The sequence below is a fragment of the Nonomuraea wenchangensis genome, assembly GCF_900111685.1.
GTDB lineage: Bacteria > Actinomycetota > Actinomycetes > Streptosporangiales > Streptosporangiaceae > Nonomuraea > Nonomuraea wenchangensis.
On the sequence record NZ_FOHX01000017.1, the window covers coordinates 55511 to 167003 of the forward strand.

114 protein-coding genes and 4 pseudogenes (1 of these 118 only partly in view) are annotated in these 111493 nt (G+C 70.5%); 43 read left to right on the top strand and 75 right to left on the bottom strand.

What is annotated here, in order from left to right; translation table 11 throughout:
* The first annotated feature begins 479 nt into the window (after positions 1–479).
* Together BMW85_RS37260 and BMW85_RS37265 are read left to right on the top strand one after the other, a co-directional pair.
* On the top strand, positions 480–881 hold the full coding sequence (locus tag BMW85_RS37260) for an RNA polymerase sigma factor (RefSeq protein WP_177241078.1): 402 nt from the start codon (positions 480–482) through the stop codon (positions 879–881).
* Between the two features lie 26 nt (positions 882–907).
* Entirely contained in the window at positions 908–2074 is a 1167-nt protein-coding gene (locus BMW85_RS37265; protein ID WP_091091243.1) for a CU044_5270 family protein, read from the top strand.
* 229 nt (positions 2075–2303) lie between these two features.
* On the opposite strand, the gene BMW85_RS37270 is transcribed toward BMW85_RS37265, so the two are convergent.
* Positions 2304–3179, bottom strand: coding sequence for a GNAT family N-acetyltransferase (locus tag BMW85_RS37270; RefSeq protein WP_218156101.1), 876 nt, complete (start codon positions 3177–3179; stop codon positions 2304–2306).
* A gap of 130 nt (positions 3180–3309) precedes the next feature.
* Between BMW85_RS37270 and BMW85_RS37275 the strand changes: the two genes are divergently transcribed.
* Positions 3310–3870: an ArsR/SmtB family transcription factor gene (locus tag BMW85_RS37275; RefSeq protein ID WP_177241079.1), complete on the top strand. Its 561-nt coding sequence runs from the start codon at positions 3310–3312 to the stop codon at positions 3868–3870.
* Positions 3871–3990: 120 nt separating this feature from the next.
* The gene (locus BMW85_RS37280; RefSeq protein ID WP_091091248.1) at positions 3991–5385 is read left to right on the top strand and encodes an alpha/beta hydrolase family protein; all 1395 of its coding nucleotides are present in this window, start codon (positions 3991–3993) and stop codon (positions 5383–5385) included.
* A gap of 276 nt (positions 5386–5661) precedes the next feature.
* On the opposite strand, the gene BMW85_RS37285 is transcribed toward BMW85_RS37280, so the two are convergent.
* The gene (locus tag BMW85_RS37285) at positions 5662–7581 is read right to left on the bottom strand and encodes a serine hydrolase domain-containing protein (protein ID WP_091091249.1); all 1920 of its coding nucleotides are present in this window, start codon (positions 7579–7581) and stop codon (positions 5662–5664) included.
* A 90-nt stretch (positions 7582–7671) separates the two neighbouring features.
* Here BMW85_RS37285 and BMW85_RS37290 point away from each other — a divergent pair, with 90 nt between their 5' ends.
* Positions 7672–8823 carry a sensor histidine kinase gene (locus BMW85_RS37290; RefSeq protein ID WP_177241080.1) on the top strand — a complete coding sequence of 384 codons (1152 nt, stop codon included), beginning with the start codon at positions 7672–7674 and terminating at the stop codon, positions 8821–8823.
* The gene (locus tag BMW85_RS37295) at positions 8801–9454 is read left to right on the top strand and encodes a response regulator transcription factor (protein WP_091091252.1); all 654 of its coding nucleotides are present in this window, start codon (positions 8801–8803) and stop codon (positions 9452–9454) included. Before BMW85_RS37290 ends, BMW85_RS37295 begins: the two co-directional genes overlap by 23 nt.
* A gap of 249 nt (positions 9455–9703) precedes the next feature.
* Here the strand turns inward: BMW85_RS37295 and BMW85_RS37300 are convergent, their stop codons facing one another.
* From BMW85_RS37300 to BMW85_RS37310, 3 genes are read right to left on the bottom strand one after another with little or no spacing between them, the layout of a single operon-like run.
* Entirely contained in the window at positions 9704–11029 is a 1326-nt protein-coding gene (locus BMW85_RS37300) for a nitrilase-related carbon-nitrogen hydrolase (protein ID WP_091091253.1), read from the bottom strand.
* Between the two features lie 36 nt (positions 11030–11065).
* Entirely contained in the window at positions 11066–11752 is a 687-nt protein-coding gene (locus tag BMW85_RS37305; RefSeq protein ID WP_091091255.1) for a response regulator, read from the bottom strand.
* Between the two features lie 5 nt (positions 11753–11757).
* The gene (locus BMW85_RS37310; protein ID WP_091091257.1) at positions 11758–12873 is read right to left on the bottom strand and encodes a sensor histidine kinase; all 1116 of its coding nucleotides are present in this window, start codon (positions 12871–12873) and stop codon (positions 11758–11760) included.
* 589 nt (positions 12874–13462) lie between these two features.
* Between BMW85_RS37310 and BMW85_RS37315 the strand changes: the two genes are divergently transcribed.
* Positions 13463–14356 (top strand): TIGR03564 family F420-dependent LLM class oxidoreductase, encoded by an 894-nt coding sequence (locus BMW85_RS37315; RefSeq protein ID WP_091091258.1) that lies wholly within the window; start codon positions 13463–13465, stop codon positions 14354–14356.
* A gap of 403 nt (positions 14357–14759) precedes the next feature.
* Here BMW85_RS37315 and BMW85_RS37320 read toward each other — a convergent pair whose 3' ends face one another.
* Both BMW85_RS37320 and BMW85_RS37325 read right to left on the bottom strand, forming a co-directional pair.
* Entirely contained in the window at positions 14760–15482 is a 723-nt protein-coding gene (locus BMW85_RS37320; protein WP_177241081.1) for an HAD hydrolase-like protein, read from the bottom strand.
* The gene (locus tag BMW85_RS37325; RefSeq protein ID WP_177241082.1) at positions 15472–16683 is read right to left on the bottom strand and encodes an MFS transporter; all 1212 of its coding nucleotides are present in this window, start codon (positions 16681–16683) and stop codon (positions 15472–15474) included. The genes BMW85_RS37320 and BMW85_RS37325 overlap by 11 nt, the downstream gene beginning before the upstream one ends.
* Before the next feature lie 47 nt (positions 16684–16730).
* Between BMW85_RS37325 and pdxR the strand changes: the two genes are divergently transcribed.
* Complete coding sequence (gene pdxR, locus BMW85_RS37330) at positions 16731–18167, top strand: MocR-like pyridoxine biosynthesis transcription factor PdxR (RefSeq protein ID WP_091091263.1); 1437 nt, start codon at positions 16731–16733, stop codon at positions 18165–18167.
* A gap of 21 nt (positions 18168–18188) precedes the next feature.
* Here pdxR and BMW85_RS51565 read toward each other — a convergent pair.
* From BMW85_RS51565 to BMW85_RS37340, 3 genes and pseudogenes are all read right to left on the bottom strand, one after another.
* Positions 18189–18287 (bottom strand): annotated as a pseudogene (locus BMW85_RS51565) (peptide-methionine (S)-S-oxide reductase MsrA); the annotation flags it as partial.
* Between the two features lie 22 nt (positions 18288–18309).
* A complete protein-coding gene (locus BMW85_RS37335) occupies positions 18310–18726 on the bottom strand; it encodes a type II toxin-antitoxin system VapC family toxin (protein WP_091091265.1) in 417 nt (138 codons plus the stop codon).
* A complete protein-coding gene (locus tag BMW85_RS37340; protein ID WP_091091266.1) occupies positions 18723–18929 on the bottom strand; it encodes a hypothetical protein in 207 nt (68 codons plus the stop codon). The genes BMW85_RS37335 and BMW85_RS37340 overlap by 4 nt, the downstream gene beginning before the upstream one ends.
* Before the next feature lie 85 nt (positions 18930–19014).
* Between BMW85_RS37340 and BMW85_RS37345 the strand changes: the two genes are divergently transcribed.
* On the top strand, positions 19015–19398 hold the full coding sequence (locus tag BMW85_RS37345) for a hypothetical protein (protein WP_218156102.1): 384 nt from the start codon (positions 19015–19017) through the stop codon (positions 19396–19398).
* A gap of 355 nt (positions 19399–19753) precedes the next feature.
* Here the strand turns inward: BMW85_RS37345 and BMW85_RS51570 are convergent.
* From BMW85_RS51570 to msrA, 7 genes and pseudogenes are all read right to left on the bottom strand, one after another.
* Positions 19754–19861 (bottom strand): annotated as a pseudogene (locus BMW85_RS51570) (peptide-methionine (S)-S-oxide reductase MsrA); the annotation flags it as partial.
* Between the two features lie 21 nt (positions 19862–19882).
* Complete coding sequence (locus tag BMW85_RS37350) at positions 19883–20401, bottom strand: type II toxin-antitoxin system RelE family toxin (RefSeq protein ID WP_091091268.1); 519 nt, start codon at positions 20399–20401, stop codon at positions 19883–19885.
* A gap of 3 nt (positions 20402–20404) precedes the next feature.
* Entirely contained in the window at positions 20405–20713 is a 309-nt protein-coding gene (locus BMW85_RS37355; protein WP_091091269.1) for a type II toxin-antitoxin system Phd/YefM family antitoxin, read from the bottom strand.
* A gap of 56 nt (positions 20714–20769) precedes the next feature.
* Positions 20770–20868: pseudogene (locus tag BMW85_RS52680) on the bottom strand (peptide-methionine (S)-S-oxide reductase MsrA); the annotation flags it as partial.
* A 28-nt stretch (positions 20869–20896) separates the two neighbouring features.
* Positions 20897–21199 (bottom strand): helix-turn-helix domain-containing protein, encoded by a 303-nt coding sequence (locus BMW85_RS37360; protein WP_342743479.1) that lies wholly within the window; start codon positions 21197–21199, stop codon positions 20897–20899.
* Complete coding sequence (locus tag BMW85_RS37365; protein WP_091091271.1) at positions 21199–21543, bottom strand: type II toxin-antitoxin system RelE/ParE family toxin; 345 nt, start codon at positions 21541–21543, stop codon at positions 21199–21201. Before BMW85_RS37365 ends, BMW85_RS37360 begins: the two co-directional genes overlap by 1 nt.
* Positions 21544–21686: 143 nt before the next feature.
* A complete protein-coding gene (gene msrA, locus BMW85_RS37370) occupies positions 21687–22349 on the bottom strand; it encodes a peptide-methionine (S)-S-oxide reductase MsrA (protein ID WP_091091273.1) in 663 nt (220 codons plus the stop codon).
* A 157-nt stretch (positions 22350–22506) separates the two neighbouring features.
* On the opposite strand from msrA, the gene rarD reads away from it, so the two are divergent.
* On the top strand, positions 22507–23445 hold the full coding sequence (gene rarD, locus BMW85_RS37375) for an EamA family transporter RarD (protein ID WP_177241083.1): 939 nt from the start codon (positions 22507–22509) through the stop codon (positions 23443–23445).
* Here rarD and BMW85_RS37380 read toward each other — a convergent pair.
* The 17 genes from BMW85_RS37380 to BMW85_RS37460 all read right to left on the bottom strand — a co-directional run bounded on the left by BMW85_RS37380 (position 23407) and on the right by BMW85_RS37460 (position 41927).
* Positions 23407–24396 carry a polyprenyl synthetase family protein gene (locus BMW85_RS37380; protein WP_091091277.1) on the bottom strand — a complete coding sequence of 330 codons (990 nt, stop codon included), beginning with the start codon at positions 24394–24396 and terminating at the stop codon, positions 23407–23409. The two genes, rarD and BMW85_RS37380, sit on opposite strands and share 39 nt — an antisense overlap.
* Positions 24397–24407: 11 nt before the next feature.
* The gene (gene nuoN / locus BMW85_RS37385; protein WP_091091278.1) at positions 24408–26000 is read right to left on the bottom strand and encodes an NADH-quinone oxidoreductase subunit NuoN; all 1593 of its coding nucleotides are present in this window, start codon (positions 25998–26000) and stop codon (positions 24408–24410) included.
* Positions 25997–27556, bottom strand: coding sequence for an NADH-quinone oxidoreductase subunit M (locus BMW85_RS37390; protein ID WP_091091280.1), 1560 nt, complete (start codon positions 27554–27556; stop codon positions 25997–25999). The genes nuoN and BMW85_RS37390 overlap by 4 nt, the downstream gene beginning before the upstream one ends.
* Positions 27556–29412, bottom strand: a complete 1857-nt coding sequence (nuoL, locus tag BMW85_RS37395) for an NADH-quinone oxidoreductase subunit L (protein ID WP_245775298.1) — start codon at positions 29410–29412, stop codon at positions 27556–27558. Before nuoL ends, BMW85_RS37390 begins: the two co-directional genes overlap by 1 nt.
* Before the next feature lie 73 nt (positions 29413–29485).
* A complete protein-coding gene (gene nuoK / locus BMW85_RS37400) occupies positions 29486–29782 on the bottom strand; it encodes an NADH-quinone oxidoreductase subunit NuoK (protein WP_020542667.1) in 297 nt (98 codons plus the stop codon).
* Positions 29779–30591 (bottom strand): NADH-quinone oxidoreductase subunit J, encoded by an 813-nt coding sequence (locus tag BMW85_RS37405; RefSeq protein ID WP_091091284.1) that lies wholly within the window; start codon positions 30589–30591, stop codon positions 29779–29781. Before BMW85_RS37405 ends, nuoK begins: the two co-directional genes overlap by 4 nt.
* Positions 30584–31099 (bottom strand): NADH-quinone oxidoreductase subunit NuoI, encoded by a 516-nt coding sequence (nuoI, locus tag BMW85_RS37410; RefSeq protein ID WP_091091287.1) that lies wholly within the window; start codon positions 31097–31099, stop codon positions 30584–30586. The genes BMW85_RS37405 and nuoI overlap by 8 nt, the downstream gene beginning before the upstream one ends.
* Complete coding sequence (gene nuoH, locus BMW85_RS37415; protein ID WP_091091290.1) at positions 31086–32384, bottom strand: NADH-quinone oxidoreductase subunit NuoH; 1299 nt, start codon at positions 32382–32384, stop codon at positions 31086–31088. The genes nuoI and nuoH overlap by 14 nt, the downstream gene beginning before the upstream one ends.
* Positions 32381–34756, bottom strand: a complete 2376-nt coding sequence (locus tag BMW85_RS37420) for an NADH-quinone oxidoreductase subunit G (protein WP_091091293.1) — start codon at positions 34754–34756, stop codon at positions 32381–32383. The genes nuoH and BMW85_RS37420 overlap by 4 nt, the downstream gene beginning before the upstream one ends.
* Positions 34753–36042: an NADH-quinone oxidoreductase subunit NuoF gene (gene nuoF, locus BMW85_RS37425; protein ID WP_091091599.1), complete on the bottom strand. Its 1290-nt coding sequence runs from the start codon at positions 36040–36042 to the stop codon at positions 34753–34755. The genes BMW85_RS37420 and nuoF overlap by 4 nt, the downstream gene beginning before the upstream one ends.
* Positions 36039–36695 (bottom strand): NADH-quinone oxidoreductase subunit NuoE, encoded by a 657-nt coding sequence (gene nuoE / locus BMW85_RS37430; protein ID WP_091091295.1) that lies wholly within the window; start codon positions 36693–36695, stop codon positions 36039–36041. The genes nuoF and nuoE overlap by 4 nt, the downstream gene beginning before the upstream one ends.
* Positions 36692–38020: an NADH-quinone oxidoreductase subunit D gene (locus BMW85_RS37435; protein WP_091091298.1), complete on the bottom strand. Its 1329-nt coding sequence runs from the start codon at positions 38018–38020 to the stop codon at positions 36692–36694. Before BMW85_RS37435 ends, nuoE begins: the two co-directional genes overlap by 4 nt.
* Complete coding sequence (locus BMW85_RS37440; RefSeq protein WP_091091301.1) at positions 38017–38712, bottom strand: NADH-quinone oxidoreductase subunit C; 696 nt, start codon at positions 38710–38712, stop codon at positions 38017–38019. The genes BMW85_RS37435 and BMW85_RS37440 overlap by 4 nt, the downstream gene beginning before the upstream one ends.
* On the bottom strand, positions 38709–39260 hold the full coding sequence (locus BMW85_RS37445; protein ID WP_020542658.1) for a NuoB/complex I 20 kDa subunit family protein: 552 nt from the start codon (positions 39258–39260) through the stop codon (positions 38709–38711). The genes BMW85_RS37440 and BMW85_RS37445 overlap by 4 nt, the downstream gene beginning before the upstream one ends.
* 2 nt (positions 39261–39262) lie before the next feature.
* The gene (locus BMW85_RS37450; protein WP_091091303.1) at positions 39263–39658 is read right to left on the bottom strand and encodes an NADH-quinone oxidoreductase subunit A; all 396 of its coding nucleotides are present in this window, start codon (positions 39656–39658) and stop codon (positions 39263–39265) included.
* Positions 39659–39722: 64 nt separating this feature from the next.
* Positions 39723–40976 (bottom strand): geranylgeranyl reductase family protein, encoded by a 1254-nt coding sequence (locus tag BMW85_RS37455; protein WP_091091306.1) that lies wholly within the window; start codon positions 40974–40976, stop codon positions 39723–39725.
* Positions 40977–41210: 234 nt separating this feature from the next.
* Positions 41211–41927, bottom strand: coding sequence for a demethylmenaquinone methyltransferase (locus tag BMW85_RS37460; RefSeq protein ID WP_091091309.1), 717 nt, complete (start codon positions 41925–41927; stop codon positions 41211–41213).
* A gap of 156 nt (positions 41928–42083) precedes the next feature.
* Between BMW85_RS37460 and BMW85_RS37465 the strand changes: the two genes are divergently transcribed.
* A complete protein-coding gene (locus BMW85_RS37465; protein WP_245775281.1) occupies positions 42084–43226 on the top strand; it encodes an NHL repeat-containing protein in 1143 nt (380 codons plus the stop codon).
* Here the strand turns inward: BMW85_RS37465 and BMW85_RS37470 are convergent.
* Positions 43223–43441, bottom strand: coding sequence for a DUF4229 domain-containing protein (locus BMW85_RS37470; protein WP_091091314.1), 219 nt, complete (start codon positions 43439–43441; stop codon positions 43223–43225). The two genes, BMW85_RS37465 and BMW85_RS37470, sit on opposite strands and share 4 nt — an antisense overlap.
* A 257-nt stretch (positions 43442–43698) precedes the next feature.
* Here BMW85_RS37470 and BMW85_RS37475 point away from each other — a divergent pair, with 257 nt between their 5' ends.
* On the top strand, positions 43699–43920 hold the full coding sequence (locus BMW85_RS37475) for a BldC family transcriptional regulator (RefSeq protein ID WP_026214226.1): 222 nt from the start codon (positions 43699–43701) through the stop codon (positions 43918–43920).
* Between the two features lie 164 nt (positions 43921–44084).
* On the opposite strand, the gene BMW85_RS37480 is transcribed toward BMW85_RS37475, so the two are convergent.
* Together BMW85_RS37480 and BMW85_RS37485 are read right to left on the bottom strand one after the other, a co-directional pair.
* Positions 44085–44327 carry a hypothetical protein gene (locus BMW85_RS37480; protein WP_091091316.1) on the bottom strand — a complete coding sequence of 81 codons (243 nt, stop codon included), beginning with the start codon at positions 44325–44327 and terminating at the stop codon, positions 44085–44087.
* A gap of 11 nt (positions 44328–44338) precedes the next feature.
* Positions 44339–45352 (bottom strand): hypothetical protein, encoded by a 1014-nt coding sequence (locus BMW85_RS37485; protein WP_091091318.1) that lies wholly within the window; start codon positions 45350–45352, stop codon positions 44339–44341.
* A 137-nt stretch (positions 45353–45489) separates the two neighbouring features.
* Here BMW85_RS37485 and BMW85_RS37490 point away from each other — a divergent pair, with 137 nt between their 5' ends.
* A complete protein-coding gene (locus tag BMW85_RS37490) occupies positions 45490–45786 on the top strand; it encodes a PLD nuclease N-terminal domain-containing protein (RefSeq protein WP_091091321.1) in 297 nt (98 codons plus the stop codon).
* Positions 45787–45820: 34 nt separating this feature from the next.
* Here BMW85_RS37490 and ccsB read toward each other — a convergent pair whose 3' ends face one another.
* The 5 genes from ccsB to BMW85_RS37515 form a co-directional block, all read right to left on the bottom strand.
* Positions 45821–46789: a c-type cytochrome biogenesis protein CcsB gene (gene ccsB, locus BMW85_RS37495; protein ID WP_091091323.1), complete on the bottom strand. Its 969-nt coding sequence runs from the start codon at positions 46787–46789 to the stop codon at positions 45821–45823.
* Positions 46779–48338, bottom strand: coding sequence for a cytochrome c biogenesis protein ResB (gene resB, locus BMW85_RS37500; protein WP_091091326.1), 1560 nt, complete (start codon positions 48336–48338; stop codon positions 46779–46781). Before resB ends, ccsB begins: the two co-directional genes overlap by 11 nt.
* Positions 48338–49060, bottom strand: a complete 723-nt coding sequence (locus BMW85_RS37505) for a cytochrome c biogenesis CcdA family protein (protein WP_091091327.1) — start codon at positions 49058–49060, stop codon at positions 48338–48340. Before BMW85_RS37505 ends, resB begins: the two co-directional genes overlap by 1 nt.
* The gene (locus BMW85_RS37510; protein ID WP_091091602.1) at positions 49053–49610 is read right to left on the bottom strand and encodes a TlpA family protein disulfide reductase; all 558 of its coding nucleotides are present in this window, start codon (positions 49608–49610) and stop codon (positions 49053–49055) included. Before BMW85_RS37510 ends, BMW85_RS37505 begins: the two co-directional genes overlap by 8 nt.
* A gap of 86 nt (positions 49611–49696) precedes the next feature.
* Positions 49697–50335: a histidine phosphatase family protein gene (locus BMW85_RS37515; protein WP_091091604.1), complete on the bottom strand. Its 639-nt coding sequence runs from the start codon at positions 50333–50335 to the stop codon at positions 49697–49699.
* A gap of 43 nt (positions 50336–50378) precedes the next feature.
* Here BMW85_RS37515 and BMW85_RS37520 point away from each other — a divergent pair, with 43 nt between their 5' ends.
* The gene (locus tag BMW85_RS37520) at positions 50379–51236 is read left to right on the top strand and encodes a DMT family transporter (protein WP_091091330.1); all 858 of its coding nucleotides are present in this window, start codon (positions 50379–50381) and stop codon (positions 51234–51236) included.
* 4 nt (positions 51237–51240) lie between these two features.
* Here BMW85_RS37520 and BMW85_RS37525 read toward each other — a convergent pair whose 3' ends face one another.
* The 8 genes from BMW85_RS37525 to BMW85_RS37560 form a co-directional block, all read right to left on the bottom strand.
* A complete protein-coding gene (locus tag BMW85_RS37525) occupies positions 51241–52158 on the bottom strand; it encodes a LysR family transcriptional regulator (protein WP_091091333.1) in 918 nt (305 codons plus the stop codon).
* A gap of 197 nt (positions 52159–52355) precedes the next feature.
* On the bottom strand, positions 52356–53636 hold the full coding sequence (hemL, locus tag BMW85_RS37530) for a glutamate-1-semialdehyde 2,1-aminomutase (protein WP_393187780.1): 1281 nt from the start codon (positions 53634–53636) through the stop codon (positions 52356–52358).
* Positions 53637–53692: 56 nt separating this feature from the next.
* Entirely contained in the window at positions 53693–54322 is a 630-nt protein-coding gene (locus BMW85_RS37535; RefSeq protein ID WP_091091338.1) for a bifunctional DNA primase/polymerase, read from the bottom strand.
* 132 nt (positions 54323–54454) lie between these two features.
* Positions 54455–55438, bottom strand: a complete 984-nt coding sequence (gene hemB, locus BMW85_RS37540) for a porphobilinogen synthase (protein WP_091091340.1) — start codon at positions 55436–55438, stop codon at positions 54455–54457.
* The gene (locus BMW85_RS37545; RefSeq protein WP_091091341.1) at positions 55435–56955 is read right to left on the bottom strand and encodes a bifunctional uroporphyrinogen-III C-methyltransferase/uroporphyrinogen-III synthase; all 1521 of its coding nucleotides are present in this window, start codon (positions 56953–56955) and stop codon (positions 55435–55437) included. The genes hemB and BMW85_RS37545 overlap by 4 nt, the downstream gene beginning before the upstream one ends.
* A gap of 35 nt (positions 56956–56990) precedes the next feature.
* On the bottom strand, positions 56991–57905 hold the full coding sequence (gene hemC, locus BMW85_RS37550; protein ID WP_091091344.1) for a hydroxymethylbilane synthase: 915 nt from the start codon (positions 57903–57905) through the stop codon (positions 56991–56993).
* Complete coding sequence (locus BMW85_RS37555; RefSeq protein ID WP_091091347.1) at positions 57902–59158, bottom strand: glutamyl-tRNA reductase; 1257 nt, start codon at positions 59156–59158, stop codon at positions 57902–57904. The genes hemC and BMW85_RS37555 overlap by 4 nt, the downstream gene beginning before the upstream one ends.
* Positions 59155–59832 carry a redox-sensing transcriptional repressor Rex gene (locus BMW85_RS37560; protein WP_091091349.1) on the bottom strand — a complete coding sequence of 226 codons (678 nt, stop codon included), beginning with the start codon at positions 59830–59832 and terminating at the stop codon, positions 59155–59157. The genes BMW85_RS37555 and BMW85_RS37560 overlap by 4 nt, the downstream gene beginning before the upstream one ends.
* 114 nt (positions 59833–59946) lie before the next feature.
* On the opposite strand from BMW85_RS37560, the gene BMW85_RS37565 reads away from it, so the two are divergent.
* On the top strand, positions 59947–60183 hold the full coding sequence (locus tag BMW85_RS37565; protein WP_091091351.1) for a glutaredoxin family protein: 237 nt from the start codon (positions 59947–59949) through the stop codon (positions 60181–60183).
* Between the two features lie 23 nt (positions 60184–60206).
* On the opposite strand, the gene BMW85_RS37570 is transcribed toward BMW85_RS37565, so the two are convergent.
* Positions 60207–61814 carry a putative quinol monooxygenase gene (locus BMW85_RS37570; RefSeq protein ID WP_091091353.1) on the bottom strand — a complete coding sequence of 536 codons (1608 nt, stop codon included), beginning with the start codon at positions 61812–61814 and terminating at the stop codon, positions 60207–60209.
* 178 nt (positions 61815–61992) lie between these two features.
* On the opposite strand from BMW85_RS37570, the gene BMW85_RS37575 reads away from it, so the two are divergent.
* Genes BMW85_RS37575 through BMW85_RS37585 form a run of 3 tightly spaced genes read left to right on the top strand, consistent with a single transcriptional unit; the run spans position 61993 to position 64325 of the window.
* Entirely contained in the window at positions 61993–62658 is a 666-nt protein-coding gene (locus BMW85_RS37575; protein ID WP_091091355.1) for a sigma-70 family RNA polymerase sigma factor, read from the top strand.
* A gap of 56 nt (positions 62659–62714) precedes the next feature.
* Positions 62715–63428 (top strand): DUF5667 domain-containing protein, encoded by a 714-nt coding sequence (locus tag BMW85_RS37580; RefSeq protein ID WP_143082534.1) that lies wholly within the window; start codon positions 62715–62717, stop codon positions 63426–63428.
* Positions 63429–63446: 18 nt separating this feature from the next.
* The gene (locus BMW85_RS37585; RefSeq protein WP_091091359.1) at positions 63447–64325 is read left to right on the top strand and encodes an HAD family hydrolase; all 879 of its coding nucleotides are present in this window, start codon (positions 63447–63449) and stop codon (positions 64323–64325) included.
* 20 nt (positions 64326–64345) lie between these two features.
* Here the strand turns inward: BMW85_RS37585 and BMW85_RS37590 are convergent, their stop codons facing one another.
* The 8 genes from BMW85_RS37590 to BMW85_RS37625 all read right to left on the bottom strand — a co-directional run bounded on the left by BMW85_RS37590 (position 64346) and on the right by BMW85_RS37625 (position 70723).
* On the bottom strand, positions 64346–65365 hold the full coding sequence (locus BMW85_RS37590) for an LCP family protein (protein ID WP_091091361.1): 1020 nt from the start codon (positions 65363–65365) through the stop codon (positions 64346–64348).
* A 2-nt stretch (positions 65366–65367) separates the two neighbouring features.
* Positions 65368–65949, bottom strand: coding sequence for an RNA polymerase sigma factor (locus tag BMW85_RS37595; RefSeq protein ID WP_091091363.1), 582 nt, complete (start codon positions 65947–65949; stop codon positions 65368–65370).
* A 75-nt stretch (positions 65950–66024) separates the two neighbouring features.
* Positions 66025–66933: a lysophospholipid acyltransferase family protein gene (locus tag BMW85_RS37600; protein WP_425434406.1), complete on the bottom strand. Its 909-nt coding sequence runs from the start codon at positions 66931–66933 to the stop codon at positions 66025–66027.
* The gene (locus BMW85_RS37605) at positions 66930–67925 is read right to left on the bottom strand and encodes an NAD-dependent epimerase/dehydratase family protein (protein WP_091091366.1); all 996 of its coding nucleotides are present in this window, start codon (positions 67923–67925) and stop codon (positions 66930–66932) included. The genes BMW85_RS37600 and BMW85_RS37605 overlap by 4 nt, the downstream gene beginning before the upstream one ends.
* 22 nt (positions 67926–67947) lie before the next feature.
* Positions 67948–68046 carry a 30S ribosomal protein bS22 gene (locus BMW85_RS37610; RefSeq protein ID WP_018654693.1) on the bottom strand — a complete coding sequence of 33 codons (99 nt, stop codon included), beginning with the start codon at positions 68044–68046 and terminating at the stop codon, positions 67948–67950.
* Positions 68047–68222: 176 nt separating this feature from the next.
* Positions 68223–68426: a helix-turn-helix domain-containing protein gene (locus BMW85_RS37615; RefSeq protein ID WP_026214222.1), complete on the bottom strand. Its 204-nt coding sequence runs from the start codon at positions 68424–68426 to the stop codon at positions 68223–68225.
* Positions 68427–68737: 311 nt separating this feature from the next.
* Positions 68738–69520, bottom strand: a complete 783-nt coding sequence (locus BMW85_RS37620; protein WP_091091368.1) for a phosphatase — start codon at positions 69518–69520, stop codon at positions 68738–68740.
* A 39-nt stretch (positions 69521–69559) separates the two neighbouring features.
* The gene (locus tag BMW85_RS37625; protein ID WP_091091369.1) at positions 69560–70723 is read right to left on the bottom strand and encodes an acetoin utilization protein AcuC; all 1164 of its coding nucleotides are present in this window, start codon (positions 70721–70723) and stop codon (positions 69560–69562) included.
* A gap of 132 nt (positions 70724–70855) precedes the next feature.
* On the opposite strand from BMW85_RS37625, the gene BMW85_RS37630 reads away from it, so the two are divergent.
* From BMW85_RS37630 to BMW85_RS37645, 4 genes are all read left to right on the top strand, one after another.
* Positions 70856–72019: a sensor histidine kinase gene (locus tag BMW85_RS37630; protein ID WP_091091372.1), complete on the top strand. Its 1164-nt coding sequence runs from the start codon at positions 70856–70858 to the stop codon at positions 72017–72019.
* A complete protein-coding gene (locus BMW85_RS37635; RefSeq protein ID WP_091091374.1) occupies positions 72016–72678 on the top strand; it encodes a response regulator in 663 nt (220 codons plus the stop codon). Before BMW85_RS37630 ends, BMW85_RS37635 begins: the two co-directional genes overlap by 4 nt.
* An 80-nt stretch (positions 72679–72758) precedes the next feature.
* A complete protein-coding gene (locus tag BMW85_RS37640) occupies positions 72759–73649 on the top strand; it encodes an ATP-binding cassette domain-containing protein (RefSeq protein ID WP_091091376.1) in 891 nt (296 codons plus the stop codon).
* Positions 73646–74389 (top strand): ABC transporter permease, encoded by a 744-nt coding sequence (locus BMW85_RS37645; RefSeq protein WP_091091378.1) that lies wholly within the window; start codon positions 73646–73648, stop codon positions 74387–74389. Before BMW85_RS37640 ends, BMW85_RS37645 begins: the two co-directional genes overlap by 4 nt.
* Before the next feature lie 32 nt (positions 74390–74421).
* Here BMW85_RS37645 and proC read toward each other — a convergent pair whose 3' ends face one another.
* Both proC and BMW85_RS37655 read right to left on the bottom strand, forming a co-directional pair.
* Positions 74422–75216: a pyrroline-5-carboxylate reductase gene (gene proC, locus BMW85_RS37650; protein WP_091091380.1), complete on the bottom strand. Its 795-nt coding sequence runs from the start codon at positions 75214–75216 to the stop codon at positions 74422–74424.
* A 30-nt stretch (positions 75217–75246) separates the two neighbouring features.
* Positions 75247–76128, bottom strand: a complete 882-nt coding sequence (locus tag BMW85_RS37655; protein ID WP_091091608.1) for a proline dehydrogenase family protein — start codon at positions 76126–76128, stop codon at positions 75247–75249.
* Between the two features lie 70 nt (positions 76129–76198).
* Here BMW85_RS37655 and BMW85_RS37660 point away from each other — a divergent pair, with 70 nt between their 5' ends.
* The 8 genes and pseudogenes from BMW85_RS37660 to BMW85_RS37695 all read left to right on the top strand — a co-directional run bounded on the left by BMW85_RS37660 (position 76199) and on the right by BMW85_RS37695 (position 87339).
* The gene (locus tag BMW85_RS37660) at positions 76199–76672 is read left to right on the top strand and encodes a hypothetical protein (protein WP_245775282.1); all 474 of its coding nucleotides are present in this window, start codon (positions 76199–76201) and stop codon (positions 76670–76672) included.
* 117 nt (positions 76673–76789) lie between these two features.
* Positions 76790–79660 (top strand): LamG-like jellyroll fold domain-containing protein, encoded by a 2871-nt coding sequence (locus BMW85_RS37665; RefSeq protein ID WP_218156105.1) that lies wholly within the window; start codon positions 76790–76792, stop codon positions 79658–79660.
* A gap of 160 nt (positions 79661–79820) precedes the next feature.
* Positions 79821–81689 carry a molecular chaperone DnaK gene (dnaK, locus tag BMW85_RS37670; RefSeq protein WP_091091384.1) on the top strand — a complete coding sequence of 623 codons (1869 nt, stop codon included), beginning with the start codon at positions 79821–79823 and terminating at the stop codon, positions 81687–81689.
* The gene (gene grpE / locus BMW85_RS37675) at positions 81689–82309 is read left to right on the top strand and encodes a nucleotide exchange factor GrpE (RefSeq protein WP_091091387.1); all 621 of its coding nucleotides are present in this window, start codon (positions 81689–81691) and stop codon (positions 82307–82309) included. The genes dnaK and grpE overlap by 1 nt, the downstream gene beginning before the upstream one ends.
* A 19-nt stretch (positions 82310–82328) precedes the next feature.
* Complete coding sequence (gene dnaJ, locus BMW85_RS37680) at positions 82329–83504, top strand: molecular chaperone DnaJ (protein ID WP_091091388.1); 1176 nt, start codon at positions 82329–82331, stop codon at positions 83502–83504.
* A gap of 3 nt (positions 83505–83507) precedes the next feature.
* Positions 83508–83831: pseudogene (locus BMW85_RS37685) on the top strand (heat shock protein transcriptional repressor HspR); the annotation flags it as partial.
* A 34-nt stretch (positions 83832–83865) separates the two neighbouring features.
* Positions 83866–86439: an ATP-dependent chaperone ClpB gene (gene clpB, locus BMW85_RS37690; RefSeq protein WP_091091391.1), complete on the top strand. Its 2574-nt coding sequence runs from the start codon at positions 83866–83868 to the stop codon at positions 86437–86439.
* Between the two features lie 213 nt (positions 86440–86652).
* Positions 86653–87339, top strand: coding sequence for a hypothetical protein (locus BMW85_RS37695; RefSeq protein ID WP_091091395.1), 687 nt, complete (start codon positions 86653–86655; stop codon positions 87337–87339).
* A 120-nt stretch (positions 87340–87459) separates the two neighbouring features.
* On the opposite strand, the gene BMW85_RS37700 is transcribed toward BMW85_RS37695, so the two are convergent.
* On the bottom strand, positions 87460–87990 hold the full coding sequence (locus tag BMW85_RS37700) for a tetratricopeptide repeat protein (protein ID WP_245775283.1): 531 nt from the start codon (positions 87988–87990) through the stop codon (positions 87460–87462).
* Positions 87991–88163: 173 nt separating this feature from the next.
* On the opposite strand from BMW85_RS37700, the gene BMW85_RS37705 reads away from it, so the two are divergent.
* Positions 88164–88508 carry a hypothetical protein gene (locus BMW85_RS37705; RefSeq protein ID WP_143082536.1) on the top strand — a complete coding sequence of 115 codons (345 nt, stop codon included), beginning with the start codon at positions 88164–88166 and terminating at the stop codon, positions 88506–88508.
* 7 nt (positions 88509–88515) lie between these two features.
* Here the strand turns inward: BMW85_RS37705 and BMW85_RS37710 are convergent, their stop codons facing one another.
* From BMW85_RS37710 to BMW85_RS37730, 5 genes are all read right to left on the bottom strand, one after another.
* Positions 88516–89082 carry a TetR/AcrR family transcriptional regulator gene (locus tag BMW85_RS37710; protein ID WP_091091612.1) on the bottom strand — a complete coding sequence of 189 codons (567 nt, stop codon included), beginning with the start codon at positions 89080–89082 and terminating at the stop codon, positions 88516–88518.
* 153 nt (positions 89083–89235) lie between these two features.
* Entirely contained in the window at positions 89236–90930 is a 1695-nt protein-coding gene (locus BMW85_RS37715) for an SDR family oxidoreductase (protein WP_091091403.1), read from the bottom strand.
* Positions 90931–90971: 41 nt separating this feature from the next.
* Positions 90972–92057, bottom strand: a complete 1086-nt coding sequence (locus tag BMW85_RS37720) for a CapA family protein (RefSeq protein ID WP_091091614.1) — start codon at positions 92055–92057, stop codon at positions 90972–90974.
* A 456-nt stretch (positions 92058–92513) separates the two neighbouring features.
* Positions 92514–92735: a DUF397 domain-containing protein gene (locus BMW85_RS37725; RefSeq protein WP_091091405.1), complete on the bottom strand. Its 222-nt coding sequence runs from the start codon at positions 92733–92735 to the stop codon at positions 92514–92516.
* A 54-nt stretch (positions 92736–92789) separates the two neighbouring features.
* Complete coding sequence (locus BMW85_RS37730) at positions 92790–93653, bottom strand: helix-turn-helix domain-containing protein (protein WP_091091408.1); 864 nt, start codon at positions 93651–93653, stop codon at positions 92790–92792.
* Between the two features lie 307 nt (positions 93654–93960).
* Here BMW85_RS37730 and BMW85_RS49985 point away from each other — a divergent pair, with 307 nt between their 5' ends.
* From BMW85_RS49985 to BMW85_RS37755, 7 genes are all read left to right on the top strand, one after another.
* Positions 93961–94113, top strand: a complete 153-nt coding sequence (locus tag BMW85_RS49985; RefSeq protein ID WP_177241085.1) for a hypothetical protein — start codon at positions 93961–93963, stop codon at positions 94111–94113.
* Positions 94114–94398: 285 nt separating this feature from the next.
* Entirely contained in the window at positions 94399–94530 is a 132-nt protein-coding gene (locus tag BMW85_RS52150; RefSeq protein WP_281249656.1) for a hypothetical protein, read from the top strand.
* A gap of 1 nt (position 94531) precedes the next feature.
* Positions 94532–95182, top strand: a complete 651-nt coding sequence (locus BMW85_RS37735) for a hypothetical protein (protein ID WP_091091410.1) — start codon at positions 94532–94534, stop codon at positions 95180–95182.
* A gap of 124 nt (positions 95183–95306) precedes the next feature.
* Entirely contained in the window at positions 95307–97496 is a 2190-nt protein-coding gene (locus tag BMW85_RS37740; protein ID WP_091091412.1) for a molybdopterin-dependent oxidoreductase, read from the top strand.
* A 1-nt stretch (position 97497) separates the two neighbouring features.
* Positions 97498–98112 (top strand): HD domain-containing protein, encoded by a 615-nt coding sequence (locus BMW85_RS37745; protein ID WP_091091414.1) that lies wholly within the window; start codon positions 97498–97500, stop codon positions 98110–98112.
* Positions 98113–98232: 120 nt separating this feature from the next.
* Positions 98233–99051 carry a Rieske (2Fe-2S) protein gene (locus BMW85_RS37750; protein ID WP_245775285.1) on the top strand — a complete coding sequence of 273 codons (819 nt, stop codon included), beginning with the start codon at positions 98233–98235 and terminating at the stop codon, positions 99049–99051.
* Positions 99052–99103: 52 nt separating this feature from the next.
* Positions 99104–99922 carry an NAD(P)H-binding protein gene (locus tag BMW85_RS37755; RefSeq protein ID WP_091091419.1) on the top strand — a complete coding sequence of 273 codons (819 nt, stop codon included), beginning with the start codon at positions 99104–99106 and terminating at the stop codon, positions 99920–99922.
* 24 nt (positions 99923–99946) lie between these two features.
* On the opposite strand, the gene BMW85_RS37760 is transcribed toward BMW85_RS37755, so the two are convergent.
* The 4 genes from BMW85_RS37760 to BMW85_RS37775 all read right to left on the bottom strand — a co-directional run bounded on the left by BMW85_RS37760 (position 99947) and on the right by BMW85_RS37775 (position 102787).
* Positions 99947–100186 carry a DUF8836 family protein gene (locus BMW85_RS37760; protein ID WP_091091421.1) on the bottom strand — a complete coding sequence of 80 codons (240 nt, stop codon included), beginning with the start codon at positions 100184–100186 and terminating at the stop codon, positions 99947–99949.
* 23 nt (positions 100187–100209) lie between these two features.
* A complete protein-coding gene (locus tag BMW85_RS37765) occupies positions 100210–100965 on the bottom strand; it encodes a sulfite exporter TauE/SafE family protein (RefSeq protein ID WP_091091424.1) in 756 nt (251 codons plus the stop codon).
* A 9-nt stretch (positions 100966–100974) separates the two neighbouring features.
* Positions 100975–101895, bottom strand: coding sequence for an SPFH domain-containing protein (locus tag BMW85_RS37770; protein WP_091091427.1), 921 nt, complete (start codon positions 101893–101895; stop codon positions 100975–100977).
* Positions 101896–101998: 103 nt separating this feature from the next.
* On the bottom strand, positions 101999–102787 hold the full coding sequence (locus tag BMW85_RS37775; RefSeq protein WP_091091429.1) for an ABC transporter ATP-binding protein: 789 nt from the start codon (positions 102785–102787) through the stop codon (positions 101999–102001).
* A gap of 69 nt (positions 102788–102856) precedes the next feature.
* On the opposite strand from BMW85_RS37775, the gene BMW85_RS37780 reads away from it, so the two are divergent.
* Entirely contained in the window at positions 102857–103573 is a 717-nt protein-coding gene (locus BMW85_RS37780; RefSeq protein WP_245775286.1) for an Rv1486c family protein, read from the top strand.
* Between the two features lie 9 nt (positions 103574–103582).
* Here the strand turns inward: BMW85_RS37780 and BMW85_RS37785 are convergent, their stop codons facing one another.
* The gene (locus tag BMW85_RS37785; RefSeq protein ID WP_091091433.1) at positions 103583–104206 is read right to left on the bottom strand and encodes a response regulator; all 624 of its coding nucleotides are present in this window, start codon (positions 104204–104206) and stop codon (positions 103583–103585) included.
* Positions 104203–105321 carry a GAF domain-containing sensor histidine kinase gene (locus BMW85_RS37790; protein ID WP_245775287.1) on the bottom strand — a complete coding sequence of 373 codons (1119 nt, stop codon included), beginning with the start codon at positions 105319–105321 and terminating at the stop codon, positions 104203–104205. Before BMW85_RS37790 ends, BMW85_RS37785 begins: the two co-directional genes overlap by 4 nt.
* A 122-nt stretch (positions 105322–105443) precedes the next feature.
* Between BMW85_RS37790 and BMW85_RS37795 the strand changes: the two genes are divergently transcribed.
* The 4 genes from BMW85_RS37795 (at position 105444) to serB (ending at position 109133) form a co-directional block, all read left to right on the top strand.
* The gene (locus BMW85_RS37795; protein WP_091091437.1) at positions 105444–106121 is read left to right on the top strand and encodes an SDR family NAD(P)-dependent oxidoreductase; all 678 of its coding nucleotides are present in this window, start codon (positions 105444–105446) and stop codon (positions 106119–106121) included.
* Positions 106118–107128: an S-adenosylmethionine:tRNA ribosyltransferase-isomerase gene (locus BMW85_RS37800; protein ID WP_091091440.1), complete on the top strand. Its 1011-nt coding sequence runs from the start codon at positions 106118–106120 to the stop codon at positions 107126–107128. The genes BMW85_RS37795 and BMW85_RS37800 overlap by 4 nt, the downstream gene beginning before the upstream one ends.
* Positions 107129–107255: 127 nt before the next feature.
* Positions 107256–107816 (top strand): hypothetical protein, encoded by a 561-nt coding sequence (locus BMW85_RS37805; protein WP_143082537.1) that lies wholly within the window; start codon positions 107256–107258, stop codon positions 107814–107816.
* A gap of 93 nt (positions 107817–107909) precedes the next feature.
* Positions 107910–109133 carry a phosphoserine phosphatase SerB gene (gene serB / locus BMW85_RS37810; RefSeq protein WP_091091445.1) on the top strand — a complete coding sequence of 408 codons (1224 nt, stop codon included), beginning with the start codon at positions 107910–107912 and terminating at the stop codon, positions 109131–109133.
* Here serB and BMW85_RS37815 read toward each other — a convergent pair.
* Positions 109130–109609 (bottom strand): SixA phosphatase family protein, encoded by a 480-nt coding sequence (locus tag BMW85_RS37815; RefSeq protein ID WP_245775288.1) that lies wholly within the window; start codon positions 109607–109609, stop codon positions 109130–109132. The two genes, serB and BMW85_RS37815, sit on opposite strands and share 4 nt — an antisense overlap.
* Before the next feature lie 311 nt (positions 109610–109920).
* Positions 109921–111493, bottom strand: partial view of a sodium-translocating pyrophosphatase gene (locus BMW85_RS37820; protein ID WP_091091449.1) — the 3' portion only. The gene runs 749 nt beyond the window's last position; only the last 1573 of its 2322 coding nucleotides appear in the window; its start codon lies off the right edge, out of view; it ends in the stop codon at positions 109921–109923.

The following is a 111493-nucleotide window of genomic DNA, read 5'->3' on the forward strand; positions in this document are numbered from 1 at the left end:
GAGGCCGAGCCGAGGCATGGGATCGGGTCGGGGCCCTGCTCGCCGAGGCGTATCTGCCTGCGGCGCAGCGTGCCGCGCTGTTCCGTGCGGCAGCGGCCATCCCCGGCGTCACGACCGTCGGCAAGGCCGTCGACGCGGCCGGCCGTACGGGCGTCGCCGCGGCGAGGGTCAACCCGTGGCTCGGCATCCGGGACGAGTACATCTTCGGCCGGGAGATCTACCGGTACCTCGGTGTGCGGAGCGTCGTCGTGGACGCCGACCGGGCCAAGGCGCCGGTGGGGAGCGTGCTGACCTCCTCGGCACTGCTGAAGGTCTCGGTTGCCGACCAGGCCCCGCACCAGGCGTGACTCGAGCTTGACCTGACGAACAGGGACGCAACCTGGGAGCCCCCTTCGGGATAGAGGAGGTACATCAACCACCTTGGACCCGGAGGAACCAACCATGAAACGACACACCGCCCCGTGGCTACGGCCAGAGTGGTGAGTCGGCCTACGGAGAGGTCCGGCGACGCAGAACTTGTCGCCGCCTCTTCGGAAGACCCTGAGGCATTCGGCGAATTGTTCCACCGTCACGCGCCGCGACTTCACGCCTACATCAAGCGTCGCCTCGGGCGCACTCTCGCCGATGACATCGTGGCGGAAGCGTTCGCCACCGCGTTCCGGCAGCGGGGGCGGTTCGACGGGCGATCAGAGTTCGCCGCGTGGCTATGGGGCATCGCCAGCAATCTGATCGCCAAGCACCATCGGCAGGAAACCCGCATGTACAGGGCGTTCGCCCGGACAGGCGTGGACCCGGCCGAGGACGGCATCGCCGAGCTGGTCAGCGATCGCATGACCGCCGCGGCGCAGGGCCTCATCTGGCGAAGGCCCTCGCCGCACTGAGCTCCCAGGATCGCAGCGCCATTCTGTTGCTGGCCTGGGGCGAGCTGTCGTACGCCGAGATCGCGGCGATCGCCCTGCGTGCCGACTGGCGCTCTGATCCTCCGCCACGCTCCCGCCGCGGCTTCAGGGTTTCGACGGTGAGCATGATGGCGACGGCCGCCCTGGCCGCGGCGACCCTGGCCGCCGTCTCTCTGACATCGGGCCGGGATCAGCCGGTCCGTTTCGGCGAGAACGGGAGCCCTCCGGCACCGGGCAACGCCCTGCTGGTGGCCGCCGCCAATGTACGGAAAGGGCCGACCGGCACGTACTGGCACACCACCCGAATCGCCGGGAAGATCTACGCGGTCGGCGAGAACGCGGCGGACCACTACAAGGTCGAGGCGAGGATGCAGTACGACGACTGGACCGATCAGCGCGGCAAGGCGTGCATCGCCGTCCAGGACCTGCCTGCCCGCCCGTGGACCGCCCGCGACAGGCAGAAATGGCGGAAGGCGGGAGCACCCACGAAGGTGCAGGTCGCGACCGCGGACGGGCCGGGCACCCTGTTCCTGGAAACCCCGAAAAGGGAGCGAACGTGCCGCAGGGCGGGCGATCGACGGTTCTTCGGCATGACACCGCAACAGCTGGCTGCGCTGCCGGCCCAGCCCGAGCAGTTGCAGAACGCGCTGCTGGATCTCAAAGGCAACTGGGAAGCGTACGCCCCGAAAGTCACAAGGCAGCCGATGCGGGCCCTGCAAGGTGAGAAGCGGGTCCGGGCGTTGAGCGATGTGGCCGGCACCTTGCTGGCCGAGGCGCCCGTCCCGCCGGCGGTGCGGTCGGCCGCGTTCCGGATGCTCGCCACCCTGCCCGGCGTCAAGGTCGAGAGCAGGACGACCGACCCGTTGGGCCGTACCGGAGTGGTGATTTCCCTGCCGTTGGAGACGACCATCCCCCTCGGCCTCTCCACCGCACCCAAGCAGCTCGGCACCTACCGACGCCAGTGGATCATCGACCCCGACAATGGAACGCTGCTGGCCATGCGGGACCTGGTGGCGACGCCGCCGCGCGGCTCCCGCGATCTCCCTCCGGGAGACGACGGCAAGCCTCGCCGCCTGACGACCGACAGCCAGCCTGACCGTTTTCACCAGCCTGGCGAGCTGTCCGAGTACGAGACCTATGAGGTCGCCGAATGGACCGACGAGGCGCCGAGCTGACATGTCCGGACCTCGGTCAGACCGCGCTGGTGAGCTTCATGCGAGCCGAGGCGCTGAAGATCGAGAGCGCTGATCATGTGGCGTTCGTCGGGAGTGAGGCTTCCGGCCAGAGCCTCCGCCTCACTCCCACTGCGCGCACCCTGAGTCATCACTCCCCGTCGCTGGTCGTCAGGCCGACAGGACGCCACGCTCGCGCCGCCGATCCCCGCAGTACCCATTGGGCACGGCCTCAGGACTGGAGGTCGTTGGAGAGGTTGATCCGGATCTCCGTGGTGCGGTAGCCGGCGCGCAGGAACGCGGCCGCCATCGGCGCGTTGCCCACGTCGGTGGTGGCGGTGATGCGCGACTCCCCGTTGGCCGCGTGCATGCGGGTGATCTCGGCGAGTATCTCGTCCACGTATCCGCGCCCCCGGAACTCCGGGACCACCCCGAGATACCCCACGTTCACGCTGTACGGCGTCGCCGAGGGGATCGCCATGCCTGCCACCTCGCCCTCGTGCGTACAGGCGATGCGCCACCACTCCCGCTTGCCCGGCGCACCGAGATAGAAGTCCATCTCTTCGCGCGCGGTCGCGTCCACGCCCTTGGCCGCCACGCTCGTCCGGGTCTGGTAGTCCAGGCTGCCCTCGGCGATCCTCGCGAACACCGCCAGGAACTCCTCATCGGACGCCTCGACGAAGCGCAGCGCCCCGCCCGCCGCAGGCACCCCGCCGGCCGGCGCCCACTCGAACTGCAGCCGCTCCACCTCCTGGGTGAGGCCGGCCGCGCGCGCTGCCGCCCGCCGCCACTCCACGGCCGCCGAGGTGGCCGGGTCCTCACGCCAACCGCCGGCCACCTTGATCGCGTACTGCACCGGCCGCGGGAACACGGCCAGCGCGGCCCTGATCAGCTCGGCGGCGATGGCGGTGCGCTCACCCACCGCGGGGTCCACGTCGAGGCAGTCGAGCGCGACCGGGTGCGCGCTGTCCCTCGGCCCCCACCACAACGCCCGTCCCACGATCCGCTCGCCGACCTCGGCGATCCACGTCCACTCGGGCCGGTACATGTTCTCGGCCAGTTCTGTGAGGTAACGGTCGGCGGGAATCCAGCCGACGGGCTCGGTCACCACCCATGCGGTGACACGGTCGAGGTCAGCAGGGCCAACCGGCCGATACGAGATCACCTGAAGAGGTTAGCGACCATCCCGGGATGCCGACGGAGTGCACGATTTCTCATGCACGAGTTATCGTGGATGTGTGACAGACCCCATCGTGGACCTCGCGTCAGCGAAAGCGCTGGCCAACCCGGTACGCCAGCGCATCCTGCGCGAATTGGAGATCCTCGGTGAGGCCACCTCCACTGTGCTGGCCGGCCGCCTGGGGATCACGACCGGGGGCACCAGTTACAACTTGCGCGTACTGGCCCGGCACGGCTTCGTCGAGGAGGTGCCGGATCGAGGGCAGGGCCGCGAGCGCTGGTGGAAACTGTCAAGCCTCAGCCTCCGCTTCCCCCTGCTGAGCCGGCAGAGTCCCGAGCTGCAGGCCGCGATCAAGAAGCTCAACGAACTCTGGCTGACCGAGGACCTGGAGACCTTCGCGCTCTTCCAGGCGCAGCGTGAGCGACTGGGCGAATGGTCGGACGCCGTGCCGTACTCACGCGGTTCCATCCGGCTGAGTCTGGACGAGCTCGAGAACTTCTTCGAGGACTATCTCGCCCTGCTCAGGCGCTATCAGCGCGAACCCGAGGAGACCCCACCCGGCTCGCGCACGGTGCTCACCCGGTTCATCGCCTTTCCCGACCCTGAGGAGGAAGCCTGACCTGAGTAGGCCCTGGGCCGCCGAGCGGCAACTCGACGGCCCAGGCAGCGGAAGCCGCAACACCTCGCCCGATGGGCGATGCCCTGATGTACCCGACCTCCAGGCAAAGGAGAGCACTTCGTGCTGCCCGAATGCAAACACGGCAGGTTACGCCGCTGGTTCGCGGTCGTTTTCCTCGCCCTGTCCCCCCTGTCGATCCCGGCGCCCGCGGCAGCGGACGACCTGGTGAACACCGAAGTCACCTTCAAGAACGGCCCCGTCACCCTCCAGGGCACCGTGATCGCCCCCGCCCCCGCCGTCGCCGGGAGGCGGTGGCCGGGGCTGGTGCTGATCGCCGGAGCCGGGGCCCGGAACCGCGACTCGTACAGGCCCGAGGCGGAGGCTTTCGCCCGTGCGGGAACGGTGGTGCTGATCTACGACAAGCGCGCCGGATACTCGCGGGCGACGAGCTCCTTCTCCGATCTCGCCGACGACGCCGTAGCGGGCGTCCGGCTGCTGCACGCTCGACCCGATGTGCAACCGTCCAAGGTAGGGGTGTGGGGCCACAGCGAAGGCGGCTGGGTCGCACCACTGGCCGCTTCTCGATCGGCCGCAGTGAACTTCGTGGTGGTCGCCGGTGCCAGCGCACTGCCCGCCGACCGGACCCAGCTGTGGAGCAATCGCACCTACCTCACCCACGCGGGGGTGAAGCAGGCCCTACAGGCGCCGATCGGGGTGAACCTCAGCAGGATGTTGGTGGCCGCCGGGTTGTTCGGCGACGCCGGCAACGCCCCGCTGACCGCACTCGAGAAGGTAGGCCGGCCGCTGCTCGCGGTGTTCGCCGAGTACGACAGGTCGACGCCCCCCGGCGAAAGCATGCGGCTGTTCCGCCAGGCGCTGGCCCAGGGCGGAAACAGCCACTACACACTGCGGCTGATCCGTGGAGCCGACCACGACATGCGACGCAGCGTCTCCGGCTTCGAGGAACCAGCCGGCGCGGGCTTCGCTCTCGGATACCTGGAGACGATCACACACTGGGTCGCCGGACTTTCCGACGGCGCGCCCGCGGCCGCTTCCGACCCACCGCCTGCCCAGACACTGATGAGCGAGCCCGTACGCCCCCTGGCGTGGTACGAGGCGGTAGGCGTGCACCTCACCCTGATGGCGGTGATGCTGGCGGCGTTCGCCGGTTTCCTCGTCAGCGGGCTCCTCCCCAACAAGCTCCGCCGCAGTCCGACACCGCTCCGCCGGCTGGCCGCCCTGACGGCTCTCGGCGGACTGGTGGCCGTACTCGCCACCCCGGCATATCTGTTCTGGATCATCGCGACCGGCGCTACCGGCGTGGACGGCACAGTCCTCGGCCGGCCGCCGCTGTGGCTGCTCCTGCAAGCACTGACGATCAGTGTCATCGTCACGGGGGTGGCACTCGCGATCCGCCGACGCGGGTCGGGCGGTGGGGCACGGCTCGCCCTGCTCATGGCAGGCGGGGTGGTCTTCGTTCCCTGGGCGGCCTACTGGGGCCTTCTCACCGTGTAAGCCGCTTCGCGCCGAGCCCTCGCCGTAAAGGCCCAGAGCATGAGCAGGGCCACGCCTCTCTTGCGAGGCGTGGCCCTGCTCCGGGCGGTTACGCCTCCACAGCGCCTGCAATTCGCTTCAGTGGTCCGGCTTGAAGATCCTCTCCTGAAGCGAATCTGACCCAACCGGCGCTCGGCGCCAGGCGATCGAGGGCCAGACTCTCGGCACCTTCTGCGGCCTGTGCCTCGCCGGCGGTGAGGCCGACCGGGCAGCTCACCGCCCCAAGCGATTGAGTGATCACAGGTGCCAGCCGAGCAAGTTCCAGTGCCGGCAGAACCAGAGGAGGGCGAGCAGCCCCGCCAGCACGACCACCTGATGGCAGCGGGCCAGGACGCCCGCGCGCCGCCAAGCCCTCACGGTCGTGCCGACCGCGGCGGCGGTGAGTGCGAGGACCAGCAGCGGCAGCACCAGGAGGACCTGGACGTTGGTCGGCACGCCGTACAGGATGCTCGTGTCGCCGGTCAGAACCAGCGTGAACAGCACCACGAACACCAGTCCGACCGCGGCGGCGAGCCCAGTCAGGACACGCCCGGCGCGCCAGACACGCGAAACGGGACGCTTTTTGGCCGGACGGACCACAGCGGCCACCGGCAGGCCGAGCACGGCGGTCAGTGCGGTGACGGCGAACAGCAGGACGATGACGGCATTGACCGGCGGGGTATCCCACCAGGGGACGCGTTGGTAGGCGGGGCCGTCTGTGGCCACGTACGCGACATCGCTCCCGCCGGTCACCAGCGCCAGCCGCTGCGTGCCGCCGTTCTGCTGATAGAGCCCAGGCCCCAGCGGGCTCCACGTCGAGCCTCTGAAGGTGAGCTTCCCGCCCGCCACTCGCAGCCGGGTGGAACTGGTCAGGGCGACCACCTTCTCGATGCTGGACTCTGCGGACCTGGTGAGCTTGTAGAAGCCTTCGACAGGCATGACGGAAGCACCGCCGTCGGGCGCTGCGCGCTTTCCAGGCAGGAAGCGGTCGAAGAAGGCAGGAATGATCTTGGTCATGGCGTCGGCCCCGCCGGGACTGTTCGTGGAGACGAACAGGCCGAGGCCGGCGTGGGGCACCAGCAGCAACGCGCTCTGGAAGCCCTCCCAGCCGCCGTCGTGCATGATCACGCGATGCCCGTTGAGTGTCTGCTCCTTGAACCCGTGAGCGTACCCGTCAATGCGCGGATCGGCCGCGAACGTCCGCCGGTGCATGAGCCGGGCCGTCGGCTCATCGAGGATGCGCCGGTCGCCGAAGCGTCCGTCAAGCAAGTGGGCGATCATGAAGTGGGCCATGTCGTTCGCCGTGGCACTGATCGACCCGTCGGGGGCGAGGTTGTCGAAGACGAACGGCTTGCGCCGATACGCCCCGTCCTCGTAGTCGTAGCTGCGCGCCAGATCCGCGGCCAAGGGGGCGGGAACGGGCTCGGCGGCCGTGCTGTGCCGCATCGCGAGCGGGTCGAGGATGTGGTCGCGCACGTACTCGTCATACGGCTGCCCGCTCACCCGCGCCACGATGTGTCCGGCCAGCGCCGCCCCATAGTTCGAGTACGCCGACACCTCGCCAGGCGGACGCACCCGCGCGGGCATGTTGTCGGCGAGATAGTCCGCCAAGGGCGGCACGTCGTCCTTGCTCGGCGACCCCACGCCGATCGTGCGGTCCTCGAACCCGGCCGTGTGGTCCATCAGGTCCTGCAGTGTGATCGGCCGGGGGTAGGTCGCGGGGATCCGGAACGCGGTGAGGTAGCGGTTCAGGTCCGCCTTCAGGTCCAGCTTGCCCTGCTGAACCTGCTGCATCACCGCGGTCCAGGTGAACAGCTTGGTGATCGAGGCGATCCGGACCATTGAGGTGGCCGGGTCAAAGGGTCTGCGGTTCTCGACGTCGGCCAGCCCGTACCCCTTGCTGAAGAGCATCTTCCCGCTGCCCACCACCGAGACGACCGCGCCTGGCACATGGTCGGCCGCCAGCCCGTCCGCCATCGCGGCGTCGAAGAAGGCGGCCAGAGCACGTTCGTCCGGAATCTCGGTAGCCGCCGCGGCGGGACGCGGCACGAGGATCATCAGCGCCGCGCACACCGCGACGAGCATCGAACGGAAGACATGCACGGACGGCTCCTGACCTTGTCGAGGCCATCCACGATGCGGCCGGCGAGGGCGCGGCCGCATCGCCATCGCGGCCATGGGCGTCTCCGACGAAAGTCGGAGACGCCCGGCGTCCAGCGCCGACGCCGGTATGAGGTGGTGCGCCGCCGCCCTGGTTACGCTGGACCGATGCTGTCGTTACGCGCGGCGCTGCGGCGGATGGCCGCGCTCGGGCCACACGCGATCAACGCGGCCTCCGTGGCGCTCTGCCTGTTCCTCACCGTCCTGGCAGTCAAGACGCCGTGGGCGCCGCTGCCGCGACCCGTCATCGCCGCCGCCGGGCTGGCAGGCACGGGTGCGGTGTGGTTCCGGGGCCGGTGGCCGGTGGCGGTGGCCGTCGCCGGGGCGGGCGCGTACGTGCTGTCGGGCAATCCGGGGCCGCTGCTGATCAGCCTGTTCTCCGGCGCGGGCACGCGTTTCCCGGCGCTGGCGGCGATCGGCATGGCGGGGTTCCTGGCCCAGCAGTGGGTGGACGGCGGCCGGTTGGGCACGGACGCGCTGATCTCGGCGGCCACCGCGACCGGGGTCACGCTGGCGGCAGGGGCGTACGCCACCACCCGCCGCGAGCTGACCCGATCGCTGCGCGAGCGCGCCGAACGCGCCGAGGCCGAGCAGCGTCTGCGCAACGAACAGGCGAGGTCCGCCGAGCGCGGCCGGATCGCCCGGGAGATGCACGACGTGCTCGCGCACAAGGTCACGCTCATCTCGCTGCATGCCGGCGGCCTTGAGGTGAACGCGAGCGCAGGGCCGGAGCGCATCGAGCGGGAGGCGGCGCTGATCAGGGTCAGCGCGCAGGAGGCCCTCGAAGAGCTGCGCAAGATCCTTGGCGTGCTGCGCGCCGGGCCCGACGATGACGACGACGGCTTCCCCGACCTGCGGCGGCTGGTGGACTCCTGGCGATCGGCCGGCGGGACCGTCACCCTGCACGGCGATATCGGCACGTGGCCATGGGAAACGGCCAGAGCCGCGCATCGCCTCGTCCAGGAGGGCCTGACCAATGCGCACAAGCACGCCCACGGGGCCCCGGTCACGGTCACGGCGACCGGGAGCAGGGAAGACGGCGTCACGATCGCGGTCACCAACGGACCATCGCTCCAGCCGAGCATGGAGACCGGCGCCGGGGTCGGCCTGGTGGGCCTGGCGGAGCGTTTCCGGCTGATCGGCGGAACGGTGCGCGGCGGGCCGGACGATGCGGGAGGCTGGCGTCTGGAGGGCCGGCTGCCGTGGCACGCCACGGACGCATCCCCGAGGGAATCACATGATCAGGACACTGCTGGTTGACGACGAGCCGCTGATCCGCGCGGGACTGCGGTTCATCATCGAGTCCGCACCCGACGTGGAGGTCGTGGGCGAGGCCGAGGACGGCAACCAGGCCGTCGACGCGGTCCGCCGCCTGGGGCCCGACGTCGTCCTGATGGACGTCAGGATGCCCCGGTACGACGGCCTCGCCGCCACCGGGGCCATCCGCCGGCTCGCCCGGACACCCGCGGTGATCATCCTCTCCACGTTCGACAGCGACGAGCATGTCTTCACCGCCCTGGAGGCGGGAGCCTGCGGGTTCCTGCTCAAGGACACCTCGCCGCACGACCTGATCCAGGCCATCCGTCTCGCGCACGGCGGCGACTCGATGCTGTCCCCGCGGATCACTCGGCGGCTGATCCACCGGCTCACCACCGACCAACCCATTCGGCGCCGCCGTGACGCGCTCGCCCGGCTGGAGACCCTGACCGGTCGCGAGCGCGAGGTGCTCATCGAGGTCGGGCTCGGCCGCTCCAATACCGAGATCGCGGCCCGCCTGAACATGAGCGAGGCCACGGTCAAAAGCCACATCTCCCACCTGTTCGTCAAGCTCGCCGTCACGAACCGCGTACAAGTGGCCATCGCCGCCTACCGCGCTGGCCTGGTGGACTGACCATACGGGTCCCTCGTCGCGGCGTTCAACAGACCGGACAAGGTCACGCCCGCTGGTATCCGGCTCCTCGCACACAACTGGACCAGGCTGGTCGTGCCGTCGCTCTGGTTCCAGTTCCACGGAACCCCAGCTCATAGCGTTGATGCCATGAGCCACCAGCTAGTCACGCATTGCTTTGACGGGAACACAGTGAGCGGCGGTCTCCAACACGACACGAGAGCTGGAGAGCGGCTGGAGTCGAGGGCGACCTCAGAGCGAGTCGTGGTTCCGCCGGTCTGGCTCTCGCTCAGCTGGACGATTTCGTAGGGCCAGCGCACCGAGCGCGAGCAGCAGGAGCCCGGCCGAGGCCCACGCGGCCCAGTCGCCCAGGGCGATGTAGAGGGTGGCTGAGCCCTGCCGAGGCAGGGTGGCCGTGACCGTGGTCATGCCCGTTCTGTCGCTGTAGCGCTCGGTCACGATCCGGCCGCGGCTGTCACTGACCGTCACCCATCCCTGGCGTGCGGCACGGGCCACCGCCAGGCCGTTCTCCACACCGCGCACCACCGCCATGCGGCTGTGCAGCCACGCGTCCTCGTCGAAGTCCCAAGCGGGCGCGAGCAGGGCGGCGGTGCCGGCCTTGCCGTACTCCCTGACCAGGCCAGGGAAGTCGAGGTCCTTACAGATGATGAGGCCGAGCCGGTTGCCGTCCAGGAAGGCCAAGCTGGTGCCGGGCCGGAACTTGCGCTCCACCCCGGGGATCATGTGGTGCTTGTCGTAGCGCACCCCGGAGGGGTAGCCGACCGCGCTGTTGGTCTCCATGGCGATCCCCGCGACCACCTCCACCCCCGGGCGGGCGAACGGCAGGTCGGCGGTCGTGAAAACCTTCTCGGGCAGCACCACGATCTCCGCGCCGCGGGCCACCGCGGCGTCGACGGCCTCGCCGTACCGGCGGACGAGATCCTCGGAGTTGTCGGTCGCGACCAGCGCGACCTTCCGCCCTCCGGTGTCGGCGGGCGTCGCGAGCCGTACGAGACCATGGCCGAGCGTGAGCGCGACCAGCACGCCCGAGACCACCGCCGCGCGTGGCCGCAGGACCGCGATCGAGGCGGGCACGAACAACAGGAGGAAGGTGATGCCCCAGACCCCGGTGACCGAGGCGGTCTGCAGCACGGGCAGGAAGTCGGCCTGCGTGTACGCCAGGCTCCACCAAGCGCCATGCGGTCCGGCGAGGTTCATGACCCACTCGGCGGTGACCCAGACCGCCGGTACGGCCGCCGCCGCCAGGAGCGGCCTGCCGCGTACGAGCAGGGTGCGGAAGAGCAGCACGCCCAGGCCGTAGCAGAGCGCGGGGCCGGCGATGAGGGCGGCGGTCAGCGCGGGCGGCATTTCGAGGGTCTGGGTGAAATATGGCCACATCTGCGCCTGGCCGGCGAGCCAGACGAGTGTCCCGGCGGCGAAAGCCGTACCTCTGCCCGCCCGGCGAGCCAGGAACAGGATGGGCAGCGGCGCGAGCCAGGTGAGCCACCAGAGGGGGTGAAGACCGGTGCCGAAGTGCATCAGGACGGCTGAGGCGAGGGTGAGGAGGATGCGTTGCACGCCGACGATCGTGCTTCCCCCTGCCCTGCCGGCGCGTCAGTCGCAGGTGCGATCTTCGTTGTCACTCTCACCGGCGACCACCAGCCCGGACTCGTAGGCGAGCACCACAGCCTGGACTCGGTCTCGCAGGTCCAGTTTGGAGAGCATGCGGCTGACGTGTGTCTTGACCGTGTGCTCGGTGACCACGAGCGCGGCGGCGATCTCCGCGTTCGACAGGCCGCGCGCGACCAGCTTCAGCGTCTCGCGCTCGCGGTCGGTCAGTGCCTCCAGCCTGGCCGCCAGCCGGGGGGCGACGCCGTGGGCGGGCCTGCGCACCAGGTCCTCGAGCAGTCTCCTGGTCGCCGCCGGGGCGAGCAGGGCCTCACCTGAGGCGACGGTACGCACGGCGTGGGCGAGCTCGTCACGCCGGATGTCTTTCAGCAGGAAACCGCTCGCTCCCGCCCGGACCGCGTCGTAGACGTACTCGTCGAGATCGAACATGGTCAGCACGAGCACCTTGGCGGCGGTGGTGGCGCAGATCTCCCTGGTCGCCTCGATGCCGTTCTTGCCCGGCATGCGCACGTCCATCAGGACCACGTCCGGCTGGAGCCGCCTGGCCTCGGCGATGGCCTCCTCGCCGTCGGCGGCCTCGCCGACCACCTCGATGTCCGGCTGCGCGTCCAGGATCAGCCCGAACCCCGCGCGGAAGAGGTCCTGGTCGTCGGCGATGAGCACCCGTAACACGCAAGCTATCCAAGCGGAAATTCAGCTTTTACCACGAATCCCCCGTTTGGTCCGGCCCCGACCCTGAGCGTCCCGCCACATGCCGCCGCCCGTTCGCGCATCCCGGCCAACCCGTACCCGCCGCCCTCACCCGGCCCTCGCCCGTCGTCGGCGATCTCCACCGTCAGGCTCTCCCGCCAGGTCAGAGTGAGGCGTACGGCACGCATACCGGCGTGCTTGCGCACGTTGGTCAACGCCTCTTGAACGATGCGGTAGACGGCGGCCTCAACGCTTTCGGTGATCGGACGCGGGGTGCCGACGGTCATGCTCGCCACCTCGAGACCGCTGCGCTCGAGCAGCGCGGGGAGGTTGGCCAGACGCGGCTGAAACAGCGACTCGCGCAGGCGCTCGCCGGCATGGCCCCACGCCGGTCCGCCACCTTCGCCCGGGGTCCGCAGCGCGGCGAGCGCTCCCCTGAGCTCGGCCAGCGCACCTCTTCCCGTGTCGGCGATGGCTTCAAAGACCGCTTCGGCCTTGTCCGGGTCGCTGCGGAGCACCACCGGCCCGGCTTCGGCCTGCACCACCATCAGGCCAACGGAATGGGTGACGATGTCATGCATGTCGCGCGCGATCCGGGTGCGCTCCTCTGCCGCCGCCGCGATGTGCTCCTGCTCCCGCCGCCGCGCCCGCTCGGCCAGCTCGGCAGCTCGCGAGCGACTTGCCCTGACACTGGTGCCCAGCGCGTAGGCGGCCACAAAGGCAGTCCCCACCAGCCGGAAGGTCTCGTCGTTCTCTCCGGGCAGCACCAGCGAGACACCCACAGCCGCCACGATCCCCGGAATCGCCGCCAGTCTCTTCCAGGTGGGGCTCAGGTCGGCGATCGTGTAGACGGCCAGCAGCGGCCCGAAGGGCAGGAACGGCTTCTCCCACGTCACCATCACCGTCATCGCCGTCCCGACCACCACCGCCACCGCCATCGGCGCCCGCCTACGCCACCACACCGGCACCGACGCCAGCAGCCCCAGCCCGATGATCCACCACGGTTTGGGATCGGGGAGGAGAAGCGGCCCAACCGTAGCCAGGACCACGCCCACGGCGAGCGCCCCGTCAACCGCACTACCGCCCCGGCCCGCTGCGAACATTCGCCCATTATCAGGATCTATCGGCCCACTTGCCCTCACTCTCTGGAGTGATGCTGGTGGCTGGTGCGCCCTGCTGACCACCCTGACGCCCGGCCAGGCCGACGCCGCCGAGATACTGATCCGCGGACGACTGATCCTCACCGCGCTGGGCCGCCTCCAGCTCATCCCCCCAGCGTCCTGGAACACAACGTCTCTGTCGAGGTCGTGGCACGCCACCCCGCCGCTGACCTGCCTTGCGCTGGACAGGTCCTGGAGCCTCGATCCTCGGTCGGGACCAGGCTCGTCGGGCAGGCGGCCCAGCCGGACGGGTCACCTAGCTTGACGTTGGTGCCGCCGATCCCGCAGTACCCATCTTGATGACGAAGACGAAGCCGCTCAGGCGGTCGCCCCAGCTTGATGAGATCCGGGCCGGTGCGTGAATGGCGCGCGACGCGCCTGTCCCCCGTGCGAGCTACCCGCGACTGTCCACCGTGCGGGGACGATTCCAGACCGTCGAATCCCTAGCATTTCCGGCATAGCGGCGACCTCAAGGCGAAACCGAGAATCACATGGTCACGAACTCCCTTGTCAACGAATTTGAGGTGGTTTGATGCGCATCGGAGTGTTCGTAGATGAGATGGGACCGTCGCTGGACGCGGTCATCGACCAGTTCCAAGCCGCGGCCAAGGCCGGCTTCGCCGGGGTGTGGCTGGGCCAGCGCACCGGCCGGGATGCCCTGACCACCCTGGCCGTGGCCGGGCGACAGACACCCGGGATCCAGCTCGGCACGGCGGTGGTGCCCACCTATCCCCGGCACCCCCTCGCCCTGGCCGCGCAGGCGCTGACCGTCCAGGAGGCCGTTGGCGGCCGGCTCAGCCTGGGTCTTGGAGTCAGCCACCGGCACATCATCGAGGACCAGTACGGGTACTCCTTCGACAGGCCCGCCCGTCACCTCCGTGAGTACCTGTCCGCGCTGGTCCCGCTGCTGCGCGGTGAGAGCGTCACCTACCGGGGCGAGACGCTCACAGCCGTAGGCGCGGTCGACGTGGCGGCGGCCGCACCGCCATCCGTGCTCGTCGGCGCGCTCAGCCCCGCGATGCTGTCCGTAGCCGGCGAACTGGCCGAGGGCACCATCACGACCTGGGCCACCGCATCCGCCCTCGCCGAACACGTCGTGCCGGCGATCACCAAGGCGGCGGGCCGCAGGACGCCTCGCGTGGTCGCCAGCACCGTCGTCTGCGTCACCTCGCACGAGGACGACCGGCGGGCGTGGGTGACCGAGAACTTCGGGATGGTCGGGCAGCTGCCCATCTACCGCACCATGCTCGACCGCGGCCACGCCGCCGGCCCTCAGGACACGGTGATCATCGGCGACGAGACCGCAGTCGAACGCCAGATCCGCCGGCTGTTCGACGCCGGCGCGACCGAGCTCGTGGCGGTGCTTCTCGGATCCGAGGAGGAACAGGCCCGGACCACCGCGCTCCTGGCCGGCCTGGCCGGATAGACCGCCGGACCAGCAGTGGCGCGACGCGGCTGAATTCCCTTCCCTCGCAGCCCTGATCAACCAACACAGCACGGCATAAAGGAGGACATCCGAGCGTCCAGCGCCGTACGGCCCGGTTTCCACTCGCGCCCGCAGGCTGCGGCTGCTGCCACACGTGACGTTGTTCGGGACCGATAACGCCGCGAGCTCCGCCAACTCCCGCTCGGCCGTACAGTGCACGTCAGCGGACCCGCGCCGACTTCCGCGCCGAGCAAGCCCGACTGATCACGGGCACCCCGCCTCCCGGCCCGGAGAAGACCGCAACCCCTCGCTGGGCCGCTTCGGTGACGCTCAGCGTCAATGGCATCGCGCCCGGGCTGCATCACACCACTTGCCGCCACACCGCCGGGTCCTGTCCCTCCGGTCAGATGGGCCGCCTCCCTTCGGTGACAGCGTGCTGGACGGCGCGGGTGTCCGTGAGATCCGGCAGCACGACGTCCGCGCCCGCCGCTCGTAGTTCGGCGACGCTGTTGGTTCCGGTTGCGACCGCGACGATCCTGGCCCCGGCTGCGTGGGCGGTGGCGATGTCACGGAGGGTGTCGCCGATGATGACAGAGTCGGCGCCGCTGTGTCGGTGGCCGAGATGCCGCTCGGTGCGCTTGAAGGCATGTGCCGGCAGGTCGGTGCGTTCGAAGGCGTCGCCTCCATACGCGCCGAGACGGAAGTCGATGTGGCGGTCGAGTCCGAACACTTCCAACTTCAATACCGCGAGCGAATACAGGTTGCCGGTCAGTACTGACTGACGCACTCCTGGGACGGCCCCCACAGCCGTCAGCGCATCGGCCGCACCCGGCAGCGCACGCCCCTCAGCGAGCAGGTCGCCCGCACGGTCCAGATGTTCCGCGATCAGCAGATCCGTGAAGGCGTCCAGCAGGTCGGCGTCGGGATCCAGGCCGTGAGCCCTCAGCGCATCGGTAGCGGCGGCCAGTTCGGTGCGGCCGTCGAACTGCCACGGCTGCTCCAGCGTCAGATTTGTCGCCTTACGGAACGCTTCGGCATAGGCCTGGCGCGCGACCGTGCCGGCGTCGATCAGCGTGTGATCGATGTCCCAGAGCACCAGAAGAGGAGTCGGCGTGTCAGCTTGCATGAAGACCTCCATGATTGTCCCGCGCCCACACGATCAGTCCCAAGACCATGAACACTGCGCCGGCCGCCGAGACCGCAGCCCATCCGCCGAGCCGATAGGCCGCCGTGCCCGCAGCGGTGCCGGCCACGCCCCCAAGGGTGTAGATGGTCATGTAGACGGAAGCAATCCGTGAACGTGCCACGCTCACAAGGCCATAGACCACGCTCATGTTCACCAGATGTGTGCCTTGTACCGCCAGGTCCATCGCCACGAGCCCGACGACGAGCCATACCAGGCCCTGGGTTCCGATCGCCATCACTCCGAACGAGGCCACGCCCACGATGAGGAGAATTCCGGTCACCTGGCGTTGCCATCCCCTGTCCACAGCACGACCGACCGTGTGTGCAGCGATCGCACCTGCGACGCCGACCAACGCGAACAGGCCGATCTCAGCTTCGCCGTATTCGTACGAAGGTCCTGACAGCAGGAACGCCACGGTCGCCCAGAACACCCCGAACGCGCCAAAGGCACAGGCACCGATCAGTGAGCGTCTCCTGAGCAGCGGCTCACTCACCGCCAGCTTGACGGTCGCCCGGAACTGCGCGGCGTAGCCGATCGCCATCTCGGCGGGAGCTGCTGGAAGGGTGCGTGCCAGCGCGCCGGTGAGCAGGAGCGTCACAACCGCAGCACCCAGGAAGAGCGCACGCCAGCCGAACGCCTCGGCAGTCAGGCCGGCGATCGTTCGGGACAGCAGAATGCCCACCAGGCCACCGCTGAGCACCGTCGCGATGACGCGGCCGCGCTCGTGCTCGCCGGCGAGGGTGGCGGCGTAGGGGATGAGGATGTTCACCACACTCGCGCCGGCCAAGCCGATCACCGCTCCCGCGGCCAGCAGTACGCCTACGGTGGATGCCGTGCCGGTCACGACGAGCGCCACGACTTCGACGAGCAGGAGCAGGCAGACCAGCGGGCGTCGACGGACGATGTCGCCGAGCGGCACGACCAGGACCAGCCCCAGCGCATAGCCCAACTGCCCGACGGCAGGCAGGTACCCGACCTCGAAGGCCGAGGCGTACGACCGTGCCATGTCGGGAAGCAGCGGCTGGCAGTAATAGAGGTTGGCTATGGCCACCCCATAGCTCACCGCCAGCAGCCATACCTGATGGCCTGGAGCGTGGACGGCCTGACCCGTACACGATGGGCGCCTCTCGTCGATGGTCACCGTAGCGACGCTACGAGAGTATTGGGCCTGAATTAAGATCCACCGACATGTCGAATTCTTGGCCCACTTCCGGTATCGAGCTGCATCTGGAACTTGACCCGGCAACCGGCCGCCGCGCCGCTCTCGAGCAGGCGTTACGGGCCGCGATCCAAACTGGACGGCTGGCACCCCATGCCCGGCTGCCCGCCAGCCGCAATCTCGCCGCGGAGCTCGGGATGTCCCGTGGAACCGTCAGAGCCGCGTACGACCAGCTCATCGCCGAGGGATACCTGACCGCCCGCCAGGGATCGGGCACGGCGGTGGCCGGGCTCCCCCAGCGCCGCACGGACAGCGCAGCCGGTCGGCATGACCTGGCATCGCCTGGCCCCCGGCACGATCTCCGCCCAGGCCACCCAGATGTCTCCGCCTTCCCCACGGCGGCATGGCTGCGGTCCACCCGCCGGGCACTGGGCTCCGCCGCAGCCGACGCGTACGCCTATGACGACCCGCGCGGCCGGATCGAACTGCGTACCGCACTGGCCGAATACCTCGGACGCACCCGTGGCGTCCTCGCTCACCCGGACCTCATCATGATCACGAACGGGTACGTCCAGGCCCTGGCACTGCTCAGCCGCGTACTCAGCGAGGCCGGCACGGCCACCATCGCGACGGAGGATCCGGGAGTCGCCTTCCACCGGGAGGTGATCCGTCGCAACGGCTCGGCGGTCGTCCCGCTCGCCGTGGATGAGCGCGGCGCCCGTACCGACCTGCTCGGCGCCCCCGGTTTCCCGTCGGTTGACGCCGTGGAGGTGACCCCGGCCCATCAGCATCCGACAGGACACACCCTCGACCCGCAACGCCGCCGGGCCCTCATCGGCTGGGCACGTTCCAGCGGCGCTCTGATCATCGAGAATGATTACGACGGCGAGTTCCGCTACGACCGCCAACCCATCGGCGCGATCCAGGGCACAGCGCCCGACCATGTCGCCTACGTCGGAACCGTCTCCAAGGCCCTCAGTCCCGCCCTGCGTCTGGGCTGGATCGTGCTGCCCCATCACCTCTTGGAGCCGCTGATCGAAGCCAAGCGCCACAATGACCGTCACACCGAGACCATCGGCCAACTGACGCTGGCGGACTTCATCGCCTGCCATGCTTACGACCGGCACGTCCGCGCAGGCCGGTTGCGCTACCAACGCCGGCGCGACCTGCTACTGGCCCGCCTCCACGCTCAGCCGGGCCCCCTGCCGACCGGTTTCTCCGTCCACGGGATCGCCGCCGGCCTGCAGGTCCTGATCAGCTTGCCGGCTGAAGGCCCGACCGAGCAGCAGGTACTCCAGACCGCAGCGGCCAACGACGTGGGCGTGGGACACCTGGGCGATCGCTGGCATGCCCCCGGAGACCACCCGCAGGGCATCATCGTGGGCTACGGAACACCGAGCGAGCGCACCTACCCGGCCGCAGTCGACGCCCTCGCCCACGTCCTACGGATCACGCATCGCGCCTAGACCTCGCGCGGACAGCCCTGTTCACTCACCAGCGGGAGCCACGCCCACCGGACAGAAAACCCCAGTGCCGCCGATCCCGCAGTACCCATTGGGCACTTTGTACAGGTACTGCTGGTGGTAGCGCTTAACTTCAGGTCGTAATTCACAGCATCTCTGGCAGGAGGAGAAGCGCGCTGGTGTGGTTCGGGCGGACTACTGTGAAGTGACGGCGATCAAGCGTTGCGACCTCCGAAACGTTGAGCCGTTCAGCAACCGCGATCACGGATGCGTCGACCGCGCCCAGAGAAAGACTCGCGTACAGCTCAACCAAGTCGCTCATCCGGTCCACGTCCTGCTCGGTGAGATCGACCAGTGTCACACCTGACCCGAAGGACCGCAAGAAGGCCGGCTCCGCTTTGCTGCCCTGTCGCCTCTCGACCAACTGGCACACCTCCGTGACAACTGTGGAGGGGACGAGCAGCGGACCAGGGTAAGTCCTCAGAAGGCGCGCGCACGCATCGTGGTGCTTGTCTTGGCCATTGAGCGCCGCGACCAGCGGCCCTGAGTCAAGAACGATCACAAAGAGTGATTGTCCTCCGACCGCAAGATCTCCTCGGCACGTTCCGCAAAATCGGGCTCCGCCTCCAGCATGCCGATGAACGGCAAGTCCCGAACCGTTTGCGGCTCATCGAGTTGATCCCGGACCAGGCGAAGCAGAGGCGCGACCTTCTCCTCAGGCAGCCGGTCCACCAGGTGATGAAGCTCCTCGCGCATCACGCTCATGCCATCCAGTCTATGGGACGAGGTGTCCCAAGGCCGGAACACCTCGTTCTACCGCCTTCCGGGGAGACGCAGATGTTCCCAGGAGATGCTGACGCCCCAGTTGAGAGCAGGCCGCAAGACGTCCACCGTAGAGATCCCGCCAAGGCGTGGGGACCTGTTCGCCCACGGAACCGGCGTGATCCTGATGGAGCCGGCCGATGATCTCACTCAGCAGGCGACCATCCTCCTACGGGAGTACGGCCCCGTTCACTCAGGCACCCCGGCCGGCGACTTCAACGTCATAGACCTGGACGACGCATCGGGCTGGGCCGTAACGGGCCATCACCCCGACATTCTCACCTACCTCGATCCCAGCGAGTTGGAGAACCACGACTATCTCGCAGTCGGCATCCTCGGGCGCGCCAAGCGTGATCGCGACGGAAACGAACTGACCGTCCTTCACCACCTCGAAGACAAGCGCAGCATCTGAGGCAGAGGCGGCTTCACCTGGCGATTACGCGCGACGGTCCCCGAGAGATAAATCTCGGCGTCTCTGATAGGGCGTCCCATCTTCCGCGTACCAACTACGACTCGCCACGAGGCCGAGTAAAGGTCGAACGCCAGGAGAGCCGGCCTGCGAAACAGACAAGGCCTCCGCCAGCATGAGGATCACGCTGGCTGAGCTCGAGACCGACGTCGCTCAGGCCGGCGATTGTCCTTCTCTCGCCGTGCTCACGCTGCTTCCAGTCCATGAGCGCCTTCATGCGCCGAGAGGACGGCGTTCACGCCGAAGAAGGCCACATCGCCAGCCGTCAAGCCGCCGGCATCGTCCGCGAGAGCACGGTTCAGGCTTCGCCCGACGTCAAGCCGACCGGGCAGGAGACGCCCGTGCCACCGATGCCGCAGTAGCCGTTCGGGTTCTTCCACAAATATTGCTGGTGGTAGCGCTTCGCTTCAGGCAATAGATGCACGACCTAATGAGCCTTGGACCGATACTCAGCCCACCTGTCGACCGCCTCTTGAAGGTCAAGAGCGGCAACGTCCTCACGCGCCATCCCAACCGTGAAGATCAACCGGTCCGCGAGCCAATCTGGAACCGGTTCTCTGGGAGGTGCTTTCTCCACCCTGATGTGATCGGCCAGCCTGCCAAGGCGTTCAATCACCTGGCCGAGCTGGATGATCTCGGGGCGGCCTGCACCCACCTCACGGACCCTCGCCGTCGCCTCCGCGTACACCTCCGCGTCGGCCCGCTCACCAACAGCCCACACCTCGCAGATCTCCACTGACTTGTCCTCAGTGATGCGATAGACGACACGCCAGGTGTTGCGACTGACCACCAGTTTCCGGAAGCTGGTCAGTTCCCCGCCGAGTGGGTAACCAGCTTCGGGATTGTCCAACAGGAGAAGGATCTTCTTGAGCACTTTGGGTACCGCGTCTGGGCCAATGCGCCGGAGGTCGTCGACTGCCGGCGCGGTGAAGACGACGTCGGACACGATTCACTCATCGTCCGGGAGGGCGGATAGCGACTCGCGAGTATGCCCGAAAGCGGCAAGCACCTCATCGAGCGAGACCCGCTCTCCCGTGTCCGTGACCGACCGGGCGAGCACAAGCGCCAGATCACGCAAATCAGCCGCCGCTTCCTCAAGTTCATGGAGCCGACGAATACTCACCACGGCCGCCACTGGCTGATGCCGACGGGTGACCACCAGATCGGTCCCCTGCTCCGCATCAGCCACCAGGCGGGCAACGCCTCGCTGGGCCGCCTCTGTGACGGTCAGCTCAGTAGGGTCGTGCAGAACAGCCATACATCAACTGTACATCTTTCTGTATAGAACCGCAGCTCCCCTGCCCAAGCATCGCCTCACGCGTCACCGGACGTCAGACCCACTGGACACGCGACTCCGGTCCCGCCGATGCCGCAGTACCCGTTGGGAACTTTAAAAAGATATTGCTGGTGGTAGCACTTCATCTCGCGCGATAAATCAGGCTTAGGCTGCGGGAACACGTGGACTGATTCGCACCTCCAGCTCGGCGTCCAGAGCCCTGGCCAGTCGCTCGAGGACCGGCAGCGTCGGCACGGTCCCTCCTCCTTCGAAACGGGCCACCGCTGACTGCGTCATGTCAGCCGCACGAGCCAGCTCACTCTGGCTCCACCCTCGAGATTCGCGCATCTGTCGTACTGCCCGACCGAGTTCGAAGGCGAGACGAGCCGCATCGTATGCCTCGGCCGCCCCGGGCTCGGACAGCCGTCGGTCACGGAGATCAGCCCAATCGGTCCGCTCGGTCATCATCACTCCTCGTCCACCGAGTGCGCCTCGTCCTTGCAGCGGGACAACGGCCGCCGCGCCCGCTCCACTTCTCGATCTTCCCTCATTCGCGTTTTGCGGAAAACAGTCAGAAGGATGATCCGCCGATCCGAAGCGAGCCAGTAGCTGATCCGCATTGTCAGATCATCAAGGTAGAACCGCAGCTCGCGCAGCTTGCCATCGAGCTGTCGCGTGTACGGCTCTCCCAGCAGCGGGCCTTCCGCTGCGAGTAGGTCAATATAGAAGGCCGCTCGCGCGAACGACTCTGCCGAGAGCTTCTCAAGCCACTCCCGAACTTCCGGCTCCAGCTCCACGCTACCCCAAGCCATAGCGATGATGCTATGGCTGGGGATGCCGCAGTCATGCGATTACAGAATTCGGCCACTCCGAGTTATCCCGCGCCTACCCAACTCTCCGGTGGCGATCAAGGGCCACGCGGACGCTCTCGGAGCGGTCATGGTCTCAGCGGGTTCTACGCTTCGCCGGCCGTCAAGCCGACAGGACATGCGACGCCGGTGCCGCCGATGCCGCAGTACCCACTGGGCACTTTGTGCAAGTATTGCTGGTGATAGTCCTCCGCGTGGTAGAACGGGCCGGCTTCGGCCAGTTCGGTGGTGATGTCGCCGTAACCGGCCTCCCGCAGCACCCCCTGGTACGCCTCCCGCGAAGCCTCCGCCGCCTTGCGCTGCTCTGGTGAGTGGTAGTAGATGGCGGAGCGGTATTGGGTGCCGACGTCGTTGCCCTGGCGCATGCCCTGGGTGGGGTCGTGGGACTCCCAGAAGACCTTGAGCAGCTCCTCGTACGAGATCCGGGCGGGGTCGAAGACCACGCGGACGGCCTCGGTGTGGCCGGTGAGGCCGGAGCAGACCTCCTCGTACGTCGGGTTGGGGGTGTAGCCGCCCTGGTAGCCGACGGCCGTGGTGACGACGCCCGGGGTCTGCCAGAACTTGCGTTCGGCGCCCCAGAAGCAGCCCAGGCCGAAGTCGGCCACCTCCAGCTTTTCGGGGTACGGCGGGGCCAGCGGGGCGTCCAGGACCGCGTGGCGCGGCGCCACGGGCATCCGCTCCGGGCGGCCCGGCAGGGCGTCCTCCGGCCGGACCATCGATGTCTTGTTGCCGCCGAACAGCCAGCCCATCGCATTACCTCCAGCTCGCGTCCTCGGTTCAGCCTACCTGGGCCGCTTCGGCGGGCCCGGCGGGCTTCATCTCTCGCAACGCTTTAGGAGATCTACACATTTCCTCTTAGAGGATGAAATTTGTGGTTAAAGGTGGTAACGGGCGAAAATGGGGTTCATGCCTGACTCTCGGCGCGGTGTGCTGTACGGAATCGCCGCCTACACCATGTGGGGCCTCTTCCCCCTCTACTGGCCTCTCCTCAAGCCCTCCGGCGCCGTGGAGATCCTCGCCCACCGGATGGTGTGGTCGCTGGTGTCCGTTCTCGCGGTGCTCGCCGTCCGCCGCCACTGGTCCTGGTTCAGGGAGCTGGCCCGGCAGCCGCGCAAGCTCGTCCTGCTCACGCTGGCCGCGATCACGGTCACGATCAACTGGGGCACCTACATCTACGCCGTCAACAGCGGCCACGTCGTGGAGACCGCGCTCGGCTACTTCATCAACCCCCTCGTCAGCGTGCTGTTCGGGGTGGTGCTGCTGCGCGAGCGGCTGCGTCCGCTGCAGTGGACGGCGGTCGGGTTCGGGGCGCTGGCGGTGGTGGTGCTGACCTTCGACTACGGCCGGCTGCCGTGGGTCGCGCTCGTGCTGGCCGTGAGCTTCGGCATCTACGGGCTGGTGAAGAAGAAGGCGAACGTCGAGGCCACCGAGAGCCTGACGATCGAGACGCTGGTGCTGCTGCTGCCCGCGCTCGGCTATCTGTTCTTCCTGCAGGCGAGCGGGGAGTCGACGTTCCCGGGGCAGGGATGGGGGCACGCGGCGCTGCTGGTCGGGGCCGGGCTCGTCACGGCGGTGCCGCTGCTCTGCTTCGGCGTGGCGGCGATCAGGGTGCCGCTCAGCACGATCGGGCTGTTGCAGTACATCGCGCCGATCCTGCAGTTCGCGTGCGGGGTGCTGATCGCCAAGGAGGTCATGCCGTCCAGCCGGTGGATCGGGTTCTCGATCGTGTGGCTGGCCCTGGCGATCTTCACGTACGACAGCCTCAGGACGGCTCGCCAGGCCGCCCGGGTGCGCAGGAGCGCGGCCTCAGCCGGAACGCCGGACCACGTAGTCGCACAGAGCTAGGAACGCCTCCCGGGCCGGGATGTCCGGCAGGCCGGAGATGTCATCCCGCGCCCGGTCCACCCACGCCTCCAGCTCCGCCCGCGACCGCGCCATGGCGGGGTCGGCGCGCAGCAGCTCCAGGGCCTCCTCGACGTCCTCCTCGGCCACCGGACCCGACAGCAGCGCGGTCAGGCGCGGGGAGTCACCGGCGGCCAGCGCGTAGAGGACGGGCAGGGTCTTGATGCCCTCTCGCAGGTCGGTGCCGGGCGTCTTGCCCGACTGCGCGCCGGAGGAGGCGACGTCGAGCAGGTCGTCGCCGAGCTGCCAGGCCACGCCGATCGCCTCGCAGGCGCGGCTCAGCCGCTCCTCCACGTCGGCGGGGGCGCCGGACAGCAGCGCGCCGAACCGGCCGGAGGCGGCGATGAGGGAGCCGGTCTTGTCGGCGAGCACGTTGAGGTAGTGCGCGATCGGGTCCTCGCCGTCGCGCGGGCCCACGGTCTCGCGGATCTGGCCGCGGACCAGGCGGGAGAACGTCTGGGCCTGGATGCGGATCAGCTCGGGGCCGAGGTCCGCGAGCAGGTCGCTGGCCTGGGCGAAAAGGTAGTCGCCGGTCAGGATGGCCACGGTGTTGTCCCACCGGGCGTTCGCCGACGGGGAGCCCCGGCGCACCGGGGCCTCGTCCATGACGTCGTCGTGGTAGAGCGAGCCGAGGTGGGTCAGCTCGATGACCACCGCGCCGGGCACCACGCCCGGCGCGGACGGATCACCGAACTGGGCGGCCAGCAACACCATCAGCGTACGGAACCGCTTGCCGCCCGCCTCGATGAGGTGCTTGGACGCCTCCGTGACGAAGGCGTCCTCGCTCTCCACCGACGAGCGCAGGAGCTTCTCGACCGCGGCCAGTCCGTTGGCCACGTCCTGCGCCAACCGCTCGTCCTCAATGGGAAGGTCAACCACGGGTGGCGCAGACATAGAGATTCCCCTTATCTAATGAACAGGCTGCTAGCAGCGTCGTTGGCGATACCGAGCACGGACTCCGGGTAGAGCCCAACTCCTACGGTAACCAGCAGCGAAACCGCGATGACCGCCACGGTCCCCATACTGGGGACGGCGATCGCCGGGCCGTCGGCGGCGGGCTCGCTGAAGAACATCAGCACGATCACGCGGACGTAGAAGAACGCGGCCACCGCGGAGGCGATCACGCCCACCACGACCAGGCCGACCATCCAGCCGCCGATCGGGTCGCCGGGCTGCGTGCCGCTGCTGACCGCGGCCGCGAACACGGCGTACTTGCCGAAGAACCCGCTGGTCAGCGGGATGCCCGCGAAGGCCAGCAGGAAGAAGGCGAACGTGCCGGCGAGCATCGGGGCGCGCTTGCCGAGCCCCGCCCACCGCGACAGGTGACCGGCCTCGCCGCCCGGGTCGCGGATCAGCGTGACGACCGCGAACGCGCCGACCGTGGTGACGCCGTAGACCGCGAGGTAGAACAGGATCGCCTTGAGCGAGACCGCGTTCTGCTCGGCGGTGCCGAAGGTCGCCATCACGCCGACGAGCAGGAAGCCCGCGTGCGCGACCGACGAGTAGGCCAGCATCCGCTTGATCTCGGTCTGCGTGATCGCCAGCACCGAGCCGACGATCATGGTCAGCGCCGCGATGACCCAGATGACCGGACGCCAGTCCCAGTCGAGGTTGCCGAGGCCGACCCAGAACACCCGCAGCACCGCGCCCACGGCCGCGACCAGCGTGCCGGAGGCCATGAGGGCGGTGATCGGGGTCGGGGCGCCCTGGTAGACGTCCGGCTTCCACGCCTGGAACGGCGCCGCGCCGATCTTGAAGAGCAGGCCAACGCCGAGCATGGAGAGCCCGATGAGCAGCAGCGGGTCGAGCCCGGACCCGGCCGACAGCGCGTGGTTGATGCCGGACAGCGAGACGGTGCCCGCGAACCCGTAGACCATGGCGGTGCCGTACAGGAAGAACGCCGAGGAGAACGCGCCGAGCAGGAAGTACTTCATCGACGCCTCCTGCGACAGCAGGCGGCGCCGGCGGGCCAGGCCGCACAGCAGGTAGAGCGGCAGGGACATGACCTCAAGGGCCACGAACATCATCAGCAGGTCGTTCGCGGCCGGGAACAGCAGCATGCCGCCGACCGCGAACAGCACCAGCGGGTAGACCTCGGTGTGGCCGGAGCCGTTGTCGACGGACTCGGCGCCCTCCTCGTCGGCGCTGCCCGGCACGCTCGCGGCCGAGGCGACGAAGTGTCCCTCGTCGTTGACGAGCAGCACGCACACGAACGACAGGACGAGGATGACGCCCCAGAGGAACAGCGACGGGCCGTCCACGGCCAGCGCCCCCATGGCGGAGGGGGCGGTGGACACCTGGCCGCGCAGCACCTGCACCAGCACCAGCGCGAACGCACCGGCCAGGCTCAGCAGGGTGAGCGGCACGTGGATGGACTTGCGCAGGTAGCGCGGCGCGAACGCCTCGACGAGCACGCCGATGATGGCCGCGCCGAACACGATCAGCAGCGGCGCCAGGGTGCCGTACTCGATCGTGGGTGCGTCAATGGCGGGGTTCACTGACCTGTCCCCTTCTCAGCGATGGTGGAGACCGGCACCTGCACGTTGGTCAGCGTCTGGTGCACGGACGGGTTGATCACGTCGAGCAGCGGCTTCGGGAAGAAGCCGAACCCGATGATCAGCGCGACGAGCGGGGCCAGGACCACGATCTCGCGGACGTTGAGGTCCTTGAACGCCTTGACCGGCTCGGCCGTCGGGCCGTTGATGGTCCGCTGCACCATCCACAGGATGTAGACGGCCGCGAGGATGACGGCGATCGCCGAGATCACGGCGGCGACGGTCAGGGCGCCGGAGCCGTGGGCCTGGCTCTCGTACGTCCCGATCATGACCATGAACTCACTGACGAAGGACGACAGGCCCGGCAGCGAGAGCCCGGCGAGACCGGCGACCAGGAAGAAGCCGGCCAGCACCGGGGCCACCCGCTGCACGCCGCCGTAGTCGCTGATGAACGGCGACCCGCGGCGCGCGATGAGGAAGCCCGCCGCCAGGAACAGCGCGCCGGTGGCGAAGCCGTGGTTGACCATGTAGAGGGCGGCGCCGGCCGACGCCGTCGACGACATGGCGAACACGCCCAGCACGATGAAGCCGAAGTGCGAGATCGACGTGTACGCGATGAGGCGCTTCATGTCGGTCTGCCCGATGGCCACGATCGCGCCATAGATGATGCTGATGACCGCCAGCACCACGATCGGCATCGTGAACGCCTTGGCGGCGTCGGGGAACAGCTCCAGGCAGAAGCGCAGCATGCCGAACGTGCCGACCTTGTCGAGCACGCCGACCAGCAGCACCGCGGCGCCGGCCGGAGCCTGGGCCGCCGCGTCGGGCAGCCAGGTGTGCACCGGCCACAGCGGCGCCTTGATGGCGAAGGCGATGAAGAAGCCGCCGAACAGCCACTTCTGTGTCGTCGGGTCCTGGATGGCCCCGACGAGCTCCGGGAACATGAACGTGGACTTGCCGGCCACGACGTAGAGCCCGATGACCGCGACCAGCATGAGCAGGCCGCCGAAGAGCGAGTACAGCAGGAACTTCACGGCCGCGTACGACCGCTGGGCGCCGCCGTACGACCCGATCATGAAGTACATCGGGATGAGCATGGCCTCGAAGAACACGTAGAAGAGGAAGATGTCGGTCGCCGCGAAGACGCCGATCATCATCGTCTCCAGCACCAGCAGCAGGGAGAAGTACGTCTTCACCGACCGCTTGGGCGTGATGAGCGTGCCGTCGGCGGTCTTCACGCCGTCGGCGTCGTGCCAGGAGGCCAGCACCACGATCGGCACCAGCACCGCCGACAGCGCGATGAGCACGAGTGCCACGCCGTCGACGCCGACCCCGAACTTCACGCCGAAGCTCGGGATCCAGTTGTAGGCGGCGGTGAACTGGAAGCGGTCGCCGTCGGGGTCGAACCCGGCCGCCATGACGCCCGTGAGCACCAGCACCACCAGCGAGACCAGCAGCGTGACCTGCTTGGCCAGCTTGTCGCTGCCCTTGGGAAGCAGGGCCACCACGATGGCGCCCACCACGGGCACCGCCATGAGTATCGGAAGCCAGGGTGACATCAGATGGTCCCAACGAGGAGCAGGGCGCCGGTCAGCAGGGCGGCACCGATGAAGATGGACAACGCGTACGTCCTGGCGAAGCCCGTCTGGATCCGCCGGAGGCGGCCGGAACTGCCGCCGATGCCGGCGGCCAGGCCGTTGACCAGGCCGTCGATGCCGCGGTTGTCGAAGAACACCGCGAGGCGGGTCAGCCACTGGCCGGGACGCATGAACAGCGACTCGTTGATCGCGTCGCCGTAGAGGTCACGGCGGGCGAACGTGGTGAGGAACGAGCCGCGCGGCTGCACGGCGGGCACCTCGGCCCGGCCGTAGCGCATCCAGGCGAAGACTGCGCCGACCGCGACGAGCGCGAGCGTGACCAGACCCGGAGTGGTGAACGGGTTGAACTTCGGCGCTTCGGCCGCCGAGCCGCCCACCGACGGGATCAGGAAGTCGTACAGCGTCCCGCCCAGCACCAGCCACGCGCCGAGGCCCAGCGCGCCCAGCGACAGCACCATGAGCGGCACCGTCATGACGGCCGGGGACTCGTGCGGGTGGGCGTCGTCCGCCCACCGCTTCTGCCCGAAGAAGGTCATGAAGACCATCCGGGACATGTAGAAGCCGGTGATGCCCGCGCCGAGCACGGCCAGCCAGCCGAGGACCGGCGCGTGGTGCACCGCGGTCTCGATGATGCCGTCCTTGGTGAAGTAGCCGGACAGCAGCGGGAAGCCGATGATCGCGAGGTAGCCGATGAAGAACGTGACGAACGTGATCGGCATGAACTTCCGCAGACCGCCGTACTTCCGCATGTTCACCTCGTCGTTCATGCCGTGCATGACCGAGCCGGCGCCGAGGAAGAGGTCGGCCTTGAAGAAACCGTGCGTGATGAGGTGGCCGATGGCGAAGGCGTAGCCCGCCGGGCCGAGGCCCGCGCCGAGCATCATGTAGCCGATCTGCGACATGGTCGAGCCGGCCAGGCCCTTCTTGATGTCGTCCTTCGCGCAACCGATGATGGCACCGGCGAGCAGCGTGGCCGCACCGACGATGGTGACGGCGAGCGCCGCCCCCGAGCCCTCGGGGAAGAAGAACGCGCCGGAGCGGACCACCAGGTAGACGCCCGCGGTGACCATGGTCGCGGCGTGGATGAGGGCCGAGACCGGGGTCGGGCCCTCCATCGCGTCGAGGAGCCAGGACTGCAGCGGGAGCTGGGCGGACTTGCCGCACGCGCCGAGCAGCAGCAGCAGGCCGATGGCGAGCATGACGCCGTCGGAGGCGCCGGCTTCGCCGATCTTGCCGTAGAGGTCCTTGAAGGCGAGCGTGCCGAACGTCGTCCAGATGACGAACATGCCGACCAGCAGGCCGAAGTCGCCGACGCGGTTGACGACGAACGCCTTCTTCGCCGCGACCGCCGCCGACGGCTTGAACTGCCAGAAGCCGATGAGCAGGTAGGACGCCAGGCCGACGCCCTCCCAGCCGATGAACAGCCCGACGTAGTTGTCGGCCAGCACCAGCAGGAGCATCGCCGAGACGAACAGGTTGAGGTAGGCGAAGAACCTGCGCCGGTGCTCGTCGTGCGCCATGTAGCCGATCGAGTAGATGTGGATCAGCGAGCCCACACCGGTGATCAGCAACGCGAAGCTGATCGACAGCGGGTCGATCAGCAGCCCCATCTTCAGGTCGAGGTTGGGGATGAACTCGTACAGCTCGACCGCCCGGCGCCGCTCGCTCGCACCGAACCCGATCAGCTCGAAGAACGCCAGCACCGCCACGACGAACGAGGCGAGGGACATGGCCACGCCCAGCAGATGGCCCCAGCGGTCGGTCAGCTTGTTGAACACCAGCAGGATGAACGCCCCGACCAGCGGGAAGGCGATCATCAGCCAGGCGTTGCCGATCACGCCGCCGGTGTGCTGGGTGATCTGAGCGATTTCAGACTCCACCAGTCACCTCTTAGTACTTCAGCAGGTTGGCGTCGTCGACCGACGCGGACCTGCGGGTTCGGAAGATCGTCACGATGATGGCCAGGCCGACCACGACCTCGGCCGCGGCCACCACCATCACGAAGAACGCGATGATCTGGCCTTCCAGGTTGCCGACCTGCCTGGAGAAGGTGACGAAGGCCAGGTTGCAGGCGTTGAGCATGAGCTCGACGCACATGAACACCACGATCGCGTTGCGCCTGATCAGCACGCCCATGGCGCCGATGGCGAACAGCAGACCGGACAGGACGAGGTAGTGCGTGGTCACTTGGTCACCTCACTGCCGTGCTCGGTCGCGTCCTGCTCGGCCTCCGTGGGCGCCTCTTCCTGCTCTGCCGTGTGCTTGATGGCCTGGGCGAGCCGGGGATCGGCGGGAAGGCGGTCGTGCTCGACGTCGTAGCGGGCGATGTAGCGGTTGACGGAGGTCTCCGCCACCGACCCGTCGGGCAGCAGCGCCGGCATGTCGATGGCGTTGTTCCTGGCGTACGTGCCCGGCCCCGGCAGCGGGGACGGGTGGTCGCCCTGGAAGCGGGCCTTGGACAGGTCCTTCTGCGTCGGCTTCTCGAACAGCCGCTCGCGGTGCGTGAGCACCATCGCGGCCAGCGCCGCGGTGATGAGCAGCGCGGAGGTGATCTCGAAGGCGAACACGTACTTCGTGAACAGCAGGAGCGCGATCGAGCGGACGTAGCCGCCCGCGCCGGCGGTGGCCTGCTGCAGGCCGGCCTCCGGGGCGAAGACCGCGTTGCCGACGGCCACGACGATCAGCGTGCCGAAGCCGAGCGCCGCGATGACCGCCCAGAAGCGCTGCCCCTTGAGCGTCTCGACGAAGGAGTCGGAGGAGTCGACGCCGACGAGCATGAGCACGAACAGGAACAGCATCATGATCGCGCCGGTGTAGACGATGATCTGCACCGCGGCCAGGAACGGCGCGTCCTGCACCGCGTACAGGACCGCGAGGCTGAGCATGACCGTGCCGAGCATCAGCGCGGAGTAGACGGCCTTCCGGTTGAAGACCATGCCGAGTGCCGCGCCGACCGAGACGACGGCGAGCACCCAGAACGTGATGGTCTCACCCATTGGTCCGCCCCAGCCGGTAGTAGTCCTCTTCGGTCTCACCGAGCCGCATGGGGTGCGGCGGCTGCTCCATGCCCTGGGTCAGCGGCGCGAGCAGCATCTCCTTGGTGTAGATGAGGCTCTCGCGGCTGCTGTCGGCGAGCTCGTACTCGTTGGTCATGGTGAGCGCGCGGGTCGGGCAGGCCTCGATGCAGAGGCCGCACAGGATGCACCGCAGATAGTTGATCTGGTAGGTGCGCCCGTAGCGCTCGCCGGGCGAGAAGCGCTCCTCCTCGGTGTTGTCCGCGCCCTCGACGTAGATCGCGTCGGCGGGACACGCCCAGGCGCACAGCTCGCACCCGACGCACTTCTCCAGCCCGTCCGGCCAGCGGTTGAGCTGGTGACGCCCGTGGAAGCGCGGAGCCGTCGGCTTCTTGACCTCCGGGTAGTTGGTCGTGACGGGCTTCTTGAACATCGTGTGGAAGGTGACCCCGAAGCCCTTGACGGGGTTCAGCCAATCAGTTAGTCCCACTGGGAATCTCCTTGTGCTGCACCCCGTGGTAGTGCGGAAGATCGAGCGGCGGCACCGGGAAGCCACCTGCCGCGGGCTCGTTGGACAGTTGCTCGAACTCGGCGTCGACCTCGGCCTTCCTGGCCTCCTTGCGGCGCTGGTTGACGGTGTCGAACCGCATCCAGATGGCCAGCGCGCCGACCACGATGACCACGCCGAGCGCGATCCCGATCATCCGGTTGTCCTCGTTGACCACCACGTTGCGCACCGCGGCCACGAGGAGGATCCAAGCCAGGTTGACCGGGATGAGCACCTTCCAGCCCAGCGACATGAGCTGGTCGTAGCGCACGCGGGGCAGCGAGGCGCGCACCCACACGATGAAGCAGAAGGTCAGCACGAACTTGATGAAGAACCACAGCACCGGCATCCAGCCGGTGTGCGCCCACGTCCAGTCCGTCGGCAGCGGGGCCCGCCAGCCGCCGAGGAACAGCGTCACGGCGATGCCGGACGCGGTGAAGGTGTGGAGGTACTCGCCCATCATGATGAGCGCGAACTTCAGCGACGAGGAGTATTCGGTCTGGAAGCCGCCGACCAGCTCGCCCTCGCCCTCGGGCAGGTCGAACGGGATGCGGGCGGCCTCACCGAACATGCAGACCACGTAGATGAGGAACGACGGGATCAGCAGCACGGCGTACCACATCTCGCCCTGCGCCTTGACGATCTCCGAGGTGGACAGCGTCCCCGCGAAGATGAACACCGCCACGAACGACAGGCCCATCGCGATCTCGTACGAGACCACCTGGGCCGCCGAGCGCAGACCGCCGAGCAGCGCGTACGGCGAGCGCGACGACCAGCCGGCCAGCACCACGCCGTAGACCGACACCGCGCCCATGGCCAGCATGAACAGCACCGCCACCGGCAGGTCGACGAGCTGCAGCGGCGTCTGGACGCCGAACAGGTTGACCATCGGCGCGAACGGCACGATCGAGAAGGCCAGGAACGCCGGGATCACCATGATGACCGGGGCCAGAAGGTAGAGCACCTTGTCCACGGTCCGCGGGAACAGGTCCTCCTTCAGGCCCATCTTCAGTCCGTCGGCGACGGACTGCAGGAGGCCGAACTTCCCGGCCCGGTTGGGGCCGTAACGGTGCTGCATCCTGGCGATCAGCTTGCGCTCGAACCAGACGCCGAACAGGATGCCCAGCATCAGGAAGGCGAACAGCATCACGGCCTTGATGATGGTGATCCACAACGGGTCCTTGCCGAAGTCGGCAAGAGTGGGATCGGCCGCGAGAACGTGGGTCATGAGGCGCTCCCGATGGTGACGATGTCGCCGGCCACCGCGTGCAGGTCACGGGTGACCGAGCAGCCGCCGGAGTTCGCCGGCACCCAGACCACGCGGTCCGGCAGGTCGGCGACGCGCACGGGGAGGGTGACGTCGCCGCCCACCACCAGCTTGTCGCCGTCCGCGACGCCCAGCTCGGCGGCCGTGCTCGCGGAGACCAGTGCTTCGGCGGGGCGGGCGGTGCCCGCCAGGTAAGGCTCGCCGTCCTGCAGCCTGCCCTCGTCGAGCAGCAGGTGCCAGGTCGCCAGCAGCGCCTGGCCGGCCGCGGGGGCCGCCTGGGCGCGGGTGGCGAGCTGCGGCGCGGGCACCCGGCTGCCACGCCAGGAGCCCAGGGTGGCCAGCTCGCGCCGGACCGCCTTGGCGTCCGGCAGGCCGAGGTGCACGTCCATGCGGTCGGCCAGGTTGGCGATCACGGCGAGGTCGCTCTGCAGGCCGGGCACCTTGAGCGGCGCGTCGAAGCTGCGGCCGCGGCCCTCCCAGTTGACGAACGTGCCGCTCTTCTCCTGGACGGCGGCGACCGGCAGGACCACGTCGGCGCGGTCGGTGACGGCGCTGGCGCGGATCTCCAGGCTGACGATGAACGGGGTGTTCTCCAGCGCGTCGAGCGCCGCCGCCGGGTCGGCCAGGTCGTACGGGTCCACGCCGGCCACGACCAGCGCGTCCAGCTCACCGTCGCGGGCGGCGGCGAGGATGCCGGCCGTGTCGCGGCCCGGCGTGGCGGGCAGCGAGGTGACGTTCCACACCCGGGCCACCTCGGCCCTGGCGCTCTCGTCGTCGACCGGGCGGCCGATCGGCAGCAGGTTGGGCAGCGCGCCGGCCTCGACGGCGCCGCGCTCGCCGGCCCGCCGCGGCACCCAGGCGAGCCGGGCGCCGGTGGCGTTGGCCAGCCGGACCAGCGCCGACAGCGCGCCGGGCGTGGTGGCGAGGCGCTCGCCGGCCAGCACGATCGTGCCCTCGGGCAGCCGGCCGACCAGCTCGCCGATGGCGTCGGCCTCGGCGCCCGGCGCGGTCTGGACGAGCACGCCGCCCATCTTGACCAGGCCGGGGGTGGCGAACGGGGCGATCGAGGTGACCTTGAGGCCCTTCTTCAGCGCCGCCTTGCGCAGGCGCAGGAAGACGATCGGCGACTCCTCCTCGGGCTCGAACCCGACGAGCAGCACGTGCGGGGCGTTCTCGAGGTCGGCGTAGCTGATCTCGATGCCCTTGCCGGCGACCGCGTGGGCCAGGAACTGCGCCTCCTCGGCGGAGTGCGGCCTGGCGCGGAAGTCGACGTCGTTGCTCGCGAGGGCGAGCCGGGCGAACTTGGCGTAGGCGTAGGAGTCCTCGACCGTGACCCGGCCGCCGACCAGCACGCCGGCCTTGCCGCGGGCCTTGGCGAGGCCCTCGGCGGCGACCGTCAGCGCCTCCGGCCACGAGGCGGGCACGAGCACGCCCTCCTCGTTGCGGACCAGCGGCGTCTTGAGCCGGTCGGGCTGCGTGGCGTAGCTGAACGCCCAGCGGCCCTTGTCGCAGTTCCATTCCTCGTTGACCTGCGGGTCGTTGCCCGCCAGGCGGCGGGTGACCCGGCCGCGCCGGTGGTCGGTACGCAGGCTGCACCCGGAGGCGCAGTGCTCGCACGCGCTCGGCGTGGACACCAGGTCGAACGGGCGGGCCCGGAACCGGTAGGCGGCGCCGGTGAGCGCGCCCACCGGGCAGATCTGCACGGTGTTGCCCGAGAAGTAGGAGTTGAACGGCTTGCCGTCAGCCGTGCGCACCTGCTCCTTGGCCCCGCGCTCGAAGAACTCGATGAGCGGGTCGCCGGCGATCTGGTCGGAGAAGCGGATGCAGCGCGCGCACTGGACGCAGCGCTCGCGGTCCAGCAGCACCTGCGTGGACAGCGGCAGCGGCTTGGGGAAGGTCCGCTTCTGCTCCTGGAAGCGGGACTCGCCGCGGCCGTTGGACATCGCCTGGTTCTGCAGGGGGCACTCGCCGCCCTTGTCGCAGACCGGGCAGTCCAGCGGGTGGTTGAGCAGCAGGAACTCCATCGCCGCGCGCTGCGCCTTCTCGGCGACCGGCGAGGTGAGCTGGGTCTGCACGACCATGCCCTCGGCGACCTCGATCGCGCACGACGGCTGCGGCTTGGGGAAGCCGCGGCCGTTGCCCGCGTCGGGGATGTCGACCAGGCACTGGCGGCAGTTGGCCGCCGGGTCGAGGAGCGGGTGGTCGCAGAACCTCGGGATCTGGATGCCCAGCAGCTCGGCGGCCCTGATGATCAGAGTGCCCTTGGGGACACTGACCTGGAACCCGTCGATGGTCAGGGTCACCAGGTTCGTTTCGGTCTCTACGACGGTCACTGCTCACCCCAGAGAGTGGACTTCTTCGGGTCGAACGGGCAGCCGCCGATCTCGAAGTGCTTGAGGTACTCCTCGCGGAAGTACTTCACCGAGGAGTGGATCGGGCTGGTCGCGCCGTCGCCGAGTGCGCAGAACGAGCGGCCCAGGATGTTGTCCGCGATGTCGGTGATCGTGGTCAGGTCGTCCTCGGTGCCCTGGCCCTTCTCCAGGCGCTTCAGCACCTGCTTGAGCCAGTAGGTGCCCTCGCGGCACGGCGTGCACTTGCCGCACGACTCGTGCGCGTAGAACTCCGTCCACCGCAGCACGGTGCGGACCACGCAGGTCGTCTCGTCGAAGATCTGCAGGGCCCGGGTGCCGAGCATCGAGCCCTTCGCGCCGACGCCCTCGAAGTCGAGCGGGACGTCCAGGTGCTCGTCGGTGAAGATCGGCGTGGAGGAGCCGCCGGGCGTCCAGAACTTGATCTGGTGCCCGGCCCTGATGCCGCCCGCCATGTCGAGCAGCTCGCGCAGCGTGATGCCGAGCGGGGCCTCGTACTGGCCGGGCCTGGTCACGTGGCCGCTGAGCGAGAAGATGCCGAAGCCCTTGGACTTCTCGGTGCCCATGCCGGCGAACCAGTCGGCGCCGTTGGCGATGATCGAGGGAACAGACGCGATCGACTCGACGTTGTTGACCACCGTAGGCGAGGCGTAGAGGCCCGCCACGGCCGGGAACGGGGGCTTGAGCCGAGGTTGACCTCTGAAGCCCTCCAGCGAGTCCAGCAGCGCCGTCTCCTCGCCGCAGATGTAAGCGCCGGCGCCGCTGTGCACCACCAGCTCCAGGTCGAAGCCGGAGCCGAAGATGTCGGTGCCGAGATAACCCTTCTCGTACGCCTCCCGCACGGCCGCGTGCAGCCGCCGGATGACGTGCAGCACCTCGCCCCGCACGTAGATGAAGGCGTGGCTGGCCCGGATCGCGTACGAGGTGATGATGATGCCCTCGACCAGCGCGTGCGGGTTGGCCATCATGAGCGGGATGTCCTTGCAGGTGCCCGGCTCGGACTCGTCGGCGTTGACGACGAGGTAGTGCGGCTTGCCGTCGCCCTGCGGGATGAAGCCCCACTTCATGCCGGTGGGGAAGCCGGCGCCGCCGCGTCCGCGCAGGCCGGAGTCCTTGACGGCCTGGATGACGGCGTCGGGGTCCATGCCGAGCGCCTTCTTGGCCGCCGCGTACTCGCCGTACGCGTCGAGGGTGTAGGAGTCGGGGCGGTCCCAGTTAGCGGTCAGGACCGGGGTCAGGGTGGTCGTCATGCCTCCGGCGCCTTCCATCCATTGGCCTTGGCCACCTTCAGGCCCTCAAGTGAGGGGCCGGCGGCCGACGGGCCTTCGCCCGCCAGGTCGTCGGGCAGGCCCGCGAGCACCCGCGAGGCCTCCTTGAAGGTGCACAGCTTCTTCGGGCCGCGCGTGGGGGTCACGTCCTTGCCGGCGCGCAGGTCGTCCACGAGCTGCTTGGCCGAGTCGGGCGTCTGGTTGTCGAAGAACTCCCAGTTGACCATCATCACGGGCGCGAAGTCGCAGGCGGCGTTGCACTCCAGCCGCTCCAGGGAGACCTTGCCGTCGCCGGTGGTCTCCTCGTGACCCACGCCGACGTGCTCGGAGAGCTGCTCCCAGATCTCGTCGCCGCCCATGACCGCGCACAGCGCGTTGATGCACACGCCGACGTGGTAGTCGCCCGCGGGCTTGCGCTTGTACATGGTGTAGAAGGTCGCGACGCCCGTGACCTCGGCCTTGCTGATGCCGAGCATCTCGGCGCAGAACTCCTGGCCGTCGTCGGAGACGTAGCCGTCCTCGGACTGCACGAGGTGGAGCAGCGGCAGCAGGGCCGACCGCGTCTTCGGGTAGCGGCCGATGATCTCCTTGGCGTCTCGTTCGAGACGCTCGCGGATTTCCGGCGAGTACGTCACCGGTCCACACCTCCCATGACGGGGTCGATAGAAGCCACCGCGGCGATCACGTCGGCGACCTGGCCGCCCTCCGCCATGGCGGGGAAGCTCTGCAGGTTGCAGAAGGACGGCTCGCGGAAGTGCACGCGGTAGGGCCGGGTGCCGCCGTCGCTCACCACGTGGGCGCCGAGCTCGCCCTTGGGCGACTCGATGCTGGCGTACGCCTGCCCGGCCGGCACCCGGAAGCCCTCGGTGACCAGCTTGAAGTGGTGGATGAGCGCCTCCATCGAGGTGCCCATGATGTGGGCGATGTGGTCGGGCGAGTTGCCGAACCCGTCGGGGCCGAGCGCGAGCTGCGCGGGCCAGCCGATCTTCTTGTCCTCGATCATCACGGGCTGGCCCTTGAGCTCGGGGCCGGCGATCCGGTCGAGCGCCTGCTCGATGATCTTGAGGGACTCCTCCATCTCCTGCATGCGGACGAGGTAGCGCGAGTAGACGTCGCAGCCGCGCTCGGTGGCGACGTCGAACTCGTAGGTCTCGTAACCGCAGTAGGGCTGCGACTTGCGCAGGTCCCACGGGAGGCCGGCGGCCCGCAGGATGGGCCCGGTGACGCCGAGCGCCATGCAGCCGGTCAGGTCGAGGTAGGCCACGTCCTTGGTGCGGCGCACGTAGACGGGGTTCTCGTCGAGGAGCTTGCGGATGTCCTTGATCCGCTTGGGCATCTCCTTCAGGAACTCGCCGACCTTGTCCACCGCGCCGGCCGGCAGGTCCACGCTGACGCCGCCGGGGCGGACGTAGGCGTGGTTCATGCGCAGGCCGGTGATGTACTCGAACAGGTCCATGACCATCTCGCGGTCACGGTAGCCGAACAGGAACGGCGTGGTCGCGCCGAGCTCCATGCCGAACGTGCCCATCGCCACCAGGTGCGAGGCGATGCGGTTGAGCTCCATCATCATCACGCGGATGGCCTGCGCCCGCGCCGGGATGCGGTCGGTGATGCCGAGCAGCTTCTCGACGGCCAGGCAGTAGGCGGTCTCGTTGAAGATCGGCGAGAGGTAGTCCATGCGAGTGACGAACGTGGTGCCCTGCGTCCACGTCCGGTATTCCATGTTCTTCTCGATGCCGGTGTGGAGGTAGCCGATGACGCCGCGCGCCTCGGTCACCGTCTCGCCGTCGAGCGTGAGGACCAGGCGCAGCACCCCGTGCGTGGACGGGTGCTGCGGGCCCATGTTGACGACCAGCCGCTCTTCCTCGGAGTCGCGGACACCGGTGACCACCTGGTCCCAGTCGGCTCCGTTGACCGAGTAGACCTTGCCCTCGGTCGCCTCGTCGTAAGACGTGCTCACGAGTAGTACCTCCTCCGGTCCGGCGAGGGGATGGTGGCGCCGCGGTATTCAACCGGGATGCCGCCCAGCGGATAGTCCTTGCGCTGCGGGTGGCCGTCCCAGTCGTCCGGCATCATGATCCGGGTGAGCCCGGGGTGGCCGTCGAAGACGATGCCGAAAAAGTCGTACGTCTCCCGCTCATGCCAGTCGTGACCAGGGTAGACGCTGACAGTGGATGGAATGTGCGGGTCGGCGTCCGGGCAGGCGACCTCCAGCCGCACCCGCCGGTTGTGCGTGATCGAGCACAGGTGGTAGACGGCGTGCAGCTCCTCGCCCGCGAGGTCCGGGTAGTGGACGCCGGAGACGCCGAGCGACAGCTCGAAGCGGAGCGTCGGCTCGTCGCGCATCTTCCTTGCCACCTCGACGAGGCGCTCGCGCTTGACGTGCAGGGTCAGCTCGCCGCGGTCGACGACCACGCGCTCGATCGCGTCGTCGAGCGCCAGGGCGTCGACGACCTCGTCGAAGTAGCCGCCGTACGGGCGGGGCGTGGACAGCTGCGGCGCGCGGCGCACGACGAGGCCGCCGTAGCCGGAGGTGTCGCCGGAGTCCTGGGCGCCGAACATGCCGCGCCTGGCGACCGGCGGCTCCTGGGCCGCGGGCACCTCGGGCACCTGCGCGTCGGGGACCTCGGGGAGGTTGTCGGGCGAGGTCACTTCGCTGCCCCCTGGTCGATCACCGGCAGCGTACGGAGCGCCTGCAGTTCGAGCTCGTCGATCTGCTTGGCGCGGTGCGCGCCGAACTTCATGTTCTGGATCTTGTCGTGCAGCTTGACGATGGCGTCGATGAGCATCTCGGGCCGCGGCGGGCAGCCGGGCAGGTAGATGTCCACCGGCACGACGTGGTCGACGCCCTGGACGATCGCGTAGTTGTTGAACATGCCGCCGCTGGAGGCGCACACGCCCATCGCGATGACCCACTTGGGCTCGGCCATCTGGTCGTAGATCTGCCGCAGCACCGGCGCCATCTTCTGCGAGACGCGGCCGGCGACGATCATGAGATCGGCCTGGCGGGGAGACGCCGAAGCGCGCTCCATGCCGAAGCGCGCCAGGTCGTAGTGGGGGCCACCGGTGGCCATCAGCTCGATGGCGCAACAGGCGAGGCCGAAGGTGGCCGGCCACACGGAGTTCTTGCGCGCCCATCCGGCCGCCGCCTCGACGGTGCTGAGGATGAAGCCGCTGGGGAGTTTTTCTTCAAGTCCCATTTTCAGTCCCAGTCCAGACCCTTGCGGCGCCACACGTACGCGTAGGCGACGAGCACGGTGACGATGAACAGGAGCATCTCCACCAGGGCGAACAGCCCAAGCCCTGGCATGAGCACCTGGCCTGCGTCGTTCCGCAGCGGCGCGAAGGAGACCGCCCACGGGTAGAGGAAGATGATCTCGATGTCGAACACGATGAAGAGCATCGCGGTGACCATGTACTTGAGCGGGAACCGTCCGCCACCGACGGGCTGGGGCGTCGGCTCGATGCCGCATTCATAGGCGTCAAGCTTGGCGCGGTTCCAGCGCTTGGGGCCGGTGAAGGGAGCGATGGCGACCGAGAAGATCGCGAAGCCCCCCGCGAGAACGGCGAGCACCAGGATGGGCACGTAAAGGTCCATCGCTACGCCTCCTCTGGAGTCGCCGCGCGCGCGGGCGCGCAGCCGGATCTGTTGATTGCGGGATTCATGCTGGTGGGGCGACCTTCGAGAGAGCGTTGATGATCAGGTCTGACGCGTCGCCTCGCCGGTCGGTGAGATTACCAAGGAGTTTGATGGCAAAGCGCATCAGCCTCGGGTGAGGCAGCCCGTGCCTGGTCCCGAAGCTCATCACTCCTGGCTTCCCGATCGCCTCGACGAACCATCTGCCGAGCGTGAAGTATCCGCCGTAGGCGTCCTTCAGCGTCTGAGGATAGGTGCGCAGCGTCCGCTCCTGCTGCGCGGGGGTGGTGCCCTTGAGCGACTTGGCGACGACCTCGGCGGCGATCTCGCCGGTCTCCATCGCGTAGGCGATGCCCTCGCCGTTGAACGGGTTGATCGACCCGCCCGAGTCGCCCACGAGCAGCAGGCCGCGCGTGTAGTGGGGCTGCCGGTTGAAGGCCATCGGGAGCGCGGCGCCGCGGATCGGGGCCGTCATGTTCTCCTCGGTGAACTCCCAGTCGGCCGGCATGGCCCTGCACCAGCGGCGCAGCAGGTCGCGGTAGTCGAGGTTCTTGAACTGGGCGCTGGTGTTGAGCAGCCCGAGCCCGACGTTCGCGGTGCCGTCGCCGACGCCGAAGATCCAGCCGTAGCCGGGCAGCAGCGTGTCGCCGTCCCAGAGCTCCAGCCAGATCTCCAGGTAGTCGTCGTCGTGACGGGGGCTCTGGAAGTAGGTGCGCACGGCCACGCCCATCGGGCGGTCGTCGCGCTTGTGCAGGCCCATGCCGAGCGCGAGCCGGGTGCTGTTGCCGTCGGCGGCGACGACCACGCGGCTGCGGAAGACGCGCCCGTCCTTGGTGCGCACGCCGGCGATGTGGCCGCTGCGGTCGTCGAGCACGGGCTCGGTGACGGTGACGCCCTCCATGAGGCGTACGCCGTTCTTGACCGCGTTGGCGGCGACGATCTCGTCGAAGTCCTGCCGGGTGCGGACGAGGCCGAAGTCGGGGAAGCGTTCGAGCTGTGGCCAGTCGAGCTCGAAGCGGTGGCCGCCGCCGACGACGCGCAGGCCCTTGTTCCTGATCCAGCCGGGGGCGTCGATGTCGACGCCCATGTTCAGCAACTGCTTGACCGCCCGGGGGGTCAGGCCGTCGCCGCAGACCTTCTCGCGCGGGAACCTGGTCTTCTCCAGGAGCAGCACGTCGAGACCGGCCTGAGCGAGGTAAAAGGCGGTTGCGGAACCGGCGGGACCAGCGCCGACGACGATGACGTCGGCGTCAGCCTGTGTGGCTGGTGGCACGGTCACTGGACTGTCCTGTCCTACACACGCGAAGGCTCGGGGTGTGGCGCCTTCGTTCCTTTGTGAACCCCTTCACAAACTTGTCGGCCCGCAGTCTACTGCTTTTCGGGTACATAGTGGCAGTCGGGGACCCGTTCTGTGATCCTTGGGGATGGCGTGTCACGCGTGACCGGCGAGTCCTCGACCGGGGCGAAATCCAGCGACCGCACTATTGCTGAAAATTTCGTGTCATCCGGCCCGTCAAACCGCCTTGAAAGCCCGGTGCATCGCCACGATGCCCATCGTCAGATTGCGCCAGGCCACCCGCTCCCAGCCGGCCCGCCTGATGGTGCTCGCGAGAGTGGGCTGGTCGGGCCAGGCGCGGATCGACTCGGCGAGGTATTCGTAGGAGTCGTCGTTGGAGCCGACGACCTTGGCCATCCTGGGCAGCAGCCGCATGAGATATTCGCGGTAGACCAGGTCGAACGCCGGCACCGTGACGTGCGAGAACTCCAGGATCACCAACCGGCCGCCCGGCCTCGTCACCCGCAGCATCTCGCGCAGCGCCAGCTCGGTGTCGTGGACGTTGCGCAGGGCCACCGAGATCGTCACCGCGTCGAAGGAGTCGTCGGCGAAGGGCAGCCGCATCGCGTCTCCGGCGATGAACGGCACTCCCTGCCCGCTCAGCGCGTTGCCGCCGTGGCGGCGCACGCCGGTGCTCAGCATGCCGAACGAGAAGTCGCAGGCGATGGCGCGGGCGCCCAGCGCGGTGAAGGAGTCGGTGGAGGTGCCGGTGCCCGCGCCCAGGTCGAGCACGACCTCGCCGGGACCGGCGTCCACGGCGGCGGCCACCGCCTTGCGCCAGAGCCTGACCTGCCCGAGGGAGATCACGTCGTTGACGAGGTCGTAGCGCCGGGCGGTGCGATCGAACATCGCGGCGACCTCGTCCGGCTGCTTGTCCAACTGAGCGCGCGTCATGCGGGAAAGCTTATGGCTTTCGGGACAATCAACGGATAGTGACGCTCTCATTACTCTGGGTCTGCTAGTTGTTGAGGAATGTTTGCCCGCGTCGCCCTTGCGGCGATCATCGCTTCGGCCCCGGCCGCCCACGGTCCTGTCACACAGGACCGCGTGGTGTCGGCCGACCCGGTCGACACCACCCCTCATGTCCTTGACGGCATCGTCAACGCCATCGCCGTCGTCGGCCGCACCGTCGTGGTCGGCGGCTCCTTCAGCGAGGTGACCGACGCCGCACGCAAGCAGGTCCTGGCGCGCGACAACCTGTTCGCCTTCGACCTGCCGACCGGCCGCATCCTGCCGGGCTTCGCCCCGGTCGTCCCCGGCCCCGTACGCGGCCTCGCGGCCGGCGACGGGGGCACCGTCTACGTCGGCGGCGAGTTCTACCGCGTCAACGACACCCGCGCCCGCGGCCTCGCCCGGGTCCGGCTCTCCGACGGCGCCCTGGTGCCCGGCTTCGCGCCCAACCTGGTCGGCGGCACGGTCAACACCCTCGCCCGGCAGGACGGCAGCCTCTACGTCGGCGGCGACTTCACCGGCCCGCGCGAGGCCCTCGCCCGGCTCGACGCCACCACGGGCGCCGCCGACCCCGGCTTCGCGGTCACGCCGGGCGAGCCGCTGACGCCGAGGGTGAAGGTGTACGCGCTGGCGATCGCCCGCGGCCGGCTGCTGGTGGACGGCTCGTTCACCACGCTCGACGGGCAGTCACGGCCGCAGCTCGGGCTGATCGACGTGACCGGCCCGACGGCCAGGGTCGCGCCGTGGCGGACCGAGACCTACGCGCGCAAGTGCTCCGACGCGTTCCCCTCGTACGTGCGCGGCCTCGACTTCTCCCCCGACGGCGGCTATTTCGTGGTGGTCACCACCGGCGGCGCCGTGGGCGGGATCTGCGACACGGCGGCCCGCTTCGAGACCTTCGCCAAGGGCTCGGCCATCCGTCCCACCTGGGTCAACGCGACGGGCGGCGACTCGCTCTACGCGGTCGCGGTGACGGGGGCCGCGGTGTACGTGGGCGGGCACCAGCGCTGGCTGAACAATCCGCAGGGACGCGACACGGCCGGCCCCGGAGCGGTCGCGCGGCCGGGCATCGGCGCCATTCATCCGACCACGGGAATGGCGCTCGCCTGGAATCCCACACGGGAGCGCGGCATCGGCGTGAAGGCGTTTTCCGCGCAACCCGCCGGACTACTTGTCGGTAGCGACACAACGAGACTCGGACGGGAGTACCATGCCCGGATTGGCATGTTCCCCCTGTCCTAGTCGTCCTGCGGCTTCGGCTGGTCGAGCCTGTCGCTGATTCGCGCGCTCATGGCGTCACGCTGCTTGGACAGCAGGACATAGCTGGCCACTCCGCTGATCAAGAACGACGCCGCGAGGAGGAACAGCGGGTTTCGGAGGCCGACCAGAGCCAAGAGGCCGAGCGTGATGATGAACAGGCCGATGCGGCTGGCGGTGTAAACGACAACGGGATGCACGCCTTCGAGGTTACTCGGGCTTGTCCCCCGGTCGCTCTTCGCATCGGGCGCGAGCGCTGCTACTGTTCCCAGTTAGGGAGTTTCGTAAAGAAACACCCACGAGAGCCCCAAAGAGGCTCTATCATATAACAATCGGGCAGTCAGCTGATAACAACCCGTGATCTTCTCCGAAAACCACGGATAAATCAGGCTTCGCTCGACACACTGGTTACCTGTCCGCCCGCTGGCAGGAAGCGGGATGCGAGGGGGAGAGATTGGTGGAGAGTAGCAGCGAGCGTCTGCTGACCCCAGGAGAGGTTGCCGCCCTCTTCCGGGTAGACCCAAAGACGGTTACGCGCTGGGCTGCGGCAGGCCGCATCAGCAGTATCCGCACCCCCGGAGGGCATCGGCGTTTCCGCGAGTCGGAAGTGCACGCCCTTCTCCGAGGCGAGGACGTTCTCACGGCCGACAGGCCGGCGGGGGAGTCCCCGCGCGTCTGACGTTCCGTCACGACGGTGATCCTGTGATCCTGCAGGGTCACCGCCCGCGGGACCTCTGAGGTTCGCGTGCTTCCCGGCCCACTGACGTACGGCAAGCACGGGGCGGCGCCAACCGCCGACCGTGGCTGGCGCCTGTCCGACGGCCCTGCGCGGGCGGCCTCGGCTCAGCCGTCGTCCTGCTGCGCCTTGAACGCGAGGAACTCCCGCTCCAGGTCGTCGTTCTCCGCACGCCAGCGCTCCCGCCGCGTCTCCAGCTCCTCCTCCGTCAGCGACTCGGCCAGCCACCGCTCGTAGTCCGGATCGCCGGGCCGCAGCTCCGCGTAGGCGTTGCCGATCAGCCGCCCGTCCTCGCTGGCCAGGCTCTGCGGCACGCGCACGGTGCCGTCCGCGAGCCGGATGACGTACATGAGCGAGTCTCCTAGATTCCGTAGCGCCGGTTGAAGAACAGCATGACGTCTAGCGCCATCCGCGTGTCACCCCCGAGCATGTCGACCAGCGCGGGACGCTGCCGGGAGGCGATGGCGGCGAAGGCGTCGGCGAAGAACTCCTTGCGGCCGAGCCCGCCGCCCTGGCGGTGGAAGGCGGAGGCCAGGATGGGGCGGGCCTGGTCGTAGAGGCGTACGAACTCCGGCGAGTCCGACACCCAGGCCCCGTAGGCGGAGTCGACGTCGTCGATGGCGTGGCCGACCTCGTGCATCATCACGTCGGGAGTGGGCGAGGGACGGTCACCGACGACGATCTTGCGGTCGCCGTACGCGCCGGCGCAGATGTCCCAGGTGGCGCGGCCCGAGGGCAGCGGAGCGCCGCGTAAGTAGCCCATGTCGTCGAGGTCGGGGACGCCGCCGGGGCCGACGTAGATGCCCTCCAGGCCGGCCGCCAGCTTCTCCTTGAGCCGGTCGGGCAGCCGGGCCAGGCTCTCGACGGCGCGGACGACGTCGGGCGGCGGCGGGCCGAGCCGGGCGTCCCACTGGCGGTGCAGGATCGACTCCAGCTTCCCGCAGTGCCGCAGGCCGTCGCCCAGTGACGGGGCGTCGGGGCGGTGCGGCTCGGCGCGCGGCGGGCGGTCGTCGAGCTCGAAGTCGTCCCAGGTGTAGCGGGGGCGTTCGAGCACGGCGGCGGACAGCCGCTCGTGGCGCTCGTGACGCTCGCGGACCGCGAAGCCGTCCCAGCCGCGCTGGTCGGACGGCTGGTCGGCGCCGGGCCAGGAGCGGCGTTCCGGCCGCTCAGCGCCCGGCCTGCGGCTTCGCGGGGCGTCCTCGGGCTTGCGGCCCTCCACGGGGACCTCCGGAGCCTCTCCGGGCCTCTCACGCGCGCCGGACCAGAAGGAACGGTCCGCGCCGCTCGGCGCCTCGGCCTTACGGGAGAAGAGGTACGACCCCCGCCGCCACCAGCGGCCGCGACGATGCCGGCCCTTGTCCTGAGAAAAGGCCATCGCACCCCTCAACGACTGAGGAACCCCGTGGGTTCCACGGTTCTCGGCTTCCACCGTACGACGGGGATCTTCCGCTAGTCATCCGAAATGGGACATCGGGAAGCACGAGCACGTCGCAGATGGCTTACAGTTCGGGCATGGCAGGTGTTCTCATCGGTCTGGCGCTGCTGGCCTTCTGGCTCTTCTCGCTCTTCGACGTCGTCACTACCCCGGAAGACGAGGTCAGGAACGTACCAAAAACACTGTGGATCATGGTGGTCGTGCTGATTCCGCTGGTCGGCGGGCTCATCTGGATGGCGCGCGGCCGCCCCCGGGCCGAGCGGCAGGCCTGGCCGGTCTCCCCCGGTCCGGGCATGCCGAAAGGGCCCGACGACGACCCCGACTTCCTGCGCGACCTCGACCGGCGCATGCGCGGCGGCGACGAGCAGCACTGAGCGACCCCGGCTCGACGAGCCGGGGCCGGTCGGCTCACACGTCGGCGTAGCTGTGCATGCCGCCGACGAAGATGTTGACGCCGATCAGGTTGAACAGCAGGCAGGCGAACGCCACCAGCTGCACGACCGTGGCGGCCTTGCCCCTCCAGCCGGCCGTCACGCGGGCGTGCAGGTAGGCCGCGTAGGCCACCCACGTGATGAACGACCACACCTCCTTGGGGTCCCAGCCCCAGTAGCGGCCCCACGCGCGGTCGGCCCACAGCGCGCCCGCGATCACCGCGAACGTCCACAGCGGGAACGCGAACACGATCGCCCGGTGCGCCACCCGCTCCAGGTCCTCACGCGAGGGCAGACGCGACATCCCGTCGCCGCGCACCAGATAGAGCACGCCCGCGACGCCCGCCATCGCGAACAGCCCGCTCGCGATGATCGCCGCCGTGACGTGGATGGCGATCCAGTACGAGTTCAGCGCCGGCACCACGGGCCCCGCGGCGGTGTAGAAGATCTTGACCGCCGCGCCCAGTCCGAGCGTGGCCGTGACCATGACGAACGCGCCGAGGAACCGTACGTTGTGGCGGAGCTGGGTGAGCAGGAACGCCGTGACGGCGGCGAAGCAGAGCGCCACGACGAACTCGTACATGTTGCCCCAGGGCCAGCGGCCGACGGCGAGGCCGCGGGTCACGATGGCGGCCAGGTTGGCGGCCCAGCCGAGCCAGGCCAGCGCCAGCCCGACCGTCCCGGCCCGCTCCGCCAGCCGTGACGGCGGGGCGCTCTCGGGCGCCACGGGCTCCGGAGCCGCACCATCGACCTTGACGGCGTCGTCTCCGGCGGCGCCGACGGTGACCGGCTGCCTGACCGGACGGGCGGCCCTCGCCGCGGTCTTGCCCGCGATGAAGCGGCCGAAGGCCAGCTCCGTCGCGAAGGCGATCATCGCGAGGACGTAGAGCAGAACCGCGGCGAGGACGGTCAGGTCGCTCAGCTCGGCGAGTTGCTCAGCGGACATCATTCTCTCCTGCTGATAGAACCTTGACGATGTCGGCGAACTCCTCGGCGAAGCCCGCCGCGGAGCCCTCGGTACGGGTGAGGCCCCCGACCTCGACCGTTTCGCCCTTGACCCGGACGAACACCCGCCGCCGCCTGATCAGCAGCGACGCCGCGATGGACACGACCGCGAGACCGGCGAACAGCAGCGCGGGCAGCCGTCCCGGGTCGTAGGCGACCTGCAGCGTCATCCACTGCTTGACGCCGGTGAACTCCAGCTTGCCCGCGCCTTCCGGCAGCTCGACCGACTGCCCGACCGCGAGCGGCTTGGGCACCGCGGTGCCCATGAGCAGCGGCTTGAGCTTCTTCAGCGTCTCCGGCGGGGCCAGCTCGTAGACCGACTGCGGCTGCCCGTTGCGCAGCCCGAGGTCGCCGGAGAACGCGCCGAGGAGCTGCACCTCGGGGTTGAGCTCGCCGGGGAAGGCGGAGGCGTGGTTGCCGTCGGTGAGCGGCACGCTGGTCGGCAGGAACCGCAGCAGGAAGCCGAGCTGCGACGGCTGCGCGTCGGGCGCCTTGACCACGCAGCCCGAGGTCATCGTGGCCTTGTCCTCGATCAGGCAGGGCACGGGACCCTCGAAGGCGACCTGCCCCTTGCCGTCGGTGACCCTGAAGACCGGCGCGTAGCCGTTGCCGATGAGGTAGGTCTGCGTGCCGTCGATCTCCAGCGGCGTGTTGACCTTGAGCTCGACGTCGCGGGCGGGCGCGTCCGGCCGGTCGTTGACCTTGAGGTGAGCGGTGTAGTCGAGTGCCTGCCCCCGCTTCTCGCCGGCCACCTGGTAGGAGACGGTGAAGTCGTCCAGGTGCAGCGTGAACGGCTCCAGCGACTCGGCCGACACCTGGCTGCCCGGCATGAACCGGTCGTAGGCGGCCACGGTGTTGGCGAAGCCGTCGCCCTCGACGACGAGCACGTTGCCGCGGTAGCCGTAGAGCGAGCCCGCGCCGATCGCGAACAGGATGCCGATCAGCGCGATGTGGAAGAACAGGTTGCCGGTCTCGCGCAGGTAGCCCTTCTCGGCCGAGATCCAGCCGTCGCCGGTGACCACGCGGAAACGCAGCCCGCGCAGCCGCTTGGCGGCCTCCTCCAGGCTCGGCCCGCCCTCGATGACGGCCGCGTGCGGCAGCTTGGTGACGTTCTTCGGCGCGGCGGGCGGCCGGCGGCGCAGCTCGCGCAGGTAGGTCATGGTGCGCGGGATGATGCAGCCGATGAGCGAGGTGAACAGCAGCAGGTAGACCGCGGCGAACCAGGTGGAGGAGAAGACCTCGAAGAGCTGGAGGCGGTCGTACCACTCGGCCAGGGCGGGGCTCTCGTCGTAGAGCCGGGCGACCTTGTCGGGGTCGACGCCGCGCTGCGGGATCAGCGAGCCGGGCACCGAGCCGAGCGCCAGCAGGAACAGCAGGATGAGCGCGGTCTTCATCGAGGTGAGCGTGCGCCACGCCCAGCGCAGCCAGCCCACCGGCCCGAGCCCGGCCTGCTTGGGCGACTGCTCGCGCTCCAGCTCCCGCACGCTCATCAGATCACCGGCTCGAACGCGCCGATCACACCCTGCATGGCCGCGATCATCTCCCCCCACAGACCGGTCACCAGCAGCACGCCCACGGCCACCATCATCCCGCCGCCGATCCTGGTGATCAGGCGCGAGTGCTTGCGGATCGCGCGGAACGTGCGCAGGGCCCTGCTGTAGGCCAGCGCCGCCGCCACGAACGGCAGTCCGAGGCCGAGCGCGTACGCGACGGCCAGCAGTGCCCCGCGCCCGGCGCTGCCCTCGTTGAGCCCGAGCGTCAGCACCACGGCCAGCGTGGGCCCGATGCACGGCGTCCAGCCGAGCCCGAACACCACGCCGAGCAGCGGCGCCCCGGCCAGCCCCGCCGCGGGGAGCCGGTGGATCCGTACGTCGCGCATGAGCCCCGGGATCACGCCCAGGAACGCCAGCCCGAGCACGATGGTCAGCACCCCGAGCACCCGCGTGATGATCTCGGCGTTGCCCAGCATGATCGAGCCGAGCCCGCCGAACAGCGCCCCGCTGAGCACGAACACGAGCCCGAACCCGGCCACGAACAGCGCCGCCCCGAGCACCAGCCGCCCCCGCCTGGGGTCGGCGCTCATGCCGGTGACGTACGACAGATAGCCGGGCACCAGCGGCAGCACGCACGGCGACAGGAACGACACCACGCCCGCGAGCACCGCGATCGGCACGGCGAGCAGCAGCGAGCCCGAGGCGACGACGTCATTCATCGCGGACCTTGGTGACGGTGTCCATGAGGTCGGTGTACTTGACGGCGCCGAGCGCGCGGGCGGCGATGCGGCCCTGCTTGTCGATGATCAGCGTGGACGGGATGGCCGCGGGCGGCACCGTGCCCTGGAAGGCCAGCGCGACCTTGCCCGGCTGATCGAAGATGGACGGGTAGCCGGGCTGCTCGGTGCGCTCGAAGGCGAGCGCGTCGGCCTGGCGGTCCTTGAAGTCGACGCCGACGAACTCGACGCCGGTGCCCTTGGTCTTGACCGAGACCTCCTTGAGCACCGGCGCCTCGGCCCGGCAGGGCCCGCACCAGGACGCCCAGAAGTTGAGCACCACGACCTTGCCCTTGTGCGCGGCGAGCGAGACGGTGCCGCCGTCGAGGGTCGGGCCCTCGACGGCCGGGGCGGGCTTGCGTTCGCCGGCGGCGAACACCTGCATCTTCCCGTCGCCGGCGACGAACCGGGTGTCGCCCGCCTCCGGCTGGCCGCTCTGATTGCCGGCGCACCCCGCGGCCAGCAGGGCCAGGAGGGCAAGGGAGAGAGACATGGCGCGCACGGAGGAAGATCTCCTTGTACTACAACCGGTAGAGCTTGCAACTCTACCGGTGGGTCCGGGCGATCCGGACATCGGGCTCAGGCGCCCGGGACGGACGGCCCGGTGTCCAGCGACCCGGCCGGCTCGCTGTAACCGATGCTGACGAGCCGGTCACCGTCGAAGGTGAACGTCGTGAGGCTGGCCAGCGCGCACTGCCTGCGGCGCGGGTCGTGCCAGAGCCGGCGGCCCTCGGCCGCCATCCTGATCGACCAGATCGGCAACTGGTGGCTGACGAGCACGGTCTCGTGCCCGCGCGCCGCCGCCCGCGCGTCGTCGATCACCGACTTCATCCGCCGCACGATGATCGGGTAGGGCTCGCCCCAGGAGGGACGCATGGGGTTCCAGAAGTAGCGGTAGTTGCGCCAGTCGCGGAACAGCCCCACCCCTTGCGCGACGGCCCGGCCCTCCAGCAGGTTGGCCGCTTCGAGGAGCCGGTCGTCCTGCCGGACCTCCAGCCCGAGCTTGGCGGCGAGCGGGGCCGCGGTCTCCAGCGCGCGCTCCAGGGGCGAGCTGTAGAGGGCGACGATGTCACGGCCGCCGACCGCCTTGGCGACCGTCTCGGCCATGAGGTGACCCGTCTCGGACAGGTGGTAGCCGGGCAGCCTGCCGTAGAGGATGCCCTTCGGGTTGTGCACCTCACCGTGGCGCAGAAGGTGGACGACGGTCGTTTCAGCCATGGTGGGCACAGCCTATCCGCTCGCCCCGGGATAAGGTCCCCGGGTGAGTCCCTGGGCGCTCCTCCTCGTGCTCGTCGCCGCCTTCGCCCACGCCACCTGGAACCTGCTGAGCAAACGCTCCTCCCAGGCCGACGGGGTGGTCTTCGTCTGGCTGGTGGCGGTGGCAGGCGCGGCGCTGTGGGCGCCGCTGTTCGCCGGATACCTCGTGGTGACGGGCGACGTGCCGTCCTGGACGGACCTCGCGGTGATCTGCGGCAGCATGACCCTGCACCTGGGCTACTTCCTGCTGCTGCAGCGCGGGTACGGCACCGGCGACCTGTCCATGGTCTACCCGGTCGCGCGCGGCACGGGGCCGATGCTGGCGAGCCTGGTGGCGGTGCTGTTCCTGGGCGAGCGGCCGTCGGTCGCCAACGTGGCGGGGATCGTGCTGGTCGGCGTGGGGGTCTTCCTGCTGGGCCGGGGCGCGGGCCGCGCCGACCTGCGCTCGGTGGCGCCCGGCCTGGTCGTCGGGCTGTTCATCGCCGGGTACACCGTTTGGGACTCGCAGGTGGTGGGGCCGTTCGCGGTGGCGCCGCTCACGCTCATCTACCTGGGCGAGGTCGGGCGGACGCTGGTGCTGGCGCCGGTCGTGCTGGCCACGCGGCGGGAGCTGGTCGCGCCGGTGTGGCGGGAGCACCGGTGGCGGATCGCCGGGGCGGCGGTGCTGATCTTCGTGTCGTACCTGCTGGTGCTGGTCGCGTTCACGATGGCGCCGGTGACGGTGGTCGCGCCGGCGCGGGAGATCAGCGTGCTGATCGCCGTGGTGCTGGGCGGGCGGCTGCTGGCCGAGGGCGACCTTTCGCGCCGGCTGCTGGCGTCGGGGGTGATCCTGGGCGGGGTCGTGGCGATCGCCCTGAGCTAGTCGGTCAGCGCACGGCCCAGGCGTTCTCCTGCTCCCTGCTGACCTCCATCAGGGTGTCGACCAGGGCCCTGATGGCCGGGCGGCGGGCCGCGTCGGCACGCCAGACGGCGTAGATACGGCGGGCCTGCCGCGGCCTGATCGGCACCATGGCGACGCCCTCGGGCACGTAGCGGCCGAGCCGCGGCACGATCGCGCAGCCGAGCCCGGCGGCGACCAGCGCGAGCTGGGTCGGGTACTCGTCGGCCAGGCAGGCGATCTCCGGCTCCAGCGAGGCGTTGCGCAGCGTGAACACCAGCCAGTCGTGGCACACGGTGCCGGGCGTGGAGCTGACCCAGCGCTCGCCGTGCAGGGCGGCCAGCTCGACCTCACGCGAGGCGGCCAGCGGATGCCCGGCGGGCATCGCCACGTCCGCGATGTCGTCCAGCAGCGTGGCCCTGGACAGGCCGTCGGGCAGCGCCATGGGCCGGTTGAGCCAGTCCTGGACGATGCCGAGGTCCAGCTCGCCCCTGGCGACGTCGCGCACGACCCGCTCCGGCTCGCGCTCGTTGAGCTGGATCCACAGGTCGGGATGGCGGCCGCGGAGCGCGGCCAGGGCCTGCGGCATGAGGCCACGGGCGGCGGTGGGGAAGGCGGCCACGTTGAGCCGGCCGACGACCTCGCCGCGCAGCGCCTCGAAGTCCGCCTCGGCGGTCTCGACCAGGGCGAGGATGCGCTCGGCGTGTTCGGCGAGCAGCCCGGCCGCGTCGGTCAGCCGGACGCCGCGGCCGTTGCGCTCCATGAGCCGGGCGCCGGTCTCGCGCTCCAGCTTGGCGATCTGCTGCGACACGGCGGAGGGCGTGACCATGAGCGCGTCCGCCGCCGCGCCGACCGAGCCGTAGACGTGCACGGCGTGCAGAGCCTTGAGGCGGTTCAGGTCCAACATGTAAGCCAGACTAAAGGGTTTAGCGTAGAAAGTCTCGCTTGTGGTTGATTGTGTAGCAGATGAAAATAGATGCATGAGAATCATCAAGTCGAAGAAGCAGCAGCCCGCCACTCCCTCGTACCTCAAGGAGCTCGCCGAGCAGGCTCGCGAGCAGCGCATCCGCTACCAGAAGCCCGCCCGCTGAGCGCGGCGCCGCGCTACTGCGCGGCCGCTGCCGCCTCGGCGGCGGCGGGCAGCGCCGCGACGACGCGCTCGATCGCCTCGTCGTCGTGCGCGGCCGACAGGAACCACGCCTCGTACGCCGACGGCGGCAGGTAGACCCCCTGGTCCAGCATCGCGTGGAAGAACGCGGTGAACGCGCCGGTGTCCTGGGTCTTCGCCTCGGCGAAGTTCGTCACCTCGGCGTCGGTGAAGAAGATCGAGAACAGGCTGCCGGCCCGCTGGAGCCGGTGCGGCACCCCGGCCTTGCCCAGCGCCTGCGCGGCGGCGTCGCCCACCGCGAGCGCCGCGGCGTCCACCCTCGCGTACGCGGCCTCGTCCAGCGCCCGCAGCGTCGCCAGGCCCGCGGCGCAGGCCAGCGGGTTGCCCGACAGGGTGCCCGCCTGGTAGACCGGCCCCTCCGGCGCCAGGTAGGCCATGACCTCGGCCCGGCCGCCGAACGCCGCCGCCGGCAGCCCGCCGCCCATCACCTTGCCGAACGTCATCAGGTCGGCCTCGACCGGGTCGAGGCCGTACCAGCCGGCCGCCGAGACGCGGAAGCCGGTCAGCACCTCGTCCACGATGAGCAGCGCACCGTGGGCCGTGCACAGCTCGCGCAGCCGCTGGTTGAAGCCGTCGCGCGGCGGCACCACGCCCATGTTGGCCGGGCACGCCTCCGTGATCACGCACGCGATGTCGGCCTGGGCGAACGCCTCCTCGACGGCCGCCACGTCGTTGTACGGGAGCACGATCGTGTCCGCCGCCGACGCCCCGGTGACGCCCGGCGTGTCCGGCAGCCCGAAGGTCACCACGCCCGAGCCGGCCGAGGCCAGCAGCGCGTCCACATGCCCGTGGTAGCACCCGGCGAACTTGATCACCTTGGACCGCCCGGTGAACCCGCGCGCCAGCCGCACCGCGCTCATCGTGGCCTCGGTGCCCGAGCTGACCAGCCGCACCTTCTCCACCGGCGCCACCCGGGAGACGATCTCCTCGGCCAGCTCGACCTCGCCGGGCGTGGCGGTGCCGTACGAGAAGCCGTGGGCGACCGCCTCGGAGACCGCGTCGACGACCGCCGGATGGCGGTGGCCGAGGATCATCGGCCCCCAGGAGCACACCAGGTCGACGTAGCGGTTGCCGTCGACGTCGGTGATGTAGGGGCCCTGGCCGGCGGCCATGAAGCGGGGGGTGCCGCCGACCGCGCCGAACGCGCGCACCGGGGAGTTGACGCCTCCCGGCACGATCCGGCGGGCACGGGCGAACAGGTCCTCGGATCTCTCAATGCGGCTCACCCGACCAGGTTAGTCGGGCCCGGGGCCGCCCAGGAGTGAGGGGCCGCTCAGTCGGCGAGCCACTCCAGGATGCGCAGCGGGTCGGGCAGGGGCCGCCCGTCCGGGGGCCGCAGCCAGGAGACCTGCCGGCCGAAGGGCAGGTGCGAGGGCGGCGCGAGCACGTAGCTGTCGCGGCAGTGCCAGCGCAGACCGGGCGTGTCGTCGATGGCGGCCGGGTCGCAGTCGAGGTGGCAGGACCACCACTCGTCCTCGTCCTCGGGGTTGCCGCGGGTGGCCACGTAGAACAAGACCCGGTCGCCTTGGGCGGCGACCGGGCCGGAGTGGGCGCCCGCCTCGTCGATCCTCGTGAGCGCCGTGAGGCCGACGGCGAGCGGTACGTCGAAGACGTCGAAGACGCGGCCGGTGGGCAGGATCACACCCGCCTCGGGCTCGGCCTGCCACCATCGGGAGAGCTGCGCGGGGTCGGTGGTGGCGAGCAGCGGCCAGGCCGGGGAGAGCGGATGGGCGCCGGGGTCGGGACAGCCGAGCCGGTCGCACGAGCACGCCCGGGGCCCGGTGCGCAGCGGATAGGCGCCCGGAACCACGGGCCAGCCCATCGCCGCGTAGTCGAGCACGGTCGCGATGCGCGTGGGCCGCGCCCGCTTTTTGGTACGCCGAGCCAGAGGTACCCCCACCATTGGTGTCTCCCGTCGAGTCCCGCGCCTGAAGAGGTCCCGGCTCCGGGCGGGCGTTCGCTCACGCGGGACACACCAGCACTTGTCATCGCACTCTAACGCACAGGTCTCACAAGTTGACGGGAAACCCCTTGGTTAGAGCGTCCGTGCCACCTCGGTGGCCCAGTAGGTCAGGATCAGGTCGGCGCCGGCCCGCTTGATGGCGACCAGCGACTCCATGATCATCCGTTCGCGGTCCACCCAGCCGTTGGCCGCGGCCGCCTCGACCATCGCGTACTCGCCGCTCACCTGATAGGCGGCGACCGGCACGTCCACCTCGCGGCGGACGGCGGCGATGATGTCGAGGTAGGCCAGGGCGGGCTTGACCATCACGGCGTCCGCGCCCTCGGCCAGGTCGAGCCGGATCTCGCGCAGCGCCTCGCCCAGCGGCCCCGCGGGGTCCTGCTGGTGGGTGGCGCGGTCGCCGAACTGCGGCGCGCACTCGGCGGCGTCGCGGAACGGGCCGTAGAAGGCGGAGGCGTACTTCGCGGAGTAGGCGAGGATCGGCACGCCCGCGTGGCCGGCGCCGTCGAGCGCGGCGCGGATGGCGCCCACCTGGCCGTCCATCATGCCGCTCGGCGCGATCATCTGGGCGCCCGCGTCGGCCTGGGCCACCGCCACGGAGGCGTAACGCTCCAGCGTGGCGTCGTTGTCGACGTCGCCCGACGGGGTCAGGATGCCGCAGTGCCCGTGGTCGGTGAACTCGTCGAGGCACGTGTCGGCCATGACCACGAGCGCGTCGCCGACCTCGGCGCTCACCTCGCGCAGCGCCTTCTGGAGCACGCCGTCGGGGTCGTCGGCGGCCGAGCCGCGCGCGTCCTTGACCGCCGGGACGCCGAACAGGATCAGCCCGCCCACGCCCGCCTCGGCCGCCTCGTGGGCGGCCTTGCGCAGCGAGTCGGAGGTGTGCTGGAACACGCCGGGCATCGAGGCCACCGGCTGCGGCTCGGCGATGCCCTCCTTGACGAACGCCGGCAGGATCAGGTCGGCGGCGTCGAGCCTGGTGCCCGCCACCATCCGGCGCAGCGCGGGAGTGCCGCGCAGCCTGCGGGGGCGTGCCACGGGGAAGCGTGCGCTCATCTGGCTCTCCTTCTCGCGCCACGGCGGTTCTGGGAGGGCCTGCGCGGCGTGTCGCCGGCGGCCAGCGCCGCCTGGCGCTGCTTGGCTCCGTACTCGGCCACGGCGGCGGCCAGCGCAGAGGCGGATGGCTTGTCGGCCATGACGTCCACCCGGAGCCCGAACTCCTCCGCGGTCTTGGCCGTCTGCGGCCCGATGACCGCGATCACGGTCACGTTGTGCGGCTTGCCGGCGATGCCCACGAGGTTGCGCACCGTCGAGGAGGAGGTGAAGAGCACGGCGTCGAACCCGCCGCCCTTGATCGCCTCGCGGATGGGCGCGGGCGGCGGCGCGGCCCGCACGGTGCGGTAGGCCGTGACGTCGTCGCACTCCCAGCCCAGCTCGGTCAGCCCGGCCACCAGCGTGTCGGTCGAGATGTCGGCGCGCGGCAGCAGCACCCGGTTGATCGGGTCGAGCATGGAGTCGTACGGCGGCCACTCGGCCACCAGCCCCTCGGACGACTGCTCGCCCGAGGGCAGCAGGTCGGGCTTGACGCCGAACTCGACGAGGGCGCGCGAGGTCGCCTCGCCCACGGCGGCCACCTTGAGCCCGGCGAAGGCGCGGGCGTCGAGGCCGTATTCCTCGAACTTCTCGCGCACCGCCTTGACGGCGTTGGCGCTGGTGAAGGCCACCCACTCGTAGCGGCCGGTGACCAGGCCCTTGATGGCGCGGTCCATCTGCTGCGGGGTGCGCGGCGGCTCGACCGAGATGGTCGGCACCTCCTCGGGCACCGCGCCGTAGGAGATGAGCTGCTCCGACAGGCTCCGCGACTGCTCCTTGGTGCGGGGCACCAGCACCCGCCAGCCGAACAGCGGCTTGGTCTCGAACCACGACAGCTTGTCGCGCTGCCCCACGGCCTCGCCCACCACGATCAGCGCGGGCTCGGTGAACCCGGCGTGCTTGAGGTCGGCCTGCAGCCGCCCGAGCGAGGACACGACGGTGTACTGCTCGGTGGTGGTGCCGCCGCTGCTGACCGCGACGGGCGTGGTGTCCGGCCTGCCGCCCGCGATGAGCGCCTTGCCGATGGACACGGCCTCGCCGATGCCGTTGTAGATGACCAGGGTGCCGGGGCAGGCGGCGTGGGAGGACCAGTCCTGCTCCTGCGCGGCGTCCACGACGCGGAACTCGGGCACGGCCGTCGCCGGCGGGATGCCGGCGTAGGTGAGCACGGCGGTCGCGGGCGGGACGCCGGGCACGATCTCGAAGTCCACCTCCGCCGCGGCGCAGGCCGCGGCCTCCTCGGTGATCGAGGAGAACAGCATGGGGTCGCCGGGGCACAGGCGCACCACGAGCCCGCCGTCCTTGGCGCGCTTGACGAGGCCCGTCAGCGCGTCGTCGCCCTCGACGACCTGCACCCCCTCGCGGGCGTGGCGCAGCAGCACGCGGTGCGCCTCCTCGCCGAGCACCACGACGTCGGCCTTGCCGAGCAGCTCGGCGCCGCGGAGCGTGAGCAGGTTGGGGTCGCCGGGGCCCGCGCCCACGAAGGCGACGAGACCGGAGGTTGGACTATCGGAGCTCAATGGGAATGCTCCCCCATCAATCTGTCGGCCCCTTCGGAGATCATCTCGGCCGCGAGGCGGCGGCCCAGGCTGTCAGCCTCAGAAGGAGAGCCGGCGGTGGACTTGCGGACCGCCTCGCGGCCGTCGAGCGCGACGACCGTGGCGGTCAGGTTCAGAGTGTGCCCGTCATCGACCGCGTACGCACCCACGGGCGCCGAGCAGCCCGCCTCCAGCGCGGACAGGACGGCTCGCTCGGCGGCCACCGCCGAACGGGTGCGCGGGTCGTCGAGCACGCCGAGGAAGGCGACGATGTCGGCGAGGTCGGCGCGGCACTCGACCGCGAGCGCGCCCTGGCCGGGAGCCGGCAGCAACTCCTCGACCTCGAAGATCTGGGCGATCTCGGCGGCCCGGCGGAGCCGGTTGAGCCCGGCCGTGGCCAGCACGACCGCGTCGAGCTCGCCGGAGGTGACCCTGCTGATGCGCGTGTCGGCGTTGCCGCGGATCGGGACGTACTCGAGATCGGGACGGAGCGCGCTCAGCATGGCGACGCGACGCGGCGAGCCGGTGCCGACGCGCGAGCCGGGCGGCAGGTCCGCGAACTTGCAGGGCGCGATCAGCGCGTCGCGGTGGTCGTGCCGGGCCGGGAGCGCGGCCAGGGTGAAGCGCGGGTCTTGCTTGGTGGGCAGGTCCTTCAGCGAGTGCACGGCGAAGTCGATCTCTCCGTCGAGCAGCTTGTCGCGCAGCGCGCTCACGAACACGCCGGTGCCGCCGAGCTGCGCGAGGTGGGCCTTGGTCACGTCGCCGAACGTGGTCACCCCGACGAGCTCGATCGCTCGCCCGGTGCGCTCGGTGTAGGCGTCGGCCACCATCTGGGACTGGGCGGTCGCCAACTGGCTGCGGCGCGTGCCCAGCCTGAGGGGTTCGGGCGTCACAGCTCCACCTCTCTCACGGCCTCGGGCATCTTCGGGTCCAGGTTGAACAGCTCACGCAGCGCCTCCGCATAATGATCGCCTCCCGGGCAGGTCGCGAGCTGCTTGACACGCACAGTGGGCTCGTGGAGCAGCTTGTCCACGACGCGCTGCACGGTCATCGCGACCTCGTCGCGCGCCCGGGCGTCGAGGTCGGGCACGCGCATCAGGAGCCGGCCGAGCTCGGACTCGACCACTCCCGCCGCCTTGCTCCGCAGCGCGACCACGGTCGGGGTGACCTTGGCTGCGCGCTCGGCGTCGAGGTAGGCACGAAGCTCCTCGACGACCAGGGCGCGCACGGACGCGACCGCGTCGACCTCCCGTGAGCCGATGCCGGACTCCTGGATGGTCTCCAGGTCGACCAGCCGGACCCCCGGCACCCGGCGCACGGCCGGGTCGACGTCGTGCGGCAACGCGAGGTCCAGCAGAAACGTGGGTCCGCCCAGCATATCCGGCGTGATGATGTGCCTGCCCGCTCCGGTGCAGGTGATCACGATGTCGGCGCCGGCCAGCTCGGCCGGCATGGCGGAGAACTCGACGGCCCGGCCGCCGACGTTGGCGGCCAGGCGGGCGCCCCGCTCGTACGTCCGGTTGGCCACGACGATGTCGGTGACCCCGGCGCGCTGGAGCGTGACGGCGGCCAGCGAGCTCATGGAGCCCGCGCCGACCACCAGCGCCCGCCGGCCCGCGATCTCGCCCGCCAGCGCCAGCCCGGCCGTGACGAGGGAGGCGCCGGCCTGGTCGATGCCGGTGTCGGTGTGGGCCCGCTTGCCGACCCGCAGCGCCTGCTGCACCAGATCGTTGAGCGTGGCGCCGACGGTGCCCTGGCGCTGGCCGAGCTTGAGCGCCTGGCGTACCTGGCCGAGGATCTGGCCCTCGCCGACCACCATGGAGTCGAGGCCGCACACCACGGAGAACAGGTGCTCGACCGCGCGCTCCTCGTAGTGCACGTAGAGGTGCGGGGTGAGCTCCTCGACCGTGACGCCCGTGTGCACGCCGAGGAGACCGGTCACGGCCGTGAGGGCGGCGTGGAACCGGTCGACTGTGACGTAGATCTCCACCCGGTTGCAGGTCGACACCACCATGGCCTCGGCCACGGACGTGTCGTGCTGGACGTCGTGGAGGAGCTTGACCAGCCGGTCGCCGGTGAGTGAGACCCGTTCAAGCAGCGCCACCGGCGAGGTGCGGTGGCTGAGTCCGATGGCCAGAATGCTCATTGACTGTCCACCGCCATGAGTGGCCCTCCAGCTTTGCGTTGCTCGTGGAACGCGAGAATCTGCAGTTCGATGGATAGATCGACCTTACGGACGTCGACGGTGTCCGGGACGGAGAGCACCACGGGGGCGAAGTTGAGGATGCTGGTCACGCCCACGGCGATCACGCGATCGCAGACCGCCTGCGCCGCTTCCGCCGGTGTCGCCAGAACCACGATCGAGACTCCCCGCCGCTTGACGACGGCTTCCAGTTCGTCGATGTGCTCAACATTCAACCCCGCTATGGTGTCGCCCACGACTTCGGGGTCGGCGTCGATGAGTGCCGCCACCCGGAAGCCGCGTGAGACGAACCCGCCGTAGTTCGCCAGCGCTCGGCCGAGGTTGCCGACGCCGACGATGGCGACCGCCCAGTCCTGCGTCAGGCCCAGCTCGCGGGAGATCTGGTAGACGAGGTACTCGACGTCATAGCCTACGCCTCTGGTGCCGTAGGAGCCGAGATGTGACAGATCTTTGCGCAGCTTCGCGGAGTTGACCCCGGCGGCCCCGGCGAGGTCCTCCGAGCTGACCGTCGCCACGCCCCGCTCCGCCATGCCGTGCAGCGCCCGCAGGTAAAGCGGCAGCCGCGCGACCGTCGCCTCGGGGATGCCTCGGTCACGGGGCTGGGACGTGCTCTTCACGCGCCGGAGCTCCAGGGGACGGGCGGCGGGGAGCCGCGGGGATGGATTAGAACCGTCTTTCAGGTTAATCCCTTTGTGAACCGATGCACAAAGTAGCGGGGGTACGGTTGCCATATGCACCGCATCACCTTGCTCGGCAAGCCCGGCTGTCACTTGTGTGAGGACGCGCGTGAGGTCATCGCCCGGGTGGCGGGCGAGCTGGGCGTCCCCTGGGAGGAGATCAGCATCGACTCCTCCGAGGAGCTGAGGGAGAAATACTGGGAGATGATCCCGGTCACGCTCATCGACGGCGTGCAGCACGACTTCTGGCGGGTCGACGAGACCCGCCTGCGCGCGGCGCTCAGCACGTGACCGTGCTCAGTACGTGACCCTGCTCAGTACGACACCGTGGGGAGGGGCACCACCTTCGCGGCGTTGACGTCGAGCTCGATGACGTTGGTGGCCAGCACCATCGACTGCCGCTCGGTCACGAACCGCTCGACGTGCGGCTGCCGCTGGTGGTCGCGGTAGGCGACCTCGTCACGGTAGAGCTCGTAGACGATGCGCTGCAGCGGGGCCGACTTGACGGAGTGGCAGGCGTAGACGAGTGTGTCGGGCTCGCCGCGGCGCACGCCCTCGACCGTGGCCTCGGCCAGCCGGTCGAACGCCTCGCCCGCGCCGTCCATGATCGTGAACACGGTGAGCAGGCCGTAGATGTTCGGCGACAGGCGGCCCCCGGCGGGCTGCCCGCCCAGTTGCCCGCCCGGCTGCTGGGGACCGGACGGGGAGAACAGGTCGGCGCCGGAGAAGAGCATGCCGGTGGCCGGGCCGGCCGGCGGCGGAGTGGGCGGCATCGCGTACTCGGGGCCGCGCGACGGCATGGCCTGCGGGCCTGAGGGGCCGCCGAACTGCTGCTGGCCCGAGGGGCCGCCCGGCAGTGGGCCGCCGTTCATGATGTAGCCGGTCGCGGGGCCGTCCTCGGGCGGGGGCGGCGCCATGCGGGCGGCGTAGTCGACGTCGCGCTCGCCGGCGCGGTATTCGGCCACCAGGTCGCCGAGGCCGGTGGGACGGCGGGGCGGGGCGGGCGGCAGGTCGGCGGCCGGCACGGGCTCGGGCATGGCCCGGCGCCCGCGCGGGACGGTGCGGTCGTGGTCCTCCTGCGGCCCGCCGCGCTGGTCGTGGCCGCGCCGGGCGCCGGCATCGGGGCCGTGCCGCCCGGGGGCGTCGTGACCGTGCCTCGCGGGGGCGTCGTGGCCGTGCCGAGCGCCGGCCCTTGCGTCCTGGCCGCGCCGGGCGGGGGCGTCGCGGTCGTCGAAGTCGTCGTCCTCGTCGTCGTACGGCGCGAGCGGCCGCAGCACGGTGTACCAGATCGCCGCCGCGGCCACCGCGAGCAGCGCCGTGGTGAACAGCGGGGGCACCGTGAAGCGCATCGCGCCCACCAGGGCGATCCCGGAGGGGGCGATCACCAGGGAGGCGTGCAGGTTGTCGGTGTCGTACTCGTCGCCATTGCGCCATTTGAGCGCCGCGACCACCAGCATGGCCAGCATGATCACCACGGCGACGGCGTGCACGCCGATCAGCAGGTAGCCGGGGAAGATGCCCCAGAGAGCCGACCCCGCGGGCGGGGTCTTGCCCATCTCCTGGGACTTGAGCGGATCGAAGAGCATGATGGCGCCGGTGACGATCGTCAGCGCGATGCCCATCAGCCACGACAGGAAGCGCGGCGGCACCCGCTCGGCGAGGAGCTGGATCATGCCGACGGCCAGCCACAGCGGCGCGAGCAGCGACCCCGTCACCTGGTAGATCCGGAACGTCACCGCCCCGAACCCGAGCAGGCTGCCGATGCCGACCACCGCCAGCGACAGGAACAGCGCCCCGGCCGCGACGGCCCAGCCGATCAGCCAGCCCTCGGGCTCGTCACGCAGCCTTTTGATCAGGGCGCCTGTCGCGAAGGCGGCGAGGAGCGCACCGGCGAACCCGAGGACAGCAACGAGGATCTCCATGGTGACTCCAATGCTGCCGGACGATGCCTCCCAGCCGGTAGCCGAAGAGGGAACAGGTCGATCCTCACGGTATCCGGCGGTTACGCCAAGTCATGCAAGCACGTTGTGGATTGTGGAATTTCCGGTTGATTTCTAGAGTGTTCGAGCACGCCGCACCCCTTACCCCTAGGGATACCGGATGCCTGACTCGTCACCGTTCGCCGGGCTGCTGGTGCCAGCGCTCGCTGCACCTGCCCGGACGGGCGAGTTCGCCGTGCGCGAAGAAGCGCCGGAACCCGAGGTGGACGCAGCCGCCGACGTGGATGTGCGGTCGCTCGTCCTGCACGCCAAGAACGGCTGCACGGAGTCGTTTGGCACGCTCTACGACCGCTATGTGGACCTCGTCTACCGCTACATCTACTTCCGGGTCGGCTCTCATCAGCTCGCCGAGGACCTGACCAGCGAGACCTTCCTGCGGGCGCTGCGCAGGATCGCCGACTTCACCTGGCAGGGCCGCGATTTCGGCGCCTGGCTCGTGACCATCGCCCGAAACCTGGTGACGGATCACTTCAAATCGGGGCGATATCGGCTGGAGATCCCCACCGGGGAGATCATCGACGTTCCGCTCGACGGCTCGCACATCCCGGAGAACGCCGTGGTCACGGCCATCATCAACGACCGGGTGCTGCGGGCCGTACGAGAGCTCAATCCCGAACAGCAGGAAGTGGTCGTCCTGCGTTTCCTGCACGGACTCTCGCTCGCGGAAACCGCGTTGATCATGGGGAAGAAGAGTGGAGCGATCAAAGCGCTGCAGTTCCGGGCCATCCGCGCGCTGGCCCGAGCGCTCAAGCACGACCTGGCGTAACCTCCACCAACCACCCGTCGTTAGGCAGGTGTCACGGCCAGACGGAGGCGACTGTCATGGGTAGGGCGCGCAGGCGGCGGGATCGCGTGCTCGAACATCTCACCGAGCTGCGGAGCCTGCCCATCGGCGGGGCCCCGGAGCCGGCCTTCCGCGCGCGGCTGCGCGCCGAGCTGATCTCCCGTCACCGGGCCGAGCAGTCGCCGTACCCGTTCCCTTCCGTCTCCGCCGCCGACCTGCCCTCGCTCTCCTCCGGCACGCCGGTCCCCTCCTCCCCGGGCCGGCACGCGCGCCCCCGCGCCTCCCGGCGGCCCGCGCGCAGGCGGCCGATGCTGTCCCACCTGGCCTCGTTCGGGCTGGCGGCGGGGATGATGGTCTCGGCGTTCGCGACGTACCAGTCGGTGCCCGGCGACTCGCTCTACCCGCTCAAGCGGGCCGCCGAGAGCACCCTCGTCCGGCTCAGCGCCGACGACGCCCAACGCGGCGAGCGCGAGCTGGACTCCGCCAAGACCCGCGCCAAGGAGGTCGCCAGCCTGCTCGGCTCCGCCGGCGACGGCCCGCTGGTCGGCGAGACGCTCAAGGACATGGAGGACTCCACCCGCTCGGGCATCAGCCGGCTCGAACGGGCCGAGCCGCGCTCGCCGAAGATCAAGAAATTCGCGCGGGATCAGAAAGAGATGGTCAGCCCCATGCTTCCGCAGCTCAACGGCGACCAACAGGCCCAGGCGGAGGGCTATCTGCACTACATCGAAGGTCTGGTCGCGCCACAGTAGGTAGCTAAGCTGAGGCGCATGCGGCTTTTTGGACGACGACACCAGATCGAGCCCGAGGCTGCCGGCGAGGCCGCGGCCAGGGCGGCGGTCACCGTCGCGCCGGCCGAGCCGGTCGAGCCCGACCTGGAGGCGGCGGCCTTCTTCGACGTGGACAACACGATGATGCGCGGGGCCTCCATCTACCACTTCGCGAGGGGCCTCGCCACGCGCGGCATGTTCACCACCTCCGACCTGCTGAAGTTCGCGGTGGGCCAGGCGGTCTTCCGGCTGCGCGGCAGCGAGAACCCCGACCACATCGCGGTGGCCAGGGAGACGGCGCTGGCGTTCGTGGCCGGGACCAAGGTCGACGACGTGGTCCGCCTCGGCGAGGAGATCTACGACGAGGTCATGGCCGACCGCATCTGGAGCGGCACCCGCGCGCTCGCCCAGTCCCATCTCGACGCCGGCCAGCGGGTCTGGCTGGTCACCGCCACGCCGGTCGAGCTGGCCAGGGTCATCGCGCAGCGGCTCGGGCTGACCGGCGCGCTCGGCACCGTCGCCGAGACCGGCAACGGCATCTACACCGGCCGGCTGGTCGGCGACCTGCTGCACGGCCCCGCCAAGGCCGAGGCCGTGCGGGCGCTGGCCCGGCGCGAGGGCCTCGACCTCACCCGTTGCACCGCCTACAGCGACTCCGCCAACGACCTGCCGATGTTGTCCCTGGTCGGCCAAGCCGTGGCCATCAACCCCGACAGCGAGCTGCGCGAGCACGCGAGGAAGCACGACTGGCCCATCAAGGACTTCCGCACCGGCCGCAAGGCCACGCTGAAGGCCCTGCCCATCGCGGCGGGCGTGGGGGCGATCGCGGGCGGCGTCGCGGCCGGCATGGCACTGCGCCGCCACTACCGCCGCGTCTGACCCGCCGCCCGCTCCCCCCGTCACTTCAAGGACTCGAACAGCTCGCGGGCCTGGGGCTGCCGCCACTCGACCCGGTTCCGGTCGGTCCTGGCGGGCTGCCACGGCACGACGGTCGTGCTGATCCTGGCTTCGGTCAGCTGTGCCGCCAGCCCGGCCATCTCCTCCAGGCCGAGATCGGTACGCACCGACTCGCGCACCTCGCTCAGCAGGGCCTTGAGCCGGTTCTGGTCCAGGGCCGAGCTCTGGGCCTTCTTCGCCATCGCGCGCAGGAGCTGCGCCTGCCGCTTGATGCGGGCGATGTCCGAGCCGTCCCCCTGGGCCCGCGAGCGCATCCACCCCAGCGCCGCCTCGCCGTCCAGCGTGACCTTGCCGGCCGGCAGCTTGAGCTTCGCCCGCCGGTCGTCCACCGGGCGGCTCAGCGTGAGCTGCACGCCCCCGAGCGCGTCCACCACGCCCTTGAACCCGGTGAAGTCCACTTCGATCGTGTGCTTGAAGGTGAGCCCCGTCAGCTTCTGCAGGGTCTGGCGCAGGCAGGTGAGGCCGCCGTCCTGATCGTACGTGGAGTTGATCATGTCGACGCGGGCCGGATCTCCCGCGCAGGCCTGGATCCGCACGATCGAGTCGCGGGGGACGCTGACCGCCGTCACCGCTCCCCTGTCCTCGGGCACGTGCAGGATGATGATGCTGTCCGCGCGCCGCCCGCCGCCGTCCGGCTGGCGGGCGCGCTGAGGCCCGTACGCCACGTTCTCGCCCTCGACGCTGTCCGAGCCGACCAGCAGGATGTTCATGGCGCCGCCGACGTCCACGTTCCGCGCCCCGGCGGGGGGCACGGCGACCGGCCGTCCGCCGGCCAGCAGCATCGTGGGCACCACGACCGCGACGGCCGTGGCGACGGCCACGAGACCGGCGGTCCACCAGGTGGCCCACCACCGCCGGGCGGGGCGGCCCCGCAACAGGCGCTCGCGCTGGCGGACGAGCGTCGCGGGCGGCTCGTGCTCCAGTCGCGCGCCGAAGTCGCGGAGCAGCTTCAGGTCGTCCATCGTCACTCCTCCTCCGCCATCGGGTTGGTGTCGCCGAGCGCGGCCCGTACCTTCCGCCTGCCCCTGTTGAGGCGGGAGCGCACGGTGCCGACGGGGATGCCGAGCGCCTGCGCGACCTCCACGTACGTCAGGTCGCCCCAGGCGATGAGCAGCAGCACGTCGCGGTCCTTGGCGGACAGGGACGCAAGGGCGCCGGCCAGCTCGCCGCGTACCGCCTGGGCGCTGACCCCGGCGGCAACCCGGTCGGCGGGCGACTCGATCGTGTGCTCGACCGGCGCGCGCAGCAGCGCCCGGTAGCGGGCGGCCTCGCTGCGGTGGTGCCGGGAGATGAGCTTGGTGAGGATGCCGAACAGCCAGGGACGGGCGTCCGGATAGGCCAGGTCGTAGCTCCTCCTGCGGGAGAAGGCGACCAGGAAGGTCTCTCCGACGAGATCCTCCGCGGGCTCGGGGCCGAGCCGTTTGGAGACGTAGCGATAGAGCATTCCGGCGTAGCGGTCGAACAGCTCGGCGAACGCCTCGGGTTCGGTCCATGAGGCGTTCACGAGCTCCGCGTCCGCGCCTCGGGTGGCGGGTTGCAGGATCATCTCCGCCCTTCTCTGGGGGAACGGTCGGAGATGTCTCGCCACAAGCCGCCGCGGGGGTTCACGGCGGGCGCGCGGTCAGAGGAACGGCGGGAACGCGTGCCCGCGGCGCAGCCGCAGCTCGTTGAGCATCTGCTGGATGACCTCGCGCACGTGGTCGGTGACGTTGAAGACGACCATGGGGTCGTCGGCGGCCTCGGGCTCGTAGTGGTCGGTGCGGATCGGCTCGCCGAACTCGATCATCCACTTGGACGGCAGCGGCACCAGCCCGAGCGGCCCGAGCAGCGGGAAGAACGGCGTGATCGGCACGTAGGGCAGCCCGAGCAGCCGGGCCAGTGACTTCACGTCGCCGATCTTGGGGAAGATCTCCTCGGCGCCGACGATCGCCGTGGGCAGGATGGGCACCCCGGCGCGGATCGCCGAGGCCACGAAGCCGCCGCGGCCGAAGCGCTGCAGCTTGTAGCGCTCGGAGAAGGGCTTGCCCACGCCCTTGAAGCCCTCGGGGAACACCCCGACCAGCTCGCCCTTGCGCAGCAGCCGGTCGGCGTCCTCCCGGCAGGCGAGGGTGTGGCCGGTCTTGCGTGCCAGGTGGCTGAGCAGCGGGAGCTGGTAGACGAGGTCGGCGCCGAGCAGCCGCAGCGGCCGGTGGACGTCGTCGTGCATGGCGACCTGGAGCATGAGCGCGTCGAGCGGCAGCGTGCCGGAGTGGTTGGCGACGACCAGCGCGCCGCCCTCCTCTGGCACGTTGTGCAGCTCGACGGTCTCCACCCGGAACCAGTGGTTGTAGAGGGGCCGGACGAGCTCCAGGAAGATCTTGTCGGTCAGCTCGGGGTCGTAGCCGAACTCGTCGACCTCGTAGTCGCCGTCGAGCCGCCGCCGGAGGAAGGCCAGCAGCTCGGCGAGCGGGTCGGGGTCGGCCTGCTCATAGGAGGGCGCGGCGGTGATGGGGATCACGCGGCCGTCGTCGTCCTCGTGGGAGACGCTCAACTGGGCACACCTCCGAGCGGGTGCAGGCCCCTCGAGCGCAGGAAGTCCTCGAAGGCCGCCCCGGTGCTGAACTTCGGCTTCCAGCCGAGCTCGGCCTCCAGGCGCGAGGTCTCGACCGCGCGGCCGTAGCACATGAGCTTGAGCTGCTCGGGTGAGTACTCGACCAGCCCGAGGCGGCGCGCGGCGTTGCCGAGCGCCTCGAACGCTGGCGAGAACAGCGGCATCGACAGCCGGCCCGCCCTGCGCACGCACTGCGACAGCAGCAGCACGCCCGCCCCGGCCACGTTGTACGTGCCGGGGTGGTCCTCCGTCGCCATCCGGCGCAGCACCTCGACCGCGTCGTCCTCGTGGACGAACTGCAGCCGCGGGTCGAAGCCGAGCACGGTCGGCAGCACCGGTTGGGTGAAGTAACGCGTCAGGGGCGAGTCGACACCCGGCCCCATGAAGTTGGCGAAGCGCAGCAGTGACACGGTCACGTCGGGACGGCGGCGCGCGAAGCCCCGCACGTAGCCCTCGACCTCGCACGCGTCCTTCGCGTAACCGTGGCTGGGGCCGTCGTGCGGCTCCAGGTCTTCGGTGAAGACCGCCGGGTCCCGCGGTGACGAGCCGTAGACGGCGGTGGTGGAGCGGACCACCACCCGCCGCACGGTCGCCGACCGCTGGCAGGCTCCGAGCAGCTGCATGGTGCCGATGATGTTGTGCTCTTTCATGGCGGCCCTGCCACCGCCCCGCGAGGGAGCGCTGACCAGGCTCATGTGCACAACGGTGTCGATGTCCGCGGCCGCGATCACCTGCGCGATGTCGGGGCTGCGCAGGTCGACCCGGACGAACTCGGTCCGGCCCAGGGAGACACCGCCGTCCCGCGTCAGCGAGGGGGGCGGCACGGTGTCCACTCCGATGACCCGGTCGATGTCCGGGTCGGCGGCCAGCATGTTCGACACACGGGCGCCGATGTGGCGCGAGACCCCGGTGACGAGCACGGTGTGGGTCATCAGCGCCTCGCAGCTGCGTTGGTTACTTCTTGTTACGCCGCTGGATGCGCGTCTTCTTGAGCAGCTTGCGGTGCTTCTTCTTGGCCATCCGCTTGCGGCGCTTCTTGATCACAGAGCCCACGGGACCCCCAGGTACTGATAGCAAGTCTGAATCGGAGTGCGAGCGCACACCGGCTCACAGACTACCGGCGATCCACGGTAGATCGCCCCTCGGGGGGCGAGAGCCCCGGCCGCGCGTGGCGAGCGGCCGGGCTTCTCCCGCGACAGCACTCACGGCGTGACCATCACGTCGCTACGTCAACCTGCCTCGATGTAGGCCTCCCGCAGATAGTCGTGCACCGCCTGCTCAGGCACTCTGAACGACCGGCCTACCCTGATGGCCGGGAGCTCGCCCGAGTGTACGAGCCGGTACACCGTCATCTTGGACACCCTCATGACCGTCGCCACTTCAGCCACGGTCAGGAACTTCACCTCGCTGAGAGGTCTTTCGCCTGCACCCATCGGACGCCTCTTCCGCACGTGTATCCGGGTTATCCCCACTGGTGCCATTGCTCACGCACGTGTACTGCCGTCAGCGTAAGTCGGGACTCCGAGTGCGCAAACCCCCTATTTTCTCTCTTGACGGAGCCGCCTGTCAGCCGAACCAGAGAAATCGCTGGTGAGCAGCGGGTCGAGCACCTCGCCTGGACCTTGGAACTGTCCAAGATGCCACACATAAGAGTCGCCGGAGCCCTGTCAAAAGTTGGCAAAGGGACGGCGAGCCGCTTGGAATGCGGGCGCGAAAAGACGGTATCGAGCTGACCGAATTGAACTCACAGGGCTGATGAGACCAGAGTGACCAAACGTTCGGTGAGCGGAGCGTAATAACGCGGCAGCACATTGTCGTCCAACGGCACGACCACGTCGATCTTTCCTTCGGCCTCCCCGACGAACAGGCCGGGGTCGTTGCTGTCGGCGAAGGAGACCGTCGGCACCCCCGCCTCGCCGGCCGCTCCCGCCCAGCCGTGGTCGGCGATCACCAGGTCGGGCAGGTCCCCGTCCAGCTCGTGCAGCATGTGCCGCATCGGCGCGGCGTCGTGGGTGTGCACGAAGTTGCCCCGGTCGTCGAGCATCGCGATGTCGTGGAGGTAGCGGATGCGGCGCGGGCGGCCGAAGCCGGAGCCCGCGTACGTCCAGCCCTCGCCGGGCGTCAGCAGCCGCGCGCCGTGCCGCTCGCAGAGCGCCGCGAGCGGCAGGTGGACCGCCAGCAGCCCGGTGGGGTGACCGGTCGCGAACAGGATCCGCGGCTCGGGCCGGGCCAGCACGGCCGCGATGCGCTCGGCCATGGCGTCGAGGGCGTCGATGGTCAGCTCGGGGTCGATGGTGTCCTGGCCCCAGCGGTGCCCGGGGTCGGAGACGACGCCCGCGGACTTGGCCATGAGCGCGAGCACGTCCCGGTAGGACCACGGGTGGTCGAAGCTCAGGCCGAGGGCGTAGTAGGGGTCGCCGTTGGCCAGGGAGCTGTAGTGGTCGAGGTTGTTCTCACGGGGGGTCGCGACGTCACCGGCGATGCGGGTCCGTACGAGGTGATCGCGGAGTTGGTCGCGGCTCAGCACAGCTTTCCTTCGCAGAACATCGGCGCCAGGGCCTGGGGGCTAGGGCATCGGGTCGAGGCCGTGCAGGGGGAACACCGCTTTGCGGGTCGCCATGACCGCACGGTCGATGGGGTCCGCTGGGTCATAACCTGCCGAGATATCACGAAATTCCGGGTTTCGGCCATCTGTCATGGTCAGCGGGGGCGTCTCGCCGGTGCGCTCCCGGACGTACCTGCGCCACTCCTCGCTGGTCGGCGTGGCCGGGGCGACCGGGTGACCCGCCGCCTCGGCGAGCAGGTGCGTCCACGCCCTCGGGACGACCTGGACCAGCTCGTAGCCGCCGCCCCCGACCGCGATCCAGCGCCCGCCCGCCGTCTCGTGGGCCAGGCGGTGCAGGGCGGCGTAGGCGAGGCGCTGGCCGTCGACGCTCAGCATGAGGTTGGCCAGCGGGTCGAGCGCGTGGCTGTCGCAGCCGTGCTGGGTCACCAGCACCTCGGGCCGGAACTCGTGCAGCAGCGGCGGCACGACCGCGTGGAAGGCCCGCAGCCAGCCCGCGTCGCCGCAGCCGGCCGGCAGCGCCACGTTGACCGCCGTGCCCTCGGCGCCGGTCTCCTCGGGGAAGCCGGTGCCGGGGAACAGCGTGCGCGGGCTCTCGTGCAGGCTGATCGTCAGCACCCGAGGGTCGTCGTAGAAGGCCGTCTGGACGCCGTCGCCGTGGTGGACGTCGACGTCGACGTACGCGATCCGGCCCACCCCGCGCTCCAGCAGCCAGGCGATGGCGAGCGCCGGGTCGTTGTAGACGCAGAAGCCGCTCGCCATGGCCGGCATGGCGTGGTGGAGCCCGCCCGCGATGTTGACGGCGTGCTCGGCCGCGCCCTCCCAGATCGTCCGGGCGGCGGCCAGCGAGGCGCCCGCGATCAGCGCCGACGCCTCGTGCACGCCCTTGAACGCCGGGTTGTCCATGGTGCCGAGCCCGCAGCCGAGGTCGGGCGCGCCGGAGACGGACACCCGCTTGACCGCCTCGACGTAGTCGCGCTTGTGGATCATGGCCAGCTCGTCGTCGCTCGCCGGCTCGCAGCCGGCCAGCTCGACCCGGTCGAGCACGCCCAGGTGGCGGGCCAGCGCCATCGTCAGCTCGACCCTGACGGGCGCGAGTGGATGGGTGGGGCCGAAGTCGTAGGAGGTGAGAGCGTCGTCCCAGATCACCCGTACCGACCGGCTCATGCCAACCCCTCCACGTGCCGCCTCGCCTTGGGCCGACGTTACCGCAGCGCGGACTCCGCGTTGTAGCCCGGGCTCGGAGCGAAATGCCTGGGCTATGCCGGACATCTCATGACTTAGGGTTTGGGCGTGCGGATGGGGCGAACGGTCAGGAGAGCCGTGCGGTTCCTGCGGCGTCCCAAGGTCTTCGACGCCGCACTGGTGATCGTCATCTCGGTCCCCTCCGTGATCGCGCTGGTCGTCATGATCGCGCGGGGCGAGACCGGGGAAGCGCCGCGCCTGGTCCACTACCTCGTGGGCGCGGCGCTGCTGCTGTGGCGCCGGCGCCGGCCGGTGCTCACCGCGGCGCTGATGACGGCGCTGGACGTCACCGGCATGGCCCTGCGCCTCGTCACGGTCGCCGACCTGCCCATGGCCATAGCGCTCTACAGCCTGGGCCGGCACACCTCGGGCCGCGTCACCGCACTGGCCGCGCTCGCCGCCTACGCCTGCTACGCCCTGGCCGGGGAGGTCTTCCAGCCCGGCAGGGGCAACTGGGTGGGCTACGTGTTCGCCGTGGCGACGGCCGTGGGCGTCGGCCAGCTCGTCCGGCTGCGTGCGGAGCTCGACGAACGCGCCAGGAGCGAGGCCGCCGACGCCGCCGTACGCGAGGAGCGGCGGCGCATCGCCCGAGAGCTGCACGACATCGTGGCGCACCACATCACCGTCATCACCGCCCTCGTCGGCGGCGCGCGGGCCACCCTCCCCGCCGAGCAGGAGGTCACCAGGGACGCGCTGAAGAGCGCCGAGCAGACCGCCCGCGAGGCCATGACGGAGATGCGCCTCCTGCTCGACGTGCTCAGGGCCGACGACGTGCTCCGCGACGGCGACCTGATCGGCGCGGGCGGCGCGGGCGGCACGGGACCGGACGCCGCGACCGGCGTCGGCGCCGACCGGCTGCCCGCCCTCGTCGCGGAGGCGAGGTCGGCCGGGCTGTCCACCAGCCTCACCGTGACCGGCACGCCCGTCGCGCTGCCCGCCCCCGTCGACCTCGCGGTCTACCGGATCGTCCAGGAGGCGCTGACCAACACCCGCAAGCACGCGGCCGGGGCACGGGCCGGGGTGCGGCTGGCGTACGAGCCGGAGGCGGTCGAGGTCGAGGTCGTGGACGACGGGCGCGCCACGGGCTCCGGCACGCCCGGCTTCGGGCTCGGCGGCATGGCCGAGCGGGTGACGCTCTGCGGCGGCCGGCTCACGACCGGCCCGCACCCCGGCGGGGGCTTCCGCGTGCACGCCCGCATCCCCCTGGAGACGCCGTGATCCGCGTGCTGCTCGCCGACGACCACGAGCTGGTCCGCATGGGCTTCAGGCTCATGCTCGACGCCCAGCCCGACCTGTCCGTGGTGGGCGAGGCCGGCGACGGCGCGGAGGCGGTGGACCTCGCCCGGCGGCTGCGGCCGGACGTCGTGCTCATGGACCTGCACATGCCGAACCTGGACGGGGTCCGCGCCACCGAGCTGATCACGGATGCGCTGCCGGAGGTGCGGGTGCTCGCGCTGAGCACGTTCGACCTGGACGAGAACGTGGTCGCGGCGCTGCGCGCGGGCGCGGACGGCTTCCTGCCGAAGGACGTCTCCCCCGAGGAGCTGATCGAGGGCGTGCGCGTGGTGCACCGGGGCGAGTCCGCGGTCGCGCCGCGCCTGCTGACCCGGCTGATCGGCACGTTCGTCCGCGACTCGCGGACCCCGCCCGCGCCCGCCCGCGCGGCCGGGCTCGCCGGGCTGACCGAGCGTGAGCGGGAGGTCCTCGTCCTCATCGCCCGCGGCCGCTCGAACGCGGAGATCGCCGCCGGCCTCGCCGTCTCACCCTCGACCGTCAAGAACCACGTGACGAGCCTGTTCGCCAAGCTCGGCGTACGGGACCGCGCCCAGGCCGTCATCGTCGCCTACGAGGCGGGGCTCGTCCGCCCCGGAGAGTAGGACCCTGGTCCCAGAGCCCGCCCGGCGGAACGGTCCCCGGGCAGGAAGAAAGCAGCGGCCCGCGCCGCCAGGCTGGGACCATGACAGCCATCAGGGCAACGAACCTGAGCAAACGTTACGGCCCCACCGTCGCGGTGGCGGAGCTCTCCTTCGACGTCGAGCCCGGCCGGGTGACGGGTTTCCTCGGGCCCAACGGGGCCGGCAAGTCCACCACGATGCGGATGATCCTCGGGCTCGACCGGCCCTCCGGCGGTGCCGTGCTCGTGGACGGGCGGCCGTACCACGAGCTGCGGCACCCGCTGCGCAAGGTGGGCGCGCTGCTCGACGCGAAGGCCGTGCACGGCGGGCGCAGCGCCCGTGACCACCTGCTGGCCATCGCCCAGAGCAACGGGCTGCCCGCGAGCCGGGTCGAGCAGGTGCTGGAGACCGTGGGGCTGCGCGAGGTCGCGAGACGCCGCGTCGGCGGCTTCTCCCTGGGCATGGCGCAGCGGCTCGGCATCGCCGCCGCGCTGCTCGGCGATCCGGAGATCCTGCTGTTCGACGAGCCCGTCAACGGGCTCGACCCGGACGGCATCCTGTGGATCCGCACGCTCATGCGCGAACTCGCGGCCGAGGGCCGCGCGGTCTTCGTCTCCAGCCACCTCATGAGCGAGATGGCCCAGACCGCCGACCACCTCATCGTGATCGGCAAGGGCCGGCTCATCGCCGACACGGGCGTCGACGAGTTCATCGCGCGCAGCTCGCAGGGCTACGTACGGGTGCGCTCCCCCCGCCTGGCCGAGGTCGCCGACCTCATCGGCACGGGCGAGCGGCATCCCGACCACCTGCGCGTGACCGCGATGAGCACGCTGGAGATCGGCACGCTCACCGCGCGGGCCGGGATCCCGCTGGAGGAGCTGACGCACGTGCGGCCCTCGCTCGAAGCCGCCTACATGGAGCTGACCAAGGACAGTCTGGAGTACACGTCATGATCGACATCCTCAGGTCGGAATGGACCAAGCTCCGCTCGGTCCGCTCCACGGTCTGGACGCTGGCCGCCACCGCCGTCATGATGATCGGCTTCGGCGCGCTGCTGTCCGCCGCGGTCAAGAACACCGCCGACGGGCCCGTCGAGCTCGCGAACGCGCTGATGGCGAGCCTGTCCGGCGCGATGTTCGCCTCGCTGTCGATCGCCGCGCTGGGCGTACTGGTGATCTCCGGGGAGTACCGCACCGGCGGCATCCGCACCTCGTTCATGGCCGTACCACGGCGGCTCCACCTGCTCGCCGGCAAGGCCGTGGTCTTCACCGTGACCTCGCTGGTCGTCTGCACGCTCGCCGCCGCCGGGGCGCTCGCCGCCGGCCTGGCGATCACGCAGCCCGCCGGGCTCACGCCGGGCGAGGTCGTACGGTCCGCCGTCGGCGCGGGGCTCTACCTGACCGCGTGCGGGCTGTTCGGGCTGGCCCTCGGCACGCTCGTCCGGCACACGCCGGGCGCGCTCGTGGCGGCCATCGCGCTGATCATGGTGCTCCCCGCGCTCGTCCGGCAGCTGCCCGGCCAGTGGGGCAGGACCGTCGCCGAGCACTTCACCACCAACGCGGGCCAGCTCGTCATGGCCGGCGGCGGAGGGGGCTCCTCGCTGAGCCCGTGGGCCGGGTTCGGCGTCTACCTGGCGTGGATCGCGGTGACCGCGGTCGCGGCGGGCGTCCTGATGCGCCGCCGCGACGCCTGACCATCCGGCGTCGAAGGACCAGGCCGGACGGCTCAGCCGCCCGCGAGCTCCCGCCCGCGGTCCCTGGCCGCCTCGATGGCGGCCAGGAACGCCGCCCGCACGCTGTGCCGCTCCAGCTCCGCGATGGCCGCGATCGTGGTGCCGCCGGGCGAGGTGACCGCCTCGCGCAGGATCACCGGGTGCTCGCCCGAGTCGCGCAGCATCACGGCCGCGCCGACGATCGACTGCGTGACCATGTCGAGCGCGGCGGCACGCGGCATGCCGAGCAGGATGCCCGCGTCCACCATGGCCTCGACCAGGTAGAAGAAGTAGGCGGGGCCGCTGCCGGAGAGCGCCGTCGCCGCGTCCTGCTGCGACTCGGGGATGCGCAGCACCTTGCCGACCGGCCTCAGCAGGTCCTCGGTCAGCCGGAGGTGCTCCTCCCCCGCGTGCGCCCCGGCCGAGATGACGCTCATCGCCTCGTCGAACCTGATCGGCGTGTTGGACATCACCCGCACGACCGGCACGTCCACCCCGAGCCGCTGCTCCACGAACGCCGTCGGGATGCCGGCCGCGGCCGTGATCACCAGGCGGTCGGCGGGGACATAGGGGGCGATCTCGGCCAGGAGGGTGGCCATGTCCTGCGGCTTGACCGCCAGGATCAGCGTGTCTGCCGCCTTCGCCGCCTCCGCGTTGGTGACGGTGCGCACGCCGTAGGTGTCGCGCAGCGCCTGCGCCCGCTCGGCCCTGCGGGTCGTCGCGAGCACGTCGCCCGGCTTGAACCCGGCCCGCAGCAGCCCGGACAGCAGGGCCTCGCCCATCTTGCCCGTGCCCAGAATCGCAATCATCCTGGAAGCCTACTCACCGGCCAGGAGCGGTCAGCGACGCGACATCAGCGACCGCAGGAAGAACCCGACGTTGCGCGGGCGCTCGGCCAGGCGGCGCATGAGGTAGGCATACCAGTCGTCCCCGTACGGCACGTAGACCCGCATCTGCGAACCCAGGCCCGCCAGCCTGGCCTGCTCGGCGGGGCGGACGCCGTACAGCATCTGGTACTCGAACCCGGTGACGTCCCGGCCGTCGAGCACGGCGAGCGTCGAGGCGATCCGCAGCAGCCGGGGGTCGTGCGTGGCCACCATCGGGTAGGCCGTCCCCGCCATGAGCACCTTGAGGCAGCGTACGAACGACCGGTCGATCTCGACCGGCGCCGTGTAGGCCCCCGGCGCCGTGTAGGCCCCCTTGCACAGCCGCACCCGCGCCCCGCCGAGCTTCTCGCACCGCTCCAGCGAGTCCGGCAGGTAAGCCTGCACCACCACCCCCACGTCGGGATGGTCGCGCCGCAGCGCGGTGTGGACGGCGTGCAGCCCGTGGATCGTGTCGCGCTCCTCGGCGTCGAGCGTCACGGTGACGCCGCGCCCGGCGGCGGCCCGGCAGATGTCGGCCGCGTGCTCGTACGCGAGCTGCTCCGACAGCCGCAGCCCGAGCGCGGTGAGCTTGACCGACACGTCCGCGCCGGCGGGCAGCAGGGCGAGCAGGGTGAGGTATTCGCCGACGGCCGCGGCGGCCTGCTCCCGGTCGGTCACCTCCTCGCCCAGGTGGTCGACGGTGACGAGAAGCCCTCTGCGGGTCAGGTCGCCGACCACGGCGGCGATGTCGTCGGCGACGTAGCGCTTGACCACGTCCCTGGTCAGCGGCGAGGTGGAGATGACGCGCTCGGCGCGTTCGCTTCGGGAGACGGCGAGCATGGCCTGACGGAGCACGAGCACCACACTAACCCCGAAGGGCGCTGAACCGCGGGCCACCCGGATCCGTCGTAGAGGTATGCGCACAATGACGAAAGCGACTCTTCTGGCCGGATCACTGGTTCTCGCGACGAGTTGTGCCACCGCGCCGGCCACGCGACCGGCCGCGTCCTCCGCCTCCCGCACCCCCACCCCGCCGCCGGCGGTCGAGGTGACCCCGGTCACCACCGCTCCGACGACGGCTCCGTCGGAAGGCCCCCAGCCGGTCAAGCCGACCGGCGACGCGATCAACGTACGCAAGGTCCGCTGGACCAAGGCCAAGCCGGTGTCCAAGGGCAAGAAGGTGCAGCTCACCTGGTGGTCGGGCGTCGCGCCGTGCACGGTGCTGGACCGCGTCAAGGTCAAGGAGACGACGAAGAAGGTCACGATCACCCTGTACGAGGGCACCTCGCCCAAGGCCAGGAACACCTCCTGCATCATGATCGCCATCGAGAAGACCACCACCGTCAAGCTCAAGAAGGCCCTGGGCAAGCGCGTGCTCGTGGACGGCGCCAGGCGCTGAGCCGTGTCCAAGAGCGGACACCCCTGCTGACAACTGATCGATTACTTGCGATACATCGATCAGGCACCGAAGGCGCGGGGGCGTCGAGGGTGACGTCGCTCCGCCCTGGGGGTTCCCGTGAGACGACTCGGCCGCGCGCTCGCCGCTCTCCTGCTCCTCCCCGCCGGCTGGCTCGTGCTGTCGAGCCCGCCCGCGCGGGCGCTGCCGCCGGCGTTCCAGCGGCAGACCGTGCTCAGCGGGCTCACCCGGCCGACGAACGTGGAGTTCGCGCCGGACGGGCGGGTGTTCGTGGCGGAGAAGAGCGGCCTGATCAAGGTCTTCGACTCGCTGTCCGACACGACGCCGGCCGTCTACGCCGACCTGCGCACGCAGGTGCACAACTTCTGGGACCGGGGCCTGCTCGGCATGGCCCTGCATCCGGGCTTCCCCGCCGATCCGCGGCTGTACGTCCTCTACAGCCGCGACGCCGTGCCGGGCGGGACCGCGCCGCGCTGGGGGACCGCGGGCGCGACGGACGACCCGTGCCCGACCCCGCCGGGCGCGACCGGTGACGGCTGCCTGATCACCGGCCGCCTGTCGGTCATCTCCCCCACGGGGGCCGAGACCCCGCTGATCACCGACTGGTGCCAGCAGCATCCCAGCCACTCGGTCGGCGACCTGCGCTTCGGTCCTGACGGCGCGCTGTACGCCTCGGCCGGCGACGGCGCCAGCTTCAACTTCGCCGACTACGGCCAGGACAACCTGACCAGCTCCGACGTCACCCCGGACAACCCGTGCGGCGATCCGCCCTCGCCGGTCGGCACGGCCCTGTCGCCGCCGTCGGCGGAGGGCGGGGCGCTGCGCTCGCAGGACGTGCGGACGAACGGCGACCCGGCCGGCCTCGACGGCTCACTGATCCGGATAAATCCGGATACGGGGGCGGCGGCCACCGGCAACCCCAACGCCGCCGACCCCGACCCCAACGCGGCCCGCATCGTCGCCCACGGCCTGCGCAACCCGTTCCGCATGACCGTGCGCCCCGGCACCTCGGAGATCTGGCTCGGCGAGGTCGGCTGGAACACCGTCGAGGAGATCAACCGGGTCGTCAGCCCCACCGCCGGCGTCACCAACTTCGGCTGGCCCTGCTACGAGGGCCTCGGCCGCCAGGGCGGCTACGACAACCTCGACCTGACGCTCTGCGAGAACCTGTACGCCGCCGGCGCCTCCGCCCACACCGCGCCGTACTTCGCCTGGAACCACAACGCCCGCCCCGCCCCGAACGACCCCTGCCCGTCGGGCGGCTCCTCGGCCAGCGGCGTCGCCTTCCACAGCGGCGGCGGCTACCCGGCGGCCTACGACGGCGCGCTGTTCTTCTCCGACTACAGCCGCCAGTGCGTCTGGGTGATGACCAAGGGCGCGAACGGCCTGCCCGACCCGGCCACGATCCAGACCTTCGACTCCGGCATGCCCACGGTCGAGCTGGAGACGGGCCCCGGCGGCGACCTGTTCGCCGTGGACTACGACCACGGGACGCTGGTCCGCTACATCTACGCCAACACCCCGCCCACGGCGGTCATCGGGGCGAGCGCCACCTCCGGCGCGGCGCCGCTGGCCGTGACGTTCTCCGGCGCCTCCTCCGTCGACGCCGACGGCGACCCGCTCACCTACGCCTGGGACCTCGACGGCGACGGCGAGCTGGACGACTCCACCGCCGTCGCGCCGTCGTTCACGTACGCCCAGCCGGGCTCGTACACCGTGCGCCTGCGGGTCCAGGACGGCAGGGGCGGCCAGGGCGACGCCTCGGTCACCGTCAACGTGGACAACACCGCGCCCACGGCGGCCATCGCCGCGCCGTCGGCCACCACCACCTGGGCCGTCGGCCAGACGATCGCCTTCTCCGGCAGCGGCAGCGACGCCCAGGACGGCACGGTCCCCGGCTCGCGCATGCACTGGGCGCTGATCCTGCACCACTGCCCGGGCACCTGCCACGAGCACGAGATCACCGTGTTCACCGGCGCGAGCGGGTCCTTCCAGGCCCCTGACCACGACTATCCGTCCCATCTGGAGCTGCGGCTCACGGTGACCGACGCCCAGGGGCTGAGCGACACGAAGAGCGTGCTGCTCCAGCCGCGCACGGTGAACCTGACCTTCCAGTCGTCGCCGCCCGGCCTGCGGATCGGCTTCAACAGCGAGCAGCCGATCACCCCGTTCACCAGGACCGTGATCGTCGGCTCCGGCAACTCGGTCTCCGCGCCCTCGCCGCAGTCGGCGGGCGGCGGCAGCCACTCCTTCGCGTCGTGGTCGGACGGGGGCGCGGCGACCCACCAGATCGTGGCCCCGGCGACCGCGACGACCTACACGGCGACGTACCAGCCGACGGCGGCGGTCCCCGGCCTGGTGGCGGCGTACGGGATGAACGAGGGCGTCGGCTCGACGGTCGCCGACGCCTCCGGGGGCGGCAACACCGGCACCCTGACCTCGACGACGTGGAACACCTCAGGCCGCTACGGCGGCGCGCTGTCCTTCAACGGCACCTCGAGCTGGATCACCGTCCCGGACGCGCCGAGTCTCCGCCTGACCACCGGCATGACCGTCGAAGCCTGGGTGCGCCCCACGACCGTCACCGGCTGGCGCACCGTCGTCATGAAACAGCACGCCGCCGGGGAGGCGTACACCCTGACCGCGGGAAGCGACACCAACCGCCCCCACACCGCGATCCACACCACCAGCCTCGGCGACATCGGCGCCCCGAGCCAGCTGCCGCTCAACACCTGGTCCCACCTGGCCGCCACCTACGACGCCACGACCCTGCGCCTCTACGTCAACGGCACCCAGGTGGCCCAGAACTACAAGACCGGTGCCATCCGCACCGACAACGGCGTCCTGCGCATCGGCGGCAACAGCCTGTGGGGCGAGTACTTCGCCGGCCTCATCGACGAGGTCCGCCTCTACAACCGGGCCCTCTCCCCCGCCGAGATCCAGTCCGACCTGAACACCGCGGTCGGCTGATCCTTCGCATCCGCGCCATCCTGCAGAATTCTGGGGCAGGATCGGGAATGCGGGCGCGCTCACAAGGGTTGAGTCGAGTAGGCTCAAGTCGTTTGACAAAGACGACCGTCATCCGTAGCTTGAGTCCGACCGACTCAACTTTGACCACAAGGACGTACTCATGGCACGTGCGGTAGGTATCGACCTTGGGACGACCAACTCCGTCGTCTCGATCCTCGAGGGCGGTGAGCCCACCGTCATCGCCAACGCGCAGGGCTCGCGGACCACGCCGTCCGTGGTCGCCTTCGCGAAGAACGGCGAAGTCCTGGTCGGCGAGGTCGCCAAGCGCCAGGCCGTCACCAACGTGGACCGCACCATCCGCTCCGTCAAGCGCGAGATGGGCACCAACTGGTCCCAGGAGATCGACGGCAAGAAGTTCTCCCCGCAGCAGATCAGCGCCTTCGTTCTGCAGAAGCTCAAGCAGGACGCCGAGGCCTACCTGGGCGAGAAGATCACCGACGCGGTGATCACCGTCCCGGCCTACTTCAACGACGCCCAGCGGCAGGCCACCAAGGAGGCCGGCACGATCGCGGGCCTCAACGTGCTCCGCATCATCAACGAGCCGACCGCCGCGGCCCTCGCCTACGGCCTCGACAAGGAGCAGGACCAGACCATCCTGGTCTTCGACCTCGGTGGCGGCACCTTCGACGTGTCGCTGCTCGACGTCGGCTCCGAGGACGGCCACGGCTTCGTCGAGGTCAAGGCCACCTCCGGCGACAACCACCTGGGCGGTGACGACTGGGACCAGCGCGTCGTCGACGAGCTCGTCAAGCGCTTCCAGAACGCCCACGGCGTCGACCTGGCCAAGGACAAGATGGCTCTCCAGCGCCTGCGCGAGGCCGCGGAGAAGGCCAAGATCGAGCTGTCCAGCCAGTCCGAGACCAGCATCAACCTGCCCTACATCACGGCCTCCTCCGAGGGCCCGCTGCACCTCGACGAGAAGCTCACGCGCTCGGAGTTCCAGCGGCTGACGGCCGACCTGCTCGAGCGGACCAAGGGCCCGTTCCACCAGGTCATCAAGGACGCCGGCGTCAAGGTCTCCGACATCAGCCACGTGGTGCTGGTCGGCGGCTCGACCCGGATGCCCGCCGTCACCGACCTGGTCAAGGAGCTGACCGGCGGCAAGGAGCCCAACAAGGGCGTCAACCCCGACGAGGTCGTCGCCATCGGCGCCGCACTCCAGGCCGGCGTGCTCAAGGGCGAGGTCAAGGACGTCCTGCTGCTCGACGTGACCCCGCTGTCGCTGGGCATCGAGACCAAGGGCGGCATCTTCACCAAGATCATCGAGCGCAACACGACGATCCCGACCAAGCGCTCCGAGGTCTTCACCACGGCCGAGGACAACCAGCCGTCGGTGCAGATCCAGGTCTTCCAGGGCGAGCGCGAGATCGCCGCCTACAACAAGAAGCTCGCCACCTTCGAGCTCACCGGCATCGCGCCGGCCCCGCGCGGCATCCCGCAGATCGAGGTCACCTTCGACATCGACGCCAACGGCATCGTCAACGTCGGCGCGAAGGACCTGGGCACGGGCAAGGAGCAGTCGATGACGATCACGGGCGGCTCGGCGCTGCCCAAGGACGACATCGAGCGCATGATGCGCGAGGCCGAGTCCTACGCCGAGGAGGACAAGAAGCGCCGCGAGGAGGCCGAGGTCCGCAACAACGCCGACGGGCTCGCCTACCAGACGGAGAAGTTCCTCCGCGAGAACGACGACAAGGTCCCCGGCGACATCAAGACCGAGGTCAACGACGCCCTGGCCGAGCTGAAGAAGGCTCTGGAGGGCACCGACACCGACGTCATCCGCAACTCGGCGGAGAAGCTCGCCACGGTCAGCCAGAAGATGGGCTCGGCGATCTACGCCGCCGGCCAGAGCCAGCAGGGCGGTCCCGAGGGCGCCCCGCAGGACGCCTCGGCCGGCGCCGGCCAGAAGGCCGACGAGGACGTGGTCGAAGCCGAGATCGTCGATGAAGAGCCGAAGAAGGACAAGTGATGCTGCCGCGTGACAACGGGCACGAGGAGCCGGTGATCCGCGACAACCGCAAGATCGACCCGGAGACGGGGCTGCCCCGCGAGCCCGACGCCGCCCAGGAGACGGCGGCCAGGCCCGAGGCCCCGGCCGCCGGTCCCGCCGCCGACGGCGAGCTGGCCATCCAGCTCGCCGAACGCACCGCGGACCTGCAGCGGCTCCAGGCCGAATACGTCAACTACCGCAAGCGCGTCGAGCGCGACCGCGCCGCGGTCAGGGAGCAGGCGGTGGCGGGCGCGCTGACCGAGCTCCTGCCCGTGCTCGACGACATAGGCCGCGCCCGCGACCACGGCGAGCTCACCGGCGGCTTCGCGAAGGTGGCGGAGTCGCTGGAGGCGACGCTCACCAAGCTGGGCCTCACCGCTTACGGGCAGAAGGGCGACCCCTTCGACCCGACCATCCACGAGGCGCTGATGCACAGCTACTCCGAGGATGTGAGCGAGGCCAGCGCGGTCGAGGTGTTCCAGCTCGGCTACCGCATGGGCGAGCGCGTCCTGCGGCCGGCGCGAGTGGCCGTGGCCGAGCCCGCCGAGCCCCAGGAGCCCGCCGCGGGCGGCCAGGGTGAAACCGAAGACGAAAGCTGACGAGGACGAAGGGCCGTAGATGAGCACCAAGGACTACTTGGAGAAGGACTACTACGCCGTCCTTGGTGTGCCCAAGACCGCGACCGCCGACGAGATCAAGAAGGCCTACCGCAAGCTGGCCCGCCAATACCACCCTGACAGCAACCAGGGCGACACCGCCAAAGAGGCCAAGTTCAAAGAGGTCTCCGAGGCGTACGACATCCTGTCCGACACCAAGCGCCGCAAGGAGTACGACGAGGCGCGGACGTTGTTCGGCTCCGGGGTGGGCGGCCAGCGGCCGGGGGGCGGCGGCTTCTCGTTCGACTTCGGCGACCTGTTCGGTGGCACCGCGCAGGGGCAGCACGGGGGCGCGGGAGAGCGGCTCGGCGACCTGTTCGGCGGGCTGTTCAACCGCGGTGGTGGTGCGTCCACCCGCACCACCACGACCCGGCCGCGGCGTGGTCAGGACATCGAGTCCGAGGTCACGCTCTCGTTCACCGAGGCCGTCGAGGGCACCACGGTGTCTCTGAGGCTGACCAGTTCGGCCGCCTGCGCCGCGTGCACCGGCACCGGCGCCAGGGCGGGCACGACCCCGAGGGTCTGCCCGACCTGCGAGGGCACCGGCGCGGCCAGCCGCAACCTGGGCAACTTCGCCTTCTCCGAGCCCTGCCGTGACTGCAAGGGCCGCGGGCTGATCGTGGACGACCCCTGCCCCGTGTGCGAGGGCAGCGGCCGGGCCAAGAGCACCCGCACCATCCAGGCCCGCATCCCCGCCGGCGTCGCCGACGGCCAGCGGGTCAAGCTCAAGGCCAAGGGGGCGCCGGGCGAGAACGGCGGTCCCGCGGGAGACCTCTACATCCAGACCCACGTCAAGCCGCACGCCGTGTTCGGCCGCTCGGGCGACAACCTGACCGTCACCGTGCCGGTGACGTTCACGGAGGCCGCTCTGGGGGCCGAGATCAAGGTGCCCATCCTCAAGGGCATGCCGGTCACTCTGCGCATCCCACCGGGCACGCCCAACGGGCGTACCTTCCGGGTGCGTGGCAGGGGCGTGGCCCGCAAGGACGGCACCAAGGGCGACCTGCTCGCCACGGTCGAGGTGCTCGTGCCGAACACGCTGGACGACAAGTCGCGCGAACTCCTCAACGAGTTCCAGACCGCGACCGCGGGCGAGGACCCGCGCGCCGACCTCATTCAGCGAGCCAGAAGCGAGTAGCCGATGGACGCCAACTATTTCGACCTGTCCGACGACACACCCGTCTATGTGATCTCGGTGGCCGCGCAGTTGTCCGGGCTGCATCCGCAGACCCTGCGCCAGTACGACCGGCTCGGCCTGGTCAGCCCCGGCCGTACGGCCGGGCGCGGCCGCCTCTACTCCACAAGGGACATCATCCAGCTCCGCGAGGTGCAGCGGCTCTCCCAGGAAGAGGGCATCAACCTCGCGGGCATCAAGCGGATTCTCGAGCTCGAGAACGAGACCCTGCGGTTGCGCGAGGAGGTTCACCGCCTGCGCGCCGAGATGCGCATGGTCAGAGCGCTGATCCGCTACGAGCTGCCACCGGGGGCCTGAGAAAGACATGGACTACAAGCTCACCCAGAAGAGCCAGGAGGCGCTCTCGGGAGCCATGCGGCGCGCCGCCGCGGAGGGCAACCCCGAGATCGCCCCGGCTCACCTGATGGCCACCCTGCTCGCGCAGACGGGCGGCACCGCCGTGCCGCTCCTGGAGGCCGTCGGCGCCGACTGGCGCGCGTTGCGCACCCGGGTCGAGGAGCTGCTGGCCGGGCTGCCGAAGGCGCAGGGCGCGACGGTGGGGGCGCCGTCGAGCTCCCGCCAGCTCCTCATGGTCATGAACACCGCCGCGCACCACGCCAACCGGCTCGAAGACCTCTACGTCTCCACCGAGCACCTGCTGGTGGGCCTGGCGTCCGACGGCGGCCAGGTCGCCGACCTGCTGAAGGCTCAGGGGGCGACCGCGCAGGCGCTGCTCGACGCGTTCGAGAAGGTGCGCGGCAACGCCCGCGTCACCAGCGAGACGCCCGAGGACACCTACCAGGCGCTGGAGAAGTACGGCGTAGACCTGACCGAGCGCGCCCGGGGCGGCAAGCTCGACCCGGTCATCGGCCGCGACGGCGAGATCCGCCGCGTGGTGCAGGTGCTGAGCCGGCGCACCAAGAACAACCCGGTGCTGATCGGCGAGCCCGGTGTCGGCAAGACCGCCGTCGTCGAGGGCCTGGCCCAGCGCATCGTGGCCGGCGACGTGCCGGAGTCGCTGCGCGGCAAGCGGCTCATCTCGCTCGACCTCGGCGCGATGGTCGCGGGGGCGAAATACCGCGGCGAGTTCGAGGAGCGGCTGAAGGCCGTGCTCTCCGAGATCAAGGAGAGCGACGGGCAGGTCGTGACCTTCATCGACGAGCTGCACACCGTGGTCGGCGCGGGCGCGGCCGAGGGCGCCATGGACGCGGGCAACATGCTCAAGCCCATGCTGGCCCGCGGCGAGCTGCGCATGATCGGCGCGACCACGCTCGACGAATACCGTGAGCGCATCGAGAAGGACCCGGCGCTGGAGCGCCGCTTCCAGCAGGTCTACGTGGGCGAGCCCACGGTCGAGGACTCCATCGCGATCCTGCGCGGGCTGAAGGGCCGCTACGAGGCCCACCACCAGGTGCAGATCTCCGACGGCGCGCTGGTCGCCGCCGCCTCGCTGTCCGACCGCTACATCACCAACCGCTTCCTCCCTGACAAGGCGATCGACCTGGTCGACGAGGCCGCCTCGCGGCTGCGCATGGAGATCGACTCCCGTCCCGTGGAGATCGACCAGCTCCAGCGCGCCGTCGACCGGATGAAGATGGAGGAGCTGGCCCTGTCGAAGGAGACCGACGAGGCCTCCGTCCAGCGGCTGGAGCGGCTCCGCCAGGAGCTGGCCGACCGCCAGGAGGAGCTCAACGCCCTCGTCGGCCGCTGGGAGCAGGAGAAGGCCGGGCTCAACAAGGTCGGCGAGCTGAAGAAGCAGCTCGACGAGGCCAAGGGCGCGGCCGAGCGGGCCCAGCGTGACGGCGACTTCGAGGCCGCCTCGCGGCTGATGTACGCCGAGGTGCCGCGGCTGGAGCAGGCGCTCAACGCCGCCGCCGAGGCCGAGCAGCCGGAGAACGCCATGGTCAAGGAGGAGGTCGGGGCCGACGACATCGCCGAGGTGATCTCGTCGTGGACCGGCATCCCCGCGGGGCGGCTGCTGGAGGCCGAGACGGCCAAGCTGCTGCGCATGGAGGACGAGCTGGGCCGGCGGCTCATCGGCCAGCAGGAGGCCGTACGCGCCGTCTCCGACGCCGTACGCCGCAGCCGGGCCGGCATCGCCGACCCCGACCGCCCGACGGGCTCGTTCCTCTTCCTCGGCCCGACCGGCGTGGGCAAGACCGAGCTGGCCAAGGCGCTGGCGGAGTTCCTGTTCGACGACGAGCGGGCGATGACCCGCATCGACATGAGCGAATACTCCGAGAAGCACAGCGTGGCCCGGCTCGTCGGCGCCCCTCCCGGCTACGTCGGCTACGAGGAGGGCGGCCAGCTCACCGAGGCCGTACGCCGGCGCCCCTACACCGTGGTGCTGCTGGACGAGGTCGAGAAGGCCCATCCCGAGGTCTTCGACATCCTGCTCCAGGTGCTCGACGACGGGCGGCTGACCGACGGCCAGGGCCGCACGGTCGACTTCCGCAACACGATCCTGATTCTCACCTCCAACCTCGGCTCGCAGTTCCTCATCGATCCCAAGCTGGAGAACGACGCCAAGCGCGAGGCCGTCATGGCGGCCGTGCGCTCGGCCTTCAAACCGGAGTTCCTCAACCGGCTCGACGACGTGATCCTCTTCGACGCCCTCGGCACGGAGGAGCTGGCCCAGATCGTCGACCTGCAGGTCGAGCGGCTGGCCCGGCGCCTGGCCGACCGCAGGCTGACGCTGGAGGTCACGCCGGCGGCCCGCGAGTGGCTGGCGCTGACCGGCTACGACCCGCTCTACGGCGCCCGGCCGCTGCGCCGCCTGGTGCAGTCGTCCATCGGCGACAAGCTGGCCAAGGCCGTCCTGTCGGGCGAGGTCGTCGACGGCGACAAGGTGATCGTGGAGCTCGGCGACGACGAGCTGCTGGTGCAGCGCGCCGCCTGACGTACGACCTCCGCCCGGAGCCCGGGACCCGCTCGCGGGCCCCGGGCTTCCGGCGTCTCATGGCACGGTCATGGGATTTACGGCACGGTCATGGGGTCGCCGGCTCGGTAAGGTTCGCCCCACCCTTCGGACAAGCCCCGCACCCGCCGTCCCCCGGCGGGCTAGCTTCGGCGTTCGTCAGACGAGCGACAACGACGACCAGGGGGCGTGCGAGTGCCATCCTACAAGTTCCGGACCATCGTCGCGACGGCCGCGCTGGCCGCGGGTGTGAGCTGGTTCGCCGCGGGCCCGACGGGCGCGGACACCTGCCGGGGAGCGCGGCAGGAGAACGTCTCGAGCAGCCTGCTCGGCTGCGCCGGGCGGGTGGAGGTGCGGCCGGAGGACGTGCCCGGCGGAGCGGCGATCACGCCGGAGGCCACCGACCTGGCCATGGCGGCCGGGCGGCTGGCCCGGCAGCTCGGGCTGACCGGCCTCGCCGCCGGGGGTGGGCTGCCGGGCAAGGTCGATCTCGGCGGCGTGCCGGCCAGTTGGGGGATGCCGCCCCTGTCCTTCTCCTCCCCTCGGGTCCGGCAGGCCGCGGCCGGACCGGCCGGGATGAGGGACCTGTCGACGGCGGCGTACGTCGCGGCCCTGCCGACGCTGCCCCAGGTGCCCGCCCTGTCCGGGACGCCGGCGCGCGGAAGCGCCTCCCGGGAGCTGAGGCCGCGCACCACGGTCGCCGCCTCTTCGGCGAACGACTCGCACGGGGTGCGGAAGCCGGTCGGCGAGGTGGGCTCGCAGGTCGTCGGCGAGCTGCTGCCGCAGGCGCTCGGCGACCTCGGCGACTCGCCGGTGCTGCCGGGACACGACGCGGGCCTGGCCGGCCTCACCGGCCTCGTCCAGGACCTCGGCCTCCACTGACCCCCCGCCCGGAGGCCGTCCAGGACGATGGCCTCAGCGGGCACGGCGAAATGGCGCGTGCACCCCGGTGGAACGGTGCACGCGCCGATCCCGGCGGCCCGCCCTGCTCAGGGCGGGCCGTCAGTGGACGAGCGCGTCCAGTTCGTCCTCGGGCAGCCCGAGATCGACCCTGATGCGGTAGCGCGTACGCAGCGCCGCATCGTGCTCCGGGTCGCTCTCGTCGGATCCCAGCGCGGCCTGGGTCGCCCACTCCAGGCCGCCCCGCAGGTCTCCGTACGCCACCAGCGTCTCGGCGATCGTGTGAGCGGTCGCGGTCGAGACGCCGCCCTCAGCGCGTATGGTCTCGATGACCTCTCTGGCCTCCTCCTGCCGGTCGAGCTCGAAGAGCGTGTCGGCGATGCCGGCACGCGGGTCGAAGCCCGTCTCGCCGCCATCTTCGAGCGCGCGCTGGAAACACTCCATCGCGCGCGCGGGCTGTCCGGCCGCCCGCCACTCCTCGGCGGCGAGAACCAGGATGGACGCCCTGGAGACGTCGCCCGACGAATATCCGAGCGCGACGTCGTAGAGCCGACTGGCCAGGGAATCGTGGTCGTCGGCCAGAAGGGCCTGCTCAAGCAGACGATCAAGGTGCTCACGGGTCACATGCGCCACACCGTGAGACTACCGAGCCAGGTGCGCCTTTGCCCGGTCAATACGCATCGCCGGTGGGTCCGGATTTCGGTCACTCACCGGTAAAGACTGGTCACGCTCCGCGTGTTGACACTGCTTACGGGGGATATACGGATTGCTTTGCGTTCTCGCGAGCGGAAGGGGCTGTCATGGGCATGTCCAAGCAGACGACCTTCGCGCTGGCGTGTGTGGTCGTGTTGTCGGCTCTGGTGCCCGGTGTCGCCGGCTATCTGACGGCCCGGATGGAGGCCATCGAGGCCGCGGAGCGCAACCTGCGGGCGCTGGAGGCGCGGCTGCAGTTGCGCGAGGCGAGGGACGCGCGGCCGGTGTCGTACTCGGTGCCCTGTCTGCGCACGCCGTCCACGCCGCAGTTGCAGGAGTTCTCGGCCAGCGCGCTCGGCCGCGAGGAGCACGCCGGGCGCGGGCGGCCGGGCGAGGCCGCCCCCGACTGGCTGCCCGGCCTGGTCCAGGACGTCGAGCGCGTCGTACGGAGCGAGTAGCCGCGGCTCAGACGGCCGGCGACAGGGATCTGAGCTGGCGCGACAGGAAGCCGCGGATGAGCTGCTTGGCCGCCTCGATCATCTCGGGGTCGCCGTCGGGACGGCGGCGGAAGGCCAGCTTGAGCACCGCGTCGCCGGCCTCGACCGCCGCCAGCACCGACACGTCCAGCCTCGGGTCGTCGGCCAGGCCGAACTCGGTGAGGAACAGCCCGCGCAGGCGGCCGGCGATGACCGTGTTGTTCTCGGAGTCGGAGTCGAGCAGGTTGAGGTCGACGGCGTCGCCGAAGTGCAGGCTCTTGAAGCCGGCGACCGAGCGGTGCATGTCGACGTAGACGTCGATGATCGCGTCCACCGCCTCCCACCACCCCCGGTAGTCCTCCTCCAGGAAGCGGCGGTCGACCCGGCGGACGAACTCCTCGACGTTGCGCCGGGTGAGCTCCTGGGTGATGGCCCGTTTGTCCGGGAAGAACTGGTAGACCGAACCGATCGCCACGCCCGCCCGCTCCGCGATGCGGGTGGTGGAAAGGGCCTCGTAGCCGGACTCGTCGAGCAGCTCGGCGCAGGCGTCGAGCATGCGCTCGACGCGGCGCGCGCTGCGGCGCTGCGCGGGCCGCCGCCTCAGGGCGGGAGGCTGGGAGCAGTCGTTCTCAATCTGCGGCGAAGACACGGATTCATCTTCTCCTGAAGACGCGATCGTTAGTTGGAAAATTTCTGGATTTCTCGCTCGTCACCCCAGCCGCGCCAGTCCCCGCATCAGCCTGGGCGAAATCCGGGAGAGCGCATAACCTATTTCGGCTTCCAGGTTGACCGGAACGACCGCCTGATTACGGTCCACGGCCCGCAGAATGTGCGCGGCCACCCGCTCGGCCGGATACCGGCGGCGCGCCAGCCAGCGGACGGCCAGGTCCTTGCGGTCCGCGCCGACGTACGTGGTGTGCCCGGCCATGGGCGTGGACACGAACCCCGGGCAGACGACGCTCACCCCGATGCCGTGCCCCGCCAGTTCGGCCCTCAGAACGTCGCTGAGCGCCTTCACGGCGGCCTTGGACACCGAGTACGCCGGCAGCAGCCGCGTCGGCGCGAACGCCGCCAGGGACGCGACGTTGACGAGGTGCCCGCCCTGCCCGCGCGCCACCATCGCCGCCCCGAACAGCCGGCAGCCGTGAACGACGCCCCAGAGATTGACGTCGATCGTGCGCCGCCAGTGCTCGACGGTGTGATCGAGAATGGGGCCGGCGACGGTGATCCCGGCATTGTTGAGCACAATGTCCGGCACTCCATATTCCGCAATGATATTTCGCGAAAAATCAACCATCTGATCGACATTCGCCACATCAACCTGTACGGCCCACGCCGTACCCCCGAGTTCCTTTCTGATCCCTTCAGCCACTCGGGCCGCGGCGGCCCCGTCCACGTCCGCGCACACCACCTCTCCCCCGTGCGCCGCGAACGCCCGTGCCGACGCCAGCCCGATCCCCGACCCCGCGCCGGTGACCACCACCAGCCGGTCGGTGAACGCCCGGCGCGCGGCGCCCGTCCGCGCCCGCCGTAACTCCCGCGACGGGGACGCGCCCTCGACGTGCGCGACGAACTCGGCGATCATGCTGGCCACCGTGTCGGGGCGGGCGCGCTGCGCCCAGTGCCCGGCGTCGATCCCGCGCCGCCAGAGCCGCGGCGTCCACCGTTCGCACCAGCCCGCCAGCGCCGAGGTCAGGAAGGGGTCGTGCGCGGCGTCGAGGAGCTGCACGGGCAGGTCGATCACGGGCGGCCCGGCGCGGTCCCGCCGCCGCCGCAGCAGGTTCGCCCGGTAGAGCCAGAGGCCGTTGCGCGCGTCACGTACCAGGGTCGGGGCGGGATGGCCGTCGCTCGGTGGCGCGCCCTCGCGGCGCAGCCGGCGCGCCAGCAGCCGCGGCACCAGCGAGCGCCAGGCCAGCTCGGGCAGGACCGGGATCAGGAAGAACCCGATGTAGGCGGAGCGCGCGAGCTGCGTGAGCCGGTCCCGCCGCCCGCCGTGCCGGGCGAAGTCCGCCATGTGCCGCCCACCAGGACCGCCGAGGCTGGTGAACGAGGCCAGCCGCTCGCGCAGCCCGGCCCGCCCGGCCGCCTCCCACCCCTGCACCGATCCCCAGTCGTGCCCCACCAGGTGGACCTTCCGCCCGCCCGCCACCGCGTCGAGCACCGCCCGCAGGTCGTCCATCAGGCGGTCGAGGCCGTAGTCGCGGCGGTCACGTGGCCCGGTCGAGGCCCCGGCCCCTCGTACGTCGTAGCGCACCACGTGGAAACGGCCGGACAGCCGAGCCGCGACCTCGTCCCAGACGCGGTGCGTGTCCGGATAGCCGTGGAGGAGCAGCACGACCGGATCGGCGGGGTCGCCGTCCGTGTAGACCGCCAGCCGCACGTCGCCGGACTCGACCCACCGCATCGCGACCCCCTGTTGGACGCTCCGTCCGGAATATAGATCCCCTAGGGCCGCGCGGAAAGGCCGGTGCAGGACCTCAGCGCCGTCCAGTCCGCCAGCGCCTGGCTCTTCGCCGAGCCCGTCATCGGCACCGGGACGCCGCCCTGGATGGTGGCCGGGGTCCAGCGGTCCTTCAGCACCTTCCTGCCGTTGATGGTGAGCGTCAAGACGCCGGTCCGGCCGGTGGTCGCCGGGTTGGAGTTGTAGAAGACGAAGTTGCCCATGCCGTAGTTGACGTAGGCGTTCCCGAGATAGCCCGAGCCGAGCAGGATGTGCGCGTGGCCGCCGACGATGACGTCCGCGCCCGCCTTGACCAGCTTGGGGGCCAGCGAGAGCTGCGCCTCGTTCGGGCACTTCTGCATCTCGGTGCCCCAGTGCAGGTGGACGATCACGGTGTCGGAGTTCTTGCGCGCCTCACGCACCGCCCGCAGCAGCGCGGCCTCGTCCTTGGCGGAGGCCAGGCCGCCCTTGTCCGCGGTGGCCGTCCACGCCTGGATGAACTCGGAGTCGAGCACCTGCGTGGCGCCGATGATCGCCACGCGGTTGCCGTTCACGGTCTTCCTGTACGGCTTGTACGCCTCCGCCGCGTCCTTCCCGATCCCCACCACCGGGAACTTGCTGCGCTTGATCGCCGCCAGCGAGTCGGCCAGCCCGCTCTCCATGTAGTCCATGCCGTGGTTGTTGGCCATGGAGACGACGTCCACCCCGGCCGACTTGAGCGCGGTGAACGCGCTGGCCGGCGCGCGGAAGGTGTACTGCTTGCCCGGCGCGGGCGTCCCCGCCGTGGTGATGGCCGTCTCCAGGTTGACCATGGTGAGGTCGGCCTGGCGCAGGACGTTCGCGATGGGCCCGAGCGCGGTGCGCGGATTCGCCAGCCGGGGCCGCAGGATGCCCTCGAAGTGCACGTCCCCGCCGAACGAGATCGTGTACGGCCGCCGCTGCGGCGTCGGCTTCTTCGTCGGCGACACCGCCGCCTGCTGGTCCGCCTGCTTGGCCTGCAACTCCTTGTCCGGCGCCGGCGAGGAGCAGGCGGCCAGTGAGACCGCCGACGCGATGGCGGCGAACAACGGGAGGGCACGGGGGAGTCTCATCTGCCGCACTTCCGCTCGAATCCTGACATTCAGGGATTGAGCATGCCATGCGGGGGTCATTACCAGGCAAATCGCAGCAATCTGACCATCTCAGGCGCGGCCACGAGACTGCCGGCGCCGGGCCCAGCCACTGGGGACACGGGCGGACCGCGGGCGAGGACCGTCGACCACGCGCTCACCGCCGCGTGCGACACCCGCTTGCGCAACAAAAAACTGCGCCGCGCGGACCGCGCGGCGCAGTTCTTCCGGGCCTGAGAGCCCGGGGAAAAAGATCTGATAAGACGTCTTATCGTCGGCCGGAGCAAGAGGGGAACAAGCTTGATCATCGGGGGTGATGATGTGTCATGATGTCCGCGAAAACCGAAGCGGCGGTCCGGAAGGACCCCGCGGGGAGCGGCCCTGCGATGTCGCCGTCATCAACGTCGCCGGGCCGTTTTCCTTTCTCAGGCGCCGGTCTCAGGCGCCGGCGAGCGCCGACAGGTCGAATTCGCCCTCACGGACGCCGGAGGTGAACGCGGCCCACTCGGCAGGAGTGAACACGAGGACGGGGCCGTCCTGCACCTTGCTGTCACGCAGGGCGACGTTGCCGTCGGACAGGGGCGCGACCTCGACACAGGCGTCTGCGCCGTTGCAGAAGGTGCTCTTCCGCCAGGCAGCCCTGGAAAGGTGGTTGTGCATTGTCTCCCCAAATAGCTGAAGGGGCGTCGTTGCCCCTTGTTGAGGTGGTCGTCGTCACCGTCGCCACACCATGGCCTTGTGCTGGATGAGAACGCGGGATTCGTCCTCGTCCAGGGCCTCCGATCTGATGTGCTCGAAGGCCGTCTCGTATCCGGCCACGCGTTGGAGGTCCTCGACGAAATCGGCAGTGTACAGCTGTTCCAAATAGACGACATCGTCAAATGCCGCGAACTGCAGGTGAATGAAAGTCCCGGTGTTGACCGGGTGCACCGCGTCCAGGGTCAGGACGTGCAGTTTCACGTGCGGGAGCATGGAGATCTCCAGCAGATGCTCCATCTGCTCGCGCATCACCGAGTAATCGCCGAAGCGGCGCATCAGCACCGATTCGTCGAGCACGACCGTGAGCCGGCACGGCTCCGTGCGGTGCAGGACGCGACGCTGCCGGTCGAGGCGGGCCTCGACGCGGCTGCGGACACCGCTGTGCGTGATGCGCGCGATGCCCCGGGTGGCCAGAATGACCTCCCGCGCGTAGTCCTCGGTCTGCAGGAGGCCCGGCACGATCTGGGGTTCCCAGGATCGCTGGTAGATCGCCTCCGCCTCCAGCCCAAGGAATCTTGTGTACTCCTGGGGCAGGCTTTCTTCGTAATCCTCCCACCAGCCGCGCTGCTCCGCATCCCGCAGCAGGCCGATGAGTTCGTCAAGTTTGCCCCCGTCGACGCCGTAGAGCTTCACCAGCGCCCTGATGTCGTCTGCGCTGGGCATCGTACGGGCGGCCTCGATGCGACTGACCTTGCTGGCCGACCAGCCGAGCTCCTTGGCGGCCTTGGCGCCGGTGAGCTTGTTGCGCTCACGCAGCAAACGCAGCTCCTGGCCGAGCCGGAGCCTGCGTACCGTCGGGCTGCCCTGCTGCGATGGCACCGTCCGCTCTCCTTGTCCGGAAGGAAGGTGTAACCGGCGGGGATCGTTTGGGGGACGGCGTTCGGGGCCGTTCCCACAATCGTACATGCAAGTTGCACAAGCATTGCCACGTGCCCTTGCCGGAAGGCTGTCACGGAGAGAGCTTAGGAGCAAGGAGAGAACGCGGATCCGATCGGCTCCGTGCAACTTGCACGGCAAGTCGCGCGCAAGAAAATCAAAACTTCCGCACGGAAGCTATTGCGACCCGCTCACCAGCGGAGGACGATCGTAGGGAAAAGGTTTCTCTACGTGATGAGGAGGGCCGGGCATGACGTCGAATACGCCGCACGCACCGGGCCTTCCCCGCAGGACCGCGCGCCCGAGCATGCCGGGCCGTCAGCACTCCGGCGGCGTCGCCGCCCCCGAATTCAGCCACGTCATCAGGGAGGCCGCCGGCCGCAAGGATCGTACGACCACCTGACGAGTGCAGCGCCGGCCACCGGCGCACCCCGTGCCCCCGGGCACGAAAAGCCTGACACGAACAAGCCGGGCACAAAAAAATGCCGGGCCGCGGCTGCCGGCCTGATCCCCGCATATGGGCTGCCACCCTGCGGGAGGAACGGCCGCCAGCCACGGACCGGCGAAGAAGCCACCTCTAGAAATGCCGCGAAAGGGGTCTTCTATGTACTCACAAGGTATCAAGGGACCTGGCCGAATCAAGTCCCGTATCCGCGAACTCATCGCCTGGACCGACCGCGAGATCTGCATGGAACCCGATGAGTTCGCCTATCACGTCGGCTGGACGGTGACCAGGACGGGGTTCGGCGCGCGCCGCTACCGTGATCCACGATTCGACCAGCTCCGCGTGCCCGGCAAGGTGCGTGAGGAGGTGACGTGAGGTGCCCAGGAACCCACGGAACCAGATCTACCCCGGCTACGAGGACCTGCCCGCCCCCGGGCGCGGCGGGCTCCTCGTCCGGCTCTGGCGGGCGCGGTCCGAGCTGCTGCTGGCCGCCGCCCTGGGGTTGTTCGCGCTGCTCCTGCTGGGGGCCGTGAACGCCGGGCACCTGCTGCCGTTCGCCCTGGTGACCAGCGCGATCTCGGTGCCTGCGGCGGTCACCAGGACCGGCCGCGGCTGGGTCGCCGCCCACTGCTGGTGCGTGGCCTCCCGGCACCGCCTGCAGCGGGTCTGCCTGGAGACGACCATGCACACGAGGGCCGGGCGCATCCCGCTGATCCTGTGGATCACGCCGACCGCCACCGGGGAGAAGGCGCTGGTGCTGACGAGGGCCGGCATCTGCGCCGAGGAGTTCGACGCCTACAGCGAGGAGATCGCCGCGGCCTGCTGGGCGCGCGACGTGAACGTCTACCGGCACCGTACGCGGGCGCAGTTCGTCGTCGTGGAGATCGTCCGCAGGGACGAGGCGCCCGGCACGTTGTCGCCGGGGCTCGACCGGCTCTTCGGCCGGCGCGCCTGGGTCTCGCTCCGGCCCGACCTGAAGGAGCCGCCTGATCTGCGCAGACCCGTGAGGGCGGTGCGGATCGGCTAGAAGCCTGGGGATGCATGGGGCCTTTCCCCAGGGGGCAAGCCTCGGAGACCGCGGGGGCTCCGGGGCTTCCCCATGCGCGCGGCACGCGCCAAGATGAGTTCATCTTACGAACTCAGGAGTCGTGATGACGTCGACCGTCCACCGGACCTGTCCCCTGTGCGAGGCCGTCTGCGGCCTGACGCTCACCCTCGACGAGGGCGGGCACGTCACCAGCGTCCGCGGCGACAAGGACGATCCGTTCAGCAAGGGCTTCATCTGCCCGAAAGGGGCCAGCCTCGGCCGGCTCGACGAGGACCCCGACCGGCTGCGCAGGCCGCTCGTACGCGAGGGCGAGCTGTGGCGCGAGGTCGGCTGGGACGAGGCGTTCGCCGCCGTGCGGGCGGGCCTCGACCAGGTGGGCGACCGCAGCTCGGTCGCCGTCTACCTCGGCAACCCCACCGCGCACACCATGGCGGGCTCGCTCTACGCCGGGCCGCTGATCAGGGCGCTCGGCACCCGCAACGTCTTCTCCGCCAGCACCGCCGACCAGATGCCGAAGCACGTGTCGAGCGGCCTGATGTTCGGCTCCCCGATGGCCGTCCCGGTCCCCGACCTGGACCGTACCGATTACTTGCTGATGCTCGGCGCGAACCCGCTGGAGTCCAACGGCTCGCTGTGCACCGCCCCCGACTTCCCCGGCCGGCTGAAGGCGCTGCGCCGGCGCGGCGGCCGGCTGGTGGTCGTGGACCCGCGCCGCACCCGCACCGCCGCGCTCGCCGACGAGCACGTGTTCATCCGGCCGGGTACGGACGCGTACCTGCTGTTCGGCATGGTCCACACGCTGTTCGCCGAGGACCTGGTCACGCTCGGCCGCGAGGTCAACGGCCTGGACGAGGTACGCGAGGCGGCCAAGCACTTCCCGCCCGAGGCCGTCGCCCGGCGCACGGGCGTGCCCGCGGCGGTGATCGAGCGGCTGGCCAGGGAGCTGGCCGCGGCGCGCACGGCCGCCGTGTACGCGAGGATCGGCACCTGTACGGCCGAGTTCGGCACGCTGGCCCAGTGGCTCGTGGACGTGCTCAACGCGCTCACCGGCAACCTCGACCGGCCGGGCGGGGCGATGTTCGCCAAGCCGGCCACCGAGTCCGGCGGGCGGCGGCGGCCGTACGCGACGGGCCGCTGGCGGAGCAGGGTGCGCGGCCTGCCGGAGGCGAACGGCGAGCTGCCGGTGGCCACGCTGGCCGACGAGATCGAGACGCCGGGCGAGGGGCGGATCAGGTTCCTGCTCACGGTGGCGGGCAACCCCGTGCTGTCGGCGCCCCACGGGGCCCGGCTGGACGCGGCCTTCGAGCGGCTCGACTTCATGGTGAGCGTGGACCCGTACCTCAACGAGACCACCCGGCACGCGAACGTCATCCTGCCGCCGCCGCGCGTGCTGCAGTCCGGGCACTACGACTTCGCGCTGCTCGGCTTCGCGGTACGCAACTACGCGCGCTACTCCCCTCCCCTGCTGCCGATGGACGAGCGGCCGTCCGAGTCCCAGATCCTGGCCAGGCTGGCGATGATCGCCTCCGGCGTGGACGGCACGGAGGGCGACCTCGACGCGTTCGTCATCGACGAGACGCTGCGCAAGGCCACGGGGACGCCCGGCTCCGGCGTCGAGGGCCGGGACGTGGCCGAGCTGCGCGCCGCGCTGGACGGCCGCGACGGCGGCGAGCGGCGGCTCGACCTCATGCTCAGGCTCGGCCCGTACGGCGAGTGGTCCGGCAAGGGCGACCTGTCGCTGCGCAAGCTCCTCGACCACCCGCACGGCCTGGACCTGGGCCCGCTGGAGCCCCGGCTGGACGAGGTGCTGCGGACCGCCTCGGGCCTGGTCGAGCTGGCGCCGCCGCAGCTCCTGGAGGACGTCGAGCGGCTGCGCGCGAAGCTGGAGGAGGAGGCGCCGGAGATGGTCCTCATCGGCCGGCGCCATCTGCGCTCCAACAACAGCTGGCTGCACAACGTCGGCCCGCTGGTCGGCGGCAGCAACGCCTGCACGCTGCAGATCAACCCGGCGGACGTGGCGCGGCTCGGGCTGGCCGGCGAGGCGGTGGTGCGCTCGGCGAAGGGGCAGCTCACGGTGCCGCTGGAGCCGACGGACACGATCATGCCGGGCGTGGTCAGCCTGCCGCACGGCTGGGGTCACGCGGGCAGCGCGCAGCGTGTGGCCGCCGCGCACGCGGGCGTGAGCGTCAACGATCTCACCGACGAGAGCGCGGTGGACGCCCCAAGTGGTAACGCAGTGTTCAACGGAGTTCCGGTCACGATTTCACCAACCGGGGTGATCACCGCACATTAGGGTGCTGCGCGTGACTATCGCGCCAGAAGAGGACCGTCGCCTGAACGCCCAGATCGCTTTCGCCGTCGAGATCGACAAGTTGAAGCGGATCATCCGCCGCAACCATCTGATCGACGGCTCCCGCCGGGAGAACACCGCCGAGCACTCCTGGTACGTGGGCACCCTGGCGATGGTCCTCGGCGAGCATGCCCCACCGGGGACCGATCTCCAGCGGGTGGTGGCCATGCTGCTGGTGCACGACCTGGTGGAGATCGACGCCGGTGACACGTTCATCTACGACCCGGTCGAGGTGGCCGCTCAGGCGGACGTGGAGCGGGCCGCCGCCGAGCGCATCTTCGGCCTGCTGCCCGCCGAGCAGGGGGCGGAGCTGCGGGCGCTGTGGGACGAGTTCGAGGAGCGTAAGACGCCGGAGGCGCGCTTCGCCAAGGCGCTCGACCGGTTCGCCCCGATCCTGGCCAACCATCACACCGAGGGCGGCACCTGGCCGTTGTTCAAGGTGCGGGCCTCGCAGGTGCGGGAGAAGGTGCGCATCATCGAGGAGGGCTCGCCCACGCTCGGCCGGTACGCCCTGGAGCTGGTCGAGCTCTCCGTGGCCAGGGGACACCTCGCCGAGTGATCCCCGTATGCCTGGGGTAGGGGACTTGTCGTGAAAGAGACAGTACGCGCCAAACGTCGGCAATTGAGGGGATTCGCCGGTCCGGTCGCTCTGGCCGATCGGCTTGAGAAGTCGAAGGCCATGGACCGGCCCATCCGTGTGCTGGCCAAGGCCGTACGCACCCGCGTCAAACGGGGCTGGCTGCGTGACCTGCTGCACGGCGTGCCCATCGGCGAGCCGCTGCACCCGTCGATGGCCTCGGTCACGCTGGGCTGCTGGACGTCGGCGGCCCTGCTGGACGCGGCGGGCGGCGATCCGCGGGCGGCGCGGCTGTTGCTGGCCACCGGCATCGCCGGCGCGCTGCCGACGGCGGCGGCCGGGCTGACCGACTGGTCCTCGCTCCACCTTGAGCAGCAGCGGGTGGGCTTCGTCCACATGGCGGGGAACCTGACCGCGCTCGGGCTGTTCTCCGCCTCGCTGATGCTGCGGCTGAAAGGGCACGAGCGGCCGGGCAAGATCTTGTCCTTCACCGGGCTCGGCGTCGGCATGCTGGGCGCCTATCTGGGCGGTCATCTGGCCTACCGCCAGGCCGCGGGGCCCAACCACGCCCCGCAGGTGGCCCACCTGGTGCCGCTGGGATGGCACGACCTGTGCCCGCTCAAGGACCTCCCCGACGGGCGGCCCGTGGCGCGGCGGCTCGGCTACATCCAGCTCTTCGTGCTGCGCAGGGGCGAGGCCGTCACCGTGCTCGCCGACCACTGCCCGCACCTGGCCGGGCCGCTCCACCAGGGACGGCTGGTCATGGAGAACGGCGAGGCGTGCGTGGTGTGCCCGTGGCACGGCAGCACGTTCCGGCTCGACGACGGCTCGGTGCGGCACGGACCTGCCACCGCGCCCGCGCCCATGTTCGAGACGCGGATCCGGCGGGACGGCACGATCCAGGTGCGGCCCATGACCTGACCTGAGCTGACGAGATTGACCTGAAGTTAGCTTGAGGTCCTACGGTCGTGCCATGAGCAAGATCCTGGTGACCGGCGCGACCGGCAATGTCGGCAGGCATGTGGTTTCCCAGCTCGCGGAGGCGGGACTGGACGTGCGGGCGCTCGCCCGCGACCCCGGACGGGCAGCGCTGCCCGTCGAGACCGTACGCGGCGACCTGACCGCGCCGGAGACCCTGGAGCCGGCCCTCCGCGACGTGGAGAGCGTCTTCCTCCTCTGGCCGAGCTTCACCGCCGACGGCGCGGACGAGACGATCACGGCGATCGCCGGGCACGCCCGGCGCGTGGTGCTCCTGTCGGCCACCGGGGCCGACCAGCCGGGCAACCACTACCACGAGGTGGAACGGCTGGTGCGGCGCTCCGGGCTCGGCTGGACGTTCCTGCGCCCGAGCGGCTTCGCGGTCAACACCCTCGGCTGGGCGGACCAGGTGCGGCAGGGCGTGGTGCGCTGGCCGTACGGGCGGGCGGCGCGCTCGCTGATCCACGAGAAGGACATCGCGGCGGTGGCGGCGCACGTGCTGACCTCGGCGGGGCACAACGGGGCCGCGTACGTGCTGACCGGCCCCGAGCGGCTGACCCAGGCCGAGCAGGTCAGGGTGATCGGCGAGGTGGTCGGGCGCGAGGTGCGCTGGGAGGAGCAGTCGACGGAGCAGGCCCGCGAGCTGCTGACCGCGCTCTGGGGCGCTCCCGAGTTCGTGGAGAGCGCGCTGCGCGCCTGGGAGAGCTTCGTGGCCGGTCCCGAGGTGGTCACCGACACGGTGGAGCGGCTGCTCGGCCGGCCCGCGCTGACGTTCCGCCAGTGGGCCGCAGACCACGCCGGCGCCTTCAGCTAGGCGTCGTCAGCTAGGCGTCGTCAGCTAGGCGTCGTCAGCTCGCTCGCGCCGCTCGTCCGCCGGGTGCTCGACCAGGGCGAGGACCCGGCTGGACATGAACCTGGCCGTGCGTACGGGCGTCCCGCCGCGGGTGACCTCGCTCACCTCGACGAGCCCCCGGCGCGTGGCGATCTCGACCCGCCGTCCGGCGCGGGTGGCGCTGATCTCGTACGTGCGAGGGGAGCCGCCCGCGTCGATGACGATCTCCACCCGGTCACCCTTCATGTCCGGGATATACCCATTTTTCGCTATCCGTACACCAGTACGATAATCGCCGCGACCCCCACGGCCACGATGACGCCGCGCAGCACCGGAGCCGGGATCCGCCGCCCCACGCGGGCCCCCACGAAGCCGCCGACGATCGCGCCCAGCGCCACGCCGAGCACCGCCTGCCAGTCCACCTTCGCGACCACCACGAACAGCACCGCCGCCACCCCGTTGACGATCAGCGCGAGCACGTTCTTGGCGGCGTTGACCCGCTGCAGGCCGTCGTCGAGGAAGCTGCCGAGCAGGCCGATGAGCAGCACGCCCTGGGCCGCGCCGAAATAGCCGCCGTAGACGCCGGCGGCCAGCACGGTCAGCCAGAGCACCGGCCCGCCGTCCGGGTGCGCGTGCTCGCGCCGGTCGGCCAGCAGGGCGTTGAGCCTGGGCTGGATCACGACCAGCACGCAGGCCAGCGCGATCAGCACGACCACCACGATCCTGAACACGCCCGGATCGAGGACCAGCAGCAGGAGCCCGCCGATCAGCGCACCCAGCGCCGAGGCGAGGCCGAGCCGGAGCAGCCGGTCGCGCTGCCCGCTCAGCTCGGCCCGGTAGCCGTAGGCGCCGGTGAACGAGCCGGGCACCAGGCCGATGGTGTTGGAGACGTTGGCCGTCACGGGGTCCACGCCCATCGCCACCAGCGTCGGGAACGTGATCAGCGAGCCGGAGCCGACCACCGCGTTGATGGCGCCCGCCACCACACCGGCCACGACGACCGCGACCAGTTCCCACCCCGTCACGAGCGCTCCTTACGTGTCTGGGCTCTTGGGGGGCGTGAACAGGCCGCCAAGGCTCTCCAGGACCTTTCCCATCTCCGATGGGACGATCCAGATCTTATTTGCCTCGCCTTTGGCGATCTCCGGCAGGGTCTGGAGGTACTGGTAGGCGAGCAGATGCTGGTCCGGCCGGCCGTCGTGGATCGCACGGAAGACCATGCCGATCGCGTCCGCCTGGCCCTTGGCCCGCATCGCCTGCGCCTCGGCCTCGGCCTGCGCGCGCAGCACCGCCGCCTCCGCCTCGCCGCGCGCCCGCAGCACCGACGCCTGCTTCTCGCCCTCGGCCTGGAGGATCGCCGCCTGCCGCTGACCCTCGGCGGTCAGCACGGCGGCCCGCTTGTCGCGGTCGGCGCGCATCTGCTTCTCCATCGAGTCCTGGATGGAGGCGGGCGGGTCGATGGCCTTCAGCTCGACCCGGTTGACGCGGATGCCCCATTTGCCGGTGGCCTCGTCGAGGACGCCGCGCAGGGCCGTGTTGATGTCCTCGCGGGAGGTCAGCGTGCGTTCGAGGTCCATGCCGCCGACCACGTTGCGGAGCGTGGTGACGGTCAGCTGCTCGACGCCGACGAGGAAGTTGGCGATCTCGTACGTGGCCGCCCTCGGGTTCGTGACCTGGAAGTAGATCACGGTGTCGATGGAGACCACGAGGTTGTCGGAGGTGATGACCGGCTGCGGCGGGAACGACACCACCTGCTCGCGCAGGTCGATCAGGTCCTTGATGCGGTCGATGAACGGCACCACCAGGTTGAGCCCCGGCCGCAGCGTCCGGTGGTAGCGGCCCAGGCGCTCCACGATGGCCGCCGTGGCCTGGGGGATGATGCGGACGGTGCGGACCACCCCGAAGATCACCGCGAGGACCACGACGAGGACGACGACGAGCTGCTCGACGGACATGGCAGACGCTCCGGAGTCGAGGGGACCGGCTGCGGAGGATCCTATTTCGTTTTTTATCTCGATAAATGGCGATCCGCGCTAGTGCGGCCGCCGCCCGTCACCGCTAGTGCGCGCGGGCGTACCAGCGGCCCCCCGCGCTGCGATCCAGCGTCAGCGGCACCCCGAACGTCTGCGACAGGTTGTCGGCCGTCATCACGTCCTCCAGCGCCCCCTGCGCCACCACCGAGCCGTGCCGCAGCAGCAGCCCGTGGCTGAACCCGGCCGGCACCTCCTCGACGTGGTGCGTCACCAGGACCAGCGTCGGCGAGCGGTGGTCGCCGGCCAGCGCAGAAAGCCGGCGCACCAGGTCCTCGCGCCCGCCCAGGTCGAGCCCGGCGGCCGGCTCGTCGAGCAGCAGCAGCTCCGGGTCGGGCATGAGGGCGCGGGCGATCTGCACCCGCTTGCGCTCGCCCTCCGACAGCGTGCCGAACCTGCGCCTGATCAGGTGGGCCGCGCCCATCATGTCGATCAGCTCGACGGCCCGGGTCACGTCGTTGGAGTCGTACTCCTCCGTGTAGCGGCCCATGATCCCGTACGACGCCGTCAGGACGAGGTCGATGACCTTCTCCTCCGGCGGGATGCGCTCGGCGAGCGCCGCGCTCGCGAGGCCGATGCGCGGACGCAGCTCGAACACGTCCGTCTGCCCCAGCCGCTCCCCCAGCACCTCGATCACGCCCTCGCTCGGATAGAGCAACGTGGACGCCACCTGCAGCAACGTCGTCTTGCCCGCGCCGTTGGCACCGATGACGACCCAGCGTTCGTCCGCGTTGACCTCCCAGTCGATGCCGCGCAGCAGGGCCGCTCCGTCCCGCCTGACGGCGACGTCCTGGAGCCGCAGCACCTGACCACCCATCCCCGTTACCTCCTTCGGGAGTCACCCTGGGGACAAACCTATTGCAGGGCGAGCGCATATCGTGGATCGGTGCGCCCTGAATCACCTGTCTGTCCGTCCCTGGTCGCCTGGGGCAACGCGTGGCTCGCCGGTCACGTGGGCCTCGACGAGGCGGCCGACCACGTGGAAGCCGCCGGTGGGCCCGTCGTCGCGGGCGAGGTGCCGCTGCGCGCCTACCTCGCGAATCTGCGCGCGAGCGGCCTGCGGGAGCTCCGCCTCGCCCTGCCCGCGCCCGGCGACCCGCTCGGGCTGTCGGGGCCGCCGTCGTTCAACGCGGCCGCCGTGGACGCAGGGCAGGCCGCCATCGCCGTGCTCGACGACCGCAACCTCGGTCTGGTGCCCGCGCCCGACCGGCGCGGCTCGTCGTACGTCGGCGTCCGCCTGGGCGTGCACGAGTCGGGCCCGGTCCGGCACGACCTGCCGTCGCTGGCGGAGGCCGAGCGGGAGCTGTCCGACGCCATGCGCGCGGCCACCGACGCGCTGTCGTCGGCGGAAGGGCCCGCCCAGGGCCGGCCCGAGCTGGGCCGCCACGGCGGCGAGCTGGCCCCCGGCTATCCCGGCCGCGCCCACCGCGTCAGCACCCTCGCCACCCGGCTGGCCGCCGTGCTCCGCCTCGCCGACGAGCGTGGGCTCACCGCCGCGCAGGCCGCCCGGCGCGGGACCGCGCTGCGCGAGCTCGACCGGGCCGTGCGCCGCGCCCTGGTGGCCGCGCACCACGCCATCTTCGAGCCGCTGCGCAGCCCCTGAGCCTTAAGGTCAGGCCAGGCCGTGGCGGACCGCGTACAGCGCGGCCTGGGTGCGGTCCTGGACGCCCAGCTTCATCAGCACGTTCGACACGTGCGTCTTGACCGTCTTCTCCGCCACCGTGAGCGCCCTGGCGATCTCCTTGTTGGACCGGCCGGCCGCGATGAGCCGCAGCACCTCGCGCTCGCGATCGGTCAGCGGCACCGGCGCGTCCGGCCCCGCGGGCGACGACTCGCCGGACAGCATCGCCTCGGCGGCCTCGGGGGCGAGCAGCACCTGGCCGCCGTGGACCGTACGGACCGCCTGGACGAGGGCGTCAGGAGCGACGTCCTTGTAGAGGAAGCCGGCCGCGCCGGCCCGCATGGCCGGCCCCACGTCGCCGGGCTCGCTCACGGACGTCAGCACCACCACGCGGGTCGTCCCGCCCGTCAGCCGCTCCAGCGCGCCGAGGCCGTCCAGCACCGGCATCTTGAGGTCCAGCAGCAGCACGTCGGGGGCGAGCCGCTCGACCAGCTCGACGGCCCGCGCGCCGTCGCCCGCCTCGCCGACGACCGTGATGTCGTCCTGCAGGTCCAGGAACGTCCGCAGCCCCTGCCGCACCACCGGATGATCGTCGGCGATCAGCACCCGGATCATCCGCTCACCTCCACGCGCACCGTCGTCCCCCGTCCCGGGGCCGACTCGACCGTCAGCACCCCGCCGACCGCCTCGGCCCTTTCCCTCATGGAAACCAGCCCGAGTCCGCGTGATTCCCCCGGCTCGAAGCCGGCGCCGTCGTCGCGCACCTCCAACGCCGGCGTGCCGTCCTCGTAGGTCAGGCGGACGGCGATCTCGCCCGCTCCCGAGTGCCGCAGCGCGTTGTGCAGCGCCTCCTGGGCCACCCGCAGCACCGCCACCTCGGTCTCCGGCCGCAGTGGCGGCAGCTCGGCGCAGGCGAACGACACGGCCGGCGGATGCAGCCGGTCCAGGAGGCGTACGTGCTTGCGCAGCGTCTCGGCCAGCCCGTGCCGGTCGAGCTCGGCCGGGCGCAGCTCCACGATGACCGCGCGCAGCTCGGCCATGGCCTCGCCGGCCAGGCGCTGGACGTTCGCGAGCTCCGCCGCCGCCCTGCCCGGGGACTTCTCCAGCAGCGTGCCGGCCGCCTGGGCGCTCAGCCGCAGCGAGAACAGCTTCTGCGTGACCGCGTCGTGCAGCTCCCTCGCCATGCGGTTGCGCTCCTCCAGCATGGCGAGCTCGCGGCCGCTCTCGTAGAGGCGGGCGTTGGCCAGCGCGATCGCCGCGTGCGCGGCGAACAGCGTCAGCAGCTCCTGGTCGGCCTGTGTGAACTCCGCGCCCGGCGTGCGCTTGTTGGCGAGGAAGATGATGCCGAGCACCTCGTCGCCGTCCCGGATGGGGACGCCGAGGAAGTCCTTCATGATCGGGTGCGCCTTCGGCCACCACTCGAACCTCGGGTCCTCGCGCAGGTCGGGCAGGCGTACGGGGGCGCCCTCGCGCAGCATCGCGCCCAGCATGCCGTGCTGGCGGGGCAGCGGCCCGATCGCCTCCCACTGCTTGTCGGTCAGGCCCTCGGCGACGAACTCGGCGAACGAGCCGTCCTCGTCGGGCACGCCGAGCGCGGCGTAACGGGCGTCGAGCAGGCGCTGCGCCGAGCGCACGATCACCTGCAGCACCTCGCGCACGGACAGGTGCCGGGTGACGGCGAGCACGGCGGAGCTCACCGCCTGCAGGATCTCGTCTCGTTCGGCCGTCACGGCCTCCACTCTAGGGACCGCCTCCGACATCGCCGCCGCCCCGGGTCCTAGGTCGAAGTGCCCAGATCGGGCCGGACCTCGGCCCGATGCCCGCCGGGCGTCGCGTTCCTAGCGTCGAAGGCATGACGGACACCTCATCCACCAGGACCCGCACCGCTCTCGTCACGGGAGCCTCGCGCGGGCTCGGCCTCGCCCTCGCCCGCGCCCTGGCCGCCGCGGGCTGGAGCCTCGTGCTCACCGCCCGCGGCGCGGCCGACCTGGAACGGGCCGCCGCCGAGCTGGGGGCCACCGCGATCCCCGGCGACGTGGCCGACCCCGCGCACGTACGGCGGCTGGCCGACGCGGCCCCCACGCTGGACCTGCTGGTCAACAACGCCAGCGACCTCGGGCCGACGCCGCTGCCCCGGCTCGCGGACTACCCGCTGGAGGCGTTCGGCGCGCTGCTGGCCACGAACGTCACCGCGCCGCTCGCCCTCGTCCAGGCCACGCTGCCGGCGCTGCGGGCGGCGCGCGGCGCGATCGTGAACGTGACCTCCGACGCCGCCACCGGCGCCTACGAGGGCTGGGGCGGCTACGGGGCGAGCAAGGCCGCGCTGGAGCAGCTGTCCAACGTGCTGGCCGCCGAGGAGCCGGACGTACGGGTCTGGTGGGTCGATCCCGGCGAGATGAACACCCGCATGCTCGCCGACGCCGTCGGCGCCGAGGAGGCCGCAGGGGCCACGGACCCGGCCAAGGTCGCCGCCGCGCTGTACGACCTGGTCTCCGCCCGCCCGGCCGGCGGCAGGGTGAGCCTGCAATGACCGCCCCCGCACTCGACTTCGAGCTGCCGCCCGGCCTGTCGGCGCAGGAGCCGCCCGAGGTGCGCGGCCGGTCCCGCGACGACGTACGCCTGCTGGTCTCGAACGGCGAGCGGGCCCCCGAGCACCGCCGCTTCCGCGACCTGCCCGACCTGCTCGGCCCCGGCGACCTCCTCGTGGTCAACAACTCCGCGACCCTGCCCGCGGCCGTCCGGCTGGACCGGCTGGCGGTGCACTTCTCGACCGCCCGCGAGGACGGGACGTGGCTGGTCGAGCTGCGGCGGCGTACCGGCCGGGCGAGCGAGCCTTACGCCGGGGGCGAGCCCGGCGAGTGGCTGCCCCTGCCGGGCCGGGCCACGCTGCGGCTGATCGGGCGCGAGACGCCCCGGCTGTGGCGGGCGGAGCTGGACCGGGACGTGGAGGCTTACCTGCGGGCGTACGGGGTGCCAATCCGCTACTCGTACGTGGTGGGCGAGTGGCCGATCGAGGCGTACCAGACGGTGTTCTCGACGGTGCCGGGCAGCGCCGAGATGCCGAGCGCCGCGCGGCCGTTCACCGAGGCCCTGGTGACGGCGCTGGTGGCGCGCGGGGTCGGGATCGCGCCGATCACCCTGCACACGGGCGTGGCCTCGCCGGAGAAGGACGAGCCGCCCTACGCGGAGCGGTACGAGGTCCCGGCCGCGACCGCGCGGCTGGTCGAGCTGGCCCGCGAGAGCGGCACCCGGGTGGTCGCGGCGGGGACGACCGTCGTACGGGCCCTGGAGAGCGCCGTGGGCGCGGACGGCCGGGTGCGGGCGGCCTCGGGGTGGACCCGGCACCTGGTGACCCCCGAGCGGGGCGTACGGGCGGTGACCGGCCTGCTCACCGGGCTGCACGAGCCCCGCTCCAGCCACCTGCTCATGCTGACGGCCATCGCCGGCGAGAAGGCGCTGGCCGGGGCGTACGAGGCGGCGTTGCGGGAGGGGTATCTGTGGCACGAGTTCGGCGACACGCACCTGATACTGAAGTAACCGGCTTTACATAAATTTTAATAACTGATATACACAGCGGGCATTTACGGGGGGCTTGTTGTATTACACGGCCCCGAGTCCAATTCCCTTACCCGGAGAGGTAATGCACAAGTCCCTTACCAAGGGCATGCTGGCGACGCTCGCGGCCGGTGCTCTGCTCGTTCCCGCTGTTCCCGCTTCCGCGGCCGTTTCCGCCACGGCTTCCACCGCCGCGACCAGCACGGTGTCCGCGAAGGCGGCCAAGCCCTACTCCTCCTTCGCCGTGAAGGTGACGGCCACCAAGAAGGCCAAGGCCGGCAGCTACATCAAGTACAAGATCTCCGCGACCAACGTGGGCCCGCACTTCGCCTCCGCGGAGGCCTGGTATGTCGGCGGCGCGTTCCCCAAGGGCGTCGACCCCAGGAACATCCGCTACTCCACCAGCGGCAAGAAGATGGAGTGCATCCTGCTGACCGCCCGCGGCTTCTTCTGCTTTGCCAATAAGGACATCGCGGTCGGAAGTTCGTTCTCGGTTACTTTCTACGCAAAGACCAAGAAGAGCACTCGCGGTTCTCAGAAGGCCACTCTCGGCGTCATCTCCTACAACCTCGACCAGGGGATGGAGGACATGGACCTTCGCGAGCTCGACCGGCTCGGGGTGCCCGGTTACCTGTTCGCGAAAACCGTGAAGACCACGGTCGTGCGCTGACGACCTGCGTCAACAGCTTCGGCTGATGCGCCCGCGTCCGAATGGCGAGCCTGCTGCGCGAGCATCGGACCGGGCGCAGTACCGTGGCTGGATGTGGACCAGCGCACCCTCCTGATCACCCTGACCGGCCCCGACCGGCCCGGCGTCACCTCGCGCCTCTTCTCCGTCCTGTCCGGATTCCCGGTGAGCGTCGCCGACATCGAGCAGGTCGTCATCCGCGGGCGGCTCACGCTCGGCGTGCTCGTCGCCTACTCGGGCGGACCGTCCACCGGCACCGGCACGACGCTCGGCGCCCTGTGGACCGCCGTCGAGCGGGTGGCCGAGGACCTCGGCATGGAGGTCGAGCTCTCCACCGGCTCCCAGGCGGCCAAGGAGCAGCGCCGCCGCGGCCGGCTCTCCGTCAGCGTGCTCGGCGCCACCCTGCAGCCCGCCGCGATCGCCGGCATCGCCGGCCGCATCGCCGCCGCCGGCGCCAACATCGACCGCATCGAGCGGCTCGCCCAGTGGCCCGTCACCTGCATCGAGCTGTCCGTCTCCGGCGCCAACCCGGCCGCGCTCCGCGTCGAGCTGGCCGCCGAGGCCGCCGCCCAGGAGGTGGACGTCGCCGTGCAGCGCACGGGCCTGTCCCGCCGGGCCAAGCGGCTCATCGTCATGGACGTCGACTCCACCCTCATCCAGGGCGAGGTCATCGAGCTGCTCGCGGCCCACGCCGGCTGCCTCGACGAGGTCGCCCGGGTCACCGAGCAGGCCATGCGCGGCGAGCTGGACTTCTCCGAGTCCCTGCGCAAGCGGGTGGCGCTGCTGGAGGGGCTGCCCGAGGAGGTGTTCGCCGAGGTGCGCAAGGAGGTCGTGCTGACGCCCGGCGCCCGCACCCTCGTCCGCACGCTCAAGCGGCTCGACTACCGCTTCGCCATCGTCAGCGGCGGCTTCACCCAGATCACCGACGCGCTGGTCGAGGAGCTGGGCATCGACTACTCCGCGGCGAACGTCCTCGAAGTCGTGGACGGGCGGCTGACCGGCCGCGTCGTCGGCGACATCGTCGACCGGCCCGGCAAGGCGCGGGCGCTCGAACGCTTCGCCGCCGCCGCCGGCCTGCCCATCTCCCAGACCGTGGCCATCGGCGACGGGGCCAACGACCTCGACATGATCGCGACGGCCGGGCTCGGCATCGCGTTCAACGCCAAGCCCGTCGTGCGGCAGGCCGCCGACACCGCGGTCAACACGCCCTACCTCGACTCGATCCTCTACCTGCTCGGCATCTCGCGCGACGAGGTGGAGGCCGCCGACGCCGAGGACGGCGTCCTCACCCCCCGCTAGGAGCCCTCCTCTCCGGAATGGGGGTCCCAGCGGGCGACCAGGCGGCCCTCCCCCAGATGGAGGTCCGCCCACGGCGCGCCGAGCTCGATCACCGCGAACGCTCCCGGGCGGAAGCCGTAGTCGCCGCCCGCCAGCCCCAGCGCCAGCTCGTGCACGCCCGGATTGTGGCCGCACAGCACCACCGTGCCGAGGCCGGGGTCGGCCCGGCGCAGCACGTCCAGCAGCTCCTCGGGGTACGCCTCGTAGATCTCGCGCTCGTAGCTGATCTCCAGCTCGGGGAAGGCCAGCTCGGCGGTGCGCCTGGTCCGGACCGCCGGGGAGCAGAACACCGCCTCCGGCCTCAGCCCGGCCCCCCTGATCTCCTCGCCCGCCCGCGCGGCGTCCCGCTCCCCGCGGCCGGTCAGCGGCCGCTCCCGGTCGGCCAGGCCCGGCAGGTGGGCGGCCTTGGCATGCCTCAGCACGATTAACGTCCGCACCGGATCACCCTGTCCTCGAGGCCCAGACGGACAGCCCGATCAGTACGGCCAGAATGATGATCATGGCCAGCAGGATGTAGCCGAGGGTTTTGGCGCCGTTCGGCTGCTTGTCGCTCTCCACGCGGACAGTGTCCCATCGAGCACCCGGGGTGCCGCGACCACCTGCCCCACCGCTCACCCATCCCGCCTCCCGTTCCCCTGGGCACCCCCTTCCCCCGCCCGCTCCCGCAAACGCCGCCCGGGACAGCGGAACGCCCGCTCCCCCGGCCAGGGGAAGCGGGCGTCCGCGGGACTCAGGCGGCCGGCCGGCGTCAGGACGCGACCGGCTCCTCCTCCCGGTGGTTGTCGTTGTCGCTGGCCGGCTCGGACGTCACCGAGCGCCGCTTGGAGACCACGATGGCCGCCACCACCACGGCCACCGCCACCACCGTGACGCCGATCCGCAGCACCGGGTTGCCCGCGTACAGCACCACCGCGGGCGCCACCAGCAGCGCCACCAGGTTCATCACCTTGATCAGCGGGTTGATGGCAGGGCCCGCGGTGTCCTTGAACGGGTCGCCGACGGTGTCGCCGATGACGGTCGCGGCATGCGCCTCGGAGCCCTTGCCGCCGTGGTGCCCGTCCTCGACGAGCTTCTTCGCGTTGTCCCAGGCGCCACCGGAGTTGGCCAGGAACACCGCCATCAGCGTGCCGCAGGCGATCGCGCCCGCGAGGAACGCGCCCAGCGGCGCGTACCCGAGGGCGAAGCCGACGGCGATCGGCGTCATGACCGCGAGCAGACCGGGCGTGGCCAGCTCGCGCAGCGAGTCGCGGGTGCAGATGTCCACGACGCGGCCGTACTCGGGCTTCTGGGTGCCGTCCATGATGCCCGGGTTGTTGCGGAACTGGTCGCGCACCTCGAAGACCACCCGCATCGCGGCCCGTCCGACGGCCATGATCGCCAGGCCGGAGAACAGGAACACCACCGCGGCGCCGATGATCAGGCCGACCAGGACGTTGGGGTTGTCGATGCTGAGGTTGAAGGTCTGGAAGATGCCGAGCGCGTCCTTGATCGCCGTGTCGGCCTGCGCGAGCTCGCCCTCCACGGCCGTGCGGAAGGCGCCGAACAGCGCGGTGGCCGCCAGGACGGCCGTGGCGATCGCGATGCCCTTGGTGATCGCCTTCGTGGTGTTGCCGACCGCGTCGAGGCTGGTCAGCACGCGGGCGCCCTCGCCCTCGACGTCGCCCGACATCTCGGCGATGCCCTGGGCGTTGTCGGAGACCGGGCCGAAGGTGTCCATGGAGACGATGACGCCGACCGTGGTCAGCAGGCCGGTGCCGGCCAGGGCCACCGCGAACAGCGCGAGCGTCACGTTCCCGAAGCCCAGCAGGAACGCGCCGTAGACCGCGCCGCCGATGATCAGCGCCGAGTAGACGGCCGACTCCAGGCCGACGCTGATGCCGGCCAGGATGACGGTGGCGGGGCCGGTGCGCGAGCTCTCGCCGATCTCCCGTACGGGGCGGCGCGTGGTCTCGGTGAAGTAGCCGGTCAGCAGCTGGATGGCGCTGGCCAGCACCAGGCCGATGAGGACCGCGCCGATCGCGATGAGCCGCGGGTCGGCGTCGGACTCCACGCGCGAGCCGGTCAGGCCGGAGAAGCTGGCCGGCAGATACCAGAACGCGGCGGCCGTCACCAGCACCGCCGAGATGGCGGCGGAGATGAAGAAGCTGCGGTTGATGGCCGCCATGCCGTTGCGGTCGCGGTCGCGCATGCCGGTGACGAAGATGCCGATGATCGCCGTGATCACGCCGATCATGGGCACGATCAGCGGGAAGACGAGCCCTTCCTCGCCGAACGCCGCCCGGCCCAGGATGAGGCTGGCGACCAGCATGACCGCGTACGAC

Excerpts from the sequence above, each read along its gene's own strand:
- ccsB (WP_091091323.1), bottom strand. The coding sequence starts at position 46,789 with ATGTCCGCTGAGCAACTCGCCGAGCTGAGCGACCTGACCGTCCTCGCC.
- BMW85_RS37625 (WP_091091369.1), bottom strand. The coding sequence starts at position 70,723 with ATGAGCCGGTCGGTACGGGTGATCTGGGACGACGCTCTCACCTCCTAC.
- proC (WP_091091380.1), bottom strand. The coding sequence starts at position 75,216 with ATGATTGCGATTCTGGGCACGGGCAAGATGGGCGAGGCCCTGCTGTCC.
- BMW85_RS37535 (WP_091091338.1), bottom strand. The coding sequence starts at position 54,322 with ATGGTGGGGGTACCTCTGGCTCGGCGTACCAAAAAGCGGGCGCGGCCC.
- BMW85_RS37570 (WP_091091353.1), bottom strand. The coding sequence starts at position 61,814 with ATGGAGATCCTCGTTGCTGTCCTCGGGTTCGCCGGTGCGCTCCTCGCC.
- BMW85_RS37800 (WP_091091440.1), top strand. The coding sequence starts at position 106,118 with ATGACCGCCCCCGCACTCGACTTCGAGCTGCCGCCCGGCCTGTCGGCG.
- msrA (WP_091091273.1), bottom strand. The coding sequence starts at position 22,349 with ATGGGCTGGCTGTTCGGCGGCAACAAGACATCGATGGTCCGGCCGGAG.
- BMW85_RS37645 (WP_091091378.1), top strand. The coding sequence starts at position 73,646 with ATGATCGACATCCTCAGGTCGGAATGGACCAAGCTCCGCTCGGTCCGC.
- dnaJ (WP_091091388.1), top strand. The coding sequence starts at position 82,329 with ATGAGCACCAAGGACTACTTGGAGAAGGACTACTACGCCGTCCTTGGT.
- BMW85_RS37405 (WP_091091284.1), bottom strand. The coding sequence starts at position 30,591 with ATGGGTGAGACCATCACGTTCTGGGTGCTCGCCGTCGTCTCGGTCGGC.
- BMW85_RS37310 (WP_091091257.1), bottom strand. The coding sequence starts at position 12,873 with ATGTTCGCAGCGGGCCGGGGCGGTAGTGCGGTTGACGGGGCGCTCGCC.
- dnaK (WP_091091384.1), top strand. The coding sequence starts at position 79,821 with ATGGCACGTGCGGTAGGTATCGACCTTGGGACGACCAACTCCGTCGTC.
- BMW85_RS37630 (WP_091091372.1), top strand. The coding sequence starts at position 70,856 with ATGGGGCGAACGGTCAGGAGAGCCGTGCGGTTCCTGCGGCGTCCCAAG.
- BMW85_RS37340 (WP_091091266.1), bottom strand. The coding sequence starts at position 18,929 with ATGAGCGTGATGCGCGAGGAGCTTCATCACCTGGTGGACCGGCTGCCT.
- BMW85_RS37515 (WP_091091604.1), bottom strand. The coding sequence starts at position 50,335 with ATGGCTGAAACGACCGTCGTCCACCTTCTGCGCCACGGTGAGGTGCAC.
- BMW85_RS37710 (WP_091091612.1), bottom strand. The coding sequence starts at position 89,082 with ATGCTCGACGCCTGCGCCGAGCTGCTCGACGAGTCCGGCTACGAGGCC.
- BMW85_RS37755 (WP_091091419.1), top strand. The coding sequence starts at position 99,104 with ATGAGCAAGATCCTGGTGACCGGCGCGACCGGCAATGTCGGCAGGCAT.
- BMW85_RS37760 (WP_091091421.1), bottom strand. The coding sequence starts at position 100,186 with ATGAAGGGTGACCGGGTGGAGATCGTCATCGACGCGGGCGGCTCCCCT.
- BMW85_RS37355 (WP_091091269.1), bottom strand. The coding sequence starts at position 20,713 with ATGGCTGTTCTGCACGACCCTACTGAGCTGACCGTCACAGAGGCGGCC.
- BMW85_RS37295 (WP_091091252.1), top strand. The coding sequence starts at position 8,801 with ATGATCAGGACACTGCTGGTTGACGACGAGCCGCTGATCCGCGCGGGA.
- nuoH (WP_091091290.1), bottom strand. The coding sequence starts at position 32,384 with ATGACCCACGTTCTCGCGGCCGATCCCACTCTTGCCGACTTCGGCAAG.
- BMW85_RS37320 (WP_177241081.1), bottom strand. The coding sequence starts at position 15,482 with ATGCAAGCTGACACGCCGACTCCTCTTCTGGTGCTCTGGGACATCGAT.
- clpB (WP_091091391.1), top strand. The coding sequence starts at position 83,866 with ATGGACTACAAGCTCACCCAGAAGAGCCAGGAGGCGCTCTCGGGAGCC.
- nuoF (WP_091091599.1), bottom strand. The coding sequence starts at position 36,042 with ATGACGACCACCCTGACCCCGGTCCTGACCGCTAACTGGGACCGCCCC.
- BMW85_RS37380 (WP_091091277.1), bottom strand. The coding sequence starts at position 24,396 with ATGTCTGCGCCACCCGTGGTTGACCTTCCCATTGAGGACGAGCGGTTG.
- BMW85_RS37740 (WP_091091412.1), top strand. The coding sequence starts at position 95,307 with ATGACGTCGACCGTCCACCGGACCTGTCCCCTGTGCGAGGCCGTCTGC.
- BMW85_RS37365 (WP_091091271.1), bottom strand. The coding sequence starts at position 21,543 with ATGGCTTGGGGTAGCGTGGAGCTGGAGCCGGAAGTTCGGGAGTGGCTT.
- BMW85_RS37445 (WP_020542658.1), bottom strand. The coding sequence starts at position 39,260 with ATGGGACTTGAAGAAAAACTCCCCAGCGGCTTCATCCTCAGCACCGTC.
- BMW85_RS37705 (WP_143082536.1), top strand. The coding sequence starts at position 88,164 with ATGTCCAAGCAGACGACCTTCGCGCTGGCGTGTGTGGTCGTGTTGTCG.
- BMW85_RS37460 (WP_091091309.1), bottom strand. The coding sequence starts at position 41,927 with ATGACGCGCGCTCAGTTGGACAAGCAGCCGGACGAGGTCGCCGCGATG.
- pdxR (WP_091091263.1), top strand. The coding sequence starts at position 16,731 with ATGTCGAATTCTTGGCCCACTTCCGGTATCGAGCTGCATCTGGAACTT.
- resB (WP_091091326.1), bottom strand. The coding sequence starts at position 48,338 with ATGAGCGTGCGGGAGCTGGAGCGCGAGCAGTCGCCCAAGCAGGCCGGG.
- BMW85_RS37580 (WP_143082534.1), top strand. The coding sequence starts at position 62,715 with ATGGGTAGGGCGCGCAGGCGGCGGGATCGCGTGCTCGAACATCTCACC.
- BMW85_RS37660 (WP_245775282.1), top strand. The coding sequence starts at position 76,199 with ATGACGAAAGCGACTCTTCTGGCCGGATCACTGGTTCTCGCGACGAGT.
- BMW85_RS37715 (WP_091091403.1), bottom strand. The coding sequence starts at position 90,930 with ATGCGGTGGGTCGAGTCCGGCGACGTGCGGCTGGCGGTCTACACGGAC.
- BMW85_RS37490 (WP_091091321.1), top strand. The coding sequence starts at position 45,490 with ATGGCAGGTGTTCTCATCGGTCTGGCGCTGCTGGCCTTCTGGCTCTTC.
- BMW85_RS37750 (WP_245775285.1), top strand. The coding sequence starts at position 98,233 with ATGGACCGGCCCATCCGTGTGCTGGCCAAGGCCGTACGCACCCGCGTC.
- BMW85_RS37285 (WP_091091249.1), bottom strand. The coding sequence starts at position 7,581 with ATGGCCGCGATGGCGATGCGGCCGCGCCCTCGCCGGCCGCATCGTGGA.
- BMW85_RS37725 (WP_091091405.1), bottom strand. The coding sequence starts at position 92,735 with ATGCACAACCACCTTTCCAGGGCTGCCTGGCGGAAGAGCACCTTCTGC.
- BMW85_RS37555 (WP_091091347.1), bottom strand. The coding sequence starts at position 59,158 with ATGAGCATTCTGGCCATCGGACTCAGCCACCGCACCTCGCCGGTGGCG.
- BMW85_RS37615 (WP_026214222.1), bottom strand. The coding sequence starts at position 68,426 with ATGGGTGCAGGCGAAAGACCTCTCAGCGAGGTGAAGTTCCTGACCGTG.
- BMW85_RS37720 (WP_091091614.1), bottom strand. The coding sequence starts at position 92,057 with ATGAGACTCCCCCGTGCCCTCCCGTTGTTCGCCGCCATCGCGTCGGCG.
- BMW85_RS37450 (WP_091091303.1), bottom strand. The coding sequence starts at position 39,658 with ATGGACCTTTACGTGCCCATCCTGGTGCTCGCCGTTCTCGCGGGGGGC.
- BMW85_RS37480 (WP_091091316.1), bottom strand. The coding sequence starts at position 44,327 with ATGTACGTCATCCGGCTCGCGGACGGCACCGTGCGCGTGCCGCAGAGC.
- BMW85_RS37770 (WP_091091427.1), bottom strand. The coding sequence starts at position 101,895 with ATGTCCGTCGAGCAGCTCGTCGTCGTCCTCGTCGTGGTCCTCGCGGTG.
- BMW85_RS37290 (WP_177241080.1), top strand. The coding sequence starts at position 7,672 with ATGCTGTCGTTACGCGCGGCGCTGCGGCGGATGGCCGCGCTCGGGCCA.
- BMW85_RS37360 (WP_342743479.1), bottom strand. The coding sequence starts at position 21,199 with ATGATGACCGAGCGGACCGATTGGGCTGATCTCCGTGACCGACGGCTG.
- rarD (WP_177241083.1), top strand. The coding sequence starts at position 22,507 with ATGCCTGACTCTCGGCGCGGTGTGCTGTACGGAATCGCCGCCTACACC.
- BMW85_RS37595 (WP_091091363.1), bottom strand. The coding sequence starts at position 65,949 with ATGATCCTGCAACCCGCCACCCGAGGCGCGGACGCGGAGCTCGTGAAC.
- BMW85_RS37795 (WP_091091437.1), top strand. The coding sequence starts at position 105,444 with ATGACGGACACCTCATCCACCAGGACCCGCACCGCTCTCGTCACGGGA.
- BMW85_RS37590 (WP_091091361.1), bottom strand. The coding sequence starts at position 65,365 with ATGGACGACCTGAAGCTGCTCCGCGACTTCGGCGCGCGACTGGAGCAC.
- nuoL (WP_245775298.1), bottom strand. The coding sequence starts at position 29,412 with ATGATCGCCTTCCCGCTGGTCGGGGCGTTCATCCTGCTGGTGTTCAAC.
- BMW85_RS52150 (WP_281249656.1), top strand. The coding sequence starts at position 94,399 with ATGGAACCCGATGAGTTCGCCTATCACGTCGGCTGGACGGTGACCAGG.
- BMW85_RS37315 (WP_091091258.1), top strand. The coding sequence starts at position 13,463 with ATGCGCATCGGAGTGTTCGTAGATGAGATGGGACCGTCGCTGGACGCG.
- BMW85_RS37585 (WP_091091359.1), top strand. The coding sequence starts at position 63,447 with ATGCGGCTTTTTGGACGACGACACCAGATCGAGCCCGAGGCTGCCGGC.
- BMW85_RS37345 (WP_218156102.1), top strand. The coding sequence starts at position 19,015 with ATGCTGACGCCCCAGTTGAGAGCAGGCCGCAAGACGTCCACCGTAGAG.
- grpE (WP_091091387.1), top strand. The coding sequence starts at position 81,689 with ATGCTGCCGCGTGACAACGGGCACGAGGAGCCGGTGATCCGCGACAAC.
- BMW85_RS37575 (WP_091091355.1), top strand. The coding sequence starts at position 61,993 with ATGCCTGACTCGTCACCGTTCGCCGGGCTGCTGGTGCCAGCGCTCGCT.
- BMW85_RS49985 (WP_177241085.1), top strand. The coding sequence starts at position 93,961 with ATGACGTCGAATACGCCGCACGCACCGGGCCTTCCCCGCAGGACCGCG.
- BMW85_RS37485 (WP_091091318.1), bottom strand. The coding sequence starts at position 45,352 with ATGGCCTTTTCTCAGGACAAGGGCCGGCATCGTCGCGGCCGCTGGTGG.
- BMW85_RS37640 (WP_091091376.1), top strand. The coding sequence starts at position 72,759 with ATGACAGCCATCAGGGCAACGAACCTGAGCAAACGTTACGGCCCCACC.
- BMW85_RS37565 (WP_091091351.1), top strand. The coding sequence starts at position 59,947 with ATGCACCGCATCACCTTGCTCGGCAAGCCCGGCTGTCACTTGTGTGAG.
- BMW85_RS37805 (WP_143082537.1), top strand. The coding sequence starts at position 107,256 with ATGCTGGCGACGCTCGCGGCCGGTGCTCTGCTCGTTCCCGCTGTTCCC.
- BMW85_RS37785 (WP_091091433.1), bottom strand. The coding sequence starts at position 104,206 with ATGATCCGGGTGCTGATCGCCGACGATCATCCGGTGGTGCGGCAGGGG.
- BMW85_RS37390 (WP_091091280.1), bottom strand. The coding sequence starts at position 27,556 with ATGTCACCCTGGCTTCCGATACTCATGGCGGTGCCCGTGGTGGGCGCC.
- BMW85_RS37605 (WP_091091366.1), bottom strand. The coding sequence starts at position 67,925 with ATGACCCACACCGTGCTCGTCACCGGGGTCTCGCGCCACATCGGCGCC.
- hemB (WP_091091340.1), bottom strand. The coding sequence starts at position 55,438 with ATGAGCGCACGCTTCCCCGTGGCACGCCCCCGCAGGCTGCGCGGCACT.
- BMW85_RS37505 (WP_091091327.1), bottom strand. The coding sequence starts at position 49,060 with ATGAATGACGTCGTCGCCTCGGGCTCGCTGCTGCTCGCCGTGCCGATC.
- BMW85_RS37525 (WP_091091333.1), bottom strand. The coding sequence starts at position 52,158 with ATGTTGGACCTGAACCGCCTCAAGGCTCTGCACGCCGTGCACGTCTAC.
- BMW85_RS37510 (WP_091091602.1), bottom strand. The coding sequence starts at position 49,610 with ATGTCTCTCTCCCTTGCCCTCCTGGCCCTGCTGGCCGCGGGGTGCGCC.
- BMW85_RS37775 (WP_091091429.1), bottom strand. The coding sequence starts at position 102,787 with ATGGGTGGTCAGGTGCTGCGGCTCCAGGACGTCGCCGTCAGGCGGGAC.